The sequence below is a fragment of the Rhodococcus aetherivorans genome (assembly GCF_011058165.1).
In the GTDB taxonomy this organism is placed as follows: Bacteria; Actinomycetota; Actinomycetes; order Mycobacteriales; family Mycobacteriaceae; genus Rhodococcus; species Rhodococcus aetherivorans.
On the sequence record NZ_JAALEG010000001.1, the window covers coordinates 57,399 to 172,741 of the forward strand.

Annotated in this window: 106 protein-coding genes, 2 tRNA genes and 1 pseudogene (2 of these 109 cut by a window edge); 69 read left to right on the forward strand and 40 right to left on the reverse strand. The window is 72.8% G+C overall.

Annotated elements, in window-relative coordinates:
• The 13 genes from G6039_RS00275 to G6039_RS30935 form a co-directional block, all read left to right on the forward strand.
• Nucleotides 1-968, forward strand: partial view of a dihydroorotase gene (locus G6039_RS00275; RefSeq protein ID WP_006937633.1) — the 3' portion only. Its footprint begins 352 nt before the window's first position; only the last 968 of its 1,320 coding nucleotides appear in the window; its start codon lies off the left edge, out of view; its stop codon occupies nt 966-968.
• Nucleotides 968-1,474, forward strand: coding sequence for a PH-like domain-containing protein (locus G6039_RS00280; protein ID WP_029543596.1), 507 nt, complete (start codon nt 968-970; stop codon nt 1,472-1,474). The genes G6039_RS00275 and G6039_RS00280 overlap by 1 nt, the downstream gene beginning before the upstream one ends.
• A 96-nt stretch (nt 1,475-1,570) precedes the next feature.
• On the forward strand, nt 1,571-2,734 hold the full coding sequence (gene carA, locus G6039_RS00285; RefSeq protein WP_006937638.1) for a glutamine-hydrolyzing carbamoyl-phosphate synthase small subunit: 1,164 nt from the start codon (nt 1,571-1,573) through the stop codon (nt 2,732-2,734).
• The gene (gene carB, locus G6039_RS00290) at nt 2,735-6,124 is read left to right on the forward strand and encodes a carbamoyl-phosphate synthase large subunit (RefSeq protein ID WP_006937639.1); all 3,390 of its coding nucleotides are present in this window, start codon (nt 2,735-2,737) and stop codon (nt 6,122-6,124) included. It begins immediately after the preceding gene.
• Nucleotides 6,121-6,945 (forward strand): orotidine-5'-phosphate decarboxylase, encoded by an 825-nt coding sequence (gene pyrF / locus G6039_RS00295; protein WP_029543601.1) that lies wholly within the window; start codon nt 6,121-6,123, stop codon nt 6,943-6,945. The genes carB and pyrF overlap by 4 nt, the downstream gene beginning before the upstream one ends.
• A 423-nt stretch (nt 6,946-7,368) precedes the next feature.
• Nucleotides 7,369-7,689 carry an integration host factor, actinobacterial type gene (gene mihF / locus G6039_RS00300; protein ID WP_003935409.1) on the forward strand — a complete coding sequence of 107 codons (321 nt, stop codon included), beginning with the start codon at nt 7,369-7,371 and terminating at the stop codon, nt 7,687-7,689.
• Nucleotides 7,690-7,756: 67 nt separating this feature from the next.
• A complete protein-coding gene (gmk, locus tag G6039_RS00305) occupies nt 7,757-8,404 on the forward strand; it encodes a guanylate kinase (protein ID WP_006937649.1) in 648 nt (215 codons plus the stop codon).
• Complete coding sequence (gene rpoZ, locus G6039_RS00310; RefSeq protein ID WP_003935406.1) at nt 8,401-8,703, forward strand: DNA-directed RNA polymerase subunit omega; 303 nt, start codon at nt 8,401-8,403, stop codon at nt 8,701-8,703. Before gmk ends, rpoZ begins: the two co-directional genes overlap by 4 nt.
• A complete protein-coding gene (coaBC, locus tag G6039_RS00315) occupies nt 8,700-9,983 on the forward strand; it encodes a bifunctional phosphopantothenoylcysteine decarboxylase/phosphopantothenate--cysteine ligase CoaBC (protein ID WP_006937650.1) in 1,284 nt (427 codons plus the stop codon). The genes rpoZ and coaBC overlap by 4 nt, the downstream gene beginning before the upstream one ends.
• 262 nt (nt 9,984-10,245) lie before the next feature.
• The gene (gene metK / locus G6039_RS00320) at nt 10,246-11,460 is read left to right on the forward strand and encodes a methionine adenosyltransferase (RefSeq protein WP_006937654.1); all 1,215 of its coding nucleotides are present in this window, start codon (nt 10,246-10,248) and stop codon (nt 11,458-11,460) included.
• A gap of 21 nt (nt 11,461-11,481) precedes the next feature.
• Complete coding sequence (locus tag G6039_RS00325) at nt 11,482-13,500, forward strand: primosomal protein N' (protein WP_029543603.1); 2,019 nt, start codon at nt 11,482-11,484, stop codon at nt 13,498-13,500.
• A 244-nt stretch (nt 13,501-13,744) separates the two neighbouring features.
• Entirely contained in the window at nt 13,745-14,722 is a 978-nt protein-coding gene (locus G6039_RS00330; RefSeq protein ID WP_029543606.1) for an esterase/lipase family protein, read from the forward strand.
• Between the two features lie 114 nt (nt 14,723-14,836).
• Nucleotides 14,837-15,985 carry a phosphatase PAP2 family protein gene (locus G6039_RS30935; RefSeq protein ID WP_029543608.1) on the forward strand — a complete coding sequence of 383 codons (1,149 nt, stop codon included), beginning with the start codon at nt 14,837-14,839 and terminating at the stop codon, nt 15,983-15,985.
• Here the strand turns inward: G6039_RS30935 and G6039_RS30390 are convergent.
• Nucleotides 15,885-16,265 (reverse strand): annotated as a pseudogene (locus G6039_RS30390) (rhodanese-like domain-containing protein); the annotation flags it as partial. The gene G6039_RS30935 and the pseudogene G6039_RS30390 overlap by 101 nt on opposite strands.
• A gap of 227 nt (nt 16,266-16,492) precedes the next feature.
• On the opposite strand from G6039_RS30390, the gene fmt reads away from it, so the two are divergent.
• The 3 genes from fmt to G6039_RS00350 all read left to right on the forward strand — a co-directional run bounded on the left by fmt (nt 16,493) and on the right by G6039_RS00350 (nt 19,879).
• Nucleotides 16,493-17,416, forward strand: a complete 924-nt coding sequence (gene fmt, locus G6039_RS00340) for a methionyl-tRNA formyltransferase (RefSeq protein ID WP_006937666.1) — start codon at nt 16,493-16,495, stop codon at nt 17,414-17,416.
• Nucleotides 17,413-18,858, forward strand: a complete 1,446-nt coding sequence (locus tag G6039_RS00345; protein WP_006937668.1) for an RsmB/NOP family class I SAM-dependent RNA methyltransferase — start codon at nt 17,413-17,415, stop codon at nt 18,856-18,858. Before fmt ends, G6039_RS00345 begins: the two co-directional genes overlap by 4 nt.
• A 91-nt stretch (nt 18,859-18,949) precedes the next feature.
• A complete protein-coding gene (locus G6039_RS00350) occupies nt 18,950-19,879 on the forward strand; it encodes a 1-phosphofructokinase family hexose kinase (protein ID WP_006937670.1) in 930 nt (309 codons plus the stop codon).
• An 87-nt stretch (nt 19,880-19,966) separates the two neighbouring features.
• Here G6039_RS00350 and ppsA read toward each other — a convergent pair whose 3' ends face one another.
• Nucleotides 19,967-22,246 (reverse strand): phosphoenolpyruvate synthase, encoded by a 2,280-nt coding sequence (gene ppsA, locus G6039_RS00355; protein WP_006937672.1) that lies wholly within the window; start codon nt 22,244-22,246, stop codon nt 19,967-19,969.
• Nucleotides 22,247-22,419: 173 nt separating this feature from the next.
• On the opposite strand from ppsA, the gene rpe reads away from it, so the two are divergent.
• The 16 genes from rpe (at nt 22,420) to G6039_RS00435 (ending at nt 39,045) form a co-directional block, all read left to right on the forward strand.
• A complete protein-coding gene (rpe, locus tag G6039_RS00360; RefSeq protein WP_029543611.1) occupies nt 22,420-23,103 on the forward strand; it encodes a ribulose-phosphate 3-epimerase in 684 nt (227 codons plus the stop codon).
• Complete coding sequence (gene ribD, locus G6039_RS00365) at nt 23,100-24,143, forward strand: bifunctional diaminohydroxyphosphoribosylaminopyrimidine deaminase/5-amino-6-(5-phosphoribosylamino)uracil reductase RibD (protein ID WP_231385901.1); 1,044 nt, start codon at nt 23,100-23,102, stop codon at nt 24,141-24,143. Before rpe ends, ribD begins: the two co-directional genes overlap by 4 nt.
• A gap of 11 nt (nt 24,144-24,154) precedes the next feature.
• A complete protein-coding gene (locus G6039_RS00370; RefSeq protein ID WP_006937678.1) occupies nt 24,155-24,763 on the forward strand; it encodes a riboflavin synthase in 609 nt (202 codons plus the stop codon).
• Between the two features lie 60 nt (nt 24,764-24,823).
• Entirely contained in the window at nt 24,824-26,074 is a 1,251-nt protein-coding gene (locus G6039_RS00375) for a bifunctional 3,4-dihydroxy-2-butanone-4-phosphate synthase/GTP cyclohydrolase II (RefSeq protein WP_006937680.1), read from the forward strand.
• A complete protein-coding gene (ribH, locus tag G6039_RS00380) occupies nt 26,075-26,557 on the forward strand; it encodes a 6,7-dimethyl-8-ribityllumazine synthase (RefSeq protein ID WP_006937682.1) in 483 nt (160 codons plus the stop codon).
• The gene (locus tag G6039_RS00385; RefSeq protein WP_029543619.1) at nt 26,554-27,027 is read left to right on the forward strand and encodes a PH domain-containing protein; all 474 of its coding nucleotides are present in this window, start codon (nt 26,554-26,556) and stop codon (nt 27,025-27,027) included. The genes ribH and G6039_RS00385 overlap by 4 nt, the downstream gene beginning before the upstream one ends.
• 9 nt (nt 27,028-27,036) lie before the next feature.
• Nucleotides 27,037-29,214, forward strand: a complete 2,178-nt coding sequence (gene uvrC, locus G6039_RS00390; protein ID WP_029543621.1) for an excinuclease ABC subunit UvrC — start codon at nt 27,037-27,039, stop codon at nt 29,212-29,214.
• A 71-nt stretch (nt 29,215-29,285) separates the two neighbouring features.
• Entirely contained in the window at nt 29,286-30,140 is an 855-nt protein-coding gene (rapZ, locus tag G6039_RS00395) for an RNase adapter RapZ (RefSeq protein ID WP_170914089.1), read from the forward strand.
• Nucleotides 30,137-31,204: a gluconeogenesis factor YvcK family protein gene (locus G6039_RS00400; protein ID WP_029543623.1), complete on the forward strand. Its 1,068-nt coding sequence runs from the start codon at nt 30,137-30,139 to the stop codon at nt 31,202-31,204. The genes rapZ and G6039_RS00400 overlap by 4 nt, the downstream gene beginning before the upstream one ends.
• Nucleotides 31,201-32,178 (forward strand): DNA-binding protein WhiA, encoded by a 978-nt coding sequence (gene whiA, locus G6039_RS00405; protein WP_170914087.1) that lies wholly within the window; start codon nt 31,201-31,203, stop codon nt 32,176-32,178. The genes G6039_RS00400 and whiA overlap by 4 nt, the downstream gene beginning before the upstream one ends.
• A 177-nt stretch (nt 32,179-32,355) precedes the next feature.
• Nucleotides 32,356-33,375: a type I glyceraldehyde-3-phosphate dehydrogenase gene (gene gap / locus G6039_RS00410; protein WP_006937692.1), complete on the forward strand. Its 1,020-nt coding sequence runs from the start codon at nt 32,356-32,358 to the stop codon at nt 33,373-33,375.
• A gap of 20 nt (nt 33,376-33,395) precedes the next feature.
• The gene (locus tag G6039_RS00415) at nt 33,396-34,607 is read left to right on the forward strand and encodes a phosphoglycerate kinase (protein WP_006937693.1); all 1,212 of its coding nucleotides are present in this window, start codon (nt 33,396-33,398) and stop codon (nt 34,605-34,607) included.
• 1 nt (nt 34,608) lies between these two features.
• Nucleotides 34,609-35,391 carry a triose-phosphate isomerase gene (tpiA, locus tag G6039_RS00420; RefSeq protein WP_006937696.1) on the forward strand — a complete coding sequence of 261 codons (783 nt, stop codon included), beginning with the start codon at nt 34,609-34,611 and terminating at the stop codon, nt 35,389-35,391.
• A gap of 73 nt (nt 35,392-35,464) precedes the next feature.
• Nucleotides 35,465-35,698, forward strand: a complete 234-nt coding sequence (gene secG, locus G6039_RS00425; protein WP_003939471.1) for a preprotein translocase subunit SecG — start codon at nt 35,465-35,467, stop codon at nt 35,696-35,698.
• A 70-nt stretch (nt 35,699-35,768) separates the two neighbouring features.
• Complete coding sequence (gene ppc / locus G6039_RS00430; RefSeq protein ID WP_029543625.1) at nt 35,769-38,540, forward strand: phosphoenolpyruvate carboxylase; 2,772 nt, start codon at nt 35,769-35,771, stop codon at nt 38,538-38,540.
• Nucleotides 38,541-38,634: 94 nt separating this feature from the next.
• The gene (locus tag G6039_RS00435) at nt 38,635-39,045 is read left to right on the forward strand and encodes a nuclear transport factor 2 family protein (protein WP_006936582.1); all 411 of its coding nucleotides are present in this window, start codon (nt 38,635-38,637) and stop codon (nt 39,043-39,045) included.
• Nucleotides 39,046-39,082: 37 nt separating this feature from the next.
• Here G6039_RS00435 and G6039_RS00440 read toward each other — a convergent pair whose 3' ends face one another.
• From G6039_RS00440 to G6039_RS00450, 3 genes are all read right to left on the reverse strand, one after another.
• Complete coding sequence (locus tag G6039_RS00440; RefSeq protein ID WP_029543627.1) at nt 39,083-40,969, reverse strand: alkyl/aryl-sulfatase; 1,887 nt, start codon at nt 40,967-40,969, stop codon at nt 39,083-39,085.
• A gap of 160 nt (nt 40,970-41,129) precedes the next feature.
• Nucleotides 41,130-41,324, reverse strand: coding sequence for a hypothetical protein (locus tag G6039_RS00445; protein ID WP_029543629.1), 195 nt, complete (start codon nt 41,322-41,324; stop codon nt 41,130-41,132).
• Nucleotides 41,325-41,335: 11 nt separating this feature from the next.
• Entirely contained in the window at nt 41,336-41,824 is a 489-nt protein-coding gene (locus tag G6039_RS00450; RefSeq protein WP_006936589.1) for an SRPBCC domain-containing protein, read from the reverse strand.
• A 150-nt stretch (nt 41,825-41,974) separates the two neighbouring features.
• Here G6039_RS00450 and G6039_RS00455 point away from each other — a divergent pair, with 150 nt between their 5' ends.
• Nucleotides 41,975-42,136, forward strand: coding sequence for a hypothetical protein (locus G6039_RS00455; RefSeq protein ID WP_155951779.1), 162 nt, complete (start codon nt 41,975-41,977; stop codon nt 42,134-42,136).
• A 3-nt stretch (nt 42,137-42,139) separates the two neighbouring features.
• On the opposite strand, the gene pgl is transcribed toward G6039_RS00455, so the two are convergent.
• From pgl to tkt, 5 genes are read right to left on the reverse strand one after another with little or no spacing between them, the layout of a single operon-like run.
• Nucleotides 42,140-42,907 carry a 6-phosphogluconolactonase gene (gene pgl / locus G6039_RS00460; protein ID WP_029543632.1) on the reverse strand — a complete coding sequence of 256 codons (768 nt, stop codon included), beginning with the start codon at nt 42,905-42,907 and terminating at the stop codon, nt 42,140-42,142.
• On the reverse strand, nt 42,900-43,808 hold the full coding sequence (gene opcA, locus G6039_RS00465; RefSeq protein ID WP_373566476.1) for a glucose-6-phosphate dehydrogenase assembly protein OpcA: 909 nt from the start codon (nt 43,806-43,808) through the stop codon (nt 42,900-42,902). The genes pgl and opcA overlap by 8 nt, the downstream gene beginning before the upstream one ends.
• A complete protein-coding gene (gene zwf, locus G6039_RS00470; protein WP_006936597.1) occupies nt 43,805-45,346 on the reverse strand; it encodes a glucose-6-phosphate dehydrogenase in 1,542 nt (513 codons plus the stop codon). The genes opcA and zwf overlap by 4 nt, the downstream gene beginning before the upstream one ends.
• Before the next feature lie 4 nt (nt 45,347-45,350).
• Complete coding sequence (tal, locus tag G6039_RS00475; protein ID WP_029543636.1) at nt 45,351-46,487, reverse strand: transaldolase; 1,137 nt, start codon at nt 46,485-46,487, stop codon at nt 45,351-45,353.
• 5 nt (nt 46,488-46,492) lie between these two features.
• The gene (tkt, locus tag G6039_RS00480) at nt 46,493-48,595 is read right to left on the reverse strand and encodes a transketolase (protein WP_029543638.1); all 2,103 of its coding nucleotides are present in this window, start codon (nt 48,593-48,595) and stop codon (nt 46,493-46,495) included.
• Between the two features lie 184 nt (nt 48,596-48,779).
• On the opposite strand from tkt, the gene G6039_RS00485 reads away from it, so the two are divergent.
• Entirely contained in the window at nt 48,780-49,757 is a 978-nt protein-coding gene (locus G6039_RS00485) for a heme o synthase (RefSeq protein WP_006936603.1), read from the forward strand.
• Between the two features lie 87 nt (nt 49,758-49,844).
• On the opposite strand, the gene G6039_RS00490 is transcribed toward G6039_RS00485, so the two are convergent.
• On the reverse strand, nt 49,845-50,810 hold the full coding sequence (locus G6039_RS00490) for a quinone oxidoreductase family protein (protein ID WP_006936604.1): 966 nt from the start codon (nt 50,808-50,810) through the stop codon (nt 49,845-49,847).
• A 22-nt stretch (nt 50,811-50,832) separates the two neighbouring features.
• On the opposite strand from G6039_RS00490, the gene G6039_RS00495 reads away from it, so the two are divergent.
• Nucleotides 50,833-51,174, forward strand: coding sequence for a hypothetical protein (locus G6039_RS00495; protein ID WP_029543642.1), 342 nt, complete (start codon nt 50,833-50,835; stop codon nt 51,172-51,174).
• A 79-nt stretch (nt 51,175-51,253) separates the two neighbouring features.
• On the opposite strand, the gene G6039_RS00500 is transcribed toward G6039_RS00495, so the two are convergent.
• The 4 genes from G6039_RS00500 to mptB are packed head-to-tail and all read right to left on the reverse strand — an operon-like array spanning nt 51,254 to nt 55,754.
• Nucleotides 51,254-52,219 carry a COX15/CtaA family protein gene (locus G6039_RS00500; protein WP_006939252.1) on the reverse strand — a complete coding sequence of 322 codons (966 nt, stop codon included), beginning with the start codon at nt 52,217-52,219 and terminating at the stop codon, nt 51,254-51,256.
• Nucleotides 52,220-52,273: 54 nt separating this feature from the next.
• Nucleotides 52,274-53,071, reverse strand: a complete 798-nt coding sequence (locus tag G6039_RS00505; RefSeq protein ID WP_043798815.1) for an ABC transporter permease — start codon at nt 53,069-53,071, stop codon at nt 52,274-52,276.
• The gene (locus G6039_RS00510; RefSeq protein WP_006939255.1) at nt 53,068-54,012 is read right to left on the reverse strand and encodes an ABC transporter ATP-binding protein; all 945 of its coding nucleotides are present in this window, start codon (nt 54,010-54,012) and stop codon (nt 53,068-53,070) included. The genes G6039_RS00505 and G6039_RS00510 overlap by 4 nt, the downstream gene beginning before the upstream one ends.
• On the reverse strand, nt 54,009-55,754 hold the full coding sequence (mptB, locus tag G6039_RS00515) for a polyprenol phosphomannose-dependent alpha 1,6 mannosyltransferase MptB (RefSeq protein ID WP_043798814.1): 1,746 nt from the start codon (nt 55,752-55,754) through the stop codon (nt 54,009-54,011). Before mptB ends, G6039_RS00510 begins: the two co-directional genes overlap by 4 nt.
• A gap of 59 nt (nt 55,755-55,813) precedes the next feature.
• Here mptB and G6039_RS00520 point away from each other — a divergent pair, with 59 nt between their 5' ends.
• From G6039_RS00520 to G6039_RS00555, 8 genes are all read left to right on the forward strand, one after another.
• Nucleotides 55,814-56,593 carry a helix-turn-helix transcriptional regulator gene (locus G6039_RS00520; RefSeq protein ID WP_043798813.1) on the forward strand — a complete coding sequence of 260 codons (780 nt, stop codon included), beginning with the start codon at nt 55,814-55,816 and terminating at the stop codon, nt 56,591-56,593.
• Nucleotides 56,594-56,682: 89 nt separating this feature from the next.
• Nucleotides 56,683-58,128: a Fe-S cluster assembly protein SufB gene (gene sufB / locus G6039_RS00525; protein WP_029543648.1), complete on the forward strand. Its 1,446-nt coding sequence runs from the start codon at nt 56,683-56,685 to the stop codon at nt 58,126-58,128.
• Complete coding sequence (sufD, locus tag G6039_RS00530) at nt 58,129-59,364, forward strand: Fe-S cluster assembly protein SufD (protein WP_043798812.1); 1,236 nt, start codon at nt 58,129-58,131, stop codon at nt 59,362-59,364.
• A 44-nt stretch (nt 59,365-59,408) separates the two neighbouring features.
• A complete protein-coding gene (gene sufC, locus G6039_RS00535) occupies nt 59,409-60,209 on the forward strand; it encodes a Fe-S cluster assembly ATPase SufC (protein ID WP_006939265.1) in 801 nt (266 codons plus the stop codon).
• Between the two features lie 14 nt (nt 60,210-60,223).
• Complete coding sequence (locus tag G6039_RS00540; RefSeq protein WP_006939266.1) at nt 60,224-61,477, forward strand: cysteine desulfurase; 1,254 nt, start codon at nt 60,224-60,226, stop codon at nt 61,475-61,477.
• Entirely contained in the window at nt 61,477-61,974 is a 498-nt protein-coding gene (sufU, locus tag G6039_RS00545) for a Fe-S cluster assembly sulfur transfer protein SufU (RefSeq protein ID WP_006939267.1), read from the forward strand. Before G6039_RS00540 ends, sufU begins: the two co-directional genes overlap by 1 nt.
• On the forward strand, nt 61,974-62,354 hold the full coding sequence (locus tag G6039_RS00550) for a metal-sulfur cluster assembly factor (RefSeq protein WP_006939268.1): 381 nt from the start codon (nt 61,974-61,976) through the stop codon (nt 62,352-62,354). The genes sufU and G6039_RS00550 overlap by 1 nt, the downstream gene beginning before the upstream one ends.
• Before the next feature lie 8 nt (nt 62,355-62,362).
• A complete protein-coding gene (locus tag G6039_RS00555) occupies nt 62,363-62,839 on the forward strand; it encodes a MarR family winged helix-turn-helix transcriptional regulator (protein ID WP_029543656.1) in 477 nt (158 codons plus the stop codon).
• Nucleotides 62,840-62,902: 63 nt separating this feature from the next.
• Here the strand turns inward: G6039_RS00555 and ku are convergent, their stop codons facing one another.
• From ku to G6039_RS00570, 3 genes are read right to left on the reverse strand one after another with little or no spacing between them, the layout of a single operon-like run.
• On the reverse strand, nt 62,903-63,880 hold the full coding sequence (ku, locus tag G6039_RS00560; RefSeq protein ID WP_043798807.1) for a non-homologous end joining protein Ku: 978 nt from the start codon (nt 63,878-63,880) through the stop codon (nt 62,903-62,905).
• Between the two features lie 52 nt (nt 63,881-63,932).
• Nucleotides 63,933-65,042 (reverse strand): lycopene cyclase family protein, encoded by a 1,110-nt coding sequence (locus G6039_RS00565; RefSeq protein ID WP_006939274.1) that lies wholly within the window; start codon nt 65,040-65,042, stop codon nt 63,933-63,935.
• A gap of 3 nt (nt 65,043-65,045) precedes the next feature.
• On the reverse strand, nt 65,046-65,834 hold the full coding sequence (locus G6039_RS00570) for an SDR family oxidoreductase (protein WP_043798805.1): 789 nt from the start codon (nt 65,832-65,834) through the stop codon (nt 65,046-65,048).
• 125 nt (nt 65,835-65,959) lie between these two features.
• On the opposite strand from G6039_RS00570, the gene G6039_RS00575 reads away from it, so the two are divergent.
• On the forward strand, nt 65,960-67,588 hold the full coding sequence (locus tag G6039_RS00575; protein ID WP_043798804.1) for an ABC-F family ATP-binding cassette domain-containing protein: 1,629 nt from the start codon (nt 65,960-65,962) through the stop codon (nt 67,586-67,588).
• 154 nt (nt 67,589-67,742) lie between these two features.
• Nucleotides 67,743-67,988, forward strand: coding sequence for a helix-turn-helix domain-containing protein (locus tag G6039_RS00580; RefSeq protein WP_006939279.1), 246 nt, complete (start codon nt 67,743-67,745; stop codon nt 67,986-67,988).
• 5 nt (nt 67,989-67,993) lie between these two features.
• Here G6039_RS00580 and G6039_RS00585 read toward each other — a convergent pair whose 3' ends face one another.
• Nucleotides 67,994-68,566 carry a TetR/AcrR family transcriptional regulator gene (locus G6039_RS00585; protein WP_006939281.1) on the reverse strand — a complete coding sequence of 191 codons (573 nt, stop codon included), beginning with the start codon at nt 68,564-68,566 and terminating at the stop codon, nt 67,994-67,996.
• Nucleotides 68,567-68,663: 97 nt separating this feature from the next.
• A complete protein-coding gene (acnA, locus tag G6039_RS00590; RefSeq protein ID WP_006939284.1) occupies nt 68,664-71,468 on the reverse strand; it encodes an aconitate hydratase AcnA in 2,805 nt (934 codons plus the stop codon).
• A 257-nt stretch (nt 71,469-71,725) separates the two neighbouring features.
• On the opposite strand from acnA, the gene G6039_RS00595 reads away from it, so the two are divergent.
• The 8 genes from G6039_RS00595 (at nt 71,726) to G6039_RS00630 (ending at nt 80,424) form a co-directional block, all read left to right on the forward strand.
• The gene (locus tag G6039_RS00595; RefSeq protein WP_006939285.1) at nt 71,726-72,271 is read left to right on the forward strand and encodes an Rv1476 family membrane protein; all 546 of its coding nucleotides are present in this window, start codon (nt 71,726-71,728) and stop codon (nt 72,269-72,271) included.
• Nucleotides 72,272-72,615: 344 nt separating this feature from the next.
• Nucleotides 72,616-74,415: an NlpC/P60 family protein gene (locus G6039_RS00600; protein ID WP_043798802.1), complete on the forward strand. Its 1,800-nt coding sequence runs from the start codon at nt 72,616-72,618 to the stop codon at nt 74,413-74,415.
• Nucleotides 74,416-74,568: 153 nt separating this feature from the next.
• On the forward strand, nt 74,569-75,729 hold the full coding sequence (locus G6039_RS00605; RefSeq protein ID WP_006939288.1) for an AAA family ATPase: 1,161 nt from the start codon (nt 74,569-74,571) through the stop codon (nt 75,727-75,729).
• A complete protein-coding gene (locus G6039_RS00610) occupies nt 75,726-76,679 on the forward strand; it encodes a DUF58 domain-containing protein (protein ID WP_029543665.1) in 954 nt (317 codons plus the stop codon). The genes G6039_RS00605 and G6039_RS00610 overlap by 4 nt, the downstream gene beginning before the upstream one ends.
• Entirely contained in the window at nt 76,676-77,656 is a 981-nt protein-coding gene (locus tag G6039_RS00615; RefSeq protein ID WP_006939291.1) for a VWA domain-containing protein, read from the forward strand. Before G6039_RS00610 ends, G6039_RS00615 begins: the two co-directional genes overlap by 4 nt.
• Nucleotides 77,657-77,735: 79 nt before the next feature.
• A complete protein-coding gene (gene fabG1, locus G6039_RS00620; RefSeq protein WP_029543667.1) occupies nt 77,736-78,485 on the forward strand; it encodes a 3-oxoacyl-ACP reductase FabG1 in 750 nt (249 codons plus the stop codon).
• 52 nt (nt 78,486-78,537) lie between these two features.
• Nucleotides 78,538-79,350: an NADH-dependent enoyl-ACP reductase InhA gene (gene inhA / locus G6039_RS00625; RefSeq protein ID WP_006939295.1), complete on the forward strand. Its 813-nt coding sequence runs from the start codon at nt 78,538-78,540 to the stop codon at nt 79,348-79,350.
• Between the two features lie 9 nt (nt 79,351-79,359).
• Nucleotides 79,360-80,424: a ferrochelatase gene (locus G6039_RS00630; protein WP_006939297.1), complete on the forward strand. Its 1,065-nt coding sequence runs from the start codon at nt 79,360-79,362 to the stop codon at nt 80,422-80,424.
• Nucleotides 80,425-80,509: 85 nt separating this feature from the next.
• On the opposite strand, the gene G6039_RS00635 is transcribed toward G6039_RS00630, so the two are convergent.
• On the reverse strand, nt 80,510-81,319 hold the full coding sequence (locus G6039_RS00635) for a hypothetical protein (RefSeq protein ID WP_006939299.1): 810 nt from the start codon (nt 81,317-81,319) through the stop codon (nt 80,510-80,512).
• Between the two features lie 107 nt (nt 81,320-81,426).
• On the opposite strand from G6039_RS00635, the gene G6039_RS00640 reads away from it, so the two are divergent.
• From G6039_RS00640 to G6039_RS00650, 3 genes are all read left to right on the forward strand, one after another.
• Nucleotides 81,427-82,248: a DUF3097 domain-containing protein gene (locus G6039_RS00640; protein WP_029543669.1), complete on the forward strand. Its 822-nt coding sequence runs from the start codon at nt 81,427-81,429 to the stop codon at nt 82,246-82,248.
• A gap of 62 nt (nt 82,249-82,310) precedes the next feature.
• A complete protein-coding gene (locus tag G6039_RS00645; RefSeq protein ID WP_029543671.1) occupies nt 82,311-82,742 on the forward strand; it encodes an NfeD family protein in 432 nt (143 codons plus the stop codon).
• Complete coding sequence (locus G6039_RS00650) at nt 82,743-83,981, forward strand: SPFH domain-containing protein (RefSeq protein ID WP_029543672.1); 1,239 nt, start codon at nt 82,743-82,745, stop codon at nt 83,979-83,981. It abuts the gene before it with no gap.
• 12 nt (nt 83,982-83,993) lie between these two features.
• Here G6039_RS00650 and G6039_RS00655 read toward each other — a convergent pair whose 3' ends face one another.
• From G6039_RS00655 to G6039_RS00665, 3 genes are read right to left on the reverse strand one after another with little or no spacing between them, the layout of a single operon-like run.
• Complete coding sequence (locus G6039_RS00655; RefSeq protein ID WP_029543674.1) at nt 83,994-84,530, reverse strand: hypothetical protein; 537 nt, start codon at nt 84,528-84,530, stop codon at nt 83,994-83,996.
• Nucleotides 84,527-85,108: a hypothetical protein gene (locus tag G6039_RS00660; RefSeq protein WP_006939314.1), complete on the reverse strand. Its 582-nt coding sequence runs from the start codon at nt 85,106-85,108 to the stop codon at nt 84,527-84,529. The genes G6039_RS00655 and G6039_RS00660 overlap by 4 nt, the downstream gene beginning before the upstream one ends.
• A gap of 31 nt (nt 85,109-85,139) precedes the next feature.
• Nucleotides 85,140-85,814, reverse strand: a complete 675-nt coding sequence (locus G6039_RS00665) for a TVP38/TMEM64 family protein (protein ID WP_029543677.1) — start codon at nt 85,812-85,814, stop codon at nt 85,140-85,142.
• A 215-nt stretch (nt 85,815-86,029) separates the two neighbouring features.
• Between G6039_RS00665 and mutA the strand changes: the two genes are divergently transcribed.
• From mutA to meaB, 3 genes are read left to right on the forward strand one after another with little or no spacing between them, the layout of a single operon-like run.
• Nucleotides 86,030-87,895: a methylmalonyl-CoA mutase small subunit gene (gene mutA, locus G6039_RS00670; RefSeq protein ID WP_043798800.1), complete on the forward strand. Its 1,866-nt coding sequence runs from the start codon at nt 86,030-86,032 to the stop codon at nt 87,893-87,895.
• The gene (gene scpA / locus G6039_RS00675) at nt 87,896-90,142 is read left to right on the forward strand and encodes a methylmalonyl-CoA mutase (protein WP_006939328.1); all 2,247 of its coding nucleotides are present in this window, start codon (nt 87,896-87,898) and stop codon (nt 90,140-90,142) included.
• A 6-nt stretch (nt 90,143-90,148) separates the two neighbouring features.
• On the forward strand, nt 90,149-91,168 hold the full coding sequence (gene meaB, locus G6039_RS00680; RefSeq protein WP_006939329.1) for a methylmalonyl Co-A mutase-associated GTPase MeaB: 1,020 nt from the start codon (nt 90,149-90,151) through the stop codon (nt 91,166-91,168).
• Here meaB and G6039_RS00685 read toward each other — a convergent pair.
• From G6039_RS00685 to G6039_RS00710, 6 genes are all read right to left on the reverse strand, one after another.
• On the reverse strand, nt 91,113-92,543 hold the full coding sequence (locus G6039_RS00685; protein ID WP_080688506.1) for a CoA transferase: 1,431 nt from the start codon (nt 92,541-92,543) through the stop codon (nt 91,113-91,115). The two genes, meaB and G6039_RS00685, sit on opposite strands and share 56 nt — an antisense overlap.
• Before the next feature lie 21 nt (nt 92,544-92,564).
• Complete coding sequence (locus G6039_RS00690; protein ID WP_006939331.1) at nt 92,565-93,509, reverse strand: sulfite exporter TauE/SafE family protein; 945 nt, start codon at nt 93,507-93,509, stop codon at nt 92,565-92,567.
• 284 nt (nt 93,510-93,793) lie between these two features.
• Nucleotides 93,794-95,038: a saccharopine dehydrogenase family protein gene (locus tag G6039_RS00695; protein ID WP_006939333.1), complete on the reverse strand. Its 1,245-nt coding sequence runs from the start codon at nt 95,036-95,038 to the stop codon at nt 93,794-93,796.
• A 10-nt stretch (nt 95,039-95,048) separates the two neighbouring features.
• Nucleotides 95,049-95,435, reverse strand: a complete 387-nt coding sequence (locus G6039_RS00700) for a DUF2784 domain-containing protein (protein WP_006939334.1) — start codon at nt 95,433-95,435, stop codon at nt 95,049-95,051.
• A 47-nt stretch (nt 95,436-95,482) separates the two neighbouring features.
• Nucleotides 95,483-95,881 carry a universal stress protein gene (locus G6039_RS00705; RefSeq protein WP_006939335.1) on the reverse strand — a complete coding sequence of 133 codons (399 nt, stop codon included), beginning with the start codon at nt 95,879-95,881 and terminating at the stop codon, nt 95,483-95,485.
• Between the two features lie 140 nt (nt 95,882-96,021).
• Complete coding sequence (locus G6039_RS00710; protein WP_006939337.1) at nt 96,022-97,464, reverse strand: SDR family oxidoreductase; 1,443 nt, start codon at nt 97,462-97,464, stop codon at nt 96,022-96,024.
• A 146-nt stretch (nt 97,465-97,610) separates the two neighbouring features.
• Between G6039_RS00710 and G6039_RS00715 the strand changes: the two genes are divergently transcribed.
• On the forward strand, nt 97,611-97,835 hold the full coding sequence (locus tag G6039_RS00715; RefSeq protein WP_029543684.1) for a PLDc N-terminal domain-containing protein: 225 nt from the start codon (nt 97,611-97,613) through the stop codon (nt 97,833-97,835).
• A 76-nt stretch (nt 97,836-97,911) separates the two neighbouring features.
• Here G6039_RS00715 and G6039_RS00720 read toward each other — a convergent pair.
• Both G6039_RS00720 and G6039_RS00725 read right to left on the reverse strand, forming a co-directional pair.
• Nucleotides 97,912-97,997: transfer RNA gene (locus G6039_RS00720), tRNA-Leu, on the reverse strand.
• A gap of 225 nt (nt 97,998-98,222) precedes the next feature.
• Nucleotides 98,223-98,308: transfer RNA gene (locus G6039_RS00725), tRNA-Leu, on the reverse strand.
• Nucleotides 98,309-98,421: 113 nt separating this feature from the next.
• Here G6039_RS00725 and G6039_RS00730 point away from each other — a divergent pair.
• Nucleotides 98,422-99,783 (forward strand): M20/M25/M40 family metallo-hydrolase, encoded by a 1,362-nt coding sequence (locus G6039_RS00730; RefSeq protein ID WP_029543687.1) that lies wholly within the window; start codon nt 98,422-98,424, stop codon nt 99,781-99,783.
• A gap of 29 nt (nt 99,784-99,812) precedes the next feature.
• Nucleotides 99,813-100,346 carry a YbhB/YbcL family Raf kinase inhibitor-like protein gene (locus G6039_RS00735; RefSeq protein WP_006939343.1) on the forward strand — a complete coding sequence of 178 codons (534 nt, stop codon included), beginning with the start codon at nt 99,813-99,815 and terminating at the stop codon, nt 100,344-100,346.
• Between the two features lie 110 nt (nt 100,347-100,456).
• Here the strand turns inward: G6039_RS00735 and G6039_RS00740 are convergent, their stop codons facing one another.
• Genes G6039_RS00740 through G6039_RS00750 form a run of 3 tightly spaced genes read right to left on the reverse strand, consistent with a single transcriptional unit; the run spans nt 100,457 to nt 102,839 of the window.
• Nucleotides 100,457-101,527 (reverse strand): quinone-dependent dihydroorotate dehydrogenase, encoded by a 1,071-nt coding sequence (locus tag G6039_RS00740; RefSeq protein WP_006939345.1) that lies wholly within the window; start codon nt 101,525-101,527, stop codon nt 100,457-100,459.
• Between the two features lie 41 nt (nt 101,528-101,568).
• Complete coding sequence (locus G6039_RS00745; RefSeq protein ID WP_006939347.1) at nt 101,569-101,829, reverse strand: DUF5703 family protein; 261 nt, start codon at nt 101,827-101,829, stop codon at nt 101,569-101,571.
• Complete coding sequence (locus G6039_RS00750) at nt 101,829-102,839, reverse strand: NHL repeat-containing protein (protein WP_043798797.1); 1,011 nt, start codon at nt 102,837-102,839, stop codon at nt 101,829-101,831. Before G6039_RS00750 ends, G6039_RS00745 begins: the two co-directional genes overlap by 1 nt.
• Nucleotides 102,840-102,977: 138 nt before the next feature.
• Here G6039_RS00750 and G6039_RS00755 point away from each other — a divergent pair, with 138 nt between their 5' ends.
• Nucleotides 102,978-103,325 (forward strand): hypothetical protein, encoded by a 348-nt coding sequence (locus G6039_RS00755; protein WP_006939351.1) that lies wholly within the window; start codon nt 102,978-102,980, stop codon nt 103,323-103,325.
• Here G6039_RS00755 and G6039_RS00760 read toward each other — a convergent pair.
• From G6039_RS00760 to G6039_RS00780, 5 genes are all read right to left on the reverse strand, one after another.
• Nucleotides 103,278-104,180: a heme ABC transporter ATP-binding protein gene (locus tag G6039_RS00760; RefSeq protein ID WP_006939353.1), complete on the reverse strand. Its 903-nt coding sequence runs from the start codon at nt 104,178-104,180 to the stop codon at nt 103,278-103,280. The genes G6039_RS00755 and G6039_RS00760 overlap by 48 nt on opposite strands.
• Nucleotides 104,177-105,256, reverse strand: coding sequence for a FecCD family ABC transporter permease (locus G6039_RS00765; RefSeq protein WP_006939355.1), 1,080 nt, complete (start codon nt 105,254-105,256; stop codon nt 104,177-104,179). Before G6039_RS00765 ends, G6039_RS00760 begins: the two co-directional genes overlap by 4 nt.
• Complete coding sequence (locus G6039_RS00770) at nt 105,253-106,263, reverse strand: heme/hemin ABC transporter substrate-binding protein (protein WP_029543695.1); 1,011 nt, start codon at nt 106,261-106,263, stop codon at nt 105,253-105,255. Before G6039_RS00770 ends, G6039_RS00765 begins: the two co-directional genes overlap by 4 nt.
• On the reverse strand, nt 106,260-106,934 hold the full coding sequence (locus G6039_RS00775; RefSeq protein WP_006939358.1) for a biliverdin-producing heme oxygenase: 675 nt from the start codon (nt 106,932-106,934) through the stop codon (nt 106,260-106,262). The genes G6039_RS00770 and G6039_RS00775 overlap by 4 nt, the downstream gene beginning before the upstream one ends.
• Before the next feature lie 108 nt (nt 106,935-107,042).
• Nucleotides 107,043-107,981, reverse strand: a complete 939-nt coding sequence (locus G6039_RS00780; RefSeq protein ID WP_029543698.1) for an aldo/keto reductase — start codon at nt 107,979-107,981, stop codon at nt 107,043-107,045.
• A 191-nt stretch (nt 107,982-108,172) separates the two neighbouring features.
• On the opposite strand from G6039_RS00780, the gene G6039_RS00785 reads away from it, so the two are divergent.
• The 6 genes from G6039_RS00785 to pglW all read left to right on the forward strand — a co-directional run.
• Nucleotides 108,173-109,018: an undecaprenyl-diphosphate phosphatase gene (locus G6039_RS00785; protein ID WP_170914091.1), complete on the forward strand. Its 846-nt coding sequence runs from the start codon at nt 108,173-108,175 to the stop codon at nt 109,016-109,018.
• Nucleotides 109,019-109,074: 56 nt separating this feature from the next.
• On the forward strand, nt 109,075-109,755 hold the full coding sequence (locus G6039_RS00790; protein ID WP_006939362.1) for a histidine phosphatase family protein: 681 nt from the start codon (nt 109,075-109,077) through the stop codon (nt 109,753-109,755).
• Nucleotides 109,756-109,797: 42 nt separating this feature from the next.
• Nucleotides 109,798-110,382, forward strand: a complete 585-nt coding sequence (locus G6039_RS00795) for a DUF3090 domain-containing protein (RefSeq protein WP_006939363.1) — start codon at nt 109,798-109,800, stop codon at nt 110,380-110,382.
• Nucleotides 110,383-110,386: 4 nt separating this feature from the next.
• Nucleotides 110,387-111,190 carry an SCO1664 family protein gene (locus G6039_RS00800; RefSeq protein WP_006939364.1) on the forward strand — a complete coding sequence of 268 codons (804 nt, stop codon included), beginning with the start codon at nt 110,387-110,389 and terminating at the stop codon, nt 111,188-111,190.
• Between the two features lie 51 nt (nt 111,191-111,241).
• Nucleotides 111,242-112,483: a cysteine--1-D-myo-inosityl 2-amino-2-deoxy-alpha-D-glucopyranoside ligase gene (gene mshC / locus G6039_RS00805; protein ID WP_029543703.1), complete on the forward strand. Its 1,242-nt coding sequence runs from the start codon at nt 111,242-111,244 to the stop codon at nt 112,481-112,483.
• Nucleotides 112,484-112,597: 114 nt separating this feature from the next.
• On the forward strand, nt 112,598-115,343 hold the 5' portion of the coding sequence (pglW, locus tag G6039_RS00810; protein ID WP_029543705.1) for a BREX system serine/threonine kinase PglW. 1,463 nt of this gene lie beyond the right edge of the window; the window shows 2,746 of its 4,209 coding nt (coding positions 1-2,746); its start codon is at nt 112,598-112,600; its stop codon lies off the right edge, out of view.

A 115,343-nucleotide genomic window follows, 5' to 3' on the forward strand; every position in this document is an offset into this window, starting at 1 on the left:
ATGTGCACCCCGTCGGCGCCGTCACCGTCGGCCTCGCGGGCAAGCAGCTCGCGGAGATGGGCACCATGGCCGCCGGCGTCGGCCGCGTCCGGATGTTCTCCGACGACGGGCACTGCGTGTACGACCCGCTCATCATGCGCCGGGCGCTCGAGTACTCGAGTTCGCTCGGGGTGCTCATCGCCCAGCACGCCGAGGAACCGCGGCTGACCGCCGGAGCCGTCGCCCACGAGGGCCCCACCGCGGCGCGCCTCGGCCTGGCCGGCTGGCCGCGCGCGGCCGAGGAGTCCATCGTCGCGCGCGACGCCCTGCTCGCCCGGGACGCCGGAGCCCGCGTGCACATCTGCCACGCCTCCACCGCCGGCACCGTCGAGCTGGTGAAATGGGCTAAGGCGCAAGGGATCCCGATCACCGCCGAGGTCACCCCGCACCACCTCCTGCTGGACGATTCGCGGCTCGAGACCTACGACGGCGTCAACCGTGTCAACCCGCCGCTGCGTGAGCGCTCCGACGTCGAGGCGCTGCGCCGCGGCCTGGCCGAGGGCGTGCTCGACTGCGTCGCCACCGACCACGCCCCGCACGCCGAGCAGGACAAGTGCTGCGAGTTCTCCCAGGCCCGTCCCGGCATGCTCGGCCTCGAGACGGCCCTGTCGATCGTCGTCGAGACGATGGTCCGCCCCGGGCTGCTGGACTGGCGCGGCGTCGCGAAGGTGATGAGCGAACGGCCCGCCGAGATCGTCGGCCTCGACGACCAGGGGCGGCCCCTCGAGGTGGGGGAGCCGGCCAACGTGGTGCTCGTCGACCCCGACGCCGAGTGGACGGTGCGCGGACCGGAGCTGGCCTCGGTCGCGCACAACACGCCGTACGAGGCGATGACCCTGCCCGGCAAGGTCGTCGCGACCGTGCTGCGCGGCCGGATCACCGCGCTCGACGGCACGGTCCGGCCGGCCACCGGAAGCGGGGTGCGGTGATGGACCGCGTGTTGCTCACGCTCGGCTTCGTCGCCCTGTGGGTGGTGCTGGCCCTGCTGATGTGGAAGGGCTGGCGCGGCCGCGGCCGACGCCAGGCCGATGCCGTCGGTGCCCTCCCGCCGGTGCCGGCCGAGCTGGGGGAGCAGCTGGTGGCCCCGAGCACAGGCCTGTACGTGGGCAGCACCCTCGCGCCGAGCTGGCAGGACCGGATCGCCGTCGGCGACCTCGGCCACCGCGCGGCCGGCGAGCTCAGCCGCTACCGCGCCGGAGTGCTGCTCGAACGCGACGGCGCCTCGCCGATCTGGATCCCGCAGGACTCGATCCGGGCGATCCGCACCGAACGGGGCCTCGCGGGGAAGGTGATGACCAAGGACGGTGTGCTGGTGATCCGCTGGCAGCTGCCCTCCGGCACCGAGATCGACACGGGATTCCGCGGCGACGACAAGACCATCTACCCCCTGTGGGTGCAGGAGACGAACGAGAATTACCGGGACAGTGAAAGCTAGGACGACAGCCTGGACGGCTGGTACAGCGACGACGGTACGCGAGATTTCGGCTGATGCGGCGAGCTCCGGTGAGGTCGAGCAGAACGGAGAGAACGCATGAGCGGCAACAACTTCGACACGGACACCGCGATCCTGGTGCTCGAGGACGGGCGCACGTTCCGCGGCACCGTCTTCGGTGCGGTGGGGCAGACCCTCGGCGAGGCCGTGTTCAGCACCGGCATGACCGGCTACCAGGAGACCCTCACCGACCCGAGCTACCACCGGCAGATCGTGGTCTCCACGGCCCCGCAGATCGGCAACACCGGGTGGAACACCGAGGACAACGAGTCCGTCGGGCCCACCGGTGACCCCGCCGGCGCGAAGATCTGGGTCGCCGGCTACGTCGTGCGCGACCCGGCGCGCCGCACCTCGAGCTGGCGCGCGTCCGGCTCCCTGCAGGACGAGCTCGAGCGGCAGCACATCGTCGGCATCGCCGGGATCGACACCCGTGCCCTGGTGCGGCACCTGCGCACCCGCGGCTCGATGCGGGCGGGCGTCTTCTCCGGTGATGCCCTCGCCGACGAGCAGACCCTGCTGGATCGGGTGCGGAGCCAGCCGTCGATGCTCGGCGCCGACCTGGCCGGTGAGGTCACCACCACGAGCGGCTACGTCGTCGAGCCCGACGGCGAGGCCCGCTTCACCGTCGCCGCGATCGACCTCGGGATCAAGACCAACACCCCGCGGATGTTCGCCCAGCGCGGCATGCGCGTGCACGTGCTGCCGTCCACCGCGACGCTGCACGACATCCTGGACCTGAAGGCCGACGGGGTCTTCCTCTCGAACGGCCCCGGCGACCCGGCCACCGCGGACGGCGCGGTGCACCTGACCAAGGAGGTGCTCGGGCAGGGACTGCCGCTGTTCGGCATCTGTTTCGGCAACCAGATCCTCGGCCGCGCCCTCGGCCTGGGCACCTACAAGATGAAGTTCGGCCACCGCGGCATCAACATCCCCGTGATCGAGCACGAGACCGGCCGCATCGCCATCACCGCCCAGAACCACGGCTTCGCGCTCGAGGGCGAAGCGGGGCAGGAGTTCGACACGCCCTACGGCCGGGCCGTGATCAGCCACACCTGCGCCAACGACGGCGCCGTCGAGGGCGTGCGCCTGCTCGACGGGTCCGCCTTCTCCGTGCAGTACCACCCCGAGGCGGCGGCCGGCCCGCACGACGCCTCCTACCTGTTCGACCGGTTCACCAGCATGCTCGAGGGAGAGAAGAACTAAATGCCACGCCGTACCGATCTCTCCCACATCCTCGTCATCGGCTCCGGCCCGATCGTCATCGGCCAGGCCTGCGAGTTCGACTACTCCGGCACGCAGGCGTGCCGGGTGCTGCGCGAGGAGGGCCTGCGGGTCTCCCTCGTCAACTCCAACCCGGCGACGATCATGACCGACCCGGAGTTCGCCGACTCCACCTACGTCGAGCCGATCACCGCCGAGTTCGTCGAGAAGGTCATCGCCGCCGAGCAGGCCAAGGGCACCCCGATCGACGCGGTGCTGGCCACCCTGGGCGGGCAGACCGCGCTCAACACCGCAGTCGCCCTGCACGAGCAGGGCATCCTCGCCAAGTACGACGTCGAGCTCATCGGCGCCGACTTCGACGCCATCCAGCGCGGCGAGGACCGGCAGAAGTTCAAGGACATCGTCGCCAAGTGCGGGGGCGAGTCCGCGCGCTCGCGGGTCTGCTACACGATGGACGAGGTGCGCGACACCGTCGCCGAACTCGGCTACCCCGTCGTGGTGCGCCCGTCGTTCACCATGGGCGGCCTCGGCTCCGGCATGGCCTACGACGAGGCCGATCTCGAGCGCATCGCCGGCGGCGGCCTCGCCGCCTCGCCGACCGCGAACGTGCTCATCGAGGAGTCCATCCTCGGCTGGAAGGAGTACGAGCTCGAGCTCATGCGCGACGGCCGCGACAACGTCGTGATCGTCTGCTCGATCGAGAACGTCGACCCGGTCGGCGTCCACACCGGCGACTCGGTCACCGTCGCGCCGGCGATGACCCTGACCGACCGCGAGTACCAGGAGATGCGCGACCTGTCGATCGCGATCCTGCGCGAGGTCGGCGTCGACACCGGCGGTTGCAACATCCAGTTCGCGATGGATCCGCGCGACGGTCGCCTCGTGGTGATCGAGATGAACCCGCGCGTGTCGCGCTCGTCCGCGCTGGCGTCGAAGGCCACCGGCTACCCGATCGCGAAGATGGCCGCCAAGCTCGCCATCGGCTACACCCTCGACGAGATCGTCAACGACATCACCAGGGAGACGCCGGCCTGTTTCGAGCCGACGCTCGACTACGTCGTCGTCAAGGCCCCGCGGTTCGCGTTCGAGAAGTTCCCCGGCGCCGACGGCACCCTGACCACCACCATGAAGTCGGTGGGTGAGGCCATGTCCATCGGCCGCAACTTCACCGAGGCGTTCGGCAAGGTCCTGCGGTCGCTCGAGACCAAGCGGTCCGGGTTCTGGACCGGCCCCGAGGTCGAGACGGAAGATCTCGGCAGCCTGCTCGAGGAGCTGAAGGTCCCGCACGACGGCCGCTTCTACGGCATCGCCAAGGCCTTCGAGCTCGGCGCCACCGTCGAGCAGCTGTTCGACGCCACCAAGATCGACCCGTGGTTCCTCGACCAGATCCAGCAGATCGTCGAGCTGGGGGAGAAGGTGCGCGCCGCCGGGACGTTCGGTGCGCGGGAACTGCGCTTCGCCAAGCACCACGGTTTCTCCGACCGGCAGCTCGCGGCGCTGCGCCCCGAACTCGGCGACGAGGACGCGGTGCGTGCCCTGCGCGAGCAGCTCGGCGTGCACCCGGTGTACAAGACCGTCGACACCTGCGCCGCCGAGTTCGAGGCCAGGACCCCGTACCACTACTCGACGTACGAGCTCGACCCGGACGCCGAGACCGAGGTCGCCGAGCAGCACGAGCGGCCGAAGGTGCTCATCCTCGGCTCGGGCCCCAACCGCATCGGCCAGGGCATCGAGTTCGACTACTCGTGCGTGCACGCCGCCCTGACCCTGTCGCAGGCCGGCTACGAGACCGTCATGGTCAACTGCAACCCCGAGACGGTCTCGACCGACTACGACACCGCCGACCGCCTCTACTTCGAGCCGCTCACCTTCGAGGACGTCCTCGAGGTGTACCGGGCCGAGTCGCAGTCCGGCACCGTCGCCGGCGTCATCGTCCAGCTCGGCGGCCAGACCCCGCTCGGGCTCGCGCGGCGGCTGAAGGCTGCCGGGGTGCCGATCGTCGGCACCAGCCCGGAGGCCATCGATCTGGCCGAGGACCGTGGCGAGTTCGGCCGGGTGCTCACCGAGGCGGGCCTGCCGGCGCCGAAGTTCGGCACCGCCACCACCTTCGAGGGCGCCCGTGAGATCGCCGCCGGCATCGGCTACCCGGTGCTGGTCCGCCCGTCCTACGTGCTCGGCGGGCGCGGCATGGAGATCGTCTACGACGAGACGGCGCTCGAGAACTACATCTCTCGCGCCACCGAGATCTCCGAGGACCGCCCGGTGCTGGTCGACCGCTTCCTCGACGACGCGGTCGAGATCGACGTCGACGCTCTGTGCGACGGCACCGACGTCTACATCGGCGGTATCATGGAGCACATCGAGGAGGCCGGCATCCACTCCGGCGACTCGTCGTGTGCGCTGCCGCCGATCACCCTCGGCCGCTCCGATCTCGAGAACGTGCGCCGCTCCACCGAGGCCCTCGCGCGCGGCATCGGCGTCAAGGGCCTGCTCAACGTGCAATACGCCCTCAAGGACGACATCCTCTACGTGCTCGAGGCCAACCCGCGCGCCTCCCGCACCGTGCCGTTCGTCTCGAAGGCCACCGCGGTGCAGCTCGCCAAGGCCTGCGCCCGGGTCATGATGGGCGAAACCATCGCCGACCTGCGCGCCGAGGGCATTCTGCCCGCCCACGGCGACGGCGGGCACGCCCCGGCCGACGCTCCCGTCGCGGTGAAGGAGGCGGTGCTGCCGTTCAACCGGTTCCGCCGCGCCGACGGCACCGGCATCGACTCGCTGCTCAGCCCGGAGATGAAGTCCACCGGCGAGGTCATGGGCATCGACGACGACTTCGGCACCGCGTTCGCCAAGAGCCAGACCGCCGCCTACGGGTCGCTGCCCACCTCCGGCTCGGTGTTCGTCTCGGTCGCCAACAAGGACAAGCGGTCGCTGATCTTCCCCGTCAAGCGGCTCGCCGACCTCGGCTTCCGGGTGCTCGCCACGATCGGCACCGCGGAGGTGCTGCGCCGCAACGGCATCCCGTGCGAGCACGTGTACAAGGTGTCGGAGGAGGAGCGGCCCGAGGGGGCACACACCATCGTCGAGAAGATCCGCGCCGGCGAGGTCGACATGGTGATCAACACCCCGTGGGGCAATTCCGGGCCGCGCATCGACGGCTACGAGATCCGCACCGCCGCCGTCGCCGCGAATATCCCGTGCATCACCACCGTGCAGGGTGCCTCCGCGGCCGTCCAGGGCATCGAGGCCGCCATCCGTGGCGACATCGGGGTCCGCTCGCTGCAGGAGATGCACGCCGGGCTCCGCGAGGACGCGGCGGCGGAGTCCGCCGGCGTCGGCGGCCTGCCCGACGGCACCACGGGCCCGGCGTCGTGACGACGTTCGGGCAGCGCCTGCACGCGGCCCTCGCCGAGCGCGGGCCGCTGTGCGTCGGCATCGACCCGCACCCGGAACTGCTCACCGACTGGGGGCTGACGGTCGACGTCGCGGGTCTCGAGCGGTTCGCGGAGGCGTGCGTCGACGCCTTCGCCGGGCAGGTGGCCGTGGTCAAGCCGCAGGTCGCGTTCTTCGAGGCGTTCGGTTCCGCGGGCATCGCGGTGCTCGAACGCACCGTCGCGGCGCTGCGGGGCACCGGCACCCTCGTCCTCGCGGACGCCAAGCGCGGCGACATCGGTTCGACGATGGACGCCTACGCCCGCACGTGGCTGACCGACGCGTCCCCGCTCGGGTCCGACGCGGTCACCGTCTCGCCGTACCTGGGGTTCGGGTCGCTCGAGCCGGCGCTGCGCCGCACCGCCGACGGGCGCGGGGTGTTCGTCCTCGCGGCCACCTCCAACCCGGAGGGGGCGCAGGTGCAGCACGCGCGCGTCTCCGACGGGCGCAGCGTCGCGCAGGTGATGGTCGACGAGGCCGCGGCCCGCAACGCCGGCGCCGACACCCTCGGCTCGGTGGGTGTCGTCGTCGGGGCGACCCTCACCCGGGCGCCGGACCTGAGCGCGCTGCACGGGCCGATCCTGATGCCCGGCGTGGGCGCCCAGGGCGGCACCGCCGACGACGTGCGCCGTCTGGCGGGCGAGCACCTCGACGCCGTCGTGCCGAACGTCTCTCGCGAGGTGCTGCGGGCGGGCCCGACGGTCGCGGCGCTGCGCGGCGCCGTGGCCCGCACCGTGGACTCGTTCGCCTTCCTGCGGGCCTGACCGGCCCCGCACCGCCACCTCCGGCTCGGCCCGGATCCGATTCCCGGATCCGGGCCGAATGTCCGTTCCGACGCAGGTGGGAGCGCCCCGACACGCTCGCGCGCGGAAATTTTCCCGATCCGTTTCCGGCCGGGACGAGCCGGCGTCGGCGTCGCCTCGCAGGCGGACGCCCGCACCGGCCCGCCACGCCGAGCGCAGCGCCTCTACCTGCGGTGATGCCGTGTTCGCCGAGGTGGTGGACGGTGCCCGCGGGGCCCGGCCGGACCGGGTCGGGGACGGCGATCCGGGCGCACTACCGCACGTGTTTTCGAGCCGAAACGGCGGGGGGTGGGTTCGCAATCGTCGTCCGGCGTGAGTACGGTCGCTATCGCCGCTGGTTAACCGGCGGATGAGACTGTTTGCCAACGATGAGACGGAGGAACCGTGGCCCTTCCCCAGCTGACCGACGAGCAGCGCGCCGCTGCTCTGGAGAAGGCGGCTGCTGCCCGTCGCGCCCGGGCTGAGCTCAAGGACCGCCTGAAGCGCGGCGGCACCGACCTCAAGCAGGTCCTGGCCGATGCCGAGAACGACGAGATCCTCGGCAAGATGAAGGTGTCCGCCCTGCTCGAGGCCCTGCCGAAGGTGGGCAAGGTCAAGGCGCAGGAAATCATGACCGAGCTCGAGATCGCCCCGACGCGTCGCCTGCGCGGCCTGGGCGACCGTCAGCGCAAGGCGCTGCTCGCCAGGTTCGACTTCGACGCCTGAGCGACCGGTGGTAGCTGACGCACACACCGTGTCGGACAGCGGTTCCACGACGCGGAGGGGCCGGCTGGTGGTGCTGGCCGGCCCCTCCGCCGTCGGGAAGTCGACCGTTGTCCGCCGGCTCCGCAGCCGGGTGCCCGACCTGCTGTTCAGCGTGTCGGCCACCACCCGCGATCCCCGGCCCGGCGAGGTGAACGGGGTGGACTACCACTTCGTCAGCCGCGACGACTTCGATCGGATGATCGAGTCCGGGGACCTGCTCGAGTGGGCCGAGATCCACGGCGGTCTGCAACGCTCGGGCACTCCCGCGGGGCCCGTGCGGGACGCGCTCGCCTCGGGGCGCCCCGTGCTCGTCGAGGTGGACCTCACCGGCGCCCGGTCCGTGCGCGCCGCCATGCCGGAGGCCGTGCTGGCCTTCCTGGCGCCGCCGAGCTGGGATGTGCTGGTCGCCCGACTCACCGGCCGTGGCACCGAATCGGACGAGGTCGTCCGCCGCCGGCTCGAGACCGCCCGGACCGAACTCGACGCGCGCGACGAGTTCGACACGGTGATCGTGAACGAGGACGTCGACCGCGCGTGCGACGAATTGGTATCCTTGTTGGTCGGTCCCCGCGACGATCCCGCCGACCGTCCGCGGCCGATCACCACATCCCCGGCCTCGACCCCGAACCCCGGACCCCGCCAGAGCTCCGGAACGACACAGGAGAATACCGAGTGAGCAGCACCCAAGCAGCCGTGTCCGACACCGCCGGGCACGACCTGCCGGCCTACGACACCCCGCTGGGCATCACCAACCCGCCCATCGACGAGCTGCTCGAGCGCACCTCCTCGAAGTACGCGCTGGTGATCTACGCGGCCAAGCGCGCCCGGCAGATCAACGACTACTACAACCAGCTCGGCGACGGCATTCTCGAGTACGTCGGCCCGCTCGTCGAGCCGGGCCTGCAGGAGAAGCCGCTGTCGATCGCGCTGCGGGAGATCCACGCAGACCTGCTCGAGCACGCCGAAGGCGAGTGAGCCAGCGCGCCGCGGGCACCGCGGACCACTCGGAATTCGGGCAGCGCCGCCGCGTCGTCATCGGCGTCGGCGGCGGCATCGCCGCGTACAAGGCCTGTGCGCTGATCCGCGCCTTCACCGAGAGCGGACACCACGTACGGGTCATCCCGACGGACTCGGCGCTCGAGTTCGTCGGCCGCGCCACTTTCGAGGCCCTGTCCGGCAACCCCGTGCACACCGGCGTGTTCGCCGACGTGCCGCAGGTGCCGCACGTGCGGCTCGGGCAGGAGGCCGACCTCGTCGTCGTCGCCCCCGCCACCGCCGACCTGATGGCCCGCGCCGCCCACGGCCGCGCCGACGACCTGCTCACCGCCACGCTGCTCACCGCGCGGTGCCCGGTCGTGTTCGCGCCGGCGATGCACACCGAGATGTGGGAACACCCCGCGACGGTGGACAACGTCGCCACCCTGCGCCGTCGCGGCGTCGTCGTCGTCGAGCCCGCCTCCGGCCGGCTCACCGGGCACGACACCGGCGCCGGCCGGCTGCCCGAGCCCGACGAGATCTTCGGCCTGGCGTCGCTGCTGCTCGAACGGCCCGACGCGTTGCCGCGGGACCTGACCGGCCGGCGCATCGTCGTCTCCGCCGGCGGCACCCGCGAACCGCTGGACCCGGTCCGGTTCCTCGGCAACCGCAGCTCCGGCAAGCAGGGCTACGCCCTCGCCCGGCTGGCCGCCCAGCGCGGCGCCGACGTCACCCTCGTCGCCGGGGCCGTGGCCGGCCTGGCCGACCCCGCCGCGGTGGACGTGGTGCGGGTGCAGACCGCCGCCCAGATGCAGGCCGCGGTCACCAAGCACGCCGCCGGCGCCGATGCGGTCGTCATGTCCGCGGCCGTCGCCGACTTCCGGCCCACCACCTTCGCCACCAGCAAGATCAAGAAGGGCCGGGGTGAGCCGGACGCGATCGCGCTGACCAAGAACGAGGACATCCTCGCCGGGCTGGTGACCGCCCGCACCGAGGGCACGCTGCCGGCGAGCACCGTCATCGTCGGCTTCGCCGCCGAAACGGGCGACGCCGAGGGCGACGTCCTCACCCACGCCCGCGCCAAGCTGGCCCGCAAGGGCTGCGACCTGCTGGTCGTGAACGCCGTCGGCGATGGGAAGGCGTTCGAGGTCGACCACAACGACGGCTGGTTGCTGGCCGCGGACGGTTCCGAGACCGCCCTCGCGCACGGCTCCAAGGCGCTGATGGCCAGCCGTGTCCTCGACGCACTGCGGCCGCTGCTGGCGCCGGAACGTCCGTGAACCCGGGGCGGCGCGCCCGTGAACCTTGGGGCGGCGCGCCCGTGAACCTTGGGGCGGCGCGCCCGTGAACCTTGGGGCGGCGCGCCCGTGAACCTTGGGGCGGCGCGCCCGTGAACCTTGGGGCGGCGCGCCCGTGACCCCCGGGGCGGCGCGCCCGTGAGCGAAAGTCTCGCGCCGGCGCGACCGGAACAGTAGCGTCGCCCATATCGTTGACATCAGTTCGTTCGTTCGAGCTAGACACAACCAGTCGAGAGGGAGTTCCGTGAGCAAGACCGGCGGTCGGCTTTTCACCAGTGAGTCCGTGACGGAGGGGCACCCGGACAAGATCTGTGACGCGATCAGCGACTCCGTCCTCGACGCGCTGCTCACCGAAGACCCTCGCGCCCGTGTCGCGGTCGAGACCCTCGTGACCACGGGGCAGGTGCACGTGGTCGGCGAGGTCACCACCTCGGCCTACGCGGACATCCCGAAGATCGTGCGCGACCGGGTCCTCGAGATCGGGTACGACTCGTCCTCGAAGGGTTTCGACGGCAACTCCTGCGGGGTGAACATCGCCATCGGCGCGCAGTCCCCGGAGATCGCCGGCGGCGTCGACGTCTCGCACGAGGCGCGTTCCGGGGTGCTCACCGACGACGAGGTGGCGCTGCAGGGCGCCGGCGACCAGGGCCTGATGTTCGGCTACGCCTGCTCGGACACCCCGGAACTGATGCCGCTGCCCATCGCGCTGGCGCACCGGCTCTCGCGCCGGCTCACCGAGGTCCGCAAGACCGGGGTGCTGCCGTACCTGCGGCCGGACGGCAAGACCCAGGTCACCATCGAGTACGACGGTGACCGGCCGGTGCGGCTGGACACGGTGGTGATCTCCACCCAGCACGCGGCGGACATCGACCTGAACAACCTGCTCACCCCGGATCTGCGCACCCACGTCGTCGAGGCGGTGCTGGCGGATCCGAGCCTGGCCGGGCTCGACACCGCCGAGGTGCGGCTGCTGGTGAACCCGTCCGGGTCGTTCGTGCTCGGCGGCCCGATGGGCGATGCGGGCCTGACCGGCCGCAAGATCATCGTCGACACCTACGGCGGCATGGCCCGTCACGGTGGCGGCGCGTTCTCGGGCAAGGACCCGTCGAAGGTGGACCGCTCGGCGGCCTACGCGATGCGCTGGGTGGCCAAGACCGCCGTGGCAGCGGGCCTGGCCGGCCGGCTCGAGGTGCAGGTGGCGTACGCGATCGGCAAGGCCGCCCCGGTGGGGCTGTTCGTCGAGACCTTCGGCACCGAGAAGACCGACCCGGCGCGGATCCAGCAGGCGATCACCGAGGTGTTCGATCTGCGGCCCGGCGCGATCATCCGGGACCTGGACCTGCTGCGTCCGATCTACGCGCAGACCGCCGCGTACGGGCACTTCGGCCGCACCGACATCGACCTGCCGTGGGAGAACACCGACCGGGCCGAGAAGCTGCGCGCCGCCGCCGGTCTGTAACCCGCCCCGTCAGGGGTCCGGGTGGCCACCGACAGGACCGCCGCCGAGACGGATCCGGTGGCGCGGATCCTGCCGCTGCTGCCGTTGCCGCATCTCGACCGCGAGTTCGACTATCTGATCCCGCGTGAGCTCGATGCCGAGGCGCGGGTGGGCGTGCGGGTGCGCGTCCGGTTCGCCGGCCGGCTCGTCGACGGCTTCCTGCTGGCTCGGGCCCCGAGCAGCGAGCACACCGGCCGGCTCGGCTGGCTCGACCGGATCGTCTCCCCGGAGGTCGTGCTGACCCCGGAGATCGCCGCCCTCGCCGACGCGGTCGCCGCCCGCTACGCCGGCACCCGCGCCGACGTGCTGCGGCTGGCGGTGCCGCCGCGGCACGCGCGGGTCGAGGCGGAGGACCCGCCGCCCGCCGCACCGCCCGCCGCGCCGGAGGTCGACCGGGCCGCCTGGGCCCGGTACCGGCACGGCGAGAACTTCCTCGACGCCCTCGCCGCCGGCCGCACCCCCCGCGCGGCCTGGCAGGCGCTGCCGGGGGAGGACTGGCCCCGCCGCCTGGCCGAACTCGCCGCGTCGGTCGCCGCCACCGGGCACGCCGCGGTGCTCGTGGTACCCGATCAGCGCGACCTCGACCGGGTCGTGGCGGCCTGTACCGACCTCGCCGGCGCCGACTGCGTCGTCGGGCTCGCCGCAGGGCTCGGTCCGGCCGTGCGCTACCGGCGCTGGCTCGCCGCGTTGCGCGGCACCGCCCGCATCGTCGTCGGGACCCGGGCCGCGGTGTTCGCCCCCACCCCGGCCGTCGGGCTGATCGTGGTGTGGGACGACGGCGACGACCTGCACTCCGAGCCGCGCGCGCCGTACCCGCACGCGCGGGAGGTGGCGCTGCTGCGGGCCCACGCCGCCGGCGCCGCCGTCGTCCTGGCCGGGCACGCCCGCACCGCCGAGACCCAGGCCCTCGTCGACGCCGGGTGGGCCCACGACCTCGCCGCGCCCCGCGACGTCGTCCGGGCCTGCGCTCCGAAGATCACTGCGCTCGCCGACAGCGACCAGGCGCTCGCACGCGATCCCGCCGCCCGCGCCGCCCGCCTGCCGGCCATCGCGTTCGCCGCCGCCCGCGCCGCCCTGAAGGCCGACCGGGGGGTGCTGGTGCAGGTGCCACGCCGCGGCTACGTGCCCGCGCTGGCGTGCGCCAAGTGCCGGACCCCGGCCCGCTGCCGGCACTGCAACGGCCCGCTCGCGTTGCCGCAGGCGGCCGGCCCGGACGGCGCCGCGACGCCCGCCTGCCGGTGGTGCGGCATCACCGACGCCACCCATCGTTGCCACGCGTGCGGCGCCCGCGCGCTGCGCGCCGTCGTGGTCGGCGCCGGGCGCACCGCGGAGGAACTCGGCCGGGCCTTTCCCGGTGTCCCGGTGGTCACCTCCGGCGGGGCGGAGGTCAAGGCCACCGCCCCGGAGGGGCCTGCGCTCGTCGTCGCCACCGTGGGTGCCGAGCCCGTCACCGCCGGCGGGTACGGCGCGGCGCTGCTGCTCGACGGGTGGGCGCTGCTCGGCCGCGCGGACCTGCGGGCCGCCGAGGAGACGATGCGCCGCTGGCTCACCGCGTCGTCGCTGGTGCGGCCCTTCGCCGACGGCGGCCAGGTCGTCGTCGTGGCCGACTCCGGCATTCCCACCGTGCAGGCGCTGGTGCGGTGGGACCCGATCGGGCACGCGCAGTCCCAGCTCGCCGAGCGCGCCGAGGTCGGTTTCCCGCCCGCGGTGCACATGGCCGCGGTCGACGGCACCGCGGCCGCGGTCGCCGACCTGCTGGCCGCCGCGACGCTGCCGCCGGAGGCGGAGGTGCTCGGTCCGGTGCCGTTGCCGCCGGGGGAGCGGTTACCGTTCGGGGCCGACGATCCCGAGCCGGACGAGGTGCAGCGCATGGTGATCCGGGTGCCGCGCGGTCGGGGCCTCGCCCTCGGCCGGGCGTTGCGCGAGGCGCAGGCCGCCCGCAGTGCCCGCCGTGGTGAGGGCGCGCTGCGGGTGCAGATCGATCCGCTGCGCATCGGGTGACGGCCGTCGTCTCTCCCGGCCGGGACGGTGCGCGCCGGCTGTGTCCCGCCCGGCCGGGTGCCCCGAGAGGGCGAGGACCCTGCCGTGCGACAGGACGGCAGAACCGCCCGCCACCTGCAGAAAAACGGCATGCCGCGAGAGGGCGACTGTGTCACGATAAATCACAGGGGCAGGGTCGATCCTGGTGAACCGAACCAGTGGCGGACGGTGCGGACCGGCACGGGCGGACCGGAAGGGAGGGGCCGTGAACGGCACACGCAGGATCGTTGCAGCGCTGGCCGGTGCGGCGGCCATGGCCGCCGTGTCCGTCACCGGCGCGGGCGCCGCGCCCTCGGGATCGACAGCGTTCGTGCCCGTCACCCCGGGCCCCGTCGCCACCACGCATGCCCAGGCCGCCGGCTACGCCGAAGACCACCCCGGGGCGGCGCCGGCGCGGTCGAACGACTTCGGGTGCGTGCCCGCCCCGGACCATCCGCGGCCGGTGGTCCTCGCCCACGGCACCGACTCCAACTCCTACTCGGACTGGGCCGCGGTCGCCCCGATGCTCGCCGACGCCGGCTGGTGCGTCTTCGCTCTCGACTACGGAAAGGCCGACGGTGCCGACGACTACGGCACCGGGGACATCCGGGTCAGCGCCGCGCAGCTCGGCGGGTTCGTCGAGCGTGTGCGCGCCGACACCGGCGCCGACAAGGTCGATCTCCTCGGCTACTCGCAGGGCGCCACCGTCGCGCGGTACTACGTCAACCGCCTCGGCGGATCGGCCGTCGTGGACCGCTGGGTGGGCGTGGCCTCGCCGAGCTACGGTGGCACCTTCTACGGGCTCGGCACCGCGGCCGTGGCCGCTCCCGGCGCCACCGACGCGGTCGAGGACTTCTTCTCGGTGGCCCTCGCGCAGCAACTGCAGGGTTCGGAACTGCTCACCGAACTCAACACCCCGGTCGACACCGTTCCCGGCGTCCGCTACACCACCATCGGATCCCGCGTCGACGAGGTCATCCAGCCGTCCACCAACGTGGCGCTGCGCGGACCCGGGGCGGTCAACCTGATGATCCAGGACCTGTGCCCACCGGATCAGACCGGGCACTTCAACATGGTGTACGACCCGTTCTCGCTCACCGTGATCCGGCACGCGCTCGCCCCTGAGCGGTACGCCCTCGGCGAGTGCGTCCCGGTGCCGCTCGGCACGGGCATCCCCGAACTGATCATCGAGAGCAACTCCTGACCCGATCCGCCCCCGGGGCGTGCCCGGTGCCCCGATCATGGGTATGCGGGCGGCACGAGCCCCTGCGGACGACGGTCACCGGCGCCCGGGACAGCGCGCCGAAGGGAGGTAGCGGTGAACCCCCCCTCGCTTCCGGGACGCGCTCTCGCGGTGATGCGGGCGCCGCAGCTGGTGTCGCCGCGCCAGTACCTCCGGGTGGCCGCGCGGTGCGTGTACCTCGCTGCGCTGATCGGCACCGTCGTCACGATGGGCATCCCCGCCGACCGGGTGTACCAGGCGGCCTGGATCGTCGCCGGGCTGATCGCCTTCGCGATCGACCGGCCGTGGCGCGGGCACGTGCGCGTCGTCGTCGACTGGCTGCCCCTGGTCGCGGCGCTCGTGGTCTACGACCACACCCGCGGCATCGCCGACGAACTCGGCCTGCCCGTGCGGGTACACGAACCGGTCGCCGTGGAGAGCTGGCTGTTCGGCGGCACGGTCCCGACGGTGTGGCTGCAGGAACGCCTGCTCGGCGCGGACGGGGAGCGGCCCGGCTGGACCATGATCACCGCCGTCGTCTACACCAGCCATTTTCTCGTGCCGTGGTTGCTCGCGGCCCTGCTGTACCTGTACTCGCGGTCACGCTGGGCCGGGTACATGCGACGGGTGCTGCTCCTGTCGTACTTCGGACTGATCACCTACATCCTCGTGCCGGCGGCCCCACCGTGGTACGCCTCCGAGGTGGGCGTGCTGCCGGACGGCGTCGGGCGGGTCACCGGCTTCGGTTTCGGGGTGGTGCCGATCGACGTCGGCACCCGATGGCTCGAGGCGCAGGGCAACCCGGTCGCCGCGCTGCCGTCGCTGCACTCGGCGTTCGCGCTGCTCGTGGCGGTCGCCCTGTGGCCGATCGCGCGGCGCGGCTGGATGCGGGCGCTGCTGGTGGCGTTCCCGCTCGCCATGGCCTTCACGCTCGTCTACGGCGGCGAACACTACGTGGTCGACGTGCTGCTCGGCTGGGGCTACGTCGGTTTCGCCGCGCTGGCCGCCCGGGCCTGGGAGGCGCGCCGCGGAGCGCGGCTCGCCCCGCAGATCAGTCCACCTGCTCGAGCGGCATCGCCAACGTCACCCAGTCGTGCAGGCCACCGCGGTAGTACGCCAGCGAGGACGCCGGATATCCCGCCTCGAGCAGCTCCCGGATCGCCATCGGGGACTGCGGGCACTGCGGGCCGTTGCAGAACAGGATCGACACCCGGGACGGATCGAGCCGGTCCCGCAGCTCCGTGATCCGGCCGTGCGGCAGGTTGACCGCGCCCGGAATGGACCTGCCCTTGCGCGAGTCCGGGACACGGGTGTCGACGAGCACGGCTCCGTTCGCGACCAGCTCCGTCAGTTCCAGCTCACCGACGGTCACCACCCCGGGCGCGCACTGCAGCGGCTGCAGCTCGCCCCACGTGGTGTCCACCAGGACCACGTCCTGCTCCTGCGCCGCCGGCCAGGGCACGCCCGCGGGGTCCGCCGAGCGCACACGGGGGGACCGTGCCATCCGTTCTCGCGTCTCTGCCATCGGCTCAGCCTATCGACGCTGCACGGCGGTTGCCGGGATTCGTCACGTCCGGCCCGACCCCTCGGGTTCGCGGACGGATGTCACCGCCCGCAGGCCCGGTCCCTAGACTGAGGGCACCATTCGTCGTCGAGATCCGGGAGCAGCATTCGTGAACAGTTCGGTCGGCCCAGCGCAGTCCGCCTCCCGGGACCGGGGCCTCGCTCCTCGCGCGCGGACGGGCCGCTGACGTGCGGCTGGTGTTCGCCGGGACCCCCGAACCGGCCGTACCGTCGCTGCGCCGCCTGCTCGACTCGCCGCGCCACGAGGTGGTCGCGGTGGTGACCCGGCCCGACACCACCGCCGGCCGCGGGCGGCGTGTCGTCCGCTCGGCCGTGGGGCGGCTCGCCGACGACCACGGCATCGAGGTCCTCACCCCGGAGCGGCCGCGCGACCCCGACTTCGTGGCCCGGCTGACCGAACTCGCCCCCGACTGCTGCCCGGTCGTCGCCTACGGCGCGCTCATCCCGCAACCGGTGCTCGACATCCCGAAGTTCGGCTGGGTGAATCTGCACTTCTCGCTGCTGCCCGCGTGGCGCGGCGCCGCGCCCGTGCAGGCCGCGCTCGCCGCGGGGGACGAGGTGACCGGCGCGAGCACGTTCCGGCTCGAGGAGGGCCTGGACACCGGCCCGGTCTACGGGGTGGTCACCGAGACGATCCGGCCCGCCGACACGGCGGGGGATCTGCTCGCCCGGCTCGCCGATTCGGGTGCCGCGCTCCTCGAATCGACTCTCGACGGTCTCGAGGACGGGGTGCTCACGGCCGTGCCGCAGCCCACGGACGGCGTCTCGCACGCCCCCAAGGTCACGGTCGAGTCGGCCCGCGTGAGCTGGGACCGGCCCGCACACCTCGTGGACCGCCACATCCGTTCGGTCACGCCCGCACCCGGTGCCTGGACGATGATCGGCGACCTGCGCGTCAAGCTCGGACCCGTGACCGGCACCGAGGAGACCCTCGCGCCCGGGCAGATCCTGGCCCGCAAGGACGGTGTCCTCGTCGGCACCGGCAGCACCGCCGTGCGGCTCGGGCAGGTCCAGCCGCCCGGCAAGAAGACGATGGCGGCCGCGGACTGGGTTCGCGGCGCCCGGCTCGACCCGGAGGTACGCGCCCAGTGACCGAGTCCCGACGCCCCGCCCGCCGCTCGCGCCGCGGACCCGGCGACCGCAACAACAAGCCTCGGCAGGCCCGCCGGCCGTCCCCCGCGGAGGCCGGCCTCGACCAGGCCCGTCTCGCCGCCCGCGACGTGCTGCGCGCGGTCCGGGAGCGCGACGCCTACGCCAACCTGGTGCTGCCGGCGCTGCTGCGGGAGCGGCGTCTCGACGGTCGCGACGCCGCCCTGGCCACCGAGCTGACGTACGGCGCCGCCCGCGCCCAGGGTCTGCTCGACGCCGTGATCGCCGCGTGCGCCAACCGGCCCGTCACCGAGATCGACGGGGCGCTGCTGGACACCCTGCGGCTGGGCACGTACCAGCTGCTGCGCACCCGCATCGCCCCGCACGCGGCCGTCGCGACGAGCGTCGACATCGTCCGCAGCGAATTCGGCCACGGCAAGTCCGGATTCGTCAATGCGGTGCTGCGGCGCGTCGCGGAGAAGCCCGAGGAACAGTGGATCGTCGAGCTCGCCCCCGACCCGGCTCGTGACCCCGTGGGACACCTGGCATTCCGGTATGCGCATCCGGAGTGGATCGCGAAGGCCTTCGCGGTCGCGCTCGGTCCCGACGCCGGGGAGCTCGAGGAGGTGCTCGCGGCGGACGACGCCCGGCCGGTGGTGCACCTGGTGGCTCGTCCGGGGGTGATCACCGCGGAGGAGCTCGCGCTGGCCACCGGCGGGGAGATCGGCCCCTGGTCGCCCTACGCCGTGCATCTCGACGGCGGCGGCGACCCCGGCAAGCTCGACCCCGTGCGCGAGGGCATGGCCGGCGTGCAGGACGAGGGCAGCCAGCTGGTGGCGCGGGCGCTCACGCTCGCCCCGCTCGACGGACCCGACCACGGCCGGTGGCTGGACCTGTGTGCCGGTCCCGGCGGCAAGGCCGCCCTGCTCGGCGCGCTGGCGGACATCGACGGCTTCACCGTCGACGCCGTCGAGCCGGTCGAGCACCGCGCCGAGCTGATCCGCAAGGCCACCCGCGGCCTCCCGGTCACGGTGCACGTCGCCGACGGTCGCGATCCCGGCCTCGGGTCCGGCTACGACCGCATCCTGGTCGACGCGCCGTGCACCGGGCTGGGCGCCCTGCGGCGCCGGCCCGAATCGCGGTGGCGTCGCAGCCCCGGCGACGTCGCCGAGCTGGTGCGGCTGCAGAAACAGCTCCTCGCCTCGGCGATCGGCCTGCTGCGGCCCGGCGGCGTGGTGCTGTACGCGACGTGCTCCCCGCACACCTCCGAGACCCTCGCCGTCGTCGCCGACGCCGTCCGTCGGCACCAGGTCGAGCAGCTCGACACGCGCGAGCTCGTGCCCGGCGTGCCGCGTCTCGGCGACGGCCCGTCCGTGCAACTGTGGCCGCACCGGCACGGCACCGACGCGATGTTCATGGCCGCGCTGCGTACACCGGCGGGCTGATCCGCGAGCCTGTGGCGCGAACGCCGGAAGAATCGGTCCGCGCTCGGATACGGTCGGACGCAACCCGGCCGCTCCCTGCAGGAGGCACGTCGTGCCCGACATCGTCACTCTGACCATGAACCCGGCGCTCGACGTGACCACCTACACCGCCGAGGTGCGGCCCACCAGCAAACTGCGCTGCGAGGCGCCGCGGCTCGAGGCCGGGGGAGGCGGGATCAACGTCGCGAAGGTCGCCGGGGTGCTCGGCGTGTCGGCCGGGGCGGTGTATCCGGCCGGCGGTCCGACCGGGGATACGCTCTCGGCGCTGCTGGCCGCCGGGGGTGTCGACAGCCGGCGCATCGACATCGACGGCATGACCCGCGAGTCGTTCACGGCGATCGAACGCAGCACCGGCCACGAGTACCGGTTCGTGCTGCCCGGCCCGGAGCTGAGCGTGGAGGACCAGGAACGGTGCCTGGACCTGCTCGTCGAGACCGCCACCGGCGCACGGTACGTCGTCGCCAGCGGCAGCCTTCCGCCGGGCGTGCCGGGCGAGTTCGTCCAGCGCGTGGCCGACGCCGCCACCGACGCCGGTGCGCGCTTCGTCCTCGACTCGTCGGGGGACGCACTGCGCCGCATCAAGTCGGGCGTGCACCTGGTCAAGCCGAGCCTGCGGGAGCTGCGCGAATGGGTGGGCCGGGAACTGCGCACCCCGCACGAACAGGCCGCGGCCGCCCACGAACTCGTCGACGCCGGCGTCGCCGAGGTCGTGGTGGTGTCCCTCGGGCCGGAGGGGGCGCTCCTCGTCTCCGCCGACACCACCGCCCGGCTGAAGGCCCTGGACGTGCCCGTGCGCAGCGCCGTGGGCGCCGGCGACAGCATGGTCGCCGGGCTGGTCGTGGGCCTGCTGCGGGGCCGCTCGCTGCGCGACGCCCTGGCGCTCGGCATCGCGGCGGGCTCGGCGGCCCTGCTCACCCCGGGCAGCCAGGTCTGCCGCCGCGACGACGTCGAGCGGTTCGACGTCCTCGCGCGGCAGCGGTGACGCCCCGAGCGACCGGATCGTTCCCCCCGTCAGGGCGGTCCCGAGCGGCCGACGGCATGGTCCGCTCGCTCGGAGCGCACGACGCGGTCAGTGCTCGTGCCGTGCACGGTCCAGGACGATCCGTTGCTCGGCCTGCGCCACCGTGCGCCGGGTCTGCGCCGCCGCGTCCGGCGTCACCGACACCGACGTGATGCCCCGGCGCACGAGATGCTCGGCCAGTTCCGTGCTGGTGGAGACGGCCTGCCCGCACAGCGACGTGGTCAGGCCGGCCGCCGACGCCCGCTCGATGATGTGGTCGATCGCGTCCAGCACCGCCGGGTCGAGCGTGTCGAACAGGTCCTTGCACACCTCGGAGTCGCGGTCGACGCCGAGCACGAGCTGGGTCAGGTCGTTGCTGCCGATCGACACGCCGTGGATGCCGAGCTTCGCGTACTCGGGCAGCCAGTACACCACCGACGGCACCTCGGCCATGATCCAGCGCAGCATCCGGCGATCCGGGCCGAGCGGATGCGCGTCGAGCTGGGCCAGGCACTCCCTCAGTTCCCAACGGGTGCGCACGAACGGGATCATCAGGTGCACGTTGGGGTGCTGCGCGCGCACGCGGTGCAGGACGTCGAGGTCGAGCGAGAACAGCTCGGGATCGCGCACGTAGCGGAAGCAGCCGCGATACCCGATCATCGGGTTCTCCTCGTCCGGCTCCACCTCGCCCCCCTTCAGGTTCGCGAACTCGTTGCTGCGCAGGTCGATTGCGCGGTACACCACCGGCCGCGGGGCGAAGGCCGCCGCGATCCGCGCGACGCCCTCGGCCATCTTCGACACGTACTCCTCGCGCCGGCCCTGCGCGATCATGTAGGCGGGATGCTCCCCGGCGAGCGCCTCGGTGATCATGAACTCCGCCCGCAGCAGCCCCACCCCGTCGACGTCGGTGGCGGCGACGGCCTGCGCGGCGTCGGGGGTGGCGAGATTGACGTACACGGCCGTCGCGGTGACGGTCGGGGAGGGGGCCGCGGCCGCCGGGGCGGCGGTCTGCGCCGCGGTCGGCCGGTCGGCGCGGACCTCCCCGTCGAACACGACGCCGGCATCGCCGTCCACCGTGATCACCTGGCCGTCCCGCAGGTCCTGCGTCGCGGTGCGGGCGCCGACGACGACGGGCTTGCCGAGTTCGCGGCCGACGATCGCGGCGTGACAGGTGATGCCGCCACCGTCGGTGACGATCCCCCCGGCGCGGCGCAGGATCGGCAGCCAGTCGGGCCGCGTCATCGGGGCCACGAGGATCTCCCCCTCGGTCAGGCGCTTGCCGTCGACCAGTTCCTGCAGCACCCGGACCCGTCCGGTCGCCCGGCCGGGGCCGGCGCCGAGCCCGGTCAGCAGCGGCGTCGCCTGCCCGTTGCCGGACGCCGCGGCGGCCCCGGGCATCCCCAGGGTGGTGATCGGGCGGGTCTGCACGATCCACAGCTCGCCCTCGGCGAACGCGAACTCGAGGTCCTGCGGCCGGCCGTAGTGCTGCTCGACGCCCGCGGCGAGCCGCGCGACCTTCTCGAGCTGCTCCTCGTCGAGCACCCGCGTCTGCCGCGACGAATCGACCGCGACGCGGCTGTCGCCGGTGTCGGTGGAGGCGATCTGGAACTCCTGATGCCCGAGATGCACGTCGAGCACGGCGAAGCCGTCCTTGGCGACGACGTAGGTGTCCGGCTCGACCTGGCCGCCCACGACGACCTCGCCGAGGCCGAGGGCGGCCTCGACGACGATGCGGTCGAGCTCGCCGGTGCGGGGGTCGGCCGTGAACGCCACCCCCGAGGCCTCCGAGCGCACCATCACCTGCACCACGACGGCGATGGACGGTTCGTCGGTCACCCCGCGCAGGCCCCGGTAGGTCCGGGCCCGCTCCGACCACAACGACGCCCAGCACGCCTGCACGGCGCGCACCACCGCGTCGGCGCCGGCGATGTTGGTGTACGACTCGTGGATCCCGGCGAACGAGGTGTCCGCGGCGTCCTCGGCGGGCGCGGAGGACCGCACCGCCACCGGCACGTCCACACCCAGCTTCTCGTAGGCGGCGACGATGTCGGCGCGGATCTCGTCGGGCACCGCGGCCCCGGTCACCAGCGCGGCCAGTTCCGCGGAGGTGCGGATCAGCGTCGCGTCGTCGATGTCGGAGGCCGGGACGGCCTCGGCGCGCAGCCGGTCGCGCACCCCCGCGGCGGCCATCGAATCGAGATAGGCGGCGGTGGTGATCGCGAAGGCGGGCGGCACGGGGAACCCGGCCCGGGTCATCTCCCCGAGGTTGGCGGACTTGCCCCCCACGGTCGGCGCATCCTCCGCGCCCACCTCGCCGATCGGTCGAACCCACACCGTGTGCGTGGCCATCGTCGCTCCCCACTGCCGCTTCGGGCCCAGCGGATCCGGGCCCGCCACCGTCCACTCAAGCATCGCCCAGAGGGTCGAACCAGGGGTCGAAAGTCATGAAAACCTGTCCCCGGGCGGGCGGGCGCCGCGACGCGCGGCGGGCCCCGCCGGCGGGACCGTTAAACTCGGTGGACGTGGCCCACCCGATGATCGCCCCCTCCATCCTCTCCGCGGATTTCGCGCGCCTGGCCGACGAGGCCGCCGCCGTCGCCGACGCGCACTGGCTGCACGTCGACGTCATGGACGCGCACTTCGTGCCGAACCTGACCCTCGGCCTGCCGGTGGTGCAGTCGCTGCTGAAGGCAACCGACATCCCACTCGACTGTCATCTGATGATCGAGGACCCGGGCCGCTGGGCGCCGCCCTACGCCGAGGCGGGCGCGCACAATGTCACCTTCCACGTCGAGGCCACCGAGAATCCCGTCGCCGTCGCCCGCGACATCCGGGCCGCCGGCGCCAAGGCCGGCCTGAGCGTCAAGCCCGGCACCCCGCTCGAGCCCTACCTCGAGATCCTGAAGGAGTTCGACACGCTGCTGGTGATGAGCGTCGAGCCCGGCTTCGGCGGCCAGTCGTTCATCCCCGACGTGCTCGACAAGGTCCGCGCGATCCGCCGTCTCGTCGACGCCGGGGAGCTGACCCTGCTCGTCGAGATCGACGGCGGCATCAACGCCGACACCATCGAGGCGGCCGCCGAGGCCGGGGTGGACTGCTTCGTCGCCGGGTCGGCCGTGTACGGGGCCGACGACCCGGGCGAGGCGGTGCGCAAGCTGCGCGAACGGGCCGCCCACGCCTCCCCGCACCTGACCCTGGCCACGTGAGCGATGCACCGCTCGAGGCGGCCGTGAGCGGTGCCCCGCTCGAGGCGGCACTGCGCCTCGCGCTCGACGCCGGGGAGTCGGTGCGCGGCACCACCAGCCCCAACCCGCCCGTCGGCGCGGTGATCCTCGACGCGGCGGGACAGGTCGCCGGGGTCGGGGCGACCCGGCCGCCGGGCGGCCCCCACGCCGAGGTCGTCGCACTCGAGGCGGCCGGGGAGCGGGCCCGCGGCGGCACCGCCGTCGTGACCCTGGAGCCGTGCAATCACACCGGCCGTACCGGTCCGTGCGCGCAGGCCCTGCTGCGCGCCGGCGTCGCCGCCGTCTACTACGCGGTGGCCGATCCCCACCCGGCGGCGGCCGGGGGTGCGCGGACGCTGCGGGACGGCGGCGTGCGGGTGCACGGCGGGTTCGGCGCCGAGCCCGCCGAGGCGGGAGCCCTGCGTGCCTGGCTGCACCGGCAGCGCACGGGACGGCCCCACGTGACGTGGAAGTACGCCGCGAGCCTGGACGGGCGCAGCGCCGCCGCCGACGGCACCAGCCGCTGGATCTCCGGCCCGCAGTCACGCGCCCGCGTGCACGCCGAGCGCTCGCGGCTCGACGCGATCGTCGTCGGCACCGGCACCGTCCTCGCCGACGACCCGTGGTTGACCGCCCGGCTGCCGGACGGCTCGCTGGCCCCGCACCAGCCCCTGCGCGTGGTCGTCGGCAGGAGCGAGATCCCGAAGACCGCAAGAGTTCTCGATGATGTCGCGCCCACCCTGGTGCTGCGCACCCACGATCCGGACGAGGTGCTCGGCGCGCTCGCGGACCGGGTGGACGTGCTGCTCGAGGGCGGCCCGCGCCTGGCCGGTGCGTTCCTCGCCGCGGGCCGGGTCGACCGCATCCAGGCCTATCTCGCGCCGGTGCTGCTCGGGTCCGGACCGTCCGCAGTGCGGGACGCCGGCGTGCGCACGATCGCCGAGGCGCTACGGTTTCGTCGGGAGCGCGTCGAAACCGTCGGCGCCGACGTGTTGCTGACCCTGGTCCCCGACCGGGAGTGAAGGAGCGAGCTGTGTTCACCGGGATCGTGGAGGAACTGGGCGAGATCGTCGCGCGGGAGGACCTGGCCGACGCGGCGCGGTTCACCGTCCGCGGACCCGTCGTGACCTCCGACGCCGGCCACGGCGACTCCATCGCGGTCAACGGTGTGTGCCTGACCGTCGTCGACGTCCCGGGCGGCGACTCCTTCACCGCCGATGTGATGAAGGAGACCCTCGACCGTTCGAGCCTGTCGCAGCTCGGTCCCGGCAGCCGCGTCAACCTCGAGCGGGCCGCCGCGCTGAACAGCCGCCTCGGCGGGCACCTGGTCCAGGGCCACGTCGACGGCACCGGCACCGTGCTCTCGCGCACCCCGTCGGAGAACTGGACCGTGGTGCGGATCTCGTTGCCTGCCGACGTGTCCCGGTACGTGGTGCACAAGGGCTCGATCACGGTGGACGGGGTCTCGCTGACCGTCTCCGCGCTCGGCGGCGAGCCCGGCGACGAGTGGTTCGAGATCTCCCTGATCCCGACCACGCTGTCGCTGACCACCCTGGGCAGCGCCGCCCCCGGCACGCTCGTCAACCTCGAGGTCGACGTCATCGCGAAGTATGTGGAGCGGCTGCAGGCCGCCGGCCGCTGAGTCGTACTGTTGAACTCGGCAATCAGTTTGTCCGTACACGAGATTTTGGAGCCCACGCAAGTGACGAGGTTCGACACCATCGAGCGCGCGATCGCCGATATCGCAGCCGGCAAGGCGGTCGTCGTGGTCGACGACGAGGACCGCGAGAACGAGGGCGACCTCATCTTCGCAGCCGAGAAGGCCACTCCCGAACTGGTGGCGTTCATGGTGCGCTACACCTCCGGGTACCTGTGCGTGCCGCTGGCCGGGGAGGACTGCGATCGCCTCGGCCTGCCCCCCATGTACTCGACCAACCAGGACAAGCACGGCACCGCCTACACCGTGACCGTCGACGCGCGGGAAGGGATCGGCACCGGCATCTCCGCCTCGGACCGGGCCACCACGATGCGGCTGCTCGCCGATCCGAACAGCACCGCACAGGACTTCACCCGCCCCGGGCACGTGGTGCCGCTGCGCGCCAAGGAGGGCGGCGTGCTGCGCCGGCCCGGCCACACCGAGGCCGCCGTCGACCTCGCCCGCATGGCCGACCTGCGCCCGGCCGGCGTGATCTGCGAGATCGTCTCGCAGAAGGACGAGGGCCACATGGCTCAGACCGAGGAACTGCGGGTCTTCGCCGACGAGCACAAGCTCGCCCTGATCTCCATCGCCGACCTGATCGCCTGGCGCCGCAAGCACGAAAAGCACGTCGTGCGCATCGCCGAGGCCCGCATCCCCACCCGGCACGGCGACTTCACCGCCGTCGGCTACCAGAGCGTCTACGACGAGGTCGAGCACGTCGCGCTGGTGCTCGGCGACATCCCCGGCCCGGACGGTGAGGGTGCCGACGTGCTCGTGCGGGTGCACTCGGAGTGCCTGACCGGCGACGTGTTCGGCTCGCTGCGGTGCGACTGCGGCCCGCAGCTCGACGCCGCACTCGAGATGGTGGCCATGGAGGGCCGCGGTGTGGTGCTGTACATGCGCGGGCACGAGGGCCGCGGCATCGGCCTGATGCACAAGCTGCAGGCCTACCAGCTGCAGGACTCCGGCTCGGACACCGTGGACGCGAACCTGCAGCTCGGCCTGCCCGCCGACGCCCGCGACTACGGCATCGGCGCGCAGATTCTCGTGGACCTGGGCATCTCGTCGATGCGGTTGCTGACCAACAACCCCGCCAAGCGGGTCGGCCTCGACGGCTACGGGCTGCAGATCACCGAGCGGGTGGCGATGCCGCTGCGCGCGAACTCCGAGAACATCACCTACCTGCGCACCAAGCGGGACCGCATGGGTCACGACCTGATCGGCCTGGACGACTACGAGGCGGGGGACGCGTAGATGAGCGGCGAAGGACTGCCCGAGCTGCAGCTGTCCGAGGCGGCCGGGCTGCGGCTGGCCATCGTCGCCGGCCGCTGGCACGCCGAGATCTCCGAGGCGCTCGTCGCCGGGGCGCAGCGCGTCGCCGAGCAGGCCGGCGTCACCGACGTCACCCTCGAACGTGTCGCCGGCGCGATCGAGCTGCCGGTCGTCGCCCAGCAGCTGGCCCGCACCCACGACGCGGTCGTCGCCCTCGGCGTCGTGATCCGCGGCGGGACCCCCCATTTCGAGTACGTGTGCGACGCCGTCACCTACGGGCTCACCCGCATCGCGCTGGACGAGGGCACCCCCGTCGGCAACGGGGTCCTCACCACGAACGACGAGCAGCAGGCGATCGACCGGGCCGGACTGCCCGGCTCCGTCGAGGACAAGGGCGGGCAGGCGTGCGCTGCCGCCCTCGACACCGCCGTGACCCTGCGGCGGCTGCGCGGGGCCGCGCGGTGACCTCCGCCGCCGACACCCGCTGGGACCTCGAGGTCCGCAGCCGCAAGATGTCCCGGTGGGCGATCGTCGCGGCGATCGTGCTCATGCTCGGCCACATCGGGGCCGCGCTCGTGCTGCGCGCCGGCGGCGACACCGGCGTGAACCTGCGCGTCGCCGACCAGATCGCCATCGTCTGTGTCGGCGTCGTCGTCTCCGGCAGTGTGCTGCTGCTGACCCGGCCCCGATTGCGTGCCGGGGCGTCCGGCGTGGTGGTGCGCAACGTCCTCGGTGAGAAGGCGTTCGGCTGGGACCAGGTGCGGGGCATGACCTTCCCCCAGGGCAAGCCGTGGCCCCGGCTCGAGCTGCCGCAGGACGAGTACGTGCCCGTCGTCGCTGTGCAGGCCCGCGACGGGGAGTACGCCGTCGCGGCGCTGGCCGCGTTCCGCGAGCTCGAACAGCGGTACGGCGGGGGTGTCGGCTCGGCCGACTAGCCTGGACCCGTGCCCGACCCCTCGACCTACCGCCCTGCCCCCGGCACCGTCCCGGTGGAGCCGGGGGTGTACAAGTTCCGCGATCCGCACGGCCGCGTCGTCTACGTCGGCAAGGCCAAGAGCCTGCGGTCGCGGCTGAACTCGTATTTCGCCGACGTCGCGTCGCTGCACCCGCGGACCCGGCAGATGGTGACCACCGCCGGGTCCGTCGAGTGGACGGTCGTGGGCACCGAGGTCGAGGCGCTGCAGCTCGAGTACAACTGGATCAAGGAGTTCGATCCCCGGTTCAACGTCCGCTACCGCGACGACAAGACCTACCCCATGCTCGCGGTGACGTTGAACGAGGAGTACCCACGGCTGTTCGTCTACCGCGGGCCGCGCCGCAAGGGCGTGCGGTACTTCGGTCCCTACTCCCACGCCTGGGCCATCCGCGAGACCCTCGATCTGCTGCTGCGGGTGTTCCCGGCCCGCACCTGCTCGGCCGGAGTGTTCAAGCGGCACGCGCAGATCGGCCGCCCGTGCCTGCTCGGCTACATCGACAAGTGCTCGGCACCGTGCGTGGGCCGTGTCGACGCGGCCGGGCACCGGCGCATCGTCGAGGACTTCTGCGACTTCCTCGCCGGCCGCACCGACAAGCTGGTCCGCGACCTCGAACAGCGCATGCAGGCCGCCGCCGAGGACCTCGACTTCGAGACCGCCGCGCGGCTGCGCGACGACCTCGGTGCGCTGCGCCGCGCCCTGGAGAAGCAGGCGGTGGTGCTCGGCGACGGCACCGACGCCGACCTCGTCGCCTTCGCCGGCGACGACCTCGAGGTGGCCGTGCAGGTGTTCCACGTGCGCGGCGGCCGCGTGCGCGGCCAGCGGGGCTGGGTGGTGGAGAAGTCCGGCGACGTGGTGGACCGGCCCGAGGACGCGGCGGGTGCCTCCGGCACCGCCGAGGCGGAACTGTCGCTGCTGGTCGAGCAGTTCCTCACCCAGTTCTACGGCGAGGAGGCCGCCCTGTCGGCGGCCGGCGCCGAACCGGCGGGCAGCGCCGTGCCCCGCGAGGTGCTCGTGCCCGCCCTGCCGCCCGAGCCGGAGGAGATGAGCCGCTGGCTCGGCACCCTGCGCGGCGGCCCGGTGCGGCTGCGGGTGCCGCAGCGCGGCGACAAGAAAGCCCTCGCCGAGACCGTGCAGCGCAACGCGCACGAGGCCCTGACCCAGCACAAGCTGCGCCGCGCCGGCGACTTCACCGCCCGCTCGGCCGCCCTGCAGGGCATCCAGGAGGCCCTCGACCTGGACTCGGCGCCGCTGCGCATCGAGTGTGTCGACATCAGCCACGTGCAGGGCACCGACGTCGTCGCGTCGCTGGTGGTGTTCGAGGACGGCCTGCCCCGCAAGGCGGACTACCGGCACTACGCCATCCGCGAGGCCGCCGGCGACGGCCGCTCCGACGACGTCGCCTCCATCGCCGAGGTGACCCGGCGCCGGTTCCTGCGGCACAACCGGGACCTCGCCGCGGCCGGCGGTGACCCGGCCGCGGCCCGCGGCGGTGACCCGGCCGCGGCCCGCGACGGTGACCCGGCCGCGGCCCGCGACGGTGACGGCGGCGACCTCGCCCCGGAGGCCGCGCTCGATCCGGCCACCGGGCGGCCCCGCCGCTTCGCGTACCCGCCGAATCTGTACGTCGTCGACGGCGGTGCCCCGCAGGTCGCCGCCGCGGCGGAGGTGCTCGACGAACTCGGCATCACCGACGTCGCGGTGATCGGACTGGCCAAGCGGCTCGAGGAGGTCTGGGTGCCGGGGGAGGAGGACCCGGTCATCCTGCCCCGCACCAGCGAATCGCTGTACCTGCTGCAGCGGGTCCGGGACGAGGCGCACCGCTTCGCCATCACCTACCACCGCAGCAAGCGATCCCGGCGCATGACCGCTTCCGCGCTCGACGGGGTGCGCGGGCTCGGGCAGGCCCGCCGCAACGCGCTCGTCGCGCACTTCGGGTCGGTGGCCCGGCTGCGGGAGGCGACCGTGGAGGAGATCACCGCGGTCCCCGGCATCGGCGTCGCCACCGCCCGCGCCGTGCTCGACGCCCTGCGCGGCGACGTCCCGGACACCGTGCCGGCCCCGGCGGGTGAGGCTGCGGCGGACACGCCGGTGGGTGATGATGGCACCGTCGGCGTGTCGGGCGGACGAACGGAGTCGGAACTGTGACACACGAGGCGGAGACGGCGCAGCCTCGGCCCCGGCCCCGGGACGACCACCGCCCGCGGGCGGAGGTCGCCCTGGTCACGGGCCTGTCCGGAGCCGGTCTGAGCACCGCCGCGACGGCCCTCGAGGATCTCGGCTGGTTCGTCGCCGAGAACCTGCCCCCGCAGCTGGTCACCTCGATGGTCGATCTCGCGGTGCGGGCCGACCCGCCGCTGCAGCGCCTCGCCGTGGTCATGGACGTACGCAGCCGCCTGTTCACCGGCGACCTCGGCTGGGTCGTCACCGAACTGGCCGCCCGGCCCGTGCGCACCCGCGTGCTGTTCCTCGAGGCCACCGACGAGGTCCTCGTGCGTCGTTTCGAGCAGGTCCGCCGCAGCCACCCGCTGCAGGCCGACGCCGCCGACCGCACCCTCACCGACGGCATCGCCACCGAACGCGCCCAGCTCGCCGCGGTCAAGGCCGCCGCCGATCTGGTGGTCGACACGTCGTCGCTGTCCGGTCCGGAACTGCGCCGCAAGATCGAGTCCGCGTTCGGCGACGGCGACGCCGACTCGATCCGGGTCACCGTGGAATCGTTCGGATTCAAGTACGGTCTGCCGATGGACGCGGACGTGGTGTGCGACGTGCGGTTCCTGCCCAACCCGCACTGGGTGCCCGAGCTGCGTCCGCACACCGGCCAGGACGTCGACGTCCGCGACTACGTGCTGAGCCGGGACGGGGCGCAGGAATACCTGCAGACCTATCATCGGCTGCTCGAACTGACCACGGCCGGTTACCGCCGGGAGGGGAAGCGTTACATGACGATCGCGGTGGGCTGTACCGGTGGCAAGCACCGCAGCGTGGCGATGAGCGAGGCGCTCGCCGCGCGGCTCGACGCCGACCCGACGCTGTCGGTGCACGTCGCGCACCGGGATCTGGGGCGCGAATGACGGGGCCCGGTTCCGCGGCCCCGGCGCCCGGGACCGGCGGCCCGGCCGGCGGGCAGGGCACCGCGCCGAATCCGTCGATCGTGGCCCTGGGCGGCGGCCACGGCCTGTACGCCACGCTCAGCGCCGTCCGCCGGCTCAGCGACCGCGTCACCGCCGTCGTCACCGTCGCCGACGACGGCGGTTCCTCCGGCCGGCTGCGCGCCGAACTCGGCGTCATCCCGCCCGGCGACCTGCGCATGGCGCTGGCCGCGCTGGCCGCGGACACCCCCGGGGTGCACACCTGGACCGAGACGGTGCAGCACCGGTTCGGCGGCACCGGCGCGCTCGCGGGCCACTCGGTGGGCAATCTCATCCTGGCCGGGCTGACCGAGGTCCTCGGCGATCCCGTGGCCGCCCTCGACCGCGTCGCCGAACTGCTCGAGGTGCGCGGCCGGGTACTGCCGATGTCGCCGATCGCCCTCGACATCGAGGCGGACGTGTCCGGCCTCGAATCGGATCCGCGGGCCAGCCGCATCATCCGGGGGCAGGTCGCCGTCGCCACCACCCCCGGCAAGGTCCGGCGCGTGCGGCTGATCCCGGCCGACCCCCCGGCGTGTCCCGACGCGCTCGACGCGGTGGGCGCCGCCGACCTCGTCGTGCTCGGGCCCGGCTCGTGGTTCTCGAGCGTCATCCCGCACGTGCTCGTCCCCGACCTGCTCGAGGCGCTGGTGACGGCGCCGGCCCGCAAGGTGCTGGTGCTCAATCTGGCCGCCGAACCGGGGGAGACCGCCGGGTTCTCCTCCGAGCGGCACCTGCACGTGCTGGCCCAGCACGCCCCGGAGTTCCGGGTCGACCACGTGGTGGTCGACTCCGCATCGGTGCCCGAGGGCCGGGAACGCGAACACCTGTGCCGGGCCGCCGCCGGATTCGGCGCCCAGGTGGTCTACGCCGACGTGGCGGAGACCGGCACCCACCGACACGACCCCGCCAAGCTGGCGGCGGTCCTGGCTCAACACCTGCCCGACGCGGCCCGCCCCCGGGACCTCGCGCAGCGGGACGGAAGGGAGATCCCCACGTGGCAATGACAGCGGAGGTCAAGGACGAGCTGAGCCGGCTGGCGGTCACCCGCACCAGCAGCCGCAAGGCCGAGGTGTCCGCCCTCCTGCGCTTCGCCGGCGGGCTGCACATCGTCGGGGGCCGTGTCGTCGTGGAGGCCGAGGTGGACCTCGGGTCGATCGCCCGCCGGTTGCGCCGCGAGATCTTCGAGCTCTACGGCTACTCCGCGGAGGTGCACGTCCTCGGCGCCGGCGGGTTGCGCAAGAGCTCGCGCTACGTGGTGCGCGTCGCCAAGGAGGGCGAGGCCCTGGCCCGCCAGACCGGTCTGCTCGACGTGCGCGGCCGCCCGGTCCGCGGCCTGCCCGCGCAGGTCGTCGGCGGCAGCATCGCCGACGCCGAGGCGGCGTGGCGCGGCGCATTCCTCGCCCACGGCTCGCTCACCGAGCCGGGCCGCTCGTCCGCCCTCGAGATCAGCTGCCCGGGCCCGGAGGCCGCGCTCGCGCTCGTCGGCGCCGCCCGGCGCCTCGGCATCGCCGCCAAGGCCCGCGAGGTGCGCGGCGCCGACCGGGTCGTCGTCCGCGACGGCGACGCCATCGGCGCGCTGCTCACCCACATGGGTGCCCAGGACACCCGGCTGACCTGGGAGGAGCGCCGGATGCGGCGGGAGGTCCGCGCCACCGCCAACCGGCTCGCCAACTTCGACGACGCCAACCTGCGCCGCTCCGCGCGCGCCGCGGTGGCCGCGGCCGCCCGCGTCGAGCGGGCCCTGGCGATCCTCGGCGACGACGTGCCCGACCACCTCGCCGCGGCCGGTGCCCTGCGCGTGCAGCACCGGCAGGCGTCGCTCGAGGAACTGGGCCAGCTCGCCGACCCGCCGATGACGAAGGACGCCGTCGCCGGACGCATCCGCCGGCTGCTGTCCATGGCGGACCGCCGGGCCAAGGATCTCGGCATCCCGGACACCGAATCCGCGGTGACCCCGGAGCTGCTCGACGAGGCCTAGCCGGCCGGCCCCGGGCGGCGGCCGCGCCGCCCCGGGCCTCCTGCCGCGCCCCGCCGGCCCCGCAGATAGGGTAGGGGTCACATCGACCGATGAGTCCTGCCGACCGGCGCCGATGTCTCCGGCACCGCGGTGGGCACCACTGGCACAACCAGCAGAGATGGGCAAAGGAGCGTAATTGTGACTGTCCGGGTAGGCGTGAACGGCTTCGGTCGTATCGGACGTAACTTCTTCCGGGCTGTCGAGGCGCAGAGGGCGCTCGGCACCACCGACATCGAGATCGTCGCGGTCAACGACCTCACCGACAACGCGACTCTGGCCCACCTGCTCAAGTACGACTCGATCCTCGGCCGCCTGCCGCAGGACGTCAGCCTCGACGGTGAGGACACCATCGTCGTCGGTGACCACCGCATCAAGGCGCTCGAGGTCAAGGAAGGCCCGGCCGCGCTGCCGTGGGGCGACCTGGGCGTGGACGTCGTCGTCGAGTCGACGGGCATCTTCACCGACGCGTCGAAGGCCAAGGGCCACCTCGACGCCGGCGCCAAGAAGGTGATCATCTCGGCGCCCGCCAAGGGTGAGGACCTCACCGTGGTGATGGGCGTCAACGACGACAAGTACGACGGCAGCCAGAACATCATCTCCAACGCCTCGTGCACCACCAACTGCCTCGGCCCGATCGCCAAGGTCCTCGACGACAGCTTCGGCATCGTCAAGGGCCTGATGACCACGGTCCACGCCTACACCCAGGACCAGAACCTGCAGGACGGCCCGCACAAGGACCTGCGCCGCGCCCGCGCCGCCGCCCTGAACGTCGTGCCCACCGGCACCGGCGCCGCCAAGGCGATCGGCCTCGTCCTGCCGCAGCTGGTCGGCAAGCTCGACGGCTACGCCCTGCGCGTGCCGATCCCGACCGGCTCGGTCACCGACCTGACCGCCAACCTCGCCACCCCCGCCTCCATCGAGGAGATCAACGCGGCGATGAAGGCGGCCGCCGAGGGCCCGCTCAAGGGCATCCTCAAGTACACCGAGGACGAGATCGTCTCCTCCGACATCGTCACCGACCCGCACTCGTCGATCTACGACGCCGGCCTGACCAAGGTCATCGACGACCAGGTCAAGATCGTCTCCTGGTACGACAACGAGTGGGGCTACTCCAACCGCCTGGTCGACCTCATCGGCCTGGTCTCGAAGTCCCTCTGACCGAACAGGACAGTCGAACAGTGGCAGTTCAGACCCTGAAGGATCTGCTCGACGCCGGCGTCGAGGGTCGTGGCGTGCTGGTGCGCTCGGACCTCAACGTCCCGTTGGACGGCGCGACGATCACCGACCCCGGCCGCATCGTCGCGTCCGCCCCGACGATCGCCGCGCTCGCCGAGGCGGGCGCGAAGGTCGTCGTCACCGCCCACCTGGGCCGGCCCAAGGGCGAGCCCGATCCGAAGTTCTCCCTCGCCCCGGTCGCGGCGAAGCTCGGTGAGGTGCTCGGCCGCAACGTCCAGCTCGCCGGCGACGTCGTCGGACAGGACGCGCTGGCCCGCTCGGAGGGCCTGACCGACGGCGACATCCTCCTGCTCGAGAACATCCGTTTCGATCCGCGCGAGACCAGCAAGGACGAGGCGGAGCGGCAGGCGCTGGCGCGCGAGCTCGTCGAACTCGTCGGCGAGGACGGCGCGTTCGTCTCCGACGGATTCGGTGTGGTGCACCGCAAGCAGGCGTCGGTGTACGACGTGGCGAACCTGCTGCCGCACTACGCGGGCAACCTCGTCGCCGCCGAGGTCGAGGTGCTGGCCAAGCTCACGGCCGATCCGGAGCGGCCCTACGCGGTGGTGCTCGGCGGCTCGAAGGTCTCCGACAAGCTCGCCGTGATCGAGGCCCTCGCCCCCAAGGTCGACACCCTCGTCATCGGCGGCGGCATGTGCTTCACCTTCCTTGCGGCGCAAGGTATCTCGGTGGGCAACTCGCTGCTCGAGGAGTCGATGACCGAGACCTGCAAGGGCCTGCTCGAGCGGTTCGGCGACGTCATCCACATCCCGCAGGACGTGGTCGTCGCCGACGCGTTCGCCGCCGACGCCGAGGCCGAGACGGTGCCCGTCACCGAGATCCCGGACGGCTGGATGGGCCTGGACATCGGACCCGAGTCGGTGGCCCGGTTCGCCCAGTACCTCACCGGCGCCAAGACCGTGTTCTGGAACGGCCCGATGGGCGTGTTCGAGTTCGAGAAGTTCGCGGCCGGCACCAAGGGGGTCGCCGAGGCGATCGTCGAGGCCACCCGCGCCGGCGCGTTCAGCGTCGTCGGCGGCGGCGACTCGGCCGCGGCGGTGCGCCTGCTCGGCCTGCCCGAGGACGGGTTCTCGCACATCTCCACCGGCGGCGGCGCCTCCCTCGAGTACCTCGAGGGCAAGGAACTGCCCGGCATCGCTGCACTGGAGGCCTGAGATGACCCGTAAGCCGCTCATCGCCGGCAACTGGAAGATGAACCTCAACCACCTCGAGGCCATCGCCCTGGTGCAGAAGATCGCCTTCGCGCTGCCGGAGAAGTACCTCGAGAAGGTGGACGTGACGGTGCTGCCGCCGTTCACGGACATCCGCAGCGTCCAGACGCTGATCGAGGGCGACAAGCTGCTGCTCACCTACGGTGCCCAGGACGTCTCCGCCCACGACTCCGGCGCCTACACCGGCGAGATCAGCGGTGCGATGCTGGCCAAGCTGGGCTGCGCCTACGTCGTCGTCGGCCACTCCGAGCGGCGCACGCTGCACGGCGAGACCGACCAGATCGTGCTCGCCAAGACCAAGGCGGCCCTGCGGCACGGGCTGACCCCGATCGTCTGCATCGGCGAGGGCCTCGACGTCCGCGAGGCCGGCCGGCACGTGTCCCACAACGTCGCCCAGCTGCGCGGGTCCCTCGCCGGGCTCTCGTCCGACGAGATCGCGAAGATCGTCGTCGCGTACGAGCCGGTGTGGGCCATCGGCACCGGCAAGGTGGCCTCGGCCGCCGACGCCCAGGAGGTGTGCGCCGCGGTGCGCGCCACCCTCGCCGAGCTCGCCTCCCCGGAGGTCGCCGACGCCGTCCGCGTGCTCTACGGCGGCTCGGTCAACGCCAAGAACGTCGGCGAGCTCGTCGCCCAGCCCGACATCGACGGCGGTCTCGTCGGCGGCGCCTCGCTCAAGGCCGACGAGTTCGCACAGCTCTCCGCGATCGCCGCGGGCGGCCCGCTGTAAGCACCCGCGGCGCCCTTCCGGATCCCCCCGAGGCCCGGAAGGACGCCGCGACGGCGCCCTGTAGTCTGGCGCCATGGCACTGTTCCTCGACATCCTGCTGATCACCACCAGCCTGCTGCTGATCCTGCTCGTGCTGCTGCATCGCGGTAAGGGCGGCGGTCTGTCCACCCTGTTCGGTGGCGGTGTCCAGTCCAGCCTGTCCGGCTCCAGTGTCGCCGAGAAGAACCTCGACCGGCTGACCGTCTTCACCGGCATCGTCTGGCTGATCGCCATCCTCGGCATCGGCCTGCAGATCAAGTTCAGCTGATCGCTCCGCACGACGGCGCGACCCGGAATTCCGGGTCGCGCCGTCGTGCGTCGGCCGCGATACTGACCGGATGACGGATACCGCCCGCCCGGCCGACCCCTCCGGGTCCCGCTCCGCCACCGAGCCCCTGCGCCAGGACATCCGGCTGCTCGGCGGGATGCTGGGCCGCATCGTCCGGGAACAGTCCGGCGAGCACCTCTTCGCCCTCGTCGAACGCGCCCGCGTCGAGAGCTTCCGGGTGCGCCGCTCCGAGATCGACCGGGCCGAGGTCGCGGCGATGTTCGCCGACGTCCCCACCGACGACACCCTCCCCGTCATCCGCGCCTTCAGCCACTTCGCGCTGCTGGCGAACCTCGCCGAGGACCTGCACCGCGAACGCCGCCGCGCCGTGCACGTGCGCGCCGGGGAACCGGCACAGGACAGCTCGCTGGCCGCCACCTACCGCAAACTCGACGCCGCCGAACTCGACCCCGCCGAGGTCGCCGCCGCGCTCGACGGCGCCCTCGTCTCCCCGGTGATCACCGCCCACCCCACCGAGACCCGCCGCCGCACCGTCTTCGACGTGCAGAGCCGCATCACCGACCTCATGCGCCGCCGCGAACGCGCCGAGCCCGACGAGCATTCCGACATCGACCTGCAGCTGTGGCGGCAGATCCTCACCCTGTGGCAGACCGCCCTCATCCGGCTCGCCCGCCTCCGCATCCAGGACGAGATCGAGGTCGGCCTGCGGTACTACGACGCCTCCCTGTTCCGCGTCGTCCCGGCCCTCAACGCCGAGGTCCGGCGCGCCCTGCGCGAACGCTGGCCCGGCGTCCCCCTGCTGCCGGACCCGTTGGTGCGCACCGGAACCTGGATCGGCGGCGACCGCGACGGCAACCCCAACGTGACCGCCGAGGTCGTCCACCGCGCCACCGACCGGGCCGCCGCGACCGCCCTCGGCCACCACCTCGCCGAGCTCGAACAGCTCGAGCGGGAACTGTCGATGTCCGCGCGCCTGGTCCGCATCACCGACGACCTCGGCCGGCTCGCCGACGCCTCCGGTGACGACGCCCCGTCGCGCGCCGACGAACCGTACCGCCGCGCGCTGCGCGGCATCCGCGGCCGCCTGACCGCCACCGCGGCACGACTGCTGGACGAACCGCCCCCGCACGCGCTGCCGAGCCCACTGGCCGGCTACGACACGCCCGCCGACCTGCTCGCCGACCTCGACATCCTCGACGTCGCCCTGCGCGCCGGCGGCGGCGCCGCCCTCGCCGACGACCGGCTCGCGCACGTCCGCGGCGCCGTCGAGGCCTTCGGCTTCCACCTCGCCTCCCTCGACCTGCGGCAGAACTCCGAGGTGCACGGCCGGGTGATCGCCGAACTGCTCGCCTGGGCGGGCGTCACCGACGACTATCCGACCCTGCCCGAGGACGAGAAGGTCGCCCTGCTCGCCGCGGAGTTGCGCACCCGCCGGCCCCTCAGCGCGCCCGGCGCGCGGCTCGGCGCCGACACCACCCGCGAACTCGGCGTGCTGCGCGCCGCCGCCGACGCCGTCGCGCGCCTCGGACCCCAGGCGGTGCCGCACTACATCGTCAGCATGTGCGGGTCGGTGTCCGATCTGCTCGAGGCCGTGATCCTGCTCGACGAGGTCGGTCTCGTCGAGCACGACGTCGCGGGACCGCGCTGCCCGGTCGCGGTGATCCCGCTGTTCGAGACCATCGACGATTTGAGGCACGGCGCCGAGATCCTCACCGCCGCCCTTGCCGTCCCCGAGTTCCGCAACCTCGTCGACGCCGCCGGCGGCGTGCAGGAGGTCATGCTGGGCTACTCGGATTCGAACAAGGACGGCGGGTACCTCGCCGCGAACTGGGCGCTGTACCGGGCCGAACTCGACCTGGTGGAGGCCGCGCGCACCGCCGGGATCCGGCTGCGCCTGTTCCACGGCCGCGGCGGCACCGTCGGCCGCGGCGGTGGCCCGAGCTACGACGCGATCCTCGCGCAGCCGCCCGGGGCCGTCGCCGGCTCGCTGCGGCTGACCGAGCAGGGCGAGGTGATCGCCGCGAAGTACGCCGAGCCGAAGCTGGCGCGCCGCAACCTCGAATCACTCGTCGCCGCGACCCTCGAGTCCACCCTCCTCGACGTCGAGGGACTCGGCAGCGACGCCGCCCCGGCGTACGCGGTGCTCGACGAGCTCGCCGAACTCGCCCGCGCCGCCTACAGCGACCTGGTACACGAGACCCCCGGCTTCGTCGAGTACTTCCGGACCGCCACGCCGGTCGCGGAGATCGGGGCCCTGAACATCGGCAGCCGGCCCACCTCCCGCAAGCCGACGTCGTCGATCGCCGACCTGCGGGCGATCCCCTGGGTGCTGGCGTGGACCCAGTCCCGGGTCATGCTGCCCGGCTGGTACGGCACCGGCACCGCCGTCGAGACCTGGATCGGCGGCGACGACGAGCGTCTGGCCACCCTCACCGGCCTGTACCGCCGCTGGCCGTTCTTCCGCACCGTGCTGTCCAACATGGCGATGGTGCTGGCCAAGTCCGACCTCGGTCTCGCGGCGCGCTACGCCGAGCTGGTGCCCGATCCCGATCTGCGGCACCGGGTGTTCGACAAGATCACCGCCGAACACGACCGCACCGTGCGCACCTACCTGGCGGTCACCGGTCACCCCGACCTGACCGCGGACAACCCGGCGCTGGCCCGATCGGTGCACAACCGCTTCCCGTACCTCGAGCCGCTGAACCACCTGCAGGTCGAACTGTTGCGCCGATTCCGCGCGGGCGAGGACACCGACCGGGTCCGCCGCGGCATCCAGCTGACGATGAACGGGCTCGCGACCGCGCTGCGCAACAGCGGCTAGCGGCGGGGTGACAGCGGCCGAACGCCGGGGCCCCGTGCCCGCTCAGCGGGAAGACGGCGCCCCGAACGGCCGTGAGCCCGCTACAACGGGACAGGTGACACACGACCGCGAACAGATCATCGAACGGCTCGCCGAGCTCGCCGCCGCCCTCGACCGCCGCGACTGGGAGGCCCTCGGGGCCGCCTTCACCGACTCTGCCACCGGCTACGGTGCCGCGGGCCGCGACGGCATCGTCGCCGTGGTCCGCGCGCACCTCGGTGGCTGCGGACCGTCGCAGCATCTGCTGGGCAACCACCGTGTCGAGGTCGACGGCGACCGGGCCCGGTCACTGACGTATGCCCGCGTCCACCATCAGGGCGCGGGTCCGGCCGCCGGAGCGAGTTACGAGTGTTTCGGCGAATACGACGATCGGTGGACCCGCACCCGGGACGGCTGGCGCCTGACCTCCCGCACCTTCACCGTGTCCCACGACCTCGGCGACGCCGCCGTGCTCAGGCCCGGCTGACCTCCGGACCGCGCCGCGGTCCCGGCAGCGGCGGGAGTCAGGGCGTGACGATCGCGAAGTCCGGATCCACCGGTGCGAGCACCTCGAAGAGCCGGCCCGCCACCGTCGGGTCGCCCGTCACCGCGATCGTCCCGTCCGCGAGGGCCGTCGCCGGATCCAGCTGCCCGGTGAGCGCACCGATCAGCGTGCGGCGGGTGAGGGTGAACACCGTGCTGCCCGGCAGCGGCGCGTCGACGGTCCGGTGGTTGAGCACGCCGTGCTGCAGCTCCGTGAGATACGTGATCCCGAGGTCGGTGAGGATCCACGAGATCACGAGCCGCAGGTCCCACGCACGCGGCCCGTCCACCCGCACGGCCAGGCTGTCGAAGAGCTGCGGGACGGTCAGCGCATCGAGGAAGTCGCCCGAGGACTGCACGGGCGAGCCGAAGATCCCGTCGCGGAGCTCCTTCGCGCCGGCCAGGTAGATGCAGCGCCAGGTGCCGTTCTCGGAGCCGTACGCGAGTTGCTCCATCGCGTCGGCCTGCAGGGCCCGGGCGGCCTGGTCGGTGTCGTCGGTGAACAGCAGATGCTTGCAGACCTCGAGCACCCAGCGGTAGTCGCCCTCCTCGAAGGCGTCCCGCGCGACGGCGAGGGCGGCGTCGGCGCCGCCCATGGCGTCGACGTACCGGCGGGCTGCCTCGACCGGGGGATGGGCCCACAGGTTGGCGGGATTGCCGTCGTACCACCCCATGTACCGCTGGTAGATCGCCTTGACGTTGTGGCTCACCGAGCCGTAGTAGCCGTGGGTGTGCCACGCGGCCGCCAGGGCCGGGGGCATCTCGAACCGCTCGGCGATCTCCGCGCCCACGAGCCCCTGGTTCATCATCCGCAGCGTCTGATCGTGCAGGTACAGGTACATGTCGCGCTGCACGGACAGGAATTCGAGCGCACGTTCGCGGCCCCACGTCGGCCAGTGGTGCGAGGCGAACACGATGTCGAGTGCGTCGCCCCACAGGCCGATCGTCTCGTTGAGGTAGTGGCCCCAGGCGTGCGCGTCGCGCACCACCGCGCCGCGCAGCGTGAGGATGTTGTGCATGGTGTGGGTGGCGTTCTCCGCCGCGCACAGGGCTCGCCGATCGGGGAACCAGATGTTCATCTCGGCCGGGGCCTCGGTGCCGGGGGTGAGCTGGAAGACCATCCGCACCCCGTCGACGGTGAGTTCCTGCCCGGTCGCGGTGATGTCGACGGTCGGCGCGATGAGCGTGACGGTGCCGGCCGAGCTGGTCTGGCCCAGCCCGGCCCCGATCTGACCGGCCGGACCCTTCTCGAGCGCCGCGCCGTACATGTAGCCCGAGCGGCGCGACATCGCCGTGCCGGCGAAGAGGTTCTCCGCCACCGCGTGTTCGAGGAACCCGGCCGGGGCGACGACGGGGACCGTCCCGGCCTCGACGAGCCCCGGGTCGAGCACACCCTTGACACCGCCGAAGTGGTCGACGTGGGAGTGGGTGTAGATCATCCCGGAGACGGGTCGGTCGCCGCGGTACCCGCGGTACAGGGCCAGGGCGGCCGCGGCGGTCTCCGCGCTGATCAGGGGGTCGATCACGATCACCCCGGCCTCACCCTCGACGACGGTCATCACCGACAGGTCGAATCCGCGCAGCTGGTAGATCCCCGGCACCACCTCGAACAGGCCGTCCTCGGCGAGCAGCCGTCCCTGCCGCCACAGGCTCGGATGCGCCGTCTCCGGCGCGGACCCGTCCAGGAACGCGTAGGCGTCGAGGTCCCACACCACCCGCCCGTCCGCGCCGGTGATCCGCCGCTGCTCGCTGCGGCCGACGAACCCGCGCGTCACGTCCTCGGAATCCTGCCCGTCGTCCGCGGGCAGCGCGGCCGCCGCGGCCTGCAGGTTCCGCCGGGTCGTCTCGCTGGCACCGCCTGCGCTCATGACGCCGCCCTCCTCGGAATCTCGGCTGTGTCGAGGGTACGGTCGGCCCGTCGCGGCGGGTGCACGGAATCGGGGAATCCGCCGCCGGCGCTGCCCGCCGCCGGCGAGGCGGCCGGACCCGTGCAGACGGAGCGTGCGGCTCCGGCGTGCGCGTGCGCAGTCACCGATCCGGACCGTCGGCCTCGTCCAGTTCGACGCGGGCAGCGGTGCCCGCCGCCTCGACGGTCGGATGCGCGTGCGCGAGCATGGCCTCGTCCCCGGCGGCGACGAGCACGTCGCGGACCACCCCGCTGTCGCGGGCCGGGTACAGACGGATTCCGCGGTGGCCGAGGGCGTCGGCGAGCCGGCCCAGCACCTGTGCGGTGTTCAGCGGTACTCGTCGGCGAGGTCGAGGTAGCCGTCCCAGCGGGGCAGGGCGCGGCCGGCGAGCACGGCGTCGAGCCGGTCGAGATAGTACTGCCAGCCGGGACCGACCTCCGAGGTCTCCGACCGCGGTACGTGCCGGTGGGAGAACTCGAGCGTGGTGACGACACCGACCTGCTTCACGGTGACCTCGAGATGCCACCCGTCCTGGTCGACGCCGAGCTCGTGGGGTGGATCGCAGCGCAGGATCCGCACGTCCGTCGTCGCCGTGTCGTGCTCGTCGGTCATCGTCAGCCGCACCCGTCCGGAGGTGGGGTCGCCCGTCCACCGTCCGTACCAGCGTTCGAGCCGGTCCGACTCGGTCAACGCCGCCCACACCTCGCCCACCGGCAGCGCGAAACTGCGCACGTAGTGCAGGGTCACGAGCGAGGACCCGTCCGGACAGCCGTGCTCGGGACGGATCTCGCCGAGGACGGTGGTCGGGGTGCTCATCGAACGCTCCTTTCCACGCAGTGCTGTCCCCATTGTGATCCGCCGGGTGTCACCCTGCCGGGTTCGGGGTCGGACCGACTCGGCGGGGAACCGCCGGGGCGGCCGCGGCGTCGAACGAGGCAGGGAACACCACAGGGGAGGAGCCCCACCATGGACCGTAGGACGGTGCGCTGCAGCCGTGCCCGCCTCACCGGGCTGCACACGACCCGCAACCCGAGCTGGACCGCGCGCCTGCGCTGCGGCGTGACCGACGGCTGCCGGCCCCCGGATCCACGGGCGGGCGAGCCCGACCGGGACGGACCGTGGCGGTGACGGTCAGTCGGCGGGCAGTGCCGCGGCGGCCTCCGCATCGAGGAACCACACGGTCTGCTCGCGGCCCCGCGCCCCGGCCGCCGGGACGTCCACCGGGGCGGCGCCGCCCACCGCGGCCGCGACGGCCTCGGCCTTGGCCGCACCGGTGACGAGCAGCCACACCTGCCGGGCGCGACGGATCGCGGGAAGGGTGAGCGTGACCCGCGCGGCGGGCGGCTTGGGGGAGTCCTCGACGCCGACGACGAAGCGGTCCTGCTCGCGCACCGCGTCGGTGTGCGGGAACAGGGAGTTGATGTGGCCCTCGCCGCCCATGCCCAGCAGGTGCACGTCGAACTCGGGGGTCGTGCCGTCGGGGGAGTTCGCGGCGAGCACCTCCTCGTACGTGCGCGCCGCCGAGTCGGGGGAACCGGCCCCGGCCTCGTCGAGGGTGGGCATCGCGTGCACCCGCGCCGGATCGAGCGGCACGTGGTCGAGCAGCGCCGCGCGCGCCTGGACCTCGTTGCGCTCCGGGTCGCCCGGCGGCAGATATCGCTCGTCGCCGAAGTACACGTCGACCGCGGACCAGTCGATCCCACCGGGGGCACGCAGGACCGCATCGAGCACGGCGATGCCGGTGCCGCCCCCGGTGAGCACCACCGACGCGCGGCCGCGGGCGTGCTGCGCGGCGACCACGGCCTCGACGAAGGCTGCGGCGGCCGCTCGCGCGACGTCGTCGCCCGTCTCGCAGCGCCGCACGCGGACGTTCTGGGAAGTGTCGTGCACGTCAGACATACTCCACCTTGGACAGTGCGGTCAGGGCCGAGTGGTACACCTCGTCGGGGTCGAGCCGTCGCAGTTCCTCGGCGAGGCATTCCGAGGAGTCGCGGCGTGCGAGCGTGATCAGCGAATCGGGTTTACCGGTGCGCCGCAACGTCGCGACACGCCCGTCCTGGGGCCGCTCGAGCGAGATCGTCTGGGTGCGGGTGCGCAGTTCGACCCGCAGATCGCCCACCGCGCGCTGGACCGGGCCGTCGATCCGGCTCGCGAGCCAGCCCGCGAGCAGATCCACCGCGGGTTCGCTGCCGAGCCCCGACACCAGCGCCGACTCGATCGGCTCGAACGGCGGCTGGTCGAGCGCGGAGACGAGCAACGCCCGCCAGTAGGTGATCCGGCCCCACGCGAGGTCGGTGTCGCCGGGGGTGTAGCCGGGCAGCCGGGAGACGATCTCGGCCATGGGGCGCGACGAGTTCGTCGCGTCCGTCAGGCGACGCACGGCGAGCCGGCCCACCGGATCCGCCGCGGGCACCTCCGGGGGCGTGTTCGGCCACCACACCACCACCGGGGTGTCCGGCAGCAGGAACGGCACGATCACCGATTCCTGGTGGTCGGCGAGCGGGCCGTGCAACGCGAGGATCAGCACCTCCGAGGCGCCGGCGTCGCCGCCGATGCGGATCTCCGCATCCATGCGCGGTTCGCCGCCCGCGCGGCCGCGGCCGACGACGATCACACGGCACGGATGCTCCCGCGACGCCCCGATGGCCGCGGTGATCGCGGCCTCGAGTCCGCGCGGACCGTCGGTGCACACCACCAGCGTGAGCACGCGCCCCTGCGTGACGATGCCCCCGGTCTGCCGCAGCTGGACCAGCTGCTTGCTGATGTCGATCGCGGTCGCGTTGCGCAACTGCATTCTCACGGGCGTCTCCATTCGCGGCCCGAGCGACGGAGCATCTCGTCGGCCGCCGACGGTCCCCAGGTGCCGGCCTCGTACGGTTCGGGCTTACCGTGTGCCGCCCAGTGCTCGAGCACGGGGTCGAGGATCTTCCACGACAGCTCGACCTCGTCGTCGACGGGGAAGAGGGACGGCACGCCGAGCAGCACATCGAGGATGAGCCGCTCGTACGCCTCGGGGGAGGACTCGGTGAACGCCTGGCCGTAGCTGAAGTCCATGTTGACGTCGCGGACCTCCATGCCCGACCCGGGCACCTTGGAGCCGAAGCGGAGGGTGACCCCCTCGTCCGGCTGCACCCGGATCACGAGTGCGTTCTGGCCGAGCTCGGTGGTCATCGTCTGATCGAACGGCAGGTGCGGGGCCCGCTTGAACACGATCGCGATCTCGGTGACGCGCCGGCCCAGGCGCTTGCCGGTGCGCAGGTAGAACGGCACTCCGGCCCAGCGGCGGGTGTCGATCTCGCACGTGATCGCCGCGTACGTCTCGGTGGTCGAGTCGGCCGCGAAGCCCTGCTCCTCGTGCAGGCCGACGACCTGACCGCCGTTCTGCCAGCCCGCGATGTACTGGCCGCGGGCGGTGGTCTCGTCGAGGGGCTCGGCGAGCCTGGTCGCGGAGAGCACCTTGATCTTCTCCGCCCGCAACTCGGCCGGGTCGAAGCTGATCGGTTCCTCCATGGCGATGAACGCGAGCAGCTGCAACAGGTGGTTCTGGATCACGTCCCGGGCGGCGCCGATGCCGTCGTAATAGCCGGCGCGGCCGCCGAGGCCGATGTCCTCGGCCATCGTGATCTGGACATGGTCGACGTAGTGCGCGTTCCACAGCGGGTCGAACAGTTGGTTCGCGAACCGCAACGCCAGGATGTTCTGCACCGTCTCCTTGCCGAGGTAGTGGTCGATGCGGAACACCGCCTCCTCGGGGAACACCTCGGCGACCAGCCGGTTCAGCTCCCGGGCGCTCGTCAGGTCGTGGCCGAACGGCTTCTCGATGATCACGCGGCTCCACGTGCCCTCCCGCGCGATCGCGAGCCCGGACTGCTTCAGCTGCGCCGACACCACCGGGAACGCATTCGGCGGGATGGAGAGGTAGAAGGCGTGGTTGCCGCCCGTGCCGCGGGCCTTGTCCAGTTCGGCGAGCGTCGACGCGAGTTCGGCGAACGCGGCGTCGTCGTCGAAGCTGCCCTGCACGAAGCGAATGCCCTCGGCCAGGCGGTTCCACACCTCCTCGCGGAATTTGGTGCGCGAGTTGGCCTTCACCGCGTCGTGGACGACCCGGCCGAAGTCCTCGTCGACCCAGTCCCGCCGGGCGAAGCCGACGAGCGCGAACCCGGGCGGCAGCAGGCCGCGGTTGGCCAAGTCGTACACCGCCGGCATCAGCTTGCGGCGGGCCAGGTCACCGGTGACCCCGAAGATCACCAGGGCGCACGGCCCGGCGATCCGGGGCAGCCGCCGATCGCGCTCGTCCCGGAGTGGGTTGACCCACGCCGCCGTCTCGGGTTCGCGCACCGCGTCAGCTCTTCGCGCCGTGCGCGATCAGCTGCTCGGAGGTGGCGGCGAGCAGCTCGTTCCAGGACACCTCGAACTTCTCGACGCCCTCGTCCTCGAGCTTGCGGAACACCTCGGGCAGGTTCACCCCGATCGTCGACAGCGCGGAGAACACGTTCGCGGCGGCCTTCTCGGTGCCGGTGACCGTGTCGCCGGTGACTTCCCCATGGTCGGCGACGGCCTCGAGGGTCTTCTCCGGCATGGTGTTGACCGTGTGCGGGGCGACCAGCTCGGTGACGTACAGGGTGTCCGAGTACTCCGGGTTCTTCACCCCGGTCGACGCCCACAGAGCGCGCTGCGGCCGCGCCCCGGCGGCGGCGAGCTGCTCGAACCGGGCACCCGACTCGAACGCCCGGCGGTACGCCGCGTACGCCAGGCGGGCGTTGGCGACGCCGGCCTTACCGCGCAGCGCGAGGGCCTCGGGGGTGCCGATGGCCTCGAGCCGCGCGTCGATCTCGGTGTCGACGCGGGAGACGAAGAACGAGGCCACCGAGTGGATCGTCGACAGGTCGTGGCCGGCCGACTTGGCGGCGGTCAGGCCGTCGAGGTAGGCCTCGATGACCCGCTCGTAGCGCTCGACCGAGAAGATCAGCGTCACGTTCACGCTGATGCCCTCGCCGATCACGCGGGCGATGGCGGGCAGGCCGGCCACCGTCGCGGGGATCTTGATGAGCAGGTTGGGGCGGTCCACGATGCGCCACAGCTCGATCGCCTGCTGCACGGTCGCATCGGTGGAATGCGCCAGCCGCGGGTCGACCTCGATGGAGACGCGGCCGTCGACGCCGCCGGTGGCCTCGAACACCGGGGCCAGGACGTCGCACGCGGCGCGCACGTCGTCGGTGGTGACGGTGCGGATGGTGGTGTCCACGTCGGCGCCGGCCAGGGCGAGCTCACGGACCTGGGCGTCGTAGACGTGACCCTTGCTGAGCGCGGCCTGGAAGATCGACGGGTTGGTGGTCACGCCCACCACGCTGCGGGTGGCGATCAGCTCGGCAAGGTTGCCGGACTCGATGCGGTCCCGGGAGAGGTCGTCGAGCCACACGGACACACCGGCGGCCGAGAGCTGGGCGAGGTTCTCGTTCTGGGTTACCTGCTGGGTCATCGGGATCATCCCTTCACTCGGGTCAGCGAGCGGCGGGCGGCGTCGACGACGGCCTCGGCGGTGATGCCGAACTCGCGGAACAGGGTCTTGTGGTCGGCGGAGGCGCCGAAGTGCTCGAGCGAAACGGCCTCACCGGCGTCGCCGAGCAGGCGGTACCACGGCATCGCCAGGCCGGCCTCGACGGAGACGCGGGCACGCACCGCCGGCGGCAGCACCGCGTCGCGGTACGCCTGGTCCTGCTCGAGGAACCAGTCGAGGACCGGCACCGACACCACGCGGGTGGGGACGCCGTCGGCCTCGAGGACCTCGCGGGCCGCGACGGCGAGCTGCAACTCCGAGCCGGTGCCGAGCAGCACCACCTCCGGGGTGCCGCTCGACGCCTCGGCCAGCACGTACGCGCCGCGGGCCAGGCCCTCGGCGGCCCTCTCGCGGGTGCCCTCCAGCACCGGCACGTCCTGGCGGGTCAGGGCCAGGGCGGTCGGGCCGGTCTTGTTCTCCAGCGCGGCGGCCCACGCGAACGAGGTCTCGTTCGCGTCGCCGGGGCGGATCACGGCCAGGTTGGGGATGGCGCGCAGCGCCGTGAGGTGCTCGACCGGCTGGTGCGTCGGGCCGTCCTCGCCGAGGCCGATCGAGTCGTGGGTCCACACGTAGATCGCCGGGGTCTGCATGAGCGCGGCGAGCCGCACCGCGGGACGCATGTAGTCGCTGAACACCAGGAAGGTGCCGCCGTAGGGGCGGGTCGGGCCGTGCAGGGCGATGCCGTTGAGGATCGAACCCATCGCGTGTTCGCGCACGCCGAAGTGCAGCGTCCGCCCGTACGGCTGGGCGTTCCAGTCCTTCGTGGAGATCGACACCGGGCCGAACGAATCCGAGCCGGGGATCGTGGTGTTGTTCGAGCCCGCCAGGTCCGCCGAACCGCCCCACAGCTCGGGCAGCACCGGACCGAGGGCGGCGAGGGCGCTGCCGGACGCCTTGCGGGTGGCCGGGCCCTTGGCGGCGGGCTCGTAGGTGGGCAGCACCTCGGTCCAGCCGGCCGGGAACTCCCCGGACTGCAACCGGTCGAACAGCTCCTTGCGCTGCGGCTCCCGGCCCGCCCACGCGTCGAACTCGGCCTGCCATGCGGTGCGGGCCGCCGCGCCGCGCTCGACGACGGCGCGGGTGTGCTCGATCACGGCCGGGTCGACGTCGAAGTGCTTGGCGGGGTCGAAGCCGAGGGCGGTCTTGACGGCGGCGACCTCGTCGGCGCCGAGGGCGGCGCCGTGCACGTCGCCGGTGTTCATCTTGGTCGGCGCCGGGTAGCCGATGATGGTGCGCAGCACGACGAGCGACGGCTTGTCGGTGACGGCCTTGGCGGCCTCGACGGCGTCGAGGATCGCGGTGACGTTCTCGCCGCCCTCGACGGTCTGCACGTGCCAGCCGTACGCCTCGTAGCGCTTGGCGACGTCCTCACCGAGCGCGATCGCCGTGTCGTGCTCGATGGAGATCTTGTTGTCGTCGTAGAAGACGATCAGGTTGCCGAGCTGCTGCACGCCCGCGAGGGACGAGGCCTCCGACGTCACGCCCTCCTCGATGTCGCCGTCGGAGGCGAGGACATAGACGTGGTGGTCGAACGGGCTCGCGCCGGTCGCCGCGTCCGGGTCGAACAGGCCGCGTTCGCGGCGCGCCGCCATCGCCATGCCCACGGCGGAGGCCAGGCCCTGCCCGAGCGGGCCGGTGGTCATCTCCACCCCCGCGGTGTGCCCGAACTCGGGGTGGCCGGGGGTCTTCGAACCCCACGTGCGCAGCGCCTCGAGGTCGGCGAGCTCGAGCCCGTAGCCCGACAGGTACAGCTGGATGTAGAGGGTCAGGCTCGAGTGTCCGCACGAGAGCACGAACCGGTCCCGCCCCACCCAGTGCGGGTCGGTCGGGTCGTGCCGCATCACCCTCTGGAACAGCGTGTAGGCCACCGGGGCCAGGCTCATCGCCGTGCCGGGGTGTCCGTTACCCACCTTCTGGACCGCGTCGGCGGCGAGCACGCGGGCGGTGTCGACGGCCTTGGTGTCGAGGTCGGTCCAGTCGGCGGGGTGCACTGCCTGGGTGAGAGAGCGGATCTCGTCTGTGATCGACACGAGCAGAAGTCTCCTGACATGGGTATACGGGGAGCGTGCGGGCGCGAAAGCCTCGAGCGCCCCTCCAGAGTAATGTGCTGCGCTTTGCGGGTCGATTCGGTCCGGGCCTGCGCGACGTCTACCATCGTTCGTAGTAGGGCGACGGCGAGCGAAGGTGCGTAATCGCGTGGTGCAAGGAGACAGGGTGCGGGCAGGGCAACGGCCGGGAGGACACGGCTTCGGCGCCCCCGAGACACCCCGGGCGCCTCGCCCCGACACGGTGTGGGGACGCGTTTCGGGCACGGTGCTCGCCTATATCGCGCTGACCAAGCCGCGCGTGATCGAGCTGCTGCTGGTGGCGACCATCCCGGCGATGCTCTTCGCCGACCGCGGCGAGGTCGACCTGGTGCTCATCCTGAGCACCCTGTTCGGCGGGTGGATGGGCGCGGCCAGCGCGAATGCGCTGAACTGTGTCGTCGACGCCGACATCGACAAGGTGATGAAACGGACGGCGCTGCGGCCGCTGGCCCGGCAGGCCGTCCCGACCCGGCACGCGTTCGTGTTCGGCATGGTGCTCGGCGTCGTGTCGTTCCTGTGGCTGTGGTGGCGGGCGAACCTGCTCGCCGGCCTGCTCGTCGTTGCCACGATCGCCTTCTACGTGCTGGTCTACACGATGGTCCTCAAGCGCAGGACCTGGCAGAACGTGGTGTGGGGCGGGGCCGCCGGGTGCATGCCGGTGATGGTCGGCTGGGCCGCGGTCACCGGCTCGCTGAGCTGGGAACCGATCGTGCTGTTCCTGGTGATCTTCTTCTGGACGCCGCCGCACACGTGGGCCCTGGCGATGCGCTACAAGGAGGACTACAAGGCCGCCGGCGTGCCCATGCTGCCCGTGATCGCGAGCGAGCAGCACGTCACCAAGCAGATCCTGCTCTACACGTGGGCGACCGTCCTGGCGACGCTGGTGCTCGTGCCGGCCGCCGGCCTGGTGTACGCGGTGGTGACCGTCGCCGCGGGCGCGTGGTTCCTGCTCGTCGCGCACCAGCTGTACCGCAGCGTCCGGGGCGGAGCGGCGGTCAAGCCGCTCAAGCTGTTCCTGCAGTCCAACAACTACCTCGCCCTGGTGTGCCTGGGCCTGGCCGTGGACTCGGTGCTCGACCTGCGCACCGTCGCCTCGTTCTTCTGATCCGCGTCAGCGTCCGCGCCGGGGCCGAGCGAATGTATCGTCCGCTGCCGCTGAGCGACGGAACGATACATTCGCTCGGGGCGGGCCTCAGGGGACCAGCACAATCGAGCCGGTCGTGCGGCGGGCCTCGAGGTCCCGGTGTGCCTGCTCCGCTTGCGCCAGCGGATACCGGGCGCCGACACGGACGGTCAGGGTGCCGTCGGCGACGGCGGCGAACACGTCGCCCGCCCGCCACATCAGCTCCTCGCGCGTTCGCACGTGGTGCGCGAGGGTGGGGCGGGTGACGTACAGCGAGCCGGCCGGGTTGAGTCGCTGCAGGTCGAACGGCGGCACCGGGCCGCTGGCGGCGCCGAACAGCGCCAGCGTGCCGCGGATGCGCAGCGATGCGAGCGACGACTCGAACGTGGCGGCGCCGACCCCGTCGTAGACGGCCGCGACGCCCTCCCCGCCGGTGAGGTCACGGACCCGCTCGGCGAGGTCGTCGGTGTAGCGCAGCACCTCGGCCGCGCCCGCCTCCCGCGACAGGGTCTCCTTCTCGTCGGTGGAGACGGTCGTGATCACCCGCACGTCCTTCGCGGCGGCGAGCTGGGTGAGCAGCAGGCCCACGCCGCCGGCGCCCGCGTGCACCAGCACCGTCTCGCCGGGCTGCGCCGGATACGTCGAATTCAGCAGGTAGTGCGCGGTCATGCCCTGGAGCAGCGCCGACGCGGCCTGCTCGGCGGGAACGGGGTCGGGCACCGGTACGGCCACCGCCGCCGGCACGAGCACCTGTTCCGCGTAGGAACCGTCGGCCGACGCCCAGCTCACCCGGTCGCCGACCCCCACGTCGGCCACGCCCTCACCCACCGCGACGACGCGGCCGGTGCCCTCGGTCCCGGGGACGTACGGCAGCTCCCGCGGGTACAGCCCGGTGCGGAAGTAGGTGTCGATGAAGTTGATGCCCACGGCGTCGGTCCGTACCAGCAGCTGACCTGGGCCGGGCTCGGGAGCCGGGAGGTCGACGAGGGTGAGCACCTCGGGGCCGCCGAACCGTGCCACTTCGATTGCGCGCATGCGTTCACAGTATTCTGCAGGCATGAGCGCCGATACTCAGGTCGTGGCCGCACCGGCCGACATCGTGAAGTCCTTCCGCAGCTTCGTCGCCGCGCACGGTGGCTCCGCCAAGGCGGTGCTGCAGCCGGTCGCGCGGGGCGCGGTGCGCATCACCCTCGTCGCCGAGGACGGGGTGCTCGGCGACCGGGTGGTGCGGGATCTCGCCACCGCGCACGCCGTGGTCGAGGCGTTGCCGGACGTCACCGTCTCGGAGTGGGACCGGGAGGTGACCAGCATCGCGACCCCGCAGCAGGGCCACTGGAAGAAGATGGCCGGCTGGGTGGCCAACCAGACCCGGTTCCCGCGGGCGCGCAACGAGCGCTGACCGATCCTCGAAACGGCTCCGGGGGCCGCCCGCCACGGGCGGCCCCCGGAGCCGTTTCGCCGTATCGCGTGCGCCGGCGTCAGACGGTGACCGGTTCGCGGACCGGTTCGGTGGTGCGGACCCGCCCGGCCGCCCACACCGCCGCCGTGGCGGCCGTGCACAGCCCGGCACCGGCGACGTGCACGGCGACGAGTGCGGCGGGCACGTCGGTGAAGTACTGCACGACCCCGACCAGGGCCTGGGCGACGACGAGAGCGAGCAGCACGTGCAGGCGCTTCTTCACCGGATGGGGGGCGGCGACGGCGTACAGCGCGAAGGCCAGGCCGACGAGCAGGCCGAGGTATCCGACGAGCAGCTCGGCGTGCAGGTGCACCAGCGACTCGATGTCCATCTCGAGGCGCGGCACCGGCCTGTCGGCGCTCTTGTCGCCGGCGTGCGGGCCGGCGCCGGTGACCATCGTGCCCGCGACGAGCACCCCGGCGAGCAGCGCGGCGGACAGGGCGGTGAGGGTCCGCAGCGGGCGGGGGATCGTCTCCACGACCACCCCGTCGTCGGGCTCGCCGACCTTCGCGTACAGCAGCACCGCGAGCCACACCATCAGCATCGACGCCAGCAGGTGCACCGCCACGGTCCACCAGGCCAGGCCGGCGAGCACGGTGATGCCGCCGATGACGGCCTGCAGGACGGTGCCGGCGGGCATCAGCCAGGCATAGGTGAGGACCTCGCGGCGGCGCCGGGCGCGGGTCACGGCCAGCACGACCGCCGCGGCGGAGGCGACGACGACGAAGGTCAGCAGCCGGTTGCCGAACTCGACGACCTGGTGCAGGGTGGCGACCTCCTCGGACACGCCGACGGGCACGAAGCTGCCCGGGAAGCACTGCGGCCAGGTGGGGCACCCCAGGCCGGACGCGGTCACGCGGACGATCGACCCGGTCACGGCGATACCGCCCTGGGTCAGGATCGCGATCAGCGCGAGCAGCCGCTGGGTCCGCAGGGACGGCAGGGGCAGACGGTCGACAAGGCTCAGAAAGCCGCGATACAGCACATGACGATGGTACGGGCCGGTCCACTACAGGCTGTAGTGGGGTGGGGTGCCGGGTCAGACGAAGCGGAACAGCCGGCTCGCCAGGAAGCCGCCGACGGCCGCCCACGCGCCGAGGATCGCGACGGCCAGCCAGTCGATGCTGCCGCGCAGCGCGTCGTCGAGGGCGAGGGCGAGCGCCCCCGACGGAACCAGGCGGGCCACGTGCACCACCGCCTCGTGCAGGCCGTCGCCGGCGAGGACGACGCTGCCGATGCCGAGCAGCACGAACCAGATGATGTTGGCCAGGGCCAGCACGATCTCGGCGCGCAGCGTGCCGCCGAGCAGCAGGCCCAGCGTCGCGAACGTCACGGTGCCCAGCGCGATGACGACGGCCCCGAGGAGCAGCCCGACCGGCTCGGGGCGCCAGCCGAGGGCGAGGCCGATGCCACCCAGCAGAATCGATTGCAGCGCGACGACGAGCGCGACCGCACTGCTCTTGCCTGCGATGATGCCCCATTTCGGCAGCGCGGTGGCGCCGAGTCTTTTCAATGCACCGTATCTGCGGTCAAATCCGACCGCGATGGCCTGCCCGGTGAACGCCGTGGACATCACCGCGACCGTCATCACGGCCGGCAGGACCCGGTCGACCCGGGTGGCGCCGAGGTCGCCGATCGGGAGCAGGGTGAGCCCGATCAGCAGGGTGATCGGGATGAACATCGTCAGCAGCAGCTGCTCGCCGTTGCGCAGCAGCAGCAGCAGTTCCATGCGGGTCTGCGCGGCGAGCATCGCCGCCGGGGCGTTCGGCCGGGGCCGCGGGCTGAAGGTGCCGGGGGCGAACCGGTTGGCCGCCAGCCGCTCGTGCGACATGCTCATCCTCGGATCTCCCGTCCGGTCAGGTCCAGGAACACGTCCTCGAGGCTGCGCTGGTCCACCCGGATCTCGCTGGCCAGGACGCCCTGGTCCGCGCACCACGACGCGGCCACCGCGACGACCTGCGGATCGATGGGGCCCTCCACCAGGTACCGGCCGGGACCGGCCTCGCGCACCCGGAACGTGTCCGGCAGGGCGGCGCGCAGGGGAGCGAGGTCCAGACCCGCGGCGGCGGTGAGCCACAACTGGCCCTCCGCGCCGGTGCGGGCGACCTCGGCGGGGGTACCGGCGGCCACGATCCGGCCGTGATCGATGATGACGACCTCGTCGGCGAGCTCCTCGGCCTCGTCCATCAGGTGCGTGGTGAGCAGCACCGCGACTCCGTCGCGCCGCAGGGCGTCGATCAGTTCCCAGACCAGCAACCGCGCCTGCGCGTCCAGACCTGCGGTCGGCTCGTCGAGGAAGACGAGTTCCGGCCGGCCGACGAGCGCGCACGCCAGCGCGAGCCGCTGCTGCTGCCCGCCGGACAGCCGCCGGTACGGGGTGCGGCGGGCCTCCTCGAGCCCGAGGCTGCGCAGCAGCCAGGCCGGATCCAGCGGATCCGCGGAATAGGCAGCCACCAGGTCGAGCATCTCCCCGGCCTTGGACCCCGGGTAGGCGCCGCCGCCCTGGAGCATGACCCCGATCCGCGGGCGCAGGGCCTCGGAGTCGGCGATCGGGTCGAGCCCGAGGACGCGCACGGTGCCGGAATCGGGTGCGACGAAGCCCTCGCACATCTCCACGGTGGTGGTCTTGCCGGCACCGTTGGGGCCGAGCAGCGCGAGTACCTGGGCGCGTTCGACGGTCAGGTCGAGACCGTCGACCGCGGTGAGGTCGCCGAATCGCTTGACGACGCCCTCCAGGCGTACGGCGGGTGGCGCAGCGACGGGGGATCTCGAGGTCACGAGGTTCCAGCGTAGGCGCCGGGCGAATCGGCGGGACGCGGTGGTGCGTCCTCCTCGTCGCGCCAGGGCAGCCGGTTGCGGGTGGCGAAGATGGCCAGGCCCACGACGACGACCGTCGCGATGGCCGCCTGGACGATGATGAACGGCTGGTACTCGCCGCCGTTGGGCATGAGGATCACGCTCACCAGCGACGAGAACGCCACCGTGGGGAGCCGGAAGATCGGCCGGGTGGCCCACGCGGCCAGGGGGATCACCGCCCACAGCAGGTACCACGGCTGCACCACCGGGAACAGCAGCACGATCGCGCCGAGGGACACGCCGAGCGCGCCGACGGGATGCAGCCGGCCGGTGAGCACCGCCAACATCATCCGCACCGTCACCAGCGCCGCGATCAGCGCGGCGACGGGCCGGGTGAGCGACAGGATCGCGGTGGTGTGGTCGCCGAGCCCGAGCAGCACCCCGGCCAGGCCGGTGCCCAGGCCGAGCAGCGTCGGGATGGACATCCAGCTGCGCACCTCGGTTGCGGTGCCGAGCGTCTGGGTCCAGCCGAAGCCGAGGCCGCTGCCCCAGCTGACCGCGCCCACGACGACGGCGGCGACCACGGCGAGCAGTGCGGCGGCGGCGGCCACGGCGCGCAGGGTGCCGCCCCAGCGGTGCGCGAGCGCCATCCCGACGAAGCCGAGGGCGAGCAGCGACGGGACCTTCACCATCGACGACAACGCGATCACGGCGGAACCGGCCAGCAGCCAGGCGAGTGCCCGGCCGCGCAGCGGCCCCGCCGGAGCGGGGGTGTGGATGCCGCGCAGCGCGAGCTCGAGGCCGGCGAGCATGAGGCCGAGCATCAGGGCCTCGTTGTGGATGCCGGCGACGAGGTGGAACAGCAGCAGCGGGTTGGCCGCGCCGAGCCACAGGGCGCTGACGGAGGCGACGCCGCAGCGGCGCGCGAGCCGCGGCAGCGCCCACACGATCAGCGCGACCCCGGCGAGCGCGGAGACGCGGTGCAGGAAGACCCCGGCGACGATGTTCTCGCCGGTCAGGTCGGTGATGCGCTGCCCCAGCCACAGGATCGCCGGTCCGTAGGGGGCGGGGGTGTCGCGCCAGATGTTGGGCACGGTACGGGTCAGGACGTGGTCGACGCCCAGGGCACCGGCCGGGCCGATCCCGTACGGGTCGAGTCCGCGGGCGGCGATCTCGCTCTGCGCGAGATACGAGTACACATCCTTGCTGAACATCGGGGGTGCCACGATCAACGGCAGGATCCACAGCAGCAGCGTGCGGTCGAGCTGGGAGCGGGTGAGCCGGCGGGGCACCCCGTCCGGGTCGCGGCGGCCGATCGCGAAGCGGCCGAGCAACAGCCACGCGAGGACCACCAGCACGGTGCCGGTCATGGTGAGGGTCAGCGCGGCGCTGGGCATGCGCGCGGGCAGCCCGAGCAGGCGCAGACCCTGGACGGGATTCTGCAGCACCGGCTGCGCGCCGGCGCCGAGCGCGCCGACCGCCATGAGCACGGTGCCCGTCGCGCCGAACAACCGGATCCGGTGCAACTGGGTGGTCTCGGTGGCGTCGAGGCCGCGGCCCTCGAGTTCGTCGCCGTGCAGGATCGCGGCCACGGCCGGGTCGCCGCCGCGGCCGTCGAGTCCGAGGGCACGGCGGCCGAGTTCCACGGCACGGGCTCCGAGGTCCGCGGCGCGGCGGCTCGGCGCCGGGCCGGACGGGTCGGGTTCCACGGTGGGCGACGGCACCCGAGCAGCGTAGCGGGGGCGGGAACCGGGCCCCGCCGCAGTTAGGTAGGGCACCCTTTGTGGACCGGCCCGGGGAATTCCGTCACACTGGTGTTGTGAAAACGACGTCCGCTGCCCGGGTGCACGAGGAACGCGCAGGTCACACGCCTGTCGCCGCGTTCCCGGTCACTCAGGCGCCGGGCGCGCACGAGGGCCAGACCCGGGCGGCGGTGGTGCAGCTGCTGCTCGAGGAGGGTCCGATCACGGCCACCGAGATCGGTGCCCGGCTCGGCCTGAGCGCGGCCGGGGTGCGCCGCCACCTCGACGCCCTCATCGACACCGGCGAGGCCCAGGCCGCTCCGCCGCCGCGGCGGGAGGGCCGGGGACGGGGACGGCCGGCGCGCCGATTCCAGCTCACCGCGGTGGGCCGGGCCCGGCTGGGACACTCCTACGACGACCTCGCCAGTGCTGCGATGCGGCACCTGCGGGAGGTCGGCGGCGAGGCCGCCATCGAGGACTTCGCCCGGCGGCGCGTGCAGTCCATCCTCGGCGGGGTCCCGCCCGCGGAGTCCGGGAGCGCCACCGAGATCGAGGCCACCGCCGAGGACATCGCGGCGGCGTTCACCGACGCCGGGTTCGCGGCGTCGACCCGGCGGGTGGGCACCGGCGTGCAGATCTGCCAGCACCACTGCCCGGTCTCGCACGTGGCCGAGCAGTTCCCGGAGCTGTGCGAGGCCGAACGGGAGGCGTTCACCGAGATCCTGGGCACCCATGTGCAGCGGCTGGCGACCATCGCCAACGGCGACAGTTTCTGCACCACCCACGTCCCGGTGCTGCCGCCGGACATCGGCAAGACCTGAGCACGACCCGCTTCCCCCGACAGAGCAACACGTTGTCCGCCGGCGATCAGCCCTCGCCGGCACCGAACAAGACTCCGGAAGGAGCTCACATGACCGTCACATCGGATCAGGCGTCGGCCGGCACGCCGCTGACACAGGAGGAGACCATCGCGTCCCTCGGTCACTACGGCTACGGCTGGTCGGATTCCGACGCCGCCGGCGCCACGGCCCAGCGAGGCCTGTCCGAGGCGGTCGTGCGCGACATCTCCGCGAAGAAGGACGAGCCCGAGTGGATGCTCGACATCCGCCTCAAGGCGCTGCGCACCTTCGAGAAGAAGCCGATGCCGGTGTGGGGCTCGAACCTGGAGGGCATCGACTTCGACAACATCAAGTACTTCGTGCGCTCCACCGAGAAGCAGGCCGCGAGCTGGGAAGAGCTGCCCGAGGACATCAAGAACACCTACGACCGGCTCGGCATCCCCGAGGCGGAGAAGCAGCGCCTCGTCGCCGGTGTCGCCGCGCAGTACGAGTCGGAGGTGGTCTACCACCAGATCCGTGAGGACCTCGAGTCCCAGGGTGTGATCTTCCTCGACACCGACACCGGCCTGCGCGAGCACCCGGAGATCTTCAAGGAGTACTTCGGGTCGGTCATCCCGGCCGGCGACAACAAGTTCTCCGCGCTGAACACCGCCGTGTGGTCGGGCGGCTCGTTCATCTACGTCCCGCCCGGCGTGCACGTCGACATCCCGCTGCAGGCCTACTTCCGGATCAACACCGAGAACATGGGCCAGTTCGAGCGGACCCTGATCATCGTCGACGAGGGCGCCTCCGTGCACTACGTCGAGGGCTGCACCGCCCCGATCTACAAGTCGGACTCGCTGCACTCGGCGGTGGTGGAGATCATCGTCAAGAAGGGCGGGCACTGCCGCTACACGACCATCCAGAACTGGTCGAACAACGTCTACAACCTCGTCACCAAGCGCACCAAGGTCGAGGCCGGCGGCTCGATGGAGTGGATCGACGGCAACATCGGTTCCAAGGTCACCATGAAGTACCCGGCCGTGTGGATGATGGGTGAGCACGCCCGCGGCGAGGTGCTGTCCGTGGCGTTCGCCGGCGAGGGCCAGCACCAGGACACCGGCGCGAAGATGCTGCACCTGGCGCCGCACACCTCCTCGACCATCGTGTCGAAGTCGGTGGCCCGCGGCGGCGGTCGCGCCTCCTACCGCGGCCTGGTCCAGGTCAACAAGGGCGCCCACGGGTCGAAGTCGACCGTCAAGTGCGATGCACTGCTCGTCGACCAGATCTCCCGCTCGGACACCTACCCGTACGTCGACATCCGTGAGGACGACGTGACGATGGGCCACGAGGCGACCGTCTCCAAGGTCTCCGACGACCAGCTGTTCTACCTGATGAGCCGCGGACTGACCGAGGACGAGGCGATGGCGATGGTGGTGCGCGGCTTCGTCGAGCCCATCGCCAAGGAACTGCCGATGGAGTACGCGCTCGAGCTCAACCGCCTGATCGAACTGCAGATGGAAGGGGCAGTCGGCTAAATGACTGCGGAAGCGAAGAACACCCCCACCGCCACCGGGGTGCAGGGAGCCGTGCGCTCGGAGAACGCCGCCGGGCCCGCGATCAAGACCGCCCGCGGGCCGGCCGTCAACAAGGGGGAGGTCTTCACGTCGTTCGACGTGAACGCCTTCGAGATCCCCTCCGGTCGCGACGAGGCCTGGCGGTTCACCCCGCTGCGCCGGCTGCGGGGCCTGCACGACGGCACCGCGGTCGCCGACGGCGCCCCCACCGTCGAGGTCACCCCCGTCGAGGGGGTGCAGGTCGAGACCGTCGGCCGCGACGATGCCCGCCTCGGCCAAGGCGGCGTGCCGGCCGACCGTGTCGCCGCCCAGGCCTACTCGGGCTTCACCACCGCCACCGTCGTCACCGTCGGCCGCGAGGTCGAGGTCACCGAGCCGGTCACGATCACCGTCACCGGCCCCGGGGAGGGGAAGGTCGCGTTCGGACACCTGCAGGTGCGGCTCGAGCCGTTCGCGTCGGTCACCGTCGTCCTCGACCAGCGCGGTTCCGGCACCTACGCGGAGAACGTCGAGTTCGTCCTCGGCGACAGCTCGCGCCTGAACATCGTCGCCATCCAGGACTGGGCCGACGATGCGGTACACGTGACGGCCCACCACGCCCGCCTCGGCCGCGACGCCGTGCTGCGGCACTTCACCGTCGGCCTCGGCGGTGACCTCGTGCGCGTGTCGCCGACCGTCAGGTACGACGCGCCCGGTGGCGACGCCGAAATGCTCGGTCTGTACTTCGCCGACGCCGGCCAGCACCTCGAGCAGCGCCTGCTCGTGGACCACGCGCAGCCGCACTGCAAGTCCAACGTGGTGTACAAGGGTGCCCTGCAGGGCGATCCGGGCTCCGGCAAGCCGGACGCGCACACCGTGTGGATCGGGGACGTGCTCATCCGCGCCGAGGCCGAGGGCACCGACACCTTCGAGCTGAACCGCAACCTGGTGCTCACCGACGGTGCCCGCGCCGACTCGGTGCCCAACCTCGAGATCGAGACCGGCGAGATCGTCGGCGCCGGTCACGCCAGCGCCACCGGCCGGTTCGACGACGAGCAGCTGTTCTACCTGCGTGCCCGCGGCATCTCCGAGGAGCAGGCGCGCCGCCTGGTGGTCCGCGGATTCTTCCACGAACTCGTCGAGAAGATCACCGTGCCCGCCGTCCGGGAGCGGCTCGAGGCCGCCATCGAGGCCGAGCTCGCCGCCGTCGGCGCCTGACCCCCACCCGTTCTCCCCATCTTCGCGAAGGAACCGTTACCGACATGTCCCCCGAGCAGAACGTCCTCGAGATCAAGGACCTGCACGTCCGCGTCGCCCAGACCGACGACAACGCCGAGCCGATCAACATCCTCAAGGGCGTGAACCTCACCGTCCGGTCCGGGGAGACGCACGCCATCATGGGCCCCAACGGGTCGGGCAAGTCCACCCTGTCGTACGCCATCGCCGGCCACCCCAAGTACGAGGTGACCTCCGGGTCGATCACCCTCAACGGCGAGGACGTGCTCGCGATGAGCGTGGACGAGCGGGCCCGCGCCGGCCTGTTCCTGGCCATGCAGTACCCCGTCGAGGTTCCGGGCGTGTCCATGTCGAACTTCCTGCGCACCGCCGCGACCGCGGTCCGCGGCGAGGCGCCGAAGCTGCGGCACTGGGTCAAGGAGGTCAAGTCGGCGATGACCGAACTCGACATCGACCCGGCGTTCGGTGACCGCTCCGTCAACGAGGGCTTCTCCGGTGGCGAGAAGAAGCGCCACGAGATCCTGCAGCTGGGCCTGCTCGCGCCGAAGATCGCCATCCTCGACGAGACCGACTCCGGCCTCGACGTCGACGCGCTGCGCGTGGTGTCCGAGGGCGTCAACCGCTACCAGGAACGCGAGCACGGCGGCGTGCTGCTGATCACCCACTACACCCGCATCCTGCGCTACATCAAGCCGCAGTTCGTGCACGTGTTCGTCGGCGGCCGCGTCGTCGAGTCCGGCGGCGCGGAGCTGGCCGAGGAACTCGAGACCAACGGTTACGTGCGCTTCACCCAGGCCGCCGCCGCGGCCGCGGGTGCCGACAAGTAAGGAGCAGTGAGCCGATGACGGTGCAGGTGCCCACGGTGGACGTCGCCCGGATCCGGGCCGACTTCCCGATCCTCGGGCGCACGGTGCGCGACGGAAAGCCCCTGGTCTACCTCGACTCCGGGGCCACCTCGCAGCGCCCGACGCAGGTCCTCGACGCCGAACGGGCGTTCCTGACCACCTGCAACGCGGCCGTGCACCGGGGAGCGCACGAGCTCTCCGAGGAGGCCACCGACGCCTACGAGGGCGCCCGCGCCGTGATCGCCGACTTCGTCGGCGCGGATCCCGACGAGGTGGTGTTCACCAAGAACGCCACCGAATCGCTCAACCTCGTCGCCTACGCCTTCGCCGACGCCCGGTTCCCGCGGCGCCTCGGGCCCGGCGACGAGATCGTCGTCACCGAACTCGAACACCACGCCAACCTGGTGCCCTGGCAGGAACTCGCCCGGCGCACCGGCGCGACGCTGCGCTGGTTCGGCGTGACCGACGACGGCCGCATCGACGTCGACTCCCTCGAACTCACCGACCGGGTCAAGGTCGTCGCCTTCACCCACCAGTCCAACGTCACCGGGGCCGTGGCGCCGGTCGAGGAGCTGGTACGGCGCGCGAAGGCCGTCGACGCGATCGTCGTGCTCGACGCCTGCCAGTCCGTGCCGCACATGAGCGTGGACTTCCACGCGCTCGGCGTCGACTTCGCCGCGTTCTCCGGCCACAAGATGTTCGGCCCCTCCGGCGTCGGCGTCCTCTACGGCCGCCGTGAGCTGCTCGCCGACGTGCCGCCGTTCATCACCGGCGGCTCGATGATCGAAACCGTCACCATGGAGGCGTCGACGTTCGCGCCGCCGCCGCAGCGCTTCGAGGCCGGCTCGCCGATGTCGTCGCAGGCCGTCGGTCTCGGCGCCGCGGTGCGGTACCTGCAGCAGATCGGCATGGACGCCGTCGCCGCGCACGAGCACGAGCTCACCGCGGCGGCCCTCGCCGAACTCGCCGGCATCGACGGTGTGCGGATCGTCGGCCCCACCACGGCCGAGCAGCGCGGCGGGGCGGTGTCGTTCGTCGTCGACGGCATCCACGCGCACGATCTCGGGCAGATCCTCGACGACGAGGGCGTCGAGATCCGCGTCGGGCACCACTGCGCGTGGCCGCTGCACCGTCGATTCGGGGTCGCGGCGACCGCCCGCGCCTCCTTCGCCGTGTACAACACGCTCGACGAGGTGGCCGCGCTCGGCGCGGCGATCCGCCGGGCCCAGGCCTTCTTCGGAGCGCGCTGATGCGGATGGAGCAGATGTACCAGGAGGTCATCCTGGACCACTACAAGCACCCGCACCACCGGGGTCTGCGCGAGCCCTACGGCGCGGAGGTGCACCACGTGAACCCCACCTGCGGCGACGAGGTGACGCTGCGGGTGCATCTCGCCGACGACGGCACCGTCGCGGACGTCTCCTACGACGGGCAGGGCTGCTCGATCAGCCAGGCGTCCACCTCGGTGCTCACCGACCAGGTGATCGGGGAGCCGCTGGACCGGGCCCTGGCCACCGTCGACGCGTTCGCGGAGATGGTCGGCAGCCGCGGGACCGTCGAGGGCGACGAGGACGTACTCGGCGACGGCATCGCCTTCGCCGGCGTCTCGAAATACCCGGCGCGCGTGAAGTGTGCGCTGCTGGGCTGGATGGCCTTCAAGGACGCCGTCGTGCAGATCGCCGACAGCATCCACAGCACCCACAGCACTCACAGCACCGCACCCGTAGCCAGCGGAGGACAGAACTGATGACCGAACCCGTGACCCCGGCGGACGAGACCACCGCCGCAGCCCCGGACGCGGCTCCCACCCTCGACCCCGAGCGGTTCGAGGAGCTCGAGGAGGCGATGCGCGACGTCGTCGATCCCGAGCTCGGAATCAACGTCGTCGACCTGGGCCTGGTCTACGGCATCACCGAGGACGACGAGGCCGTCACCATCGACATGACGCTCACGTCGGCGGCCTGCCCGCTCACCGATGTGATCGAGGACCAGTCCCGCAACGCTCTCGTCCGCAGCGGCCTGTGCGACGAGCTGCGCATCAACTGGGTGTGGATGCCGCCGTGGGGGCCGGACAAGATCACCGAGGACGGTCGCGAGCAGCTGCGCGCGCTCGGCTTCACCGTCTGACGCGGCCGGTGACCCGGCCCAGCTCCCAGGCGCCCCCGGATCCGGGGGCCGGCAGCTCCCCGGATCCGATCACCGCCCTCGAACACGAGTTCATGGCGCTGATGCGCCGCGGCCGGGCACAGATGGGGGAGCGGGCCCGCGCCGTCCACCCCCGGCTGGATCCGGCGTGCTACCCGCTGCTGGTGCTGCTCGGCCGCGCCGACGCGGTGGCGATGTCGGAGCTGCTCGCGGATCTCGCCATCGAGAAGTCGACGTTGACGCGGCGCATCGACGCCGCCGCCCGGCTCGGCCTGGTCGAGCGGACGACGGACCCGCAGGACGCGCGGGCGCGGCTCGTGGCGCTCACCCCGGAAGGCCGGGAGCGGCTGACCGCGTTGCAGCGCGAGCAGACGGCGCGGTGGCGTCGCCGGCTGTCCGCATGGGACACGGCCGACGTGGAGCAGCTCACGGCGCTCCTGCGCCGCCTCGGCGACGGACTGGACTGAGATGTGGTGCCGGCCGCGGCCGGCACCCATCCGACACCTGAGGCCCCGGCCGGTGCCGGGGCCTCAGGCCCGCTTGCGCGCGGTGGACTTCTTCGCGGGGGCCTTCTCGGTGGTCTTCTTCGCCGCCGTCTTCTTCGCGGTGGGCTTCTCGGCCGTGGTCTTCTTCGCCGGCGTCTTCTTCGCGGCGCTCTTCCTGGCGGGTGTCTTCTTCGCCGCCGCGCCCCGGGCGGGCGCGGCCGCGCCCGACTCGTCGCCGGCCGCGGCGGCGTCCACGCTGCGCTGCAGCGCAGCCACCAGGTCCAGCACCTCGGCGTCCTCGGCGGCGGGTTCCCCCGCCGGGGTCACCGGCAGCACCTTCTCGCCGCCCCGGGCGATGATGTCGTCGATCAGCGACCGCAGCTCGACCTGGTACTCGTCGGTGAACTCGTCCGGACGGAAGTCGTCGGCCATCGACTCGACGAGCATCTCCGCCATCGCCAGTTCCTTCTGCTTCGGCGGCTCCGCGTCGTCGAGCACCGGGAACGCCACCGACCGCACCTCGTCCGGCCACAGCAGGGTCTGCAGCACGAGCACGCCGTCGCGGTTGCGCAGCGCCGCCAGCCGGGTGCGCTGCCGCAGCGTGAAGTGCACCAGTGCGGTGCGATCGGTCTGCGTGAGCGTCTCGGCCAGCAGCGTGTACGCCTTCGGCGACGACGAGTCCGGCTCGAGGTAGTACGACTTCTCGAACAGGATCGGGTCGATCTGCTCGGTCGGGACGAACTGCAGCACCGGGATCTCGTGTTTCTCCGCGACGGGCAGCTTGTCGAAGTCCTCGTCGGCGAGCACGACCCGCACGCCCTCGTCGGAGTCGTAGGCCTTGTCGATCTCGGCGTAGGGCACCGACTCGCCGCACTCGGTGCAGATCCGGTCGTACTTGATCCGCCCGCCGTCCTTCGCATGCACCTGGTGGAACCGGATGTCGTGGCTCTCCGTGGCCGAATACACCTTCACCGGCACGTTCACCAGCCCGAACGCGATGGAACCCTTCCAGATCGAACGCATGGTTCCATCATGATCGAGATCGGCGCCCGCCGCGCGGAACCGGGCGAACTCCTCACCACAGGGCGCGCAGCATCGCCCCGCGCAACGCCGGCGAACCCGTCGCGAACATCCGGGTCATCGCCGCCACCGTCCCGCCGAGGTCGGTGCGGCCCGACAGGTAGGAGCGCTGGCGTTCCGGTGGCAGCGTGAAGAACCCCGCGAAGAACGCCGGGGTCTGTTCCGGGCGTAGTCCCAGCAGCACCCGCAGCCCCGAGGCGCGCAGCTGCGCGACCGCACGCGCGGACGGGGACCACAACGCCGCCGTGGCGCTGCGGCCCCCGGCGAGCGCGTGCGCCACCGGATCGGCCGCCGCCAGCGACGCCGCCACCGCGTAGCCGGTGCCCGGGTGCATCAGCCCGCCGCGGGCGCCGAACCGGGCCACCCCGCGCGCCGACCCCGGCGGGGGTTGCACGGCGAACCGCACCCGCTCCACCGGCTCCGTCCCGCTCAGCGTGACCCCGCGCGCGGCGAGCCGGGCCTCGAGGCGGCGCCGCAACTCGGCGAGCGGAATGGCGGGCCGCCCCACCAGGCAGGTCTCCTCCAGCAGCACCCGGCCGCCGCCGAGCGGCACCGCGTACAGGAACGACGGCGCATCCCCGGAGCGGGTGCGGTTGTCGCGCCGCCAGTCCATGAACCAGGCGGCGCGGCCCTCCAGCACGGGTGCGGCAGTGGCGGTGTCGACCGTGACCCCGAAGGCGGTCTGCTGGGCGCGGGAGCGGTCGGCGGGCACCCCGCGCGCGTCGATCACGCTCCGGGCCCGCAGCACGCTTCCGTCCGCGAGGGTGACGCGATCCGGGGCGACGGCGTCCACCCGGCCGGCCCGTACCCGCGCCGGCTCCAGCGCCAGGCTTCGCTGCAGTGCCGACGCATCGAACACACCGTAGGGGCGCTCGATCCGGTGTGGCCGCACCGTCCACGCCGCCGGCTCGTCCACCCGCGCCGCGAGCACCGAGGGGGGCAGCCACGACGGCAGCTCGTCGAGCCACGCCGCATACGTCGCAGTCCACGGCCGATCCGGCTGCGGGTCCACGGCCAGCACGTCGAGACCCGCGGCGACCGCCCGGTGTGCCACCGCACGCCCCGCCGGCCCGAGCCCGACGACCAGCACCTCCGCGTCTATCACCCGCTACATCGCTCCCGTCGCCAGCAGTCCACCGTCCACCCGCACAGTCTCCCCGGTGATCCAGCCGGCCGCATCGGAGACCAGGAACGCGACCAGCTCGGCGACGTCCTCGGGCGTGCCGAGGCGGCCCATCGGGTATCGGGCGGCGGCGGTGTCCTCACCGCCGGCGACGAGCGCGGCCGCGAACCTCGTCTTCACCACCCCGGGCGCGACCGCGTTGACGCGCACGCCCGGCCCCAGCTGCCAGGCCAGCTCCTCGGTCAGCCGGATCAGCGCCGCCTTCGACGCCCCGTACGCGGCGATCACGCCGGTCGAGCGCAGGCCCGCCACGCTCGCGACGTTGATCACGGAACCGCCGTGCTCGGCCATCCACGCGCGGTAGGCCTGCTGCACGAATCCCAGCGCGGCGACGACGTTGACGTCGAAGATCTTGCGGACGGCGTCCAGGTCGGCGTCCATCAACGCCCCGTAGACGGGGTTGATGCCGGTGTTGTTGATCAGGATGTCGAGCCCGCCGAGCTCGGCGACGGTGCGGCGCACCGCCTCGGCGCGGGTGTCGGCGTCCCCGGCGTTACCGGGCAGCTCGAGCACCTGCCCGCCGTGTCCGAGGGCGCGCAGCTCGCCGGCGGCCTCGGCGAGCGGCTCGGCGTGGCGGGCCGTGAGGGCCACGCTCGCGCCGCGGGCGAGCAGCGCCGCGGCGATCGCCTTGCCGATCCCGCGGCTCGCTCCGGTGACCAGCGCCGCGCGGCCCGTGAGGTCGGAGCCGGGGGAGGTGTCGGGGGAAGTGGTCATGCCGGCGAACGTAGCGCATCTCACCCCGGCATCCCGGGGTGGACACGGTAAAATGAATGGTTCGTGCGCCTGCCCCTGCGGCATCATTGGCAGCCAATCCGAGTCGTCCCCGAGGAGCCTCACGCGTGATCACCGCCACCGATCTGGAAGTCCGCGCCGGCGTGCGGACGCTGCTCTCGGCGCCGGGCCCGGCGCTGCGGGTGCAGCCCGGCGACCGGATCGGGCTGGTCGGGCGCAACGGTGCCGGCAAGACCACCACCCTGCGCATCCTCGCGGGGGAGGGCGAGCCGTACGCGGGCGCCGTCGTCCGCTCCGGCGACCTCGGCTACCTGCCGCAGGATCCCCGCGAGGGCAACCTGGACGTCCTGGCCAAGGACCGTGTGCTCTCCGCCCGCGGCCTCGACGAGATCCTGCGCGCGATGGAGAAGCAGCAGGCCGTCATGGCCGAGGCCGTCGACGAGAACGTCCGTGACCGGGCGGTACGCAAGTACGGGTCGCTCGAGGAACGCTTCTCGGCCCTCGGCGGGTACGAGGCCGAGTCCGAGGCCGCCCGGATCTGCACCAGCCTCGGACTGCCGGACCGGGTCCTGGGCCAGCCCCTGCGCACCCTGTCCGGTGGTCAGCGCCGCCGCGTCGAACTCGCCCGCATCCTGTTCGCCGCCTCCGACGGCTCCGGCAAGTCCACCACCACCCTGCTGCTCGACGAGCCCACCAACCACCTCGACGCCGACTCGATCACCTGGCTGCGCGGATTCCTGCAGAACCACGACGGCGGCCTGGTCGTCATCAGCCACGACGTGGACCTGCTCGCCGACGTCGTGAACAAGGTGTGGTTCCTCGACGCGGTGCGCGGCGAGGCCGACATCTACAACATGGGCTGGAAGAAGTACCTCGACGCGCGGGCCACCGACGAGGCGCGCCGTCGCCGCGAACGCGCCAACGCCGAGAAGAAGGCGTCCGCCCTGCGGCAGCAGGCGGCCAAGCTCGGCGCGAAGGCCACCAAGGCCGTCGCGGCGCAGAACATGGCCAAGCGCGCCGACAAGCTGCTCGCCGAGCTCGACGAGGTGCGGGTGGCCGACAAGGTGGCCAAGATCCGGTTCCCGGAGCCGGCGCCGTGTGGCAAGACCCCGCTCATGGCCGAGAGCCTGACGAAGGTGTACGGCTCGCTGGAGATCTTCACCGGTGTGGACCTGGCGATCGACCGGGGCAGCCGCGTCGTCGTGCTCGGTCTCAACGGTGCCGGAAAGACCACGCTGCTGCGCCTGCTCGCGGGGGTGGAGACCCCGGACGCGGGCCGGCTGGCGCCCGGCCACGGCCTGAAGATCGGCTACTTCGCCCAGGAGCACGACACCCTCGACGACGACGCGACGGTGTGGGAGAACATCCGGCACGCGGCGCCGGACGCGGGGGAGCAGGACCTGCGGGGGCTGCTCGGGGCGTTCATGTTCACCGGCCCGCAGCTCGACCAGCCGGCCGGGACGCTGTCCGGCGGTGAGAAGACCCGGCTGGCGCTGGCCGGACTGGTGTCGTCCGCGGCGAACGTGCTGCTGCTCGACGAGCCGACCAACAACCTCGATCCGGTCTCGCGGGAGCAGGTGCTCGAAGCGCTGCGCAGCTACGCCGGTGCGGTCGTGCTCGTCACCCACGATCCCGGCGCGGCCGAGGCGCTCGATCCGGAGCGGGTGATCCTGCTGCCGGACGGTTCCGAGGACCACTGGTCGCAGGAGTACCTGGAGCTGATCCAGCTGGCGTGAGGTCCGGCCCTGCGTGACCGTGCGCGGGAGTACCCGGAGCCGATCGTGCCGGCGCGGGGTGCGGCCGCGGCCCGGACCTGCGCGATTCCTCCCGGCACCTCGCCCCGTCCACTAGCCTGGAAGCGGGGCCTTGCCGAGCCGACGGGAGGATCCGATGGCACGCAAATCCGGGCACGCCGGGAATGTACTGACCAAGGGCACACGGGTCACGGGGGAATCGCGTGACCGTCTCCAGGCAGAACTGAAACGCCGCTACGAGGCCGGGGCGAGCATCCGGACGCTGGCGCAGGAGACGGGCCGTTCCTACGGGTTCGTGCACAACGTGCTCGTGGAGTCCCATGTAGCGCTGCGTGGCCGGGGCGGACCGAACCGGCGGAGCGCGGCGCGCGCCTCGACCTGAGCGGGTCAGCCGGCGGCGGTCCGTCGCACGGACTCCTCGACCAGGTCCAGTACCGCCGACAGTTCGCTGTCGGCGGTGCCCGAGGCGAGCCGCGCGATGAGGCCGTCGAGGACCAGGTCCAGGTAGCTGAGCACCACCTCGGTCGGCACGTCGTCGCGCAGCCGGCCGGCTTCGCGTTGCCGCTCGAGCCGGCCCACGGTCGCCTTGGTCAGCTCGGCGGAGTGCTGTGTCCACGCCTTCGCGAAGTCCGGGTCGGTGCGCAGGCGCCGGGTGATCTCCAGCCGGGTGCCGAGCCAGTCGAACTGCTCCGGTGAGGCGAGCATGTCCCGCATCACCTGCACGAGGCCCTGCTCGGCGGCGACGTCGGCCATCCGCGCCGCATCCTCCTGGGCCAGCGCCAGGAACAGCCCGTCCTTGTCCTTGAAGTGATGGAAGATCGCGCCGCGGGACAGTCCCGTGGCGTCCTCCAGGCGGCGCACCGTGGCGCCGTCGTAGCCGAACTCGGCGAAGCACCGTCGCGCGCCGGCGAGGATCTGACTCCGGCGTGCGGCGAGGTGGTCCTCACTGACCTTGGGCACCGCGAACGTCCTTTCGGGGAAGAGACGGCGGGCCCGAGACGAGACGTCCCGAGCCCGCCGCCGGTGCACTGCGTGTGCGGTGAACCGATCTCGGACGTCAGCCCTTGATCATGTTGCGCAGCACGTACTGCAGGATGCCGCCGTTGCGGTAGTAGTCCGCCTCACCGGGGGTGTCGATCCGCACGACCGCGTCGAAGACGACCTTCTCGCCGTTCTCCCGGGTCGCGGTGACCTTGACGGTCTTCGGGGTGACGCCCTCGTTCAGCTTCTCGATGCCCTCGATGTCGTAGACCTCGGTGCCGTTCAGCTTCAGCGAGGCGGCCGACTCGCCGGCGGGGAACTGCAGCGGGACGACACCCATGCCGATGAGGTTGGAGCGGTGGATCCGCTCGAACGACTCGGTGATGACGGCCTTGACGCCGAGCAGGCTGGTGCCCTTGGCGGCCCAGTCCCGCGAGGAACCGGAGCCGTACTCCTTGCCGCCCAGCACGACCAGCGGGATGCCGGCCTTCTGGTAGTTCTGCGACGCGTCGTAGATGAACGCCTGCGGGCCGCCGTCCTGCGTGAAGTCGCGGGTGTAGCCGCCCGAGACGTCGTCGAGGAGCTGGTTGCGCAGCCGGATGTTCGCGAACGTGCCGCGGATCATCACCTCGTGGTTGCCGCGCCGCGAGCCGTAGGAGTTGAAGTCCTTGCGCTCGACACCGTTGGCCTCGAGGTACTGCGCGGCCGGGGTGCCCGCCTTGATGTTGCCGGCGGGGGAGATGTGGTCGGTGGTGACCGAATCGCCGAGCAGCGCGAGCACCCGCGCCCCCTTGATGTCCGTGACCGGAGCCGGGGTCTTGGGCATGCCCTCGAAGTACGGGGGCTTACGCACGTAGGTGGACTGGGGATCCCACTCGAAGGTCTTGCCCTCCGGGGTGGGCAGGCCACGCCAGCGCTCGTCGCCCTTGAACACGTCCGCGTAGCCCTTGACGTACATCTCCTGGCTGATCGCGGAGCCGATGGTGTCCTGGATCTCCTGGGCGGAGGGCCAGATGTCCTTCAGGAACACGTCGTTGCCGTCGGCATCCTGGCCGAGGGCGTCGTGCTCGAAGTCGAAGTCCATCGTGCCGGCGAGGGCGTAGGCGATGACCAGCGGCGGGGACGCCAGGTAGTTCATCTTCACGTCGGGGGAGATGCGACCCTCGAAGTTGCGGTTGCCGGAGAGCACCGCGGTGGCCGTCAGGTCGTTGTCGTTGATGGCCTTGCTGATCGCCTCGTCCAGCGGGCCGGAGTTGCCGATGCAGGTGGCGCAGCCGTAGCCGACGAGGTAGAAGCCGAGCTTCTCGAGGTACGGCCACAGGCCGGCCTTCTCGTAGTAGTCGGTGACGACCTGCGAGCCGGGGGCCATGGAGGTCTTGACCCACGGCTTGGCCGACAGGCCCTTCTCGACGGCGTTGCGGGCGAGCAGCGCGGCGCCGAGCATCACGGACGGGTTCGAGGTGTTGGTGCAGGAGGTGATGGAGGCGATCACGACGGCACCGTGGTCGAGGACGAACTCGCCCTTCTCCTCGGAGACGACCTTGACCGGCTTGGTCGGCCGGCCCTCGGAGCCGTTCGCGGCCGACTGGACATTCACGGCACCGTCGTCGGCGAAGGACAGGGCGACCGGGTCGGACGCCGGGAAGGACTCCTCGACGGCCTCGTCGAGCTGGGTGTGGTCGGCCGGGTGGTGCTCCTCCACGTAGTTGTGGATGTCCTTGCGGAAGGCGCTCTTCGACTCCGACAGCAGGATCCGGTCCTGCGGGCGCTTCGGGCCGGCGATGGACGGAACCACGTCACCGAGGTCGAGCTCGAGGTACTCGGAGTACTGCGGCTCGACATCCGCGTCGTGCCACAGGCCCTGCTCCTTGGCGTAGGCCTCGACGAGGGCGAGCTGCTCGTCGCTGCGGCCGGTCAGGCGCAGGTAGTTCACGGTCTCCTCGTCGATCGGGAAGATCGCCGCGGTGGAGCCGAACTCGGGGCTCATGTTGCCCAGGGTGGCGCGGTTGGCCAGCGGCACCTCGGCGACGCCCTTGCCGTAGAACTCGACGAACTTGCCGACGACACCGTGCTTGCGCAGCATCTCGGTGACGGTGAGGACCACGTCGGTGGCGGTCACGCCCGGCTTGATCTCACCGGTGAGCTTGAACCCGACCACGCGCGGGATGAGCATGGAGACCGGCTGGCCGAGCATCGCGGCCTCGGCCTCGATGCCGCCGACGCCCCAGCCGAGCACGCCCAGGCCGTTGACCATGGTGGTGTGCGAGTCGGTGCCGACGCAGGTGTCGGGGTAGGCCTGGCCGTTCCGGACCATGACGGTGCGCGCGAGGTGCTCGATGTTGACCTGGTGCACGATGCCGGTGCCGGGCGGGACGACCTTGAAGTCGTCGAAGGCGCCCTGGCCCCAGCGCAGGAACTGGTAGCGCTCCCCGTTGCGCTGGTACTCGATGTCGACGTTGCGCTCGAAGGCGTCGGCGCGGCCGGCGACGTCGATGATCACGGAGTGGTCGATGACCATCTCGGCGGGGGCCAGCGGGTTGACCTTGTTCGGGTCGCCGCCGAGGGTCTCGACGGCCTCGCGCATCGTGGCGAGGTCGACGATGCAGGGCACGCCGGTGAAGTCCTGCATGATCACGCGGGCGGGCGTGAACTGGATCTCGACGCTCGGCTCGGCCGACGGATCCCAGCTCGCGATGGCACGGATGTGATCGGCGGTGATGTTCGCACCGTCTTCGGTGCGCAGCAGGTTCTCGGCGAGAACCTTCAGTGCGTAAGGGAGTTTCTCGGTGCCCGGAACGGCCGAGAGGCGGAAGATCTCGTAGGAGTTCTCTCCGACCTCCAGCGTCCCCTTGGCGCCGAACGAATCAATACTGGTGCTCACGTCAGCTCCACTCGTCGATGAGGCTCGCCGCCGACGGGGCTGTGTCGACGGCCGAAGCGAGGCCCCGGAGCCGAGCCGGGCCGCAGAACAGGGCCGGACGGCGTCGGAGGCGTCTCGCGGCAAGTCTAACAGTACGCTTGTCCTGTGAACCGATGGGACACAACCGCCGATCCGGCGTCCGGCCGCCGCCGCGGCGCCGTCGCGTAGGGTACGAACGGCGCCGCACGAGCGGCGGCCGTCGAGCCCCACGGAGAGAGATGTCTGCGCCCCTGTCACGTGTCCTGACACCGTCGGCCACCGACCTCCCCCCGGGTGTCTCGCTCGAGCAGGTCCTCGCCGATCTCGCCGACGACCAGGTCTCGGCACCCCCGGACCGCGTCGACGACCTGGTCGCCGTCGTCGAACGCGCGCAACAGCACGGCATCGACCTGAGCATCGTCGTGCTCGACCGCGATCCCCGGCTCGACTCGCAACTGCGCGACCTCGCGACCGACGTCGCCGGCGAGGACGGCGGCACCGTGCTCGTGCTGAGCCCCGGCTGGGCCGGCGCCCACAGCGACAGCATCGACCGGGTGCTCCTCGAGTCCGCGCAGGACCGCACCTACACCGGCGATCCGGTCGTCTCGGCGTCCAACTTCGTCGACGCACTCACCGAGCCCGCGCCGCCCTGGACGCTGCTGACGGTGCTGCTGCTGCTCGCGGTCGCGGGCGCGGCGGGGGCCACGTACCTCGCCAAGGCGGTCCGTCGCCGCGGCGACACCGGCGGGGCGGAGACGGTCGCTGCCGACCGGCCCGCCCGCTGACCGGACCGCACCGAGAATTTTCCCGGCCACCACTGTGGCCGTCGTCACAGTTCAGGGCGTTGACACAGGTCGAATTACCCTTCTGTTATTTGTGACTGGAGTTTCCTCGGGGTGCAAAGTGTCGTACGGTGCACTTGGCGCTCTTGGGGAAGGGGTGTCACACATACCCGGAGTCGGGTCGCGGTGCGAACCGTGAGGCGACGCCGGGCTGCCGAGCGATGCAACCGCGGCCTCGTCCGCGGTGGATCGCTGCTGCGGCGACCCCTTTCCAGGTTGCGCTCGGGTGCGTCCCGCCGGCGCGACCGAGGGAGGGCGATGTGAGGCGTAGCGGTATACGGCAGGCGATGTCCCGACAGCCGTCGCGGACGCCCCGAAGACGCCGACTGTCCCGCACGACCCGGCTGGTTCTCGGTCTCGGCCTGGCCGCCTCCCTGATCGCGGGTACCGCCGCGTCCGCCGGCGCGGTACCGTCCCCGCCGCCGAATCCCAGCGATGCCGATCTCGCGGCCGCCGGGGTGGCCGTCGCCGCCGGGGTGGACCAGGTGGGCAGCCTCATCCTCCGGATCGCCACCGCCGACCAGCAACTCGCCGAACTCGAGAATCAGGTCGCGGTCAAGCGGGAGAACGTCAACCGTGCCCTCGTGGACCTGCAGTCCGCCCGCGACGCCGCCGACGCCGCCGCCCACGCGGTCGCCCTGTCGCAGCAGGCGCTGAAGGACGCGGGCACCCGGATCCGGCAGGCGCAGCAGGACTTCGACGCGTTCGCCCGCGACAGCTACGTCCAGGGCACCAATGTCGCCTCCCTCGCCTCGTTCATCGGCTCCACCGGTCCCGACGACCTGCTCGACCGCGCCCAGATCATGCGCCTGCTCTCCGCGGGCCGCACCGTCGTCCTCGACGCCCTCGAACGCGCCCGCACCGAGCAGGCCAACCGGGACTCGCGGGCGCGGGCCAGCAAGCAGGAGGCGGACGCCGCCGCCGCCGCGGCGGAGGAACGCCGGGCCGCCGCCGAGGCGGCGATCGCCGAGGCGCGCACCGCGCTGGCCGCGCAGACGGCCGAGAAGCAACGCATCGAACAGGACCGCGCGCAGGCGCAGGCCGAACTCGACCGGGCCCGCGGCACCGTCACCGGGCTCGAGGGCCAGCGCGCGCAGTACGCGGAGTGGGATCGGCAGCGGCAGGCCGAGGAGGCCGCGGCGGCCGCGGCCGAGACCGCCGCCCGGCAGGCTGCGGCCGACGCCGCCCGGCGCGTCGCCGCCGACGCCGACGCCCGCGCCCGCGCGGCCGAACTGGCCAACGGGCAGCGGCCCCACACCCAGATCGACGACTACGTGCGGCCCCGGCCGGCGGCCGCCGAATCCGGCGAGTCCGAGGTCGGATTCGAGTCGCCGCTGCCACCCACCTCCGACGCGACCACCACCCGGCCGGGCCGCACCACGCCCGAGCAGGACGAGTCGGGTACCGACGGGTCGGGCACCGACGGATCCGAGGACGGCACCGGCGGGTCGGGCACCGACGGACCCGGGGACGGCACCGACGGATCGGGGGACGGCACCGACGGATCGGGCGAGCCGACGACCGACGGCAGCGGCGAGTCCGACTCGGAGGACTCGACGATCCCCGACCGCGCCGACCCGGTCGAGGAGGAGGGCACCACCACGTCTCCGCCGACCCGCAGCCGGCCCAGGACCACTCCCAAGCCGGGCTCGACCCTCGGCGGCACCGCCGCCGTCGAAACGGTGATCGACCGGGCGATGTCGCAGATCGGGGTGCCCTACGCCTGGGGTGGTGGCGACGAGAACGGTCCGACCCTCGGCATCCGCGACGGCGGCGTCGCCGACAGCTACGGGGACTACAACAAGGTCGGCTTCGACTGCTCCGGGCTGATGATCTACGCATTCGCCGGGATCGGGATCTCGCTGCCGCACTACACCGGCTACCAGTACACCGCGGGCGAGCAGGTGCCGTCGGCCGAGATGCGCCGCGGCGACATGATCTTCTACGGCCCGAACGCCAGCCAGCACGTGGGCCTATACCTGGGCGACGGGCAGATGATCGAGGCGCCGCAGTCGGGTTCGCACGTGAAGATCTCACCGGTACGCTGGGACGGCATGACCCCGTACGTGGTACGGATGGTGTCCTGAGGCACCGCTTCGGCCCGGCCGGAGGCGGGCTCGCTCGACACCGGTGACCGCGGGCGTCGGCTCGGCGACGGCGGGGGCGTCCGGCACCTGGAATAGTGGTGTGGGTAGGTGACTTCGAGCAGGAACGACCTAGGCGAAAGCGGTGGATTCTTGGTGACCTCACGCGAGGGTGGCACGTCGGGCACGGCAACGTCGGACGCGAAGACCGCCACGGCGGCCGCGGCCGCCCCGGCCGGGGACGCGGCACGCACGTCGGACCAGGCACACGATGTGCGCCTGCTCGAGCAGGCGATCTACGAGGTCAAACGGGTGATCGTCGGTCAGGACCGGCTCGTCGAGCGGATGCTCGTCGGCGTCCTCGCCCGCGGCCACGTGTTGCTCGAAGGTGTTCCCGGCGTGGCCAAGACCCTCGCGGTCGAGACGTTCGCGAAGGTCGTCGGCGGCTCGTTCTCCCGCGTGCAGTTCACCCCGGACCTGGTGCCGACCGACCTCGTCGGCACCCGCATCTACCGGCAGGGCCGCGAGGCGTTCGACACCGAACTCGGGCCCGTCGTGGCGAACTTCGTGCTCGCCGACGAGATCAACCGGGCCCCGGCGAAGGTACAGTCCGCGCTGCTCGAGGTGATGGCCGAACGGCACGTCACGATCGGTGGCAGGACCTTCCCCATGCCCGACCCGTTCCTGGTGATGGCCACCCAGAACCCGATCGAGAACGAGGGCGTGTATCCGCTGCCGGAGGCCCAGCGCGACCGGTTCCTGTTCAAGGTCCTCGTCGACTACCCCACGGTCGAGGAGGAACGCGAGATCGTCTACCGCATGGGGGTGGCCGCACCCGAACCCAAGCAGGTCCTCGACAGCGACGAGCTGATCCGCCTGCAGCAGGTCGCCAACCGCGTGTTCGTCCACCACGCCCTCGTCGACTACGTGGTGCGCGTCATCTTCGCCACCCGCGCCCCCGGCGAGATCGGCCTGACCGAGGTCGACGGGTGGATCGCCTACGGGGCCTCCCCGCGGGCGACCCTCGGCATCATCTCCGCCGCGCGCGCCCTGGCGCTGCTGCGCGGTCGCGACTACGTCGTGCCGCAGGACGTCGTCGACATCATCCCGGACGTGCTGCGGCACCGGCTGGTGCTGTCCTACGACGCCCTCGCCGACGACGTCACGCCCGACCAGATCATCGCCCGCATCCTGCAGACCGTCGGCATGCCGCAGGTCGCCCCGCAGGCCAACCCGCCCGCCCCGGTCCCGGTCGGGGCCGCGGCCGCGCCGGCGGCAGGCGTGACCGGGCCGGAGGCGGGTGCGGGGCAGCGGTGAGCCGACGCCCCCCGGTGACCCCGCCGACCTTCCGTTCCGGCGAGCTGCGTGACCCCGCCCTCACGGCGGCGCTGCGGACCCTCGAGCTGACCGTGCGGCGCCGCCTCGACGGGGTGCTGCACGGCGACCACCTCGGGCTCATCCCGGGGCCCGGCTCGGAGCCCGGCGACGCCCGCGAGTACCAGCCCGGCGACGACGTGCGGCAGATGGACTGGTCCGTCACCGCCCGCACCACCCACCCGCACGTGCGGCAGACCGTCGCCGACCGCGAACTCGAGACCTGGTTGGCGATCGACCTCTCGCCCAGCCTCGACTTCGGCACCGGGGTCTGCGAGAAGCGGGACCTCGCCGTGGCCGCCGCCGCCGCGGTCGGCTACCTCGCCGGCGGCGGCGGCAACCGGATCGGTGCCGTCGTGAGCACCGGGGCGCGCACCCACCGCGTGCCCGCCCGCGGCGGCCAGTTGCACACGCAGGCGATGCTCCGCTCGATCGCGACGACCCCGCACGCCCCCGACGGCACCCGCGGGGACCTGCGCGGGCTGATCGAGTCGCTGCGCCGCCCGCAGCGTCGCCGCGGCCTGGCCGTCGTCGTCAGCGACTTCCTCGGCCCCATCGACTGGGAGCGTTCGCTGCGCGCCCTGTCCGGCCGGCACGACCTGCTCGCGGTGGAAGTCCTCGACCGCCGCGACCTCGAACTGCCCGACCTCGGCGACGTCGTGCTGCACGACCCCGAGACCGGGCACACCCGCGAGTTCACCACCAGCGAGCAGTTGCGCGCCGACTACGCCCGGGCCGCCGCCGAGCACCGCGCCGCCGTGCGCAAGGCCGTCCGCGGCTGCGGCGCCCCGCTGCTGAGCCTGCGCACCGACCGCAACTGGATCGACGACGTGGTCCGGTTCGTCGCCGCCCGCCGCCACAGCTTCGGCGCCCCGGTGAAGGGGGGCCGGTGAGCATCTCCGACTTCACCGCGCCGTGGTGGTTGCTGTTCCTGTTCGTCGTCGGGGCCCTCGCCGCCGGATACGTGGCGGTGCAACGCCGCCGGATGCGGCACACGCTGCGGTTCACCAACCTCGAGCTGCTCGAGAAGGTCGCCCCCCAGCGGCCCGGCCGCAGCCGGCACGTCCCGGTCGCGTTGCTGCTGGCCGGGCTGGCGCTGCTCACCGTCGCCGCTGCCGGGCCCACCGCCGAGCAGCGGGTTCCGCGCAACCGCGCCACCGTTGTCCTGGTGATCGACGTGTCGCTGTCGATGCAGGCCACCGACGTCGAGCCCACTCGCCTCGCCGCCGCGCAGGCCGCCGCCAAGTCGTTCGCCGACGACCTGACTCCCGGCATCAACCTCGGCCTGGTGGCGTTCTCCGGCACCGCGTCGGTGCTCGTCTCGCCGACCACCAACCGGGAGGCCACCAAGACCGCGATCGACAACCTGCAGCTGAGCGAGCGCACCGCCACCGGCGAGGCGATCTTCACGGCCCTGCAGTCCGTCGACACCCTCGCCGCGGTGCTCGGCGGCGGCGACCAGGCACCCCCGGCGCGGATCGTGCTGCTCTCGGACGGCAAGCAGACCGTCCCGGAGAGCCCCGACGACCCGCGCGGCGGCTTCACCGCCGCCCGGCAGGCCGCGGACAAGGACGTGCCCGTCTCGACCATCTCCTTCGGCACCGAGTACGGCACCGTCACGATCGAGGACGAGCGCATCCCGGTGCCGGTGGACGACCCGTCCCTGAAGGAGATCGCCAACCTCTCCGGCGGCACCTTCTTCACCGCATCGAACCTGCAGGAACTCGAGGACGCCTACAACACCCTCGAGGAACAGATCGGGTACGAGACCACCCGCGGCGACGCCAGCCGCCCGTGGCTGATCCTCGGTGTCCTCGCCGTCGCCGGGGGTGTCGCCGCCGCCCTGCTGCTGCGCCAACGCCTGCCCTGACCTGCGCCGCGGACCGCGTGCCCGCCGCCGCGGGCGCCTTGTTACCGACCCGTACCGCCACCAGATAGGGTTTGACCCCATGACTGACGCAAGCAGCCCCGCCGGATCGCCGCGCCCCGCGGCCACCCCCCGCTCGGTTCTCGTCACCGGCGGCAACCGCGGCATCGGCCTCGCCGTCGCTCGCCGCCTGCAGGCGGACGGCCACAAGGTCGCCGTCACCCACCGCGGCTCCGGCGCCCCGGACGGACTGTTCGGCGTCCGGTGCGATGTCACCGACAGCGCGTCCGTCGACGCCGCGTTCAAGGAGGTCGAAGAGCACCAGGGCCCGGTCGAGGTCCTGGTCGCGAACGCCGGCATCACCGACGACACGCTGCTGATGCGGATGACCGAGGACCAGTTCGCGAAGGTCATCGACGCCAACCTCACCGGTGCGTTCCGGTGCGCGAAGCGCGCCAACCGCGCGATGCTGCGGGGGCGCTGGGGTCGGATGATCTTCCTCGGCTCGGTCGTCGGCATGGCCGGTCAGGCGGGGCAGATCAACTACGCGTCCTCGAAGGCCGGCGTCATCGGCCTGGCCCGCTCGGTGACCCGCGAACTCGGCTCGCGTTCGATCACGGCGAATGTCGTCGCGCCCGGATTCATCGAGACGGACATGACCGCCGAGCTCTCCGACGACGTCCGCGACACCGCGAAGAAGTTCATCCCGCTGCAGCGTCTCGGCAAGCCCGAGGACGTCGCGGCGGTCGTGAGCTTCCTCGCGTCCGACGACTCCGCCTACGTCTCCGGCGCGGTCATCCCCGTCGACGGCGGCCTCGGCATGGGGCACTGACGCCGGCACGCACGCCACCACATCCGAAACTCACTGGAGGACCGACACACTCATGGGCGGACTGCTCGAGGGCAAGACCATTCTCGTCACCGGCATCATCACCGACGCCTCCATCGCCTTCCACACCGCGAAGGTCGCGCAGGAACAGGGCGCGAAGGTCGTCGTCACCGGCTTCGACCGGCTGCGCCTGATCGATCGCATCGCGCAGCGGCTGCCGCAGCCGGTGCCCCCGGCCCTCGAACTCGACGTGCAGAACACCGACCACCTCGACACCCTCGCCGGCCGGGTGCGCGAGCTCGCCCCCGAGGGCCTCGACGGCGTCGTGCACTCCATCGGCTTCGCCCCCCGCTCGTGCCTGGGCAGCCCGTTCCTCGACGCGCCGTGGACCGACGTCGCCGTCGCCCTCGAGGTCTCCGCCTACTCCTACGCCGCGCTCGCCAAGGCCCTGCTGCCCGTCCTCAACGACGGCGCCTCCCTGGTCGGCATGGACTTCGACCCCGCCCGCGCCGTCCCGTTCTACAACTGGATGGGCGTGTCCAAGGCCACCCTCGAGTCCGTCAACCGGTACGTCGCCAAGGAGGTCGGCGGCCGCGGTATCCGCTCCAACCTCGTCGCCGCCGGCCCGATCAAGACCCTCGCCGCCAAGGCCATCGCCGGCGACGCCACCGGCCCCGGCGCCGAGATGAACCGGCTCAACGAGGGCTGGTCCGCGGCGGCCCCGATCGGCTGGGACGTCGACGACCCCACGCCCGTCGCGAAGACCGTGTGCACGGTGCTGTCCGACTGGCTGCCCGGCACCACCGGGTCGATCGTCTACGTCGACGGGGGATTCCATTCCCAGGTCGGCTTCGGTGCCGGCGCCTAGGGTCGAGCCATGACCCGTACCTCCGAGCCGTACGACGCACTGCTGGTGCTCTCGTTCGGCGGTCCGGAAGGGCCGGACGACGTGCGCCCGTTCCTCGAGAATGTCACCCGGGGCCGCGGCGTGCCGCCCGAACGCCTCGACGAGGTCGCCGAGCACTACCTGCACTTCGGGGGTGTCTCACCGATCAACGCCCTCAACCGCGACCTCATCGCGCGCCTCGAGGCGGACTTCGCCGCCGCCGGGCTGGATCTGCCGATCTACTTCGGCAACCGCAACTGGCACCCGATGATCGAGGACACCGTCGCGGCCATGCGCGACGACGGGGTGCGCAACGCGCTGGTGTTCCCCACCTCGGCGTGGGGTGGCTATTCGGGGTGCCGGCAGTACCACGAGGACATCGCCCGCGCCCGCGCCGCCGTCGGCGACGACGCACCCGTGCTGACCAAGCTGCGGCACTTCTACGATCACCCGCTGTTCCTCGACGCCGTCGCCGACGCGGTCGCCGCGGCGCGGGCACAGCTGCCCGCCGACCGCCGCGACGCGGCGCGCCTGGTGTTCACCGCCCACTCGGTGCCCACCGCCGCCGACGCCACCGGCGGCCCACCCGAGCTGGGCGGGCACCTGTACAGCCGGCAGGTCGCCGAGGCGGCCCGCCTGGTGGCCACCGCCGCCGGCAGCGCCGACCACGACCTGGTGTGGCAGTCCCGATCCGGGCCGCCGCAGGTGCCGTGGCTCGAGCCGGACATCGTCGACCACCTCGAGGCCCTGCACGCGCGCGGCGTCGACGCGGTCGTCGTCGTGCCCGTCGGCTTCGTCTCCGACCACCTCGAAGTCGTCTGGGACCTCGACACCGAAGCCCGCGACCGGGCCGCGGAACTCGGCATGGCGTTCGCCCGCGCCGCCACCGCCGGCCCCGACCCGCGGTTCGTGCAGATGGTGCGCGAGCTGGTGCGCGAACACCTCGACGGCGCCGCCCCCGTGCGGCGCGGCACCCAGCCGCTGCTGGGCGTCGGCTGCAACGGCGTGCTGTGCGCACCGGAATGCTGCCGGCCACCGGCCCGGCCCCGCCGCTGACCGGGCGGGCTCAGCCCACCACCCCGGGCTCGGGGTAAGAGAACGAGGACGCCGGGCCTCTCCGAGGCGTGTCCGCGGCATCGGGTCAGGCGTGATGCCCCGCCCGGACCGCGGCCGCCACCGCCCCGAGCCGGGCGGCCCGCACCGCGGCCCACAGCGGACGCAGCGCCTCCTCCCGCGCGGCCTGCCCGCTGGCCGAGGCGGCCCTCGGTTCCACACCGCGGCCGGCGACCGTGAGGATGGCCGCGACCTGATCGGCCGAGTCGAGGATGCGGGCCGCGCGCCCCGGCATCGACTCCGGATACCGGTGCCGCGCATGTTCGGCGACCTCGGCCGCGATCTGCTCCCGGGGGTCGGCGGTACGGCCGTCCGCGCCGACGGTCAGCACCCGGCCCACCCTCGCCGCGGCGTCCCGCACCGCCTCGCGCATGGCGAACTCGGCCTCCCCGAGGCCGGGCTCGGCGGGCGGCTCGGGCACCGCCGGGACCGCGAACAGCGTCCAGCGCAGCACGTCGGGCCCCTCCACCGAGGGGACGAAGCCGAGACCGGGGGTCCCGGGTGCGCCGGCGAGCACCGCCTCGCCGGCCGCGACCGCGGCGCGCGCCAGCTCGGTGCCCGGCGGCAGGCCCCGCACGTCGCCGGGCACGGGCAGCACCAGCCGGATCCCGTCCACGCCGGCCGGATCGGCCCGGCGCAGCGCGGACAGCAGCACGGCGGCGCCGTCCACGGGCGAATGCTCGGGCACGGCGGAGAAGTCGGCGGCGGGCTCGTCGCGGGAGACCACCAGATGCATCGGCGCCCAGGCGTGCAGGGCGTCGATGACGTCGTCCGGTGCGGCGTGCCCGGCCAACCAGGAACCGGCCCACACCGTCAGGGTCTGACCGGGTGAACTCACGGTTTCCGAGCATAGGCGCCGTCCCGGCGACGGGGCCACGGCCGGTCGGCGTGCCCTCCCGCCGCGGCGGCCGCGGCGGCCCTAACGTGGCGGGCGTGAGTCCCGACATGTACGGCGGCGACATCTTCGCCGGCCATCCGCGCGCCCGTAAGCCCACGATCCCCGAGGTGCCCGCCGAGAAGGACCTGGTGGTCGAGGACGTCGCGTCCGGTTGGTGCGGTGCGATCGTCGGCATCGAACGCACCTACGACGGCGACTTCGTCCGGCTCGAGGACGCTTCGCGGTGCACCCGGCTGTTCGCGCTGCGCCCCGCCGCGTTCCTCCTCGACGGCCGGCCGGTGACGCTGGTGCGGCCCGCGCCGCGGCCGAGGGCGGGCGGCCCCACCCGGTCCGCGTCCGGGTCCACGAAGGTCGAGGGGTTGCGGGCGCGGGTCGCGCGCGGCAGCCGCATCTGGGTGGAGGGCGTGCACGACGCGGCCCTCGTCGAACGCGTGTGGGGGCACGATCTGCGCGTCGAGGGGGTCGTGGTCGAGCAACTCGAGGGCCTGGACAATCTCGGGGAGCGGCTCGCCGGGTTCGCGCCCGGTCCCGGCCGCCGCGTGGGGGTGCTCGCCGACCATCTCGTCGCCGGATCCAAGGAGGAGCGGCTGACCGCGAACCTCGGGCCGCACGTGCTCGTCACCGGGCATCCGTTCGTCGACGTGTGGCAGGCGGTGCGGCCCAAGGCGCTGGGAATCGAGGCGTGGCCGACGATTCCGCGCGGGCAGGACTGGAAGACCGGGGTGTGCCGGGCGCTGGGGTGGGGCAGCCCGCAGGACGGGTGGCGCCGCGTCTACTCGGCGGTGTCGAGCTTCCGGGATCTCGAGGCGCCGCTGATCGGGGCGGTCGAGCGGCTCGTCGACTTCGTCACCGAGCCCACCGGGGACTGACCGCGCCGGGGCCGTGACCTGCGGAGCCACCCGCGATGTCCGATTTGTGGTTGGATGGCGTCGTGTCGGCATTGATATGGCTGATCGCCGGGCTGGTGCTCGCCGCCGCGGAGGCGCTGACGGGTGATTTCGTCCTGCTGATGCTCGGCGGCGCGGCCCTGGCCACCGCCGGGGTGTCCGCCGCGACGGATCTGCCGGTGTGGGCCGACGCGGTGGTGTTCGCGGTGTCGTCGCTGGTGCTGCTGGGCGGGGTGCGGCCGGTGCTGCGCCGGCGCTACGCCCTGCCGCCGGCGAAGGCGACGAACGTGGACGCCCTGCCGGGCAAGCAGGCACTGGTGCTCGAGGAGGTGGCCGCGCACTCCGGGCAGGTGAAGCTGGACGGTGAGGTGTGGACCGCGCGTCCGCTGGACGTCACCGAGGTGTATCCGCCCGGCACGACCGTGACCGTGATGCAGATCGACGGCGCGACGGCCGTCGTGTGGAAGGGGCCGTAGATGGAAGCGCTGATCGTGCTCGCCGTCGTCGTGGCGTTCGTGGCGCTGGTGGTCGTCAAATCGGTGGCGCTGGTGCCGCAGGCCGAGGCCGCGGTGATCGAGCGGCTCGGCCGCTACTACCGGACCGTGTCGGGACAGCTGACGTTCCTGGTGCCGTTCGTCGACCGGATCCGCGCCAAGGTGGACCTGCGCGAGCGGGTGGTCTCGTTCCCGCCGCAGCCGGTGATCACCCAGGACAACCTCACCCTGAGCATCGACACGGTCGTGTACTTCCAGGTGACGAATCCGCAGGCCGCCGTGTACGAGATCAGCAACTACATCGCGGCGGTGGAGCAGCTGACGGTGACCACGCTGCGCAACGTGGTCGGCGGCATGACCCTGGAGGAGACGCTGACCTCCCGCGATTCGATCAACGGGCAGCTGCGCGGCGTGCTCGACGAGGCGACCGGCCGCTGGGGACTGCGCGTGGCCCGGGTGGAGCTCAAGAGCATCGATCCGCCCCCGTCGATCCAGGAGTCGATGGAGAAGCAGATGAAGGCGGACCGGGAGAAGCGGGCGATGATCCTCACCGCCGAGGGGCACCGGGAGTCGGCGATCAAGACCGCCGAGGGCGACAAGCAGTCCCGGATCCTGTCGGCCGAGGGCGCCAAGCAGGCGGCCATCCTCGAGGCGGAGGCCGATCGCCAGTCGCGGATCCTGCGCGCCCAGGGTGACCGCGCCGCGAAGTACCTCGAGGCGCAGGGCCAGGCGAAGGCCATCGAGAAGGTGTTCGCGGCGATCAAGTCCGGTCGGCCGACGCCCGAGTTGCTCGCGTACCAGTACCTGCAGACGCTGCCGCAGATGGCGCAGGGCGACGCGAACAAGGTGTGGATGGTGCCGAGCGATTTCGGGGACGCCCTCAAGGGCTTCGCCCGGCACCTCGGTGCGCCGGGCGAGGACGGGGTGTTCCGGTTCGAGCCGAGCCCGGTCGACGAGAGGCTCCCGCGGCCGGAGGACGACACCGACGAGGTGGCCGACTGGTTCTCCACCGCGCGCGACCCGGAGGTCGCGCAGGCCGTCGCCGCCGCCGAGGCCGTCGCCCGCAAGCCGGTCGATCCGGCGCTGCACAACCCGACCGGCGCCGAACGCCGGGGCGGGGAGCCGGCCGCGTCCCCCACGACGGCGTTGCCGCCGTCGGAGCCGATCACGGGCGGATGGGTGCAGCCGCAGCCGGGGCAGCGGCACGGCGAACCCCGGTGACCGGAGGGCCGCTCAGGTGAGCAGGCCCCGCCCGACCCCGCACACCGCGATCGCCCACAGCACGCTGGTGAAGGTGCCGATGATGAACTGCTCGGAGGCCTGGGGTTCGCGCAGTTCGGGGTAGCGGGCCAGGCCCTTGACGGCCAGCACGACGGCGATGCCCTCCGGCCAGCCGGACAGGATCGCGGCGGCGACCGCCGCCCGCTCGAGCAGGCCGATCACCCGCCCGCCGCGCAGCGGCCCGGGCGGCGGTTCGGGGCCGGCCGGCGACGGGGAGGGGGCCGGTCCCGCGTCGGGCTGGCGGCGGGCGATGCGGAACGAGGCCAGCACGGCGGGGGCGCCCCCGGTGACCGCCGCCAGGGTCGTGAGCACCAGGGTCGCGGCGAGGGCGACGCCGTGCACGGCGGGCGTGGCCGTCGCGGTGAGGGCGGCGCCGGCGAGCGCCGCCGTAGCGAGCCCGGCGACGAGCCACACCGGTGCGCCGCGGCGCAGGCTCAGGGCCGGAGCCAGCGCGGCGACGGCGAGCAGAACCAGGGTGACGACGGTCAACGGTCGGCCCTTTCCAGGAGGCGGCGGGCGAGGTCGCGCCCGGCCGGTTCGGCCTGCCAGCCGGCGGCGGCCAGGCGCTGCGACACCGCCTGGGTGCTGATGCCGAGCCGCGCGGCGGCCTCGGCCTGCGTCAGCCCGCCCCGGACGAGGTCGACGGCCTCGTGCCCGGCGTCGGACCGGCGGGTCACCAGCAGCGCCACCAGGGTGAGGGCGGCGTCCGCGTCGGCGGCCGCGGCGGCGTCCGAGCCCTCCACGGCGACCCGCGCGGGGGCGTTCTTGGCGCGGTCGACGGCGCGGCGGGCATGCTCGAACGCCGGTCCCCGGCCGGCGCGGGTCTGCGCCGGCAGGGGCTGCTCGACGGCGCCGGCGCCGATGCCGACGCTCCAGCAGCCGCGGCGGACGAGGTCGAGTGCGAGATCGACGACGACGGCCGGGTCGTCGGCGACGGCCTGGACCTCGTCGCCGGCGGTGCGTTCGAACGGGCGCAGCAGCTCGGCGTCGCGCAGCTCGGTGAGCAGGTCCGCGACCCGGTCGACGTCGCGACGGCTGCCGCGCTGGTCGACGGTCAACACGAACATGACTCAAGGATGCAGACTTGAATATGGAAAATCAAGTTTTCAGACTTGACCGGTCGGGCGCGGGGCGGGGCGCCGGGAGGCGCGACTCGAGCCACAGTCCCGACGCGCCGAGAGCGATGCACACCGCCGAGACCGCCAGCAATGCGGGATCGGTCCGTCCCGTCAGGGCGTCGCCGAGCAACACCACGCCCACCGTGCCAGGCAGGATGCCGGCGACCGTGCCCAGCGTGTACGGGACCAGCCGCACCGACGAGACCCCGCAGCAGTAGTTGACCACCGCGAACGGCAGCGGCGCGATCAGCCGCAGCGACCCCACCGCGAGCCAGCCCCGGCGGGCCAGCCGCTCGTCGACCGCCTGCGCCGTCGGATGATTCAGGTGGGCCTCGACCACGCCGCGGCCGATCGCGCGCACCAGCAGCAGCGCCAGCACGGCGCTGACGGTCGTGGCGGCGACGGTCACCGCGATCCCGGTGGCCGACCCGAACAGCACCCCGGCGCTGAGGGTGAATACCGTCCGCGGGAACGGGGCCACGGTCACCACCGCGTGGATCAGGAAGAACAGCAGCGGGAAGAGCGGCCCGGCCGACTCGGCCCACGCACGCACCCCGGCGACGGACGGGTGGGGGAGCAGCACCGCGACGACCGCGAGCGCGGCCAGTACGGCGAGGGCACCGAGGATCCGGCGGTCCCGCAGCATCCTCGTCACGAACGGTCACGATACCGGGGCCGGGGGCCGGACGAGCGGTTGCCTCGGCACGCGGTAGATTCCTTAGGCGACGACATTATCGATCGCTAGGGAAACTGTGGTGATCCCCACAATAGGGCCGGCGTGTATGCGGCTAGCATCACATCGGAATCGGTTTAAGGTTTCCCACGGCCGTGTTCGGCGAGCCCGCCCGCTGCGTACGAGAGGACCCTCACGTGTCATTAGCTTCAGAAGCCGAGGACGCTGCGCGCGCCTATGCGCAGTGGCAGGAGGCGGTGGCGGGGGTGCTGGCCAAGTCCCGCCGCGTCGACCCCGCGGAGCTCGGACCGGAACCGCAGCGGCTGCTCGCGACCACCACCTACGACGACGTCGCCGTCGCCCCCCTCTACGGCGTGCGCGACGAGCGTCCCGAGGCGCCGTTGCCCGGCTCCTTCCCGTTCGTCCGCGGCGGTTCCGCGACCCGCGACGTCAACACCGGCTGGCTCGTCAGCGCCCGCTTCGGCGACACCGCCGGTGACGTGAACGAGCGCATCCTCGACGCCCTCGAGAACGGCGTCAGCGCCCTGTGGCTGCGCGTCGGCGCGGACGGCATCGCGATCGCCGGCCTGCCCGCCGCGCTCGACAAGGTCCTGTTCGACCTCGCGCCGGTCACCCTCGACGCCGGCGCCGACACCGCCGCCGCCGCGGCCGCCCTCTACGCCCTGCTCGATGCGCGCACCGACGTCGCCGACCGCGGCGCCGTGTGCCTGCACCTCGGTGCCGCGCCGCTGACCAGCGCGTTCTCGGGTCGGGCCGACGTCACCGTCGCCCAGGCCGTCGAACTCGCCCACGCCGCCGCGGACCGCGCCGAGACCGTGCGGGCCCTCACCGTCGACGGCACCGCGTTCCACAACGCCGGGGCCGCCGACGCCGAGGAACTCGGGGCCGCCGTCGCCGCCGGCCTCGAGTACCTGCGCGAGCTGACCGGCAGCCGCCAGTCCGCGGCCCGTGCGCTCGGCCAGATCGAGTTCCGGCTCGCCGCCACCGACGACCAGTTCCAGACCATCGCCAAGTTCCGCGCCGGCCGGCAGCTGTGGGCCCGCATCGCGCAGGTCGTGGGCGCCGCCGACGCCGGCCACGCCCCCCAGCACGCCGTCACCTCCGCCGCGATGATGACCCAGCGCGACCCCTGGGTGAACATGCTGCGCACCACCCTCGCCGCGTTCGGCGCCGGCATCGGCGGTGCGGACGCGGTCACCGTGCTCCCGTTCGACACCGCCCTGCCGACCGGTGCGCTCGGCGTGTCGGAGGCCTTCTCCGCGCGCATCGCCCGCAACACCCAGCTGCTGCTGCTCGAGGAATCCAACCTCGGCCGCGTCCTCGACCCGGCCGCCGGGTCCTGGTACGTCGAGGAACTCACGGCGCAGATCGCGGCCAAGGCGTGGGAGTTCTTCCAGCAGATCGAGGCGGCCGGCGGCTACCGCGCCGCCCTCGACGACGGCCTGATCGGCGAGCGCATCGCCGCCACCCGCGCCCGCCGGGACTCCGACATCGCCCACCGCCGGACCGCGGTGACCGGCGTCAACGAGTTCCCGAACCTCGCCGAGGCCCCGCTGCCCGCGGAGACCGCCGACGCCGGCGCCGATGTCGCCCGGTACGCCGCGGCGTTCGAGGCGCTGCGCAACCGCTCCGACGTCCATCTCGCCGCGCACGGCACCCGGCCCAGGGCGCTGCTCGCCCCGCTCGGCCCGATCGCCGAGCACAACATCCGCACGACGTTCGCCGCGAACCTGCTCGCCTCCGGCGGCATCGAGACGGTCAACCCCGGCCCGCTGTCCGTCGACGACGACAGCATCGCCGCCGCCGTCCGCGACTCGGGCGCCACCGTCGCCGTCGTGTGCGGCACCGACAAGCGCTACGGCGAACAGGCCGCCGCCGCGGTCACCGCGCTCCGCGGCGCCGGGATCGGTACCGTCCTGCTGGCCGGGCCGGAGAGGGCCGTGAGCGAGACCACCGGCGCCGAGCGCCCGGACGGGTTCCTCACCGCCAAGATCGACGCGATCGCCGCGCTGACCGACCTGCTGACCACCCTGGGAGCGTAAGTGAGCATCGAACACGAGATCGGCAGCTTCGCCGACGTCCCGCTGACGGATCCGGCGGCGCCGGCTCCCGCCGCCCCCACCGAGGAGCAGGCCACGGCGCTCGTCGCATCGGTCGCCGCCGCCAACCACTACACGACCGATCAGGTGGTGTGGTCCACGCCCGAGGGCATCGACGTCAAGCCCGTCTACACCAAGGCCGACCGCGACCGGATCGTCGCCGAGGGCTACCCGCTGGGCAGCTACCCGGGCCTCGAGCCGTTCGTGCGCGGCCCGTACCCGACGATGTACGTCAACCAGCCGTGGACCATCCGCCAGTACGCGGGCTTCTCCACCGCCGCCGAGTCCAACGCCTTCTACCGGCGCAACCTCGCGGCCGGGCAGAAGGGCCTGTCGGTGGCGTTCGACCTGGCCACCCACCGCGGCTACGACTCGGATCATCCCCGCGTGCAGGGCGATGTCGGCATGGCCGGCGTCGCGATCGACTCGATCCTCGACATGCGGCAGCTGTTCGACGGCATCGACCTGTCGCAGGTGTCGGTGTCGATGACCATGAACGGCGCCGTCCTGCCGATCCTGGCGCTGTACGTCGTCGCCGCGGAGGAGCAGGGCGTCAAGCCCGAACAGCTGGCCGGAACCATTCAGAACGACATTCTGAAGGAGTTCATGGTCCGCAACACCTACATCTATCCGCCCAAGCCGTCGATGCGGATCATCTCCGACATCTTCGCCTACACCAGCGCGAACATGCCGCGCTTCAACTCCATCTCGATCTCCGGCTACCACATCCAGGAGGCCGGTGCGACCGCCGACCTCGAGCTGGCCTACACCCTCGCCGACGGCGTCGAGTACCTCCGCGCCGGCCTCGACGCGGGCATGGAGATCGACAAGTTCGCCCCGCGCCTGTCCTTCTTCTGGGCCATCGGGATGAACTTCTACATGGAGATCGCCAAGATGCGGGCCGGCCGTCTGCTGTGGGCCGAGCTCGTCGAGAAGTTCCACCCGAAGTCGGCCAAGTCCAAGTCGCTGCGCACCCACTCGCAGACCTCCGGCTGGTCGCTCACCGCGCAGGACGTGTTCAACAACGTCGCCCGCACCTGCATCGAGGCGATGGCCGCGACCCAGGGCCACACCCAGTCGCTGCACACCAACGCCCTCGACGAGGCGCTGGCACTGCCGACCGACTTCTCCGCCCGCATCGCCCGCAACACCCAGCTGCTGCTGCAGCAGGAATCGGGCACCACCCGGCCGATCGACCCGTGGGGCGGCTCGTACTACCTCGAATGGCTCACCCACGAGCTCGCCAACCGCGCCCGCAAGCACATCGCGGAGGTCGAGGAGGCCGGTGGCATGGCCCAGGCCATCTCCGAGGGCATCCCGAAGCTGCGCATCGAGGAGGCCGCGGCCCGCACCCAGGCGCGGATCGACTCCGGCCGCCAGCCGGTGATCGGCGTCAACAAGTATCAGGTCACCGAGGACCACGAAATCGAGGTCCTCAAGGTCGAGAACTCCCGCGTGCGGGCCGAGCAGATCGCCAAGCTCGAGCAGTTGCGCGCCGACCGTGATCCCGAGGCCGTGCAGGTCGCGCTGGACGCGCTGACCCGCGCCGCCGGCTCGGCCGACGGCGGCCCGGACCACAACCTGCTGGCCCTGGCCATCGACGCGGCCCGCGCCAAGGCCACCGTCGGCGAGATCTCCGACGCCCTCGAGAAGGTGTACGGACGGCACCAGGCCGAGATCCGCACCATCAGCGGGGTCTACCGGGACGAGGCCGGAAAGGCAGGCAACATCAGCACCGCAACCGAACTCGTCGAGAAGTTCGCCGAGGAGGAGGGCCGCCGGCCGCGCATCCTCGTCGCGAAGATGGGGCAGGACGGTCACGACCGCGGGCAGAAGGTGATCGCCACCGCCTTCGCCGACCTCGGCTTCGACGTCGACGTGGGACCGCTCTTCCAGACCCCCGAAGAGGTCGCGAACCAGGCGGCCGACAACGACGTGCACGTCATCGGCGTGTCGTCGTTGGCCGCGGGACACCTGACCCTGGTGCCCGCGCTGCGGGAGGCCCTCGCCGAGGTGGGCCGCCCGGACATCATGATCGTCGTCGGCGGCGTCATCCCGCCCGGCGACTTCGACGAGCTGTACCAGGCCGGGGCCGCGGCGATCTTCCCGCCCGGCACCGTCATCGCGGACGCCGCGGTGGGCCTGCTGCACAAGCTCGCCGACCAGCTCGGTCACGACCTGGGAGCCTGACCCGGCATGGGCAGCACCCCGGTCGGCAGTCCCACCCGTCGGCCCGCGGTCGACGTCGACGCCCTCGCCGAGGCCGTGCTCGCCAACCGGCGGGCCGGCCTGGCGAAGGCGATCACCCTGGTCGAATCCACCCGGGACGACCACCGGGAGCAGGCACAACAGCTGCTGCTGCGCCTGCTCCCGGAGGCGGGCGGCGCGATGCGCGTGGGCATCACCGGCGTCCCCGGCGTCGGCAAGTCCACCTTCATCGACGCGTTGGGCATGTACCTGCTCGGCAAGGGCCACCGGGTGGCGGTGCTCGCGGTGGACCCGTCGTCGACCCGCACCGGCGGCTCCATCCTCGGCGACAAGACGCGCATGGCCCGGTTGTCGGTGCAGCGCGACGCCTACATCCGGCCGTCCCCCACGGCCGGCACCCTCGGCGGCGTCGCCAAGGCCACCCGCGAGACGATGGTGCTGCTCGAGGCCGCCGGATTCGACGTGATCCTCGTCGAGACCGTCGGCGTCGGGCAGTCCGAGGTCACCGTCGCGAACATGGTGGACTGCTTCACCTTCCTGACCCTCGCCCGCACCGGCGACCAGCTGCAGGGCATCAAGAAGGGCGTCCTCGAACTCGCCGACCTCGTCGCGGTGAACAAGGCCGACGGGCCGTTCGAACGCGACGCGCGGGTCGCGGCCCGGGAACTCGCCGGCGCGCTGCGGCTCGTGCACCCGCACGACGCGGTGTGGAAACCCCCGGTGATCACCATGAGCGGCCTGGAGGGCGCCGGCCTGGACACGTTCTGGGACACCGTCCTCGAACACCGCCGGGTGCTCACCGAGGCGGGCCTGTTCGAGGAGAACCGGCGCCGCCAGCTGGTGGACTGGACCTGGACCATGGTGCACGACCAGCTGCTGCGCCGGCTCGAGACCAACCCGCGGGTGCGTGCGCTCCGCGGCGACGTCGAACGCGCCGTGCGCGACGGCTCCCTCACGGCAGCCCTGGCCGCCCAGCAGATCCTCGACGCGTTCGACGCCGCACCCTAGACACCGGAGCCGGGGCCCAGGCCGCCGGATCGGCGCCCCACGCGCGGGCCGGGAACGGATAGTCCGGATACTCGGCGAGCGCGGGCCGGGCCGCGGTCACCGCCGCGTGCGTGGCCACGGTGCCCGCGCCGGGGCTCGCCGGCGTCGCCGGGTGCGGGTTGCGGCCGGGCGCCTGCAGCAGCCACGCCCCGGTGCGGGCCAGCGCGACCGCTGCGTCGCGGCCCCGCCCGTCCCGGAGCCGCGCGGTGAGCGCGTCGAGCACCCCGGCCGCGAGCAGGTAGCCGCTCGCGTGGTCGAGAGCCTGCACCGGGAGCACTCCCGGCGCGTCCGGGCGGCCCTCGACGACGGCGATCCCGGAGGCGGCCTGCACGATCGAGTCGAAGCCGCGACGGGGCGCCCACGGCCCGGACCATCCCCACGCGCACACCCGGCCGTGCACCACGCCCGGCCGGGCCTGGTGCACGGGTGCGCCGATCAGCGCGTCGAGCGCCCCGGGCCGGTAGCCGGTGAGCAGCACGTCGGCGTCGGCGAGCAGGCGGCGGCACGTCTCCCGGCCGCGGGCGGTGCGCAGGTCCAGCAGCGCGGTGCGCTTGCCCTGCCCGTTCTCGGCGTGCTGCCAGGCGATCTCGGGCAGCGCGGGCGGATCCACCCGCAGCACGTCCGCCCCCAGCAGGGCCAGCGCCCGGGCGGCGACGGGGCCGGCGATCACCCGGGTCAGATCCAGCACCCGGATCCCGGTCAGTGGCCGCGCCGGATCGCCGCCCGGCCGGGTCTCGCCGGCACTGTCGGACCGGGCGAGGATCCGTACCAGCGGGCCCGCCGCCGCGCCCCGGCCCTGCGCGCTCGTGGCCCACTCGTGCTCGGTGCGCACCCGCACCGCGATCGCGTCGTGCGCGGCGGCCGCGTCCTCGACCGCCGCGGCGGGCAGCTGCCGGATCCGGGCGGCGCAGTCGTCCCGGCCCGCACCGTCCGGCAGGTCGAGTGCGCGGAGCAGACGCACGCGGTGGTGCGGGTAGTTGGCGTGGGTGCGCACCCACCCGTCGGCGGCGGCGAAGTACCCGGACAGTGCCGCGAACCCGTGAACGGGCCGGCCGGCCAGGCGCAGCATCCGGTCCCCGGCGAACGAGGCGGCGATGCGCTCCGGGTCGAGCCGCGCCCCCTGCGGCTCGAGTCCGCGGGTGTGGCGGTATCGGTCGGCGGCCGACGCGAAGGCCGCCACGGCCCCCGTGGCGAGGTCGCCCACCGGCAGCCGGGCGGCGAGGAAGTGCCCGGCCGGGGCGCAGCGGATGCCGGTGGCCGGGTCGGCCGGGACGTCGAGGCCGGCGTCGGCGAGGGCGGCGCTGTAGTCGTCGAGCAGGGCGAGGGGGCGCGTCATGCGCCGAGCCTAGAGCGAGGTTCAGCTCGTGCGGTCTGCGGCCGGCTCGCGCAGTTCGGGGCGGGCCGGCTCGAGGCGTTCGAGCGCACCGGCGGATTCGGCGCGGGTGAGCCGGGAGCGGCGCCACGAGACCGTGAGCAGCGCGATCCATCCGGCCACGATCAGCAGGTACAGCAGGGTGGAGGCCGTGCCGGAGATCTCGAACGCCGTGAACAGCTTCTGCGCGTTGGTCAGCACGATGACGCCGCCGACGGCGGTGCCGAGCAGGGTGGCCGGCACCCGGCTGACCAGCCATGCCGCGATCGGCGCGGCGATCGCCCCGCCCAGGGCGAGACCGGCCACGACGAGGAGGTTGCCGAGCGATTCCCGGCCGAGACCGACGAGGAAGCCGATGCTGGCGGCGAGCGCGACGAGGAACTCGGAGGCGCTGACCGAGCCGATCACCGTCCGCGGGGCCGTCTTGCCGCGGGAGAGCAGGGTGCTCGTGGTGATCGGCCCCCATCCACCGCCGCCGCTGGCGTCGATGAACCCGCCGAACAGGCCCAGCGGAGACAGGAACCTCGCCGAGTGCGGCGAGGTGCGGGCGTGCGCGACGGCGGGCGGCCGGACGGAGAACCGCAGCGCCACATAGACACCGATGGCCAGCAGGATCGTCGATGTCACCGGAATCGCGGCCTCGGTGGACAGGCTGGAGAGCACGGTGGCGCCGAGGAATGCGCCGACCGCGCCGGGCACGCCCAGCTTCGCGACCACCCCCCAGTCCACGTTCCGGAACCGCCAGTGCGAGGCGCCGGAGACGAGGGTGGTGCCGACCTCCGCGAGGTGCACGGCGGCGCTGGCGTGTGCGGGGCCGATCCCGCTGAAGATCAGGAGGGTGGTGGCGGTGACACCGAAGGCCATGCCGAGGGCACCGTCGACGAGCTGTGCGCCGATACCGACGAGCGTGAACACCAGGAGAGCGAACATGCAGAAGACTCCGACCACGAAGGAGCGAACCGGGGGAGGGTGGGCGGCGGACGCCGCTCAGCAACACTCCTGGTCGAAGCACGCGCCCCGTCGGGTGGGCCAGAACGCCATCAACGCGAGCAGGGTGGCCGGAGCCGCCGCGATGCTCGTCGCCTGCACGTTCGTGTCCCTTCGCCGGTCTGCTGTCCGCCGCGCTCGCGACGATCCGTCCGAGCATAGCCGGTCGTGCGCGGCGGCGGCATCTTCGGGCGGCGTGTCGCGCCCGGGGATGCCGCCGCGGCCGGTCACGGCAGGCGCCGGGCCGTGATCTCGAATCCGGCGGCGCGCAACCGGTCGGTGAGCACGTCCCCGAAGGCCGTCGCGGGGGTGAGCACCCCGCCGCCCGCGTGGAGACGGTCGCCGCCGAGGATCAGCGACAGCGCCGACTCGCCGAGCATCACCGCGGTCGCCTTGTACCCGGGATCGCCCTGGGCGGCGACGCGTGCGGTGTAGCGGGCGCCGGTGCTCGTCGTGGTGTACAGGTCGATGGTGAAGAAGCCGCGTTCGCGCGCCGACTCGGACGGGCCCTGCCCGGGCGCGGGCAGCACCTTGTCGAGCAGGAACCGGGTCGGGGGGAACGCCAGGCCCGCCACCAGCGCCCCGAAGCCGGCCGCGACACCGGTCGCCACGAGGGGCGACAACCGCGACGAGCCGACGTTCATCACCTCCCGGTAGCGGAACCGCGGCCCGTACGCCCAGCCGGTGAGCGCGTTGCTGCGGCGCACCACCCGCGTGTTGTAGGGGCCCATGAAGAACGGTGCGAGCCGGCCGGACAGCTCGGGGGCGACGGACTTCCCGTCGACGGTCGCCAGGTCGTTCTGCCGCCCGAGGTCCGGCTCGCGGGACCGGTCCGGCGACAGCGAGTACGGGGCGAGGGCGACCTTGCGGGCCTCGGCGTCCCGGCGCACCACGTCCACCTGGGTGCGCATCGAGTCGATCGTGCCGCCGCTGACGCCGCCCCGCATCGCACGCACCACCAGGGTCGTGTCGGTCAGGTCGCCGGCGCCGTCGGCCTGTACGGCCCGGTGCAGCGCGTGCACGCCGAGGTCGGAGGGGATCGAGTCGAATCCGCAGGAATGGACGATGCGGGCGCCGGTGCGGCGGGCCACGTCGTCGAACCGGTCGATGCTCTCGCGGTGGAACAGCACCTCGCCGGTGAGATCGACGTAGTCGGTGCCCGCCTCGGCACAGGCCTGCACCAGCGGCAGCCCGTACTTGGCGTAGGGCCCGACCGTCGTGACCACCACGCGGGTCCGGGCGGCGAGGGCGGCGAGCGACTGCGGGTCGCCGGCGTCCGCCGCGAGCACCGGCCAGGCCGCCGCGGCGGCGCCCAGCCCGGTGCGGATCCGTTCGAGGCGCTCGGCGGAGCGGCCGGCGAGCGCGATGCGCACCCCTTCGGGGGCGTGCTCGGCGAGGTAGGCGGCGGTGAGCCGGCCGACGAAGCCGGTGGCGCCGTAGACGACGATGTCGAGATCGCGGGAGGCAGTCATGCGCCACACCCTACTGCCGGGTAAGTCGGGATGCGACGCGGCTCACACGACGGCGCCGCAGCCACCAGCCGAGCCAGGACACCACGATCGTCACCGCCACCGCGGCCCGCACGAGCCCCACCGCCGATTCCGGGTAGATCACCCCGGTCAGGTAGTGGTCGATGAACCCGCTCGGCGGCAGGCCGGCGATCCCGGCGCGGCGCCGCGCCCAGTTCTCCAGATCGGTCAGCGGGCAGTCGAACCCGACGAGGACGGTGGCGAACCCCCACACCACCGCCACGACGTGCAGCACCAGCGTGCGGGGCCACCGCCACGCCAGGAAACCGCCGAACGTCACATACAGCAGGAAGGCCAGGTGCACGACCACGGTGACGTCGGCCAACAGCCGGTACGCCATGCCGCCAGCCTATCCGGATCGGGCGGGGGAGCGGCAGTTCCGGGCTTCTATCCTGCGTCCGCGTCGGTGCCCTTGACGACGAGGACGGGCACCGGCACCTCGAGCAGCAGCCGCTGCAGGCGTCGTTCCAGCAGGAACTTGCCGAGCGCGTTGCGGTCGCGGGTGCCCACCACGAGACGTTCCGCGCCGGACCGCTCCACCAGGTCGACGAGGGCGCCGACCGGGTCCCCGTCGTGCACCGCCGTCCGCAGCTCCCACCCGTCGGCGCCGAGGGCGGCGGTGACGTCCGTGCGGACCGACTCGAGTTCCCGCTGCCCGGACGGGCCGTCGTCGTCGACCGCGACGAGCACGAGGGTCGTGCCGTCGCTGTGTGCGGCCTCGCGGGCGGCCGTGGTGAGCGCGGCATGTCCTTCCGGGGTCGCGGCGTGGACTACGGCAACGGGCATGGGGTCCTCCGGGGCGGCGGTGACGTGTGCCTTCCAGTATCCCCGTCCGGGGGTCTCCCTGGCCGCTCCCGGCGGTGTGGAACTGGTCTCCACCTGCGGGGACGTGTCGGATGGATCTCAGCTGCCGGGTGCCGGCGCGCTCACCACGGGGCCGGGCGGTAGTCCTTGAGGAAGCAGCCGTACAGGTCCACCCCGGCCTCGCCCTGCACGATCGGGTCGTACACGCGGGCCGCCCCGTCGACGAGGTCGAGCGGGGCGTGGAAGCCCTCGTCGGCCAGGCGCAGCTTCGTGTGGTGGGGCCGTTCGTCGGTGATCCAGCCGGTGTCGACGGCGGTCATGAGGATCCCGTCGGCGCGCAGGTCCTCGGCGCTGGTGCGGGTGAGCATGTTCAGCGCGGCCTTGGCCATGTTGGTGTGCGGGTGCCCGGCGCCCTTGTACCGGCGCCCGCCGAACTGCCCCTCCATCGCCGAGACGTTCACCACGTACGTGCGGCGGGCCGGGGACGCCGCCAGGGCCGGTCGCAGGCGATTGACCAGGATGAACGGGGCCACGGAGTTGCACAACTGCACCTCGAGCAGTTCGAGCGGCTCGACCTCGCCGACCGTCTGCACCCAGCTGTTGGTGTGCACCAGGTCGGGCAGCAGGCCGCCGGCGTCGACCGCGACCCCGGCGGCGATCCGTGCGGGAGTCGCCGACCCGGCGACCAGCGCGAGCGAGGTGAGCGACTCGGCGGTCAGCTCGGACGGCAGCGACCCGGCCAGCGCGGCCGGATGGGCGTCCGAGGGTTTGCCGAAGGTGAGCACCTCCGGCAACGGACCCGCCGGCAACGGGCCGGACTCGGACTCGGCGAGGGCGGAGTACGCGCCGGGGGAGCGGCGCACGGTCTGCGCGGCGTTGTTGACGAGGATGTCCAGCGGGCCCTGCGCGGCCACGTCGTCCGCGAGCGCCACGACCTGGGCGGGGTCGCGCAGGTCGATGCCGACGATCCGCAGCCGGTGCAGCCAGTCGGGGCTGTCGTCCATGGCGGCGAAGCGGCGGATCGCGTCGTTCGGGAAGCGGGTCGTGATCGTCAGGTGGGCGCCGTCCCGCAGCAGCCGCAACGCGATGTACATGCCGATCTTGGCGCGGCCGCCGGTGAGCAGCGCCCGCCGTCCCGTCAGATCGGTACGGGCGTCCCGTTTCGCGTGGTTCTCCGCGGCGCAGCGCGGACACAGCTGGTGGTAGAACGCATCGACCCGGGTGTACTTGTCCTTGCACACGTAGCAGCCCCGCGGCCGGATCAGGGTGCCCGCGCTCGCCCCCGGTGCGTTCGAGCTCAGCGCGATCCCGGCCGTCTCGTCGTCGATGCGGGTGGGCGATCCGGTCGCCGTCGCCGCGAGCACCTGCCGGTCCGCGGCGACCTTGGCCCGGCGGGTCTCGTTGCGGCGCAACTGCTTGAGCTTTTTGAACATGCTCCCGACGGCGCGCTGCACCGTCACCGAATCCGGATGGTCGGCGTCGAGCTCGTCCACGAGGGACAGGACGCGGAGGCAGGTGGCGAGGTCGGCCGGGTCGATGCCCGACGCGTCGGTGTGCGAAGTCATGGGCCTGTTCGTCGTGTGGTGCGGTACCGACCGATGGTATCCGGCGGTGCGCGCGGGGCCGACCCCGCGGGACCTGTGGCCCTGCCCACGGCGCCCGAAACCTGGCAGGCTCGGGCCGGAAGGATCCCCGACCCCAGGAGACGACGATGACCGCACGGCGCCGCCCGAAGTTCCGCGACCTGTCCCCGTGGCAGCAGACGCTCGTTCTCACGCTCGCCTGCGTGCAGCTCTCGCTCGCGGCGACGGCATGGATCGATCTGGCGCGGCGCCCGGCGGACAAGGTTGGGGGCAGCAAGGCGAAGTGGGCTGCGATGATCGCCGTGAACTGGATCGGTCCGATCGCGTACTTCCGCCGCGGCCGGATCGGCTGAACGGCTCCGGCGCCGCAACGGCGAAGGCCCTGAACCTGATCGGTTCGGGGCCTTCGCCGTCTGTCTCGACTCGGAGTGTCCGAGGGGGGACTTGAACCCCCACGTCCGTTAATAGGACACTAGCACCTCAAGCTAGCGCGTCTGCCATTCCGCCACTCGGACATGCTGATGCTCCCCGCTCCCGCGGGTGCCGTTTCAGCGTAACCTACCCGGGCGCGCGGTCCCAATCCGCTGGTCAGCGGCCCGCGTCCGGCCGCCCCCGGCGTCCGGGGGAAACGCTCCGGCGGTGCGCGCCGCCGGGCCCGACGGACGGCCGCGCGGCGCCGCAACGGCGAAGGCCCCGAACCTGATCGGTTCGGGGCCTTCGCCGTCTGTCTCAACTCAGAGTGTCCGAGGGGGGACTTGAACCCCCACGTCCGTTAATAGGACACTAGCACCTCAAGCTAGCGCGTCTGCCATTCCGCCACTCGGACCTGCTCCGCTCCCACTTCCGCGGGCGCTGTGAAAGAGTAACCCACCGCGTCGCGGCGCCCAAATCGCCCCGCCCACCTGCGTGTTTGCCGAGATCGATGGTAGACAGGGGACCGTGTCCACAACATCGAATCCCGCCCAGCCGGCCGGCGGATCCCGCGCCGAGGCCGAAGTCGTCGACCTGGTGTCGCAGCTGATCCGCTTCGACACCTCCAACACCGGAGACCTCGCCACCACCCGCGGCGAACGGGACTGCGCGATGTGGGTGGCGGCGCGGCTCGAGGAGGTCGGCTACACCACCGAATACGTCGAATCCGGGGCTCCCGGCCGGGGCAACGTGTTCGCCCGCCTGCCGGGTGCCGACCCGTCCCGGGGCGCACTGCTGCTGCACGGGCACCTCGACGTGGTCCCCGCCGAACCGGCCGACTGGAGCGTGCACCCCTTCTCCGGCGCCGTCGAGAACGGCTACGTCTGGGGTCGCGGCGCGGTCGACATGAAGGACATGGTCGGGATGATGCTGGCCGTCGCCCGCCGATTCAAGGCCGAGAACATCGTGCCGCCGCGCGACCTGGTCTTCGCGTTCCTCGCCGACGAGGAGGCCGGCGGCACCTACGGCAGCCACTGGCTCGTGCGGCACCGCCCCGACCTGTTCGACGGCATCACCGAGGCCGTCGGCGAGGTCGGCGGATTCTCCCTGACCGTGCCGCGCCGGGACGGCGGGGAGCGCCGCCTCTACCTCGTCGAGACCGCCGAGAAGGGCCTCGGCTGGATGCGGCTGACCGCCAAGGGCCGCGCCGGCCACGGCTCGTTCCTGCACGAGGACAACGCCGTCACCGCCCTCGCCCTGGCCGTCGCCCGGCTCGGCACCCACACCTTCCCGCTCGTGCTGACCGACTCCGTCGCCGAGTTCCTCGCCGCCGTCGCCGAGGAGACCGGACTCGACTTCGATCCAGCCTCGCCCGACCTCGACGGCACCCTCGCCAAACTCGGGTCCATCGCCCGCATCGTCGGCGCGACCCTGCGCGACACCGCCAACCCCACCATGCTCGACGCCGGGTACAAGGCGAACGTCATTCCCCAGACGGCGCAGGCCGTCGTCGACTGCCGCATCCTGCCGGGCCGGCGCGCCGAGTTCGAACGCACCGTCGACGAACTGATCGGCCCGGACGTCACCCGCGAGTGGATCACCGACCTCGACTCGTACGAGACCACATTCGACGGCGACCTCGTCGAGGCGATGAACGCGGCGATCCTCGCCCACGATCCCCTCGGCCGGACCGTGCCCTACATGCTCTCCGGCGGCACCGACGCGAAGGCCTTCGCCAAGCTCGGCATCCGCTGCTTCGGGTTCGCCCCGCTGCAGTTGCCCCCGGAGCTGGATTTCGCCGCGCTGTTCCACGGGGTGGACGAGCGTGTCCCGGTCGACGCGCTGCGTTTCGGCACCCGCGTCATGGAACACTTCCTGCTGCACGCCTGAGCACACCAGCACCCAGAGAAAGGACCGGTATGGCCCACGACCCGTACGCGCCGCTGCCCGACCTGCCCACGTTCGAGCTCACCAGCGAGGACATCACCGACGGTCGGCCGCTGAAGCCGGCACAGGCCAGCGGGATCTTCGGGGTTCCCGGCGGGCAGGACATCTCCCCGCAGCTGTCGTGGTCGGGCTTTCCCCCCGAGACCAAGAGCTTCGTCGTCACCGTGTTCGACCCCGACGCGCCGACCGCGTCCGGGTTCTGGCACTGGGCGGTGGCGAACATCCCGGCCTCGGTGACGTCGCTGCCCGCCGGCGCCGGCGACGACACCGGCTCCGGCCTGCCCGAGGGCGCGGTCACCCTGAAGAACGACGGCGGCCTGCACCGCTTCCTCGGCGCGGCCCCGCCGGCCGGGCACGGCCCGCACCGCTACATCGTGGCCGTGCACGCCCTCGACGTGGACAAGCTCGACGGGGTGGGCACCGGCTCGACGCCCGCGTTCCTCGGCTTCAACGTGTTCTCGCACGCGATCGCGCGCGCGACGCTGCACGGCACGTTCGAGCAGTAGACCGCGTTCCGCGGATCGCCTCCGCACCGGAATCGGACAGGCACACCCGTCCGGACGGGTGTGCCTGTCCGGACGGGCGTGTCCCGGCCCGCCGAGCCGGGCTCGGCGGATCAGACGCGGGCGTCCGCGCCGACCGCCTCGGCGACCGAACCGAAGCCCGCGGCCCGCACCTTGCGGGCGAGGCCCTTGTGGATGCGGCGCGCCCAGAACGGGCCGCCGTAGATGAAACCGGTGTAGCCCTGCACCAGCGACGCGCCGGCGAGGATCCGCTCCCACGCCTGCTCGGCGGTCTCGACGCCGCCGACCGAAATCAGCACCAGCCGGTCACCGACCCGCGCGTGCAGCCGGCGCAGCACCTCGAGCGAGCGCTCCGCGACCGGCGGACCGGACAGGCCGCCGGCGCCGATCTCCGCGATCCGGGCCGGGTCGGTGCGCAGCCCGTCCCGCCGGATGGTGGTGTTGGTGGCGACGATGCCCGCCAGCCCGAGCTCGACGGCGAGGTCGGCCACCGCGTCGATGTCGTCGTCGGACAGGTCGGGGGCGATCTTCACCAGGACCGGCACGTGCACGGTGTCCAGCACCGCCGCGAGCAGCGGCCGCAGCGACTCGACCGCCTGCAGGTCCCGCAGCCCGGGCGTGTTGGGGGAGGAGACGTTGACGACGAGGAAGTCGGCGAGCGGGCCGAGCAGCCGCGCGCTGGCGGTGTAGTCGTCGGCAGCGTCCCCGGGCGCGACGATCTTGGTCTTGCCGATGTTCGCGCCGATGGGGACCGTGTGCACGCGGGTGCGCAGGCGGTTCGCGGCCTCCCCGGCCCCGTGGTTGTTGAAGCCCATCCGGTTGATCAGCGCCCGGTCCGCGGGCAGGCGGAACAGCCGGGGCGCCGGGTTGCCGGGCTGCGCCTGGGCGGTGACGGTGCCGATCTCGGCGAACCCGAAGCCGAGGGGGCCCCAGGCGTTCACCCCGGCGGCGTCCTTGTCGAAGCCGGCCGCGAGGCCGAGCGGGGCCGGGAACGTCACCCCGAACACCGTGTTGCGCAGCACCGGATCGTCGACGACGAGGACCTTCGCGATCAGCGCCCGCAGCGGCGGGACCCGGGTCGCGAGCCGCATCGCCGTGAACGCGATGTGGTGGATCCGCTCCGGCGGCAGCAGGAACAGCAGTCGAAGGAACAAGCGATACACGTAACACTCCCTGCAGGCCCGGGCGGTGCCCGGGGTCGGCGTCAACGAACGGTGGGTTCGGGAACGTGGTGGCCGGTCTTGCGGCGGCGCAGCAGCACCCGGCGGCTGCCGTCGGGATACAGCCGCACCCGCGTCAGCTCCCAGCCGTGGAACTCGGCCTGGATGGCGAGCCGCAGCGACGCGCTGACCCGGGACACGTCGCGCGGCAGCCGCAGCGGCACGTACTCGTACTCGTCGTTGCTGGTGTCCCAGCCCACCGGCAGCCGGGTCCACCGGCCGCCCACCTCGCGTGCCCCTGCCATCACACACCCCCGATCGGGATCCGCTGCAGTCCGTCCCCGGTCGCGGACCCGATCACCAGGACCGCGTCGGTGGCGTCGACCGCCACCGAGTTCGGTTGCCGCACCGTCGCGTACCGGCCCCGCTCCTGCGGAATCCCGGTCGACAGATCGTAGCCGATGACCTCGTTGCTGCCGGTCGAGGTGACCCACACGAGATCGTTCGCGGTGTCGTAGGCGACGCCGTACGGGGCGTTCGGCACCGGGTAACGCTGGCGCAGCACCAGCGGGTCGAGGGTGTACACGTGCAGTTCCCCGCCGCGGGTGTCGGTCACCAGCACCCGGCCGAACGGATCGGTGGTCAGCTGCGTGGCGCCCTCCCCGGCGCGCAACGCCAGCCCCAGATCACCGTCGGCGACGTCGACCTCGGTCAGCGAGGTCTGGCGACGGTCCAGGGCGGCGAGCGACGTGCCCACGGCGGCGAGCGCGTCGACCGAGGCCAGGCCGGGGACGGTCTGCGTCGCACCCGACGCCGGGTCGACGACGTGGGTGACACCGTCGGCGGTGCCCACGGCGAGGCGGCCGTCCGCCAGCACGGCCGCGGCGCGGGCGTCGCCGTCGACCGGCACCTCGGCGACGGTGCCCGCCCGCACATCCACCCGCGCGACGACTCCGGGACCGGGGGCCAGGACCTCGCCGTCGGCCCCGGGAACCACGGTCACCGCCGCGGCCGGCAGCGCGACCTCGCGGGGCGTCGCGGCCGGATCGGCGGCCCCGAGCAGCAGCAGCCGCGACCCGTCGTCGGTGAGCGCGGCGACCGTACTCGTGCCAGGATCGACGGTGAGGGCGTCGACGGCACGGCCCAGCGCCTGCACCGTTCCCGCCGGCGGGACGGCCGGCGCCGGAGCCACGGCCGGCGTGGCCGCGTCGATGGTGGGCAAGTTGTCGCCGCTGTTCGAGGAGGAACACCCGGTGACCAGCGCCAACGCGAACCCCACCGCCGCGGCGGCGCCACGTGCTGCCGGTCTGCCCATCGTCTCGCTCCTCGTACTCGTCCACGGTCGGTCCGGGGCGGCACCGTCGCCGGCCCCGCACCCGACCCCCAGTGTTCCTGATCGCCGCGGCGCCGCCGCAGGCGCCTCGCCCGCCCTCCACCCCGCGAGGAGACCGATGTGACCTGGCCCACCGGCTCGGCCGACGTGCCCGCCGACGGCTTCGCCGTCGAATACGTCAGCCCGGGCGTCCACGCGCACGGGTTCGGTCGCACCGACGAGGGACAGCCGTTCTCGTTCCGGGTGCGCCGCAAGACGCTGCGGGTGGAGGTGTACCGGCCCGCGGGCCGTGTCGCCGTCCCCACCGCGGCGGACGTGATCGCCCGGGCCCGGGCGTCGGTCGCGGAGATCGACCTCGCCGACGAACGCAGCGTGGTGGCGGCGGTGCGGGACACCGTCGCGCGCGCCCGGCCGTGCCGGTCACCGACGCTGCTCGACCGCGTGCTCGGGCTGCTGCCGGGCCGCTGACCCCGCCGCACCCGCCTCGCGGTGCCGCGGCGGCCGGTGCGGCAGCACCAGCGGTGCGCCGGTCTCGGGATGGGCGTGGACCCGCACCGGGTAGTCGTACACGCGGGTGAGCAGCTCGCCGGTCAGCACCTGCGCGGGCGGGCCGTCGGCGGCGACGCGGCCCCGTTCGAGCACGCAGATCCGGTCGGCGTACGCCGCGGCCAGGTCCAGGTCGTGCAGCACCACCACGACGGCGGTGCCCGCGTCGGCGCGGGCCCGCACCACCTGCATCACCGTCTCCTGATGGCCCAGATCGAGCGCGGCGGTGGGCTCGTCGAGCAGCAGCGTCTCGGTGTCCTGGGCCAGTACCCGCGCCAGCGCCACCCGGGCCCGTTCGCCGCCGGAGAGCGCGGGGAACGGCCGGTGCGCCAGGTGCGTGACGTCGGCCTCGGTCAGCGCGGCTGCCACCAGGGCGTCGTCGTCCCGGCTGCGCCCGGTGCGCGCCCACGCCGCGCGACCCATCCGCACCACCTCCAGCGCGGTGAACGCGAAGCCGACGGCGTGCTGCTGCGGCAGCACCGCCCGTCGACGTGCCAGGGCGGCGGCCGAGAACTCCTCCAGCGGGCGGTCGCCGACCGCCACGCGGCCCGCGGCGACGGGATGGTCGCCGGCGAGCGCGGCCAGCAGGGTGGACTTGCCGGCGCCGTTGGGGCCGACGAGCGCGAGCACCTCCCCGACCCGCACCTCGAGGTCGACGCCGTCGAGGACGACGCGGTCCCCGCGGCGGACCCGCACCCCGGCGGCGCGCAGCGTCACCGCGCCGCGGCCGGCACGGGCCGGTACATGCCGGTCCGGCCACGGCAGGCGCGGGCTCACGCCCAGCCTCCCTGGCGCGCCCGGGTGCGGCGCAGCATCCAGAAGAACACCGGGCCGCCGACCAGCGAGGTCAGCATGCCCAGCGGCAGGTCCGCGTTCTCCACCAGGGTGCGGGCGCCGAGGTCCGCGGCCAGCAGCACCACCGCGCCGCACAGCGCGGCGGCGGGGATCAGCACGCGGTGCGCGGGCCCGAGCGCGATCCGCATCAGGTGCGGCACCACAAGGCCGACGAACAGGATGATGCCGGTGAACGCGACCCCGGAGCACACCAGCACGGCGACGATCACGATGGCGGCCTGCCGCACCCGTTCGACGTCGACACCGAGATGCCGCGCGACGTGCTCGCCGAGGGCGAGCAGGTCCAGCTTCGGGGCGAGCACGACGGCCGCCGCGATCCCGCCCAGCGCCAGCGGCGCGACCACCGCCACGACGTCCCACGTGGCCCCGCCCAGGCTGCCGAGCTGCCAGAAGACGATCTGGTCGCGGGCGGCGGGGGTGGCGACGAAGGTGAACAGGGCGATCAGGCCGCCGGCGAACGCGTTGACCGCCACGCCGGTGAGGATGACCGTCACCACCTCGGTGCGGCCCTCGGAACGCGAGAGCACGTACACCAGGCTCGTGGTCAGCAGACCGGTGGCGAACGCGGCGCCGGCCAGGGCCCATCCGGCGGTGAACGCGCCGCCGAGCACGATCGCGGCGCACGCGCCGACGGCGGCGCCCGCGGACACGCCGATCACGCCGGGCTCGGCCAGCGGGTTGGCGAACACCCCCTGCAACAGGGCCCCCGCGCAGCCCAGCGACGCGCCGACCAGGACGGCCAGCACCACCCGCGGGAACCGCACCTCCCACAGCGTGACCTCCCCGGCCGGGTGGGCGGGCAGCGGCCCCAGGTCGAGCCCGGCGCGGTGCAGCACGCTGCCGATCACCTCGGCCGGCGACGTGGGCACCTGCCCGAGGCACGCCGAGAGCACCGCCAGCACCAGCAGCGCGACCGTCAGGCCCGCGACCACCGCGGCGGTCCGGCCGCGGTGCGCGGCGGGCAGCCGGGCGGGCGCGGCGGTGTCGACGGCGCTCATGCCGGCGCGGCGGGATAGAGCGCAGCGGCGAGCGCGGCGAGCACCCGCCCGGTGTCCGGGCCGAAGCTCAGCAGCACCGAGTCGGCCATGTCGACGACGTTGCCGTCGCGCCCGGCGGGGGTCTGCGCGACGCCGGGCAGCTGGGCGAGCCCCGCGGGTCCGCCGACGGAGGCGAGGCTCTCGGTCATGATCAAGATCACATCGGGGGCGGACGCGATCATCGCCTCGCTGGTGATCGGGGTGAACTCGGAGGTCAAGCCGGCGACGGTGCCCGCGTCGCGGCCACCGAGGGCCTCGACGAGCGCGTCGGCGCCCGACCCGGGACCGCCGAGCATCTTGATCGCCGACCCGCGCAGGTACAGGAACGCCACGGTCGGGCGGTCGCCGTCGTCCGGCACGGCCGCGCGGGCCGAGGCGATCTCGTCGTCGGTGCGCTGGGCCAGGGCCTCACCCGCCGCGGGCACGCCGAGGGCCCGGGCCACGAAACGGATCTGCTCGCCGACCGTCGCGAGAGTGCGGCGCGGGTCGACGAACACCACCGGCACGCCCGCGGCCCGAAGCTGCTCCTGCACCGCCAGCGGGCCGACCGACGTGTCGGTCAGCACCACCGTCGGGGCCAGGGCCAGGATCGCCTCGGCCGAGAGCCCGTGCCCACCGGGGGTGACATTGGGCACCTGCTCGACGGCGGGGAAACCCGCCGTCGACCGCCCCACCAGCCGGTCCCCGAGACCGAGGGCGAACACGGTCTGCGCGAGGGTGCCCGACCGGTCGGCGGTGACGATGCGGGCGACGTCGGTGACGGTGACCTCGGCGCCGTCGACGCTGCGGACCGTCACCGGCAGCGCCGGGGCGGGAGCCTCGGTGATCGGCCGCGGGTTCGGGTCGTCCACCACCGCGGTGCGCGCCCCGGTCCCGGCACCCCCGGTCGGGGCGGCCGAACAGCCGGCGACGAGCGCGACGAGCGCGAGCGCCGCGGCGAGGAACGCGAAGAGGCCGCGCCGCGTCATGGCAGGGGAGGGGTCGTGCGGTACCGATCGAGGTCGGCGGCCAGGTCGGCGAACAGGTCGCCGTTGAGCCCGAACACGAGGTTGGCCTCGTCGATCACCGTGCGCTGCTGCACCTCGTCGAGCGGCGCCGCGTCCAGCTTCGCCCGGTAGGCGTCCTTGAACGGTTTGGGCTTGGGAATGTCGTCGAAGATGTAGAACCGCAGCCCGTCCCGGTCGAACCCGTAGGCCCGCTCGAGCATGCGCCGGATGATCTGGCCGCCGGACAGGTCCCCCAGATACCGCAGGTAGTGGTGGGCCAGGAACACCTCCGGCCGCGCCGCGGCCACCCGCTCGAGCCGCGCGACGTACCGCTCGGCCGCGGGCAGCGGCGCGATGGTCTCCCGCCACCGCGGGCCGAGCAGGAACGTCAGATCCGCCTCGAGCGCCGGGGTGCGCAGCAACGCGTCGTCCAGGAAGGGCCCGGCGATCGGGTCCCCGGCGTGGCCCCGGCCCACCCGCTCGAGCGCCTCGTAGACGAACCACGACTGGGCGAGCAGCGCCGCGTAGCCCTCCCGGGTGAGCCGGCCGGCCAGCAGTTCGGTGACGAACTGCGCGTTCTCGGTGTCGCTGTGCGCCTGCGCCGTCTCGCGCCGGAGCCGTTCCGCGAACCCCGTGACCTCGATCGCGGTCATCGACCGGTTCCTCCTCGTGCCCGACGTCCACCGTCGGCGCACCCACGCCGACCTAGAAGACAGGCTAACCTGACCCGGCGGCGGATCCGGGGGGCGACGTGTCCGAGGTCACGCACTGACGTCGTCGAGCGCGGCCGCGATCGCGGCCGGCAACTCCAGCTCCTCGGCCACCAGCACCCCAGTCAGCTGCGCCAGATCCCGCGCGCCGACCACCGTGGACGCCACCGCCGGCCGGTCCCGCACCCACGCCAGCGCCACCGCCAGCGGCGACGTCCCGAGCCCGTCCGCGGCCGTCGCCACCGCCTCGACCACCCGCGCCGCCGGCTCGGTCAGATAGCTGCGCACCTCCTCGGTGTGCACGTCGTCGGCGCCGCGCGAGTCCGCCGGGATGCCGTCGCGGTACTTGCCCGTCAACACCCCGCCCGCCAGCGGCACCGCCGCGAACACCCCCACCCCGTGGTGCAGCGCCGCCGGGATCAGCTCCTCCTCGACCCCGCGCGCGAGCAGCGAGTACTCCACCTGCGTCGCCACCAGCGGCGCGTGGCGCGTCGCCACCGCCGCGGCCGTCGCCAGCTGCCAGCCCAGGTACCCACGCACCCCCACGTACCGGGCCCGGCCGCTGGTCACCGCGAACTCCAGCGCCGCCGCGACCTCGTCGACCGGCGTCCGCGGATCCCACGTCGCCACCTGCCACAGGTCCAGGTGGTCGGTGCCCAGCTCCCGCAACGTGCGGTCCAGCTGCGTGAGCAGGCCCGCACGGGAACAGTCCACCCGGCCCGCCCCGACCTTCGAGGTGTCGATGCCCGAGCTGCCGGACACCACCAGCTGATCCCGCGGCACCACGTCGTCGAGCAGCTCCGCCAGGATCCGCTGTGCCACCCCGTCGCCGTAGGCGGGGGACGTGTCGACCAGGGTGCCGCCGGCGTCGACGAACGCCGACAGCTGCGCCGCCGCCTCGTCCCCGTCCGTGCCGCGTCCCCAGCTCAGGGTGCCCAGACCGAGCCGCGAGACCCGCAGCCCGCTCGCACCCACCGTTCTGTGTTCCATATCCGCCCGCGCCTCGTGACCATCCGACCGACGGGGCCGATCCGCCGCAGCCGCGACCGCCGCCCCTGACCCAGCACCCTAGTGCCGCGAGGCCGCGAAAACCGTTCCGCCGCGCCGCGTACCCTCGCCCAGGTGAAAATCGACCCCACCCCCGGCGACCGTCCCCACGATCACCCGGAGGTCGCCGCGTGATCGGCGAATCCATGACCTGGCTCCAGACCCTCGTCCTCGGCCTCGTGCAGGGTCTGACCGAGTTCCTCCCGATCTCGTCCTCCGGCCACCTGCGGATCGTCTCGGAGATCTTCTTCGGCACCGACGCCGGCGCGTCCTTCACCGCCGTCACCCAGCTCGGCACCGAGGCGGCCGTCCTGGTCTTCTTCGGCAAGGACATCGTCCGCATCGTCGCCGCGTGGTTCCGTGGCCTCGCCCACCGCGAACACCGCAGCGACCTCGACTACCGCATGGGCTGGTACGTGATCGTCGGCACCATCCCCGTCGGCGTCCTCGGATTCCTGTTCAAGGACCAGATCCGCACCGGCGCCCGCAACCTGTGGCTCATCGCCACCATGCTCATCGTGTTCGCCCTCGTCATCGCCGCCGCCGAACGCTACGGCCGCAAGACCCGCAAGCTCGACGAACTCACCCTCCGCGACGGCATCCTCATGGGCAGCGCGCAGGCACTGGCCCTGATCCCCGGGGTGTCCCGCTCCGGCGGCACCATCAGCGCCGGCCTGTTCCTCGGCCTGACCCGCGAGGCCGCCGCCCGGTACTCGTTCCTGCTCGCCATCCCCGCCGTCGTCGCCTCCGGCCTGTTCAGCCTCCCGGACGCGTTCGAACCCGCCGGGGAGGGCCTCAACGCCTCCGGCGCCCAGCTGTTCGTCGCCACTGCCGTCGCATTCGCCGTCGGCTACGCCTCGATCGCCTGGTTGCTCAGGTTCGTCGTCAACCACTCGATGTACTGGTTCGTCGGCTACCGCATCGCCCTCGGCGCCGTCGTCCTGGCCCTGCTCGCCACCGGCACCATCTCGGCCACCTGACCCCGGGACCCACGCCGGGCCCGCTCGTCGGGCGCCCGGCCCATTAGGCTGGCTTCATGACGGTCATCCTGCTGCGGCACGGGCGCTCGACGGCGAACACCTCCCGGGTCCTCGCCGGCCGCACCCCCGGCGTCGAACTCGACGAGATGGGCCACATCCAGGCCAAGGGCCTCGTCGACCGGCTCGCCGGCCTCACCATCGCCGAGATCGTGCACTCGCCGCTGCTGCGCTGCCGCCAGACGGTGACCCCCCTCGCCGCCGACCGCGGCCTGACCCCCCTCGTCGACGACCGCCTCGTCGAGGTGGACTACGGGCAGTGGACCGGCCGCGAACTCGGTGACCTGCTGAAGGAACCGCTGTGGAAGGTGGTCCAGCAGCACGCCTCCGCCGCGGTGTTCCCCGACGGCGAAGGCCTCGCACAGGTCCAGGCCCGCGCCGTCACCGCCGTCCGCGAACACGACGGCCGCCTCGCCGCCGCCCACGGCGGCGACGTCGTCTGGATCGCCTGCACCCACGGCGACGTCATCAAGGCCGTCCTCGCCGACGCGCTCGGCACGCACCTCGACGGCTATCAGCGCATCGTCGCCGAGCCCGCCTCCCTCAGCGTCGTCCGCTACACCGAGACCCGCCCGTTCGTGCTGCGCGTCAACGACACCGGCTCGGACCTGTCCGGGCTCGCGCCGCCGGCGCAACCGGCGCCCGTGCCGGGCGGGGAGGTCGGTCCCCGCGGCGGATAATGGGAGAGCGACACCGGATGGATTCGACAACGAGGAGGTGCGATGGCCCGCGCGATACATGTCTTCCGGACCCCGGACCGGTTCGTCGCCGGCACCGTCGGTGAACCCGGCGACCGGGTGTTCTATCTGCAGGCCGTGCACGCCTCCCGGGTGGTGAGCGTGATGCTCGAGAAGCAGCAGGTGCAGATCCTCGCCGACCGCATGGGCCTGCTGCTCGAGGAGGTGCACCGCCGCTTCGGCACGGACCTGCCCGAGGACGCGGACGTCGACATCAGTCCGCTCGTCACCCCCATCGACGCGGAGTTCCGCGTCGGGACCATGGGCCTGGGCTGGGACGCCGACAGCGGCAACGTCGTCGTCGAGCTGCTCGCCGTCACCGAGACCGAAGTCGACGAGTCCGTCGTCCTCGACGACGCCGAGGAGGGCCCGGACGCGGTCCGCGTCTTCCTCACCCCCCAGCAGGCCCGCGAATTCGCCGCCCGGTCCGAACTCGTCGTCGCCGCCGGCCGCACCCCGTGCCCGCTGTGCGGCGAACCGGTCGGCGGCGGCCACATCTGCGTACGCACCAACGGGTACCTGCGCACCGAGGGCTTCGATCCCGCCGCCTGGCTCGGCGAGGAGACCTGAGCCGGTGGGCAGCCCCGACGTCCGCACCGTGCTCACCGACGGCGAACTCACCGTGGTCGGCCGCGTCGTGCACGCCAGCAACGCCACCCTGGTGTGCGACGCCACCCTCGACGCGACCACCGTGCGCTGCGTGTACAAGCCCGTCCGCGGCGAACGGCCCCTGTGGGACTTCCCCGACGGCACCCTCGCCGGCCGGGAGGTGGCCTCCTACCTCGTCTCCGAGGCCCTCGGCTGGGGCGTCATCCCCACCACCGTGCTGCGCGAGGGACCCTTCGGGACCGGCATGGTGCAGCGGTGGATCGACACCCCCGACCCCGCCGACCCGCCCGGCCGCCTCGACCTGGTCGACCTGTGCCCGATCGGCGCCGTCCCGCCCGGCTGGCTGCCCGTCCTGCGCGCCCGCGACCTCGACGGCACCGACGTCGTCCTCGTCCACGCCGACGACCCGCGACTGCAGCGCATGGCCGTGCTCGACGTGATCCTCAACAACGCCGACCGCAAGGGCGGGCACGCCCTCGAGGGCGTCGACGGCGGCGTGTACGGCGTCGACCACGGCATCTGCCTGCATCGGGAGAACAAGCTGCGCACCGTGCTGTGGGGCTGGGCCGGCAGCCAGGTCGACCCGTCGCTGCTCGTCGACCTGGACAAACTCGCCCGCGAACTCGACGGCGAACTCGGGCAGCGGCTGGGCACCCACATCACCGCCGGCGAGGTCGCCGCCCTGCGGGGCCGCGTCGGCGCCCTGCTCCGCCGCCCCGTCATGCCCCGCCCGGTCGGAGAGCGGCGCATCCCCTGGCCGGCGTTCTGAGGACCCGGCCTCCGTCCGGAGCCGCCCGCGCCCTCTACTAGGCTCGTGCGCATGCTGTCATGGTCCGACATCGCGCTCCCGTCCGTCCCCGGTCAGGGCCCCCCGCTCCGGCTGTACGACACCGCCGATCGCGCGGTCCGCCCCGTCACCCCGGGCCCCACGGCCACGATGTACGTCTGCGGCATCACCCCCTACGACGCCACCCACCTCGGTCACGCCGCCACCTACCTCGCCTTCGACCTGGTCCACCGCGTGTGGCGCGACGCCGGCCACGACGTGCACTACGTCCAGAACGTCACCGACGTCGACGACCCGCTGTTCGAACGGGCCGCCCGCGACGGCGAGGACTGGATCGTCCTCGGCATGCGCGAGACCGCCCTGTTCCGCGAGGACATGGAGGCGCTGCGCGTCCTGCCGCCCCGCGACTACATCGGCGCCGTCGAATCCGTCGGCGAGGTCGTCGAACTGGTCGAGAAACTCGTCGCCTCCGGCGCCGCGTACATCGTCGACGACGCCGAATACCCCGACGTGTACTTCCGCGCCGACGCCACCGAGCAGTTCGGCTACGAATCCGGCTACGACCGCGCCACCATGGAGCACTTCTTCGCCGAACGCGGCGGCGACCCCGACCGGCCCGGCAAGCGCGACCCGCTCGACGCCCTGCTCTGGCGCGCGCAGCGGCCCGGCGAACCGGCCTGGCCGTCCCCGTTCGGCGACGGCCGCCCCGGCTGGCACATCGAATGCGCCGCCATCGCCCTCAACCGCATCGGCAGCGGCTTCGACGTCCAGGGCGGCGGCAGCGACCTGATCTTCCCCCACCACGAATTCTCCGCTGCCCACGCCGAGGCAGTCACCGGCGACCGCCGCTTCGCCCGGCACTACGTGCACACCGGGATGATCGGCCTCGACGGCGAGAAGATGTCCAAGTCCCGCGGCAACCTCGTGTTCGTCTCCAAGCTCCGCGGCCAGGGCGTCGACCCCGCCGCCCTCCGCCTGGGCCTGCTCGCCGGGCACTACCGCACCGACCGCGCCTGGACCGATCAGGTCCTCGCCGACGCCCAGGCCCGCCTCGCCCTGTGGCGCGACGCCGCGGCGCTGCCGTCCGCGGCTTCGGTCGACGACACCGTCGCCCGGCTGCGCCAGCACCTCGCCGACGACCTCGACACGCCCAAGGCCCTCGACGCACTGGATGCGTGGGCGAAGTTCGCGGTCGAGCGCGGTGGCGACGACCCGTCGGCACCCGCCGCGTTCGCGGACGCCGTCGACGCCCTGCTCGGCATCCCGCTGCGATAGAACGCATTTCGAGTGTGCACATCTCGTCGCGACACGCCGAGGCGTAACAACGAGATGCGCACACTCGACTCTCTATACATGGGTGACGGATGAGATCGAGAGGTGCGGGACCAGGTGCAGAGTGACCGTTGGGTCGAGATCAGTCCCTCGCAGTTCGAGCATGAGAAGCTCGGCCTCGACTTCGTCAAGAGCCTGTTGCCGGATGCCCCGCCGTTCCGCGCTTGGTCCAACTTCGAGTTCCGCGACAACCGCGGTCGCTGGCACGAGGTGGATCTGCTCGTTCTGAGCCGCGACACCCTCTACCTGATCGAACTGAAGTACTACAGCGGCACGCTGCGCGGCAACGACCACGTGTGGAGCCGTGGCGGCTACCGGTCCGAGGATTCGCCGCTGCTGCTCACCCGCAAGAAGGCCCAGTACTTCTCGTCGCTGCTCAAGGACCGCTTGGCCGAGAAGACCGGGCAGAAGAACCTCAAGGGCGTCATCCCGTTCGTGCAGGAGTTGGTGTTCCTGCACCACCCCGACCTCCGGTGCGCCCTGCCGGCCAGCTCCGCGATCAACCTGTACGGCCTCGACGGCAACGAACGCCGCAGCGGCCTGCCCGGCATCGGCGAGCGCCTGCTCGCGCCGTCCAAGCACGAGCCGGTCAGCGAGGAGAAATCCCTGCTGATCCGCGATCTAATGACCGCGATCGGACTCGCACCCCGTCGGCAGCGGGAACTCGGCTCGTGGGTGATCGACGAACAGCCCTTCGGCGACGGCGAGGGCTGGCAGGACTGGCCGGCCTTCCACCACGTCGACATGGAACGGGAAGCGCGCATCCGCTTCTACCTGCCCAAACCCGGCGCCACCTCCGCGGAGGAACATGCCCGGGCGCGCGGCGTCGAACACGAATACAAGTTGCTGTCGCGGCTCAAGCACGACGGCCTGCAGGTGCCCGTCGACGTCGTCAAGGACAAGGAACTCGGCATCGGCCTGGTGTTCCTGCAGTCCAAGGACGAACTGCGGTTGGACCTGTGGCTCGCCGACCACCGGACCGCGCTCACGCTCGAGCAGCAGCTCGAACTCATCGCTCAGATCGCCGAGATCGTGCACTACGCGCACCGGCATCGGGTGGTGCACCGCACCCTGAATCCGCGCGCGGTCGTCGTGCGCGACCGCGCCGCCGGTCCGCAACCGCAGGTCACGGACTGGGACACCGCCGGGGTGCTGCCCGCCAACGCCGAGACCGGCGTCACCCGCCTGTCCGCCGGCCCACTGAGTCTCATGGCGGGGGCGCTGAGCGACCAGGCCCGCCTGTTCGCCGCCCCGGAAGGCGCCAGCCCCGCCGACCCGGCCCGCATGGATGTCTTCGGGCTCGGCGCGCTGGCCTTCTATCTGCTCAGCGGTGGAGTCTCTCCGGCCACCGAACGCGGTGAACTGCTCGACCGGCTGCGCCGCGACGGCGGCCTCGACCTGGCCGTGGAACTGCCGCAGGTGCCGTCGGTGCTGCGGCAACTCGTCCTCGACGCCACTGATCCCAGCCCGGCGGAGCGCATCGCCACCGTCGCCGAGTTCCTCGACCGCCTCGAACAGGTTCGTGGCGAGCTGTTCCGCGCGGAAGGCGAAACCGACCCGCTCGAGGCCAAGCCCGGTGACGAACTCGGCGACGGCCGCTTCGTCTACAAGCGCCGCCTCGGCGCCGGCTCCACCGCGGTGGGCATCCTCGTCGTCGACCGCAAGGCCGGCGACCACGAACGGGTGCTCAAAGTCGCCCGCGACGACGAGGCCGCCGCCCGTCTCCATGCCGAAGCGCAGGTACTCGCCAAGCTCGACGATCCGCGCATCGTCCAGCTCGCCTCCGAGGAGCACGTCGGTGGGCGTGCCGCGCTGGTGGTGCATGACGCCGGTCGCACCACCCTCGCCGAGGAGTTGGCTGCCAAGGGTGGCCGGCTGTCGATCGATCTCCTCGAACGGTGGGGCACCGACCTGCTGCAGGCGTTGATCGCTCTCGAACGCGCCGGCGTCACCCACCGCGACCTCAAGCCGTCCAATCTCGGTGTGCACCAATCGAGTTCACGTGCCGATACGCACCTGAGGCTGTTCGACTTCTCGATGGCCGGGGTCGACCCGCGCAACATCGAGGCCGGTACCCCGCCGTATCTGGATCCGTTCCTCGGTACCGGCGGTCGCCGCCAGTACGACACCGCCGCCGAACGGTACGGCGCCGCGGTGGTGCTGTTCGAGATGGCCACCGGCACCGCCCCGCAGTACGGGCCCGACCCGCAAGCGAACCCGGCCACCGTCGACGACGACATCACCGTCGACCCGGCCATGTTCGAGACGCCGGTCGCCGCGGCGCTCACCGCGTTCTTCACCTCGGCGCTGTCCCGCGACGCCGCCGCACGCCCCGACACGGCCGAAGACATGCTGCGCGCGTGGCGCCGAGCGTTCACCGACCTCGATGCTGCCCCCGCACCGGTCCAGAAGATCGAGGCCGGAACGGCTCTCGCCGCGGCCGGGTTGAGTGCCCGCGCGGTGTCGGCGCTCGCGGCCGCGCAGGTAACCACGGTAGGGGAACTGGTGGTGCTCGACTCCACCCGCCTCAACCGGCTCGTCGCGAAGGAAGCGAAGGCCACCCGCACCGAGATCCGCGACCGGCACCGCGCCTGGGTCAAGGAACTCGGCCGGTCCGCCACGAAGCCACCGAGCACGCAGGGGTTGCTCGGGCTCGACGAGGCGGTGACGCTGCTGCTGTCCGCAGTCGCGACGGGCCGCACCAGCACCCGACGCCAGGCCGCGGAACTGCTGCTCGGCACCACCGGCGCGCTCGATGCGTTCGCGTCCGGCAACGAACTGGCCTCCGCGCTGAAGAAGACCA

Excerpts from the sequence above, each read along its gene's own strand:
- G6039_RS00640 (WP_029543669.1), top strand. The coding sequence starts at position 81,427 with ATGTACGGCGGCGACATCTTCGCCGGCCATCCGCGCGCCCGTAAGCCC.
- G6039_RS00695 (WP_006939333.1), bottom strand. The coding sequence starts at position 95,038 with ATGACTGCCTCCCGCGATCTCGACATCGTCGTCTACGGCGCCACCGGC.
- G6039_RS00715 (WP_029543684.1), top strand. The coding sequence starts at position 97,611 with ATGACCGCACGGCGCCGCCCGAAGTTCCGCGACCTGTCCCCGTGGCAG.
- sufC (WP_006939265.1), top strand. The coding sequence starts at position 59,409 with ATGTCCCCCGAGCAGAACGTCCTCGAGATCAAGGACCTGCACGTCCGC.
- whiA (WP_170914087.1), top strand. The coding sequence starts at position 31,201 with ATGACAGCGGAGGTCAAGGACGAGCTGAGCCGGCTGGCGGTCACCCGC.
- G6039_RS00580 (WP_006939279.1), top strand. The coding sequence starts at position 67,743 with ATGGCACGCAAATCCGGGCACGCCGGGAATGTACTGACCAAGGGCACA.
- G6039_RS00455 (WP_155951779.1), top strand. The coding sequence starts at position 41,975 with ATGGACCGTAGGACGGTGCGCTGCAGCCGTGCCCGCCTCACCGGGCTG.
- G6039_RS00775 (WP_006939358.1), bottom strand. The coding sequence starts at position 106,934 with ATGACCGCGATCGAGGTCACGGGGTTCGCGGAACGGCTCCGGCGCGAG.
- G6039_RS00690 (WP_006939331.1), bottom strand. The coding sequence starts at position 93,509 with ATGTTCGCTCTCCTGGTGTTCACGCTCGTCGGTATCGGCGCACAGCTC.
- G6039_RS00595 (WP_006939285.1), top strand. The coding sequence starts at position 71,726 with ATGTCTGCGCCCCTGTCACGTGTCCTGACACCGTCGGCCACCGACCTC.
- G6039_RS00795 (WP_006939363.1), top strand. The coding sequence starts at position 109,798 with ATGGCCCGCGCGATACATGTCTTCCGGACCCCGGACCGGTTCGTCGCC.
- ku (WP_043798807.1), bottom strand. The coding sequence starts at position 63,880 with ATGCGTTCGATCTGGAAGGGTTCCATCGCGTTCGGGCTGGTGAACGTG.
- G6039_RS00700 (WP_006939334.1), bottom strand. The coding sequence starts at position 95,435 with ATGGCGTACCGGCTGTTGGCCGACGTCACCGTGGTCGTGCACCTGGCC.
- secG (WP_003939471.1), top strand. The coding sequence starts at position 35,465 with ATGGCACTGTTCCTCGACATCCTGCTGATCACCACCAGCCTGCTGCTG.
- G6039_RS00790 (WP_006939362.1), top strand. The coding sequence starts at position 109,075 with ATGACGGTCATCCTGCTGCGGCACGGGCGCTCGACGGCGAACACCTCC.
- sufB (WP_029543648.1), top strand. The coding sequence starts at position 56,683 with ATGACCGTCACATCGGATCAGGCGTCGGCCGGCACGCCGCTGACACAG.
- G6039_RS00400 (WP_029543623.1), top strand. The coding sequence starts at position 30,137 with ATGACGGGGCCCGGTTCCGCGGCCCCGGCGCCCGGGACCGGCGGCCCG.
- G6039_RS00505 (WP_043798815.1), bottom strand. The coding sequence starts at position 53,071 with ATGAGCATGTCGCACGAGCGGCTGGCGGCCAACCGGTTCGCCCCCGGC.
- G6039_RS00750 (WP_043798797.1), bottom strand. The coding sequence starts at position 102,839 with ATGGGCAGACCGGCAGCACGTGGCGCCGCCGCGGCGGTGGGGTTCGCG.
- ppsA (WP_006937672.1), bottom strand. The coding sequence starts at position 22,246 with ATGGCCACGCACACGGTGTGGGTTCGACCGATCGGCGAGGTGGGCGCG.
- G6039_RS00570 (WP_043798805.1), bottom strand. The coding sequence starts at position 65,834 with ATGACCACTTCCCCCGACACCTCCCCCGGCTCCGACCTCACGGGCCGC.
- carA (WP_006937638.1), top strand. The coding sequence starts at position 1,571 with ATGAGCGGCAACAACTTCGACACGGACACCGCGATCCTGGTGCTCGAG.
- G6039_RS00770 (WP_029543695.1), bottom strand. The coding sequence starts at position 106,263 with ATGACGCGGCGCGGCCTCTTCGCGTTCCTCGCCGCGGCGCTCGCGCTC.
- fabG1 (WP_029543667.1), top strand. The coding sequence starts at position 77,736 with ATGACTGACGCAAGCAGCCCCGCCGGATCGCCGCGCCCCGCGGCCACC.
- tpiA (WP_006937696.1), top strand. The coding sequence starts at position 34,609 with ATGACCCGTAAGCCGCTCATCGCCGGCAACTGGAAGATGAACCTCAAC.
- ppc (WP_029543625.1), top strand. The coding sequence starts at position 35,769 with ATGACGGATACCGCCCGCCCGGCCGACCCCTCCGGGTCCCGCTCCGCC.
- sufD (WP_043798812.1), top strand. The coding sequence starts at position 58,129 with ATGACTGCGGAAGCGAAGAACACCCCCACCGCCACCGGGGTGCAGGGA.
- G6039_RS00450 (WP_006936589.1), bottom strand. The coding sequence starts at position 41,824 with ATGAGCACCCCGACCACCGTCCTCGGCGAGATCCGTCCCGAGCACGGC.
- G6039_RS00765 (WP_006939355.1), bottom strand. The coding sequence starts at position 105,256 with ATGAGCGCCGTCGACACCGCCGCGCCCGCCCGGCTGCCCGCCGCGCAC.
- G6039_RS00440 (WP_029543627.1), bottom strand. The coding sequence starts at position 40,969 with ATGAGCGCAGGCGGTGCCAGCGAGACGACCCGGCGGAACCTGCAGGCC.
- G6039_RS00685 (WP_080688506.1), bottom strand. The coding sequence starts at position 92,543 with ATGACGCGCCCCCTCGCCCTGCTCGACGACTACAGCGCCGCCCTCGCC.
- tal (WP_029543636.1), bottom strand. The coding sequence starts at position 46,487 with ATGACCCAGCAGGTAACCCAGAACGAGAACCTCGCCCAGCTCTCGGCC.
- G6039_RS00745 (WP_006939347.1), bottom strand. The coding sequence starts at position 101,829 with ATGGCAGGGGCACGCGAGGTGGGCGGCCGGTGGACCCGGCTGCCGGTG.
- G6039_RS00630 (WP_006939297.1), top strand. The coding sequence starts at position 79,360 with ATGACCCGTACCTCCGAGCCGTACGACGCACTGCTGGTGCTCTCGTTC.
- G6039_RS00540 (WP_006939266.1), top strand. The coding sequence starts at position 60,224 with ATGACGGTGCAGGTGCCCACGGTGGACGTCGCCCGGATCCGGGCCGAC.
- mshC (WP_029543703.1), top strand. The coding sequence starts at position 111,242 with ATGCTGTCATGGTCCGACATCGCGCTCCCGTCCGTCCCCGGTCAGGGC.
- G6039_RS00600 (WP_043798802.1), top strand. The coding sequence starts at position 72,616 with ATGTCCCGACAGCCGTCGCGGACGCCCCGAAGACGCCGACTGTCCCGC.
- G6039_RS00710 (WP_006939337.1), bottom strand. The coding sequence starts at position 97,464 with ATGACTTCGCACACCGACGCGTCGGGCATCGACCCGGCCGACCTCGCC.
- G6039_RS00490 (WP_006936604.1), bottom strand. The coding sequence starts at position 50,810 with ATGCGCGCAATCGAAGTGGCACGGTTCGGCGGCCCCGAGGTGCTCACC.
- sufU (WP_006939267.1), top strand. The coding sequence starts at position 61,477 with ATGCGGATGGAGCAGATGTACCAGGAGGTCATCCTGGACCACTACAAG.
- G6039_RS00495 (WP_029543642.1), top strand. The coding sequence starts at position 50,833 with ATGAGCGCCGATACTCAGGTCGTGGCCGCACCGGCCGACATCGTGAAG.
- meaB (WP_006939329.1), top strand. The coding sequence starts at position 90,149 with ATGGGCAGCACCCCGGTCGGCAGTCCCACCCGTCGGCCCGCGGTCGAC.
- G6039_RS00280 (WP_029543596.1), top strand. The coding sequence starts at position 968 with ATGGACCGCGTGTTGCTCACGCTCGGCTTCGTCGCCCTGTGGGTGGTG.
- G6039_RS00780 (WP_029543698.1), bottom strand. The coding sequence starts at position 107,981 with ATGGAACACAGAACGGTGGGTGCGAGCGGGCTGCGGGTCTCGCGGCTC.
- G6039_RS00660 (WP_006939314.1), bottom strand. The coding sequence starts at position 85,108 with ATGTTCGTGTTGACCGTCGACCAGCGCGGCAGCCGTCGCGACGTCGAC.
- ribH (WP_006937682.1), top strand. The coding sequence starts at position 26,075 with ATGAGCGGCGAAGGACTGCCCGAGCTGCAGCTGTCCGAGGCGGCCGGG.
- pgl (WP_029543632.1), bottom strand. The coding sequence starts at position 42,907 with ATGTCTGACGTGCACGACACTTCCCAGAACGTCCGCGTGCGGCGCTGC.
- G6039_RS00735 (WP_006939343.1), top strand. The coding sequence starts at position 99,813 with ATGGCCCACGACCCGTACGCGCCGCTGCCCGACCTGCCCACGTTCGAG.
- inhA (WP_006939295.1), top strand. The coding sequence starts at position 78,538 with ATGGGCGGACTGCTCGAGGGCAAGACCATTCTCGTCACCGGCATCATC.
- carB (WP_006937639.1), top strand. The coding sequence starts at position 2,735 with ATGCCACGCCGTACCGATCTCTCCCACATCCTCGTCATCGGCTCCGGC.
- G6039_RS00550 (WP_006939268.1), top strand. The coding sequence starts at position 61,974 with ATGACCGAACCCGTGACCCCGGCGGACGAGACCACCGCCGCAGCCCCG.
- G6039_RS00705 (WP_006939335.1), bottom strand. The coding sequence starts at position 95,881 with ATGCCCGTTGCCGTAGTCCACGCCGCGACCCCGGAAGGACATGCCGCG.
- G6039_RS00650 (WP_029543672.1), top strand. The coding sequence starts at position 82,743 with ATGGAAGCGCTGATCGTGCTCGCCGTCGTCGTGGCGTTCGTGGCGCTG.